Source organism: Syntrophorhabdaceae bacterium (genome assembly GCA_035541755.1).
Taxonomy (GTDB): domain Bacteria; phylum Desulfobacterota; class Syntrophorhabdia; order Syntrophorhabdales; family Syntrophorhabdaceae; genus PNOF01.
Genome location: DATKMQ010000055.1, coordinates 1 through 89,676, shown reverse-complemented (window position 1 = coordinate 89,676; position 89,676 = coordinate 1). Strand labels below are relative to the sequence as shown.

Annotated in this window: 84 protein-coding genes, 3 tRNA genes and 1 other RNA gene; 40 read left to right on the top strand and 48 right to left on the bottom strand. The window is 51.0% G+C overall.

Annotation, left to right across the window (positions count from 1 at the left end; translation table 11 throughout):
* Nucleotides 1-81: 81 nt before the first annotated feature.
* The 9 genes from pstA (VMT62_04985) to pstB (VMT62_04945) all read left to right on the top strand — a co-directional run bounded on the left by pstA (VMT62_04985) (nt 82) and on the right by pstB (VMT62_04945) (nt 7,178).
* Nucleotides 82-927, top strand: a complete 846-nt coding sequence (gene pstA, locus VMT62_04985) for a phosphate ABC transporter permease PstA (GenBank protein HVN95759.1) — start codon at nt 82-84, stop codon at nt 925-927.
* A complete protein-coding gene (pstB, locus tag VMT62_04980) occupies nt 909-1,667 on the top strand; it encodes a phosphate ABC transporter ATP-binding protein PstB (GenBank protein ID HVN95758.1) in 759 nt (252 codons plus the stop codon). The genes pstA (VMT62_04985) and pstB (VMT62_04980) overlap by 19 nt, the downstream gene beginning before the upstream one ends.
* A gap of 8 nt (nt 1,668-1,675) precedes the next feature.
* A complete protein-coding gene (gene phoU, locus VMT62_04975; GenBank protein HVN95757.1) occupies nt 1,676-2,344 on the top strand; it encodes a phosphate signaling complex protein PhoU in 669 nt (222 codons plus the stop codon).
* Between the two features lie 130 nt (nt 2,345-2,474).
* Nucleotides 2,475-3,155: a phosphate signaling complex protein PhoU gene (gene phoU, locus VMT62_04970; protein HVN95756.1), complete on the top strand. Its 681-nt coding sequence runs from the start codon at nt 2,475-2,477 to the stop codon at nt 3,153-3,155.
* A gap of 4 nt (nt 3,156-3,159) precedes the next feature.
* Complete coding sequence (locus tag VMT62_04965; GenBank protein ID HVN95755.1) at nt 3,160-3,975, top strand: phosphate ABC transporter substrate-binding protein; 816 nt, start codon at nt 3,160-3,162, stop codon at nt 3,973-3,975.
* Nucleotides 3,968-4,831, top strand: a complete 864-nt coding sequence (pstC, locus tag VMT62_04960) for a phosphate ABC transporter permease subunit PstC (protein HVN95754.1) — start codon at nt 3,968-3,970, stop codon at nt 4,829-4,831. The genes VMT62_04965 and pstC overlap by 8 nt, the downstream gene beginning before the upstream one ends.
* Nucleotides 4,828-5,664 carry a phosphate ABC transporter permease PstA gene (gene pstA, locus VMT62_04955; GenBank protein ID HVN95753.1) on the top strand — a complete coding sequence of 279 codons (837 nt, stop codon included), beginning with the start codon at nt 4,828-4,830 and terminating at the stop codon, nt 5,662-5,664. Before pstC ends, pstA (VMT62_04955) begins: the two co-directional genes overlap by 4 nt.
* Nucleotides 5,665-5,670: 6 nt before the next feature.
* Entirely contained in the window at nt 5,671-6,426 is a 756-nt protein-coding gene (locus VMT62_04950; GenBank protein ID HVN95752.1) for a phosphate ABC transporter ATP-binding protein, read from the top strand.
* Nucleotides 6,426-7,178, top strand: a complete 753-nt coding sequence (gene pstB, locus VMT62_04945) for a phosphate ABC transporter ATP-binding protein PstB (protein ID HVN95751.1) — start codon at nt 6,426-6,428, stop codon at nt 7,176-7,178. Before VMT62_04950 ends, pstB (VMT62_04945) begins: the two co-directional genes overlap by 1 nt.
* 53 nt (nt 7,179-7,231) lie before the next feature.
* On the opposite strand, the gene VMT62_04940 is transcribed toward pstB (VMT62_04945), so the two are convergent.
* Nucleotides 7,232-7,546 carry a hypothetical protein gene (locus VMT62_04940; GenBank protein ID HVN95750.1) on the bottom strand — a complete coding sequence of 105 codons (315 nt, stop codon included), beginning with the start codon at nt 7,544-7,546 and terminating at the stop codon, nt 7,232-7,234.
* A 149-nt stretch (nt 7,547-7,695) separates the two neighbouring features.
* On the opposite strand from VMT62_04940, the gene VMT62_04935 reads away from it, so the two are divergent.
* The 5 genes from VMT62_04935 (at nt 7,696) to VMT62_04915 (ending at nt 12,325) form a co-directional block, all read left to right on the top strand.
* On the top strand, nt 7,696-8,808 hold the full coding sequence (locus VMT62_04935) for an SPFH domain-containing protein (GenBank protein ID HVN95749.1): 1,113 nt from the start codon (nt 7,696-7,698) through the stop codon (nt 8,806-8,808).
* A gap of 47 nt (nt 8,809-8,855) precedes the next feature.
* Nucleotides 8,856-10,133: a hypothetical protein gene (locus tag VMT62_04930; protein HVN95748.1), complete on the top strand. Its 1,278-nt coding sequence runs from the start codon at nt 8,856-8,858 to the stop codon at nt 10,131-10,133.
* A gap of 266 nt (nt 10,134-10,399) precedes the next feature.
* Nucleotides 10,400-10,819 carry a DUF3795 domain-containing protein gene (locus VMT62_04925; GenBank protein ID HVN95747.1) on the top strand — a complete coding sequence of 140 codons (420 nt, stop codon included), beginning with the start codon at nt 10,400-10,402 and terminating at the stop codon, nt 10,817-10,819.
* Nucleotides 10,820-10,904: 85 nt separating this feature from the next.
* Nucleotides 10,905-11,846, top strand: coding sequence for a 2-dehydropantoate 2-reductase (locus VMT62_04920; GenBank protein ID HVN95746.1), 942 nt, complete (start codon nt 10,905-10,907; stop codon nt 11,844-11,846).
* A 200-nt stretch (nt 11,847-12,046) separates the two neighbouring features.
* Nucleotides 12,047-12,325 carry a DMT family transporter gene (locus tag VMT62_04915; GenBank protein HVN95745.1) on the top strand — a complete coding sequence of 93 codons (279 nt, stop codon included), beginning with the start codon at nt 12,047-12,049 and terminating at the stop codon, nt 12,323-12,325.
* 126 nt (nt 12,326-12,451) lie between these two features.
* Here the strand turns inward: VMT62_04915 and VMT62_04910 are convergent, their stop codons facing one another.
* From VMT62_04910 to VMT62_04875, 8 genes are all read right to left on the bottom strand, one after another.
* Nucleotides 12,452-13,330 (bottom strand): dihydropteroate synthase, encoded by an 879-nt coding sequence (locus VMT62_04910; protein HVN95744.1) that lies wholly within the window; start codon nt 13,328-13,330, stop codon nt 12,452-12,454.
* 61 nt (nt 13,331-13,391) lie between these two features.
* Complete coding sequence (gene acsC, locus VMT62_04905) at nt 13,392-14,732, bottom strand: acetyl-CoA decarbonylase/synthase complex subunit gamma (GenBank protein HVN95743.1); 1,341 nt, start codon at nt 14,730-14,732, stop codon at nt 13,392-13,394.
* A gap of 60 nt (nt 14,733-14,792) precedes the next feature.
* The gene (acsB, locus tag VMT62_04900; GenBank protein HVN95742.1) at nt 14,793-17,000 is read right to left on the bottom strand and encodes an acetyl-CoA decarbonylase/synthase complex subunit alpha/beta; all 2,208 of its coding nucleotides are present in this window, start codon (nt 16,998-17,000) and stop codon (nt 14,793-14,795) included.
* Between the two features lie 65 nt (nt 17,001-17,065).
* Nucleotides 17,066-19,009: an anaerobic carbon-monoxide dehydrogenase catalytic subunit gene (cooS, locus tag VMT62_04895; protein HVN95741.1), complete on the bottom strand. Its 1,944-nt coding sequence runs from the start codon at nt 19,007-19,009 to the stop codon at nt 17,066-17,068.
* 9 nt (nt 19,010-19,018) lie between these two features.
* Nucleotides 19,019-19,963 carry an acetyl-CoA decarbonylase/synthase complex subunit delta gene (locus VMT62_04890; GenBank protein ID HVN95740.1) on the bottom strand — a complete coding sequence of 315 codons (945 nt, stop codon included), beginning with the start codon at nt 19,961-19,963 and terminating at the stop codon, nt 19,019-19,021.
* A gap of 12 nt (nt 19,964-19,975) precedes the next feature.
* Nucleotides 19,976-20,197, bottom strand: coding sequence for a hypothetical protein (locus VMT62_04885; protein ID HVN95739.1), 222 nt, complete (start codon nt 20,195-20,197; stop codon nt 19,976-19,978).
* 22 nt (nt 20,198-20,219) lie between these two features.
* Nucleotides 20,220-20,993, bottom strand: coding sequence for an AAA family ATPase (locus VMT62_04880; GenBank protein ID HVN95738.1), 774 nt, complete (start codon nt 20,991-20,993; stop codon nt 20,220-20,222).
* Entirely contained in the window at nt 20,981-22,987 is a 2,007-nt protein-coding gene (locus tag VMT62_04875) for an ASKHA domain-containing protein (protein ID HVN95737.1), read from the bottom strand. The genes VMT62_04880 and VMT62_04875 overlap by 13 nt, the downstream gene beginning before the upstream one ends.
* A 226-nt stretch (nt 22,988-23,213) precedes the next feature.
* On the opposite strand from VMT62_04875, the gene VMT62_04870 reads away from it, so the two are divergent.
* Nucleotides 23,214-23,963 carry an IclR family transcriptional regulator gene (locus VMT62_04870; GenBank protein HVN95736.1) on the top strand — a complete coding sequence of 250 codons (750 nt, stop codon included), beginning with the start codon at nt 23,214-23,216 and terminating at the stop codon, nt 23,961-23,963.
* 48 nt (nt 23,964-24,011) lie between these two features.
* Here the strand turns inward: VMT62_04870 and VMT62_04865 are convergent, their stop codons facing one another.
* From VMT62_04865 to VMT62_04825, 9 genes are all read right to left on the bottom strand, one after another.
* On the bottom strand, nt 24,012-24,863 hold the full coding sequence (locus VMT62_04865; protein HVN95735.1) for a glycosyltransferase family 2 protein: 852 nt from the start codon (nt 24,861-24,863) through the stop codon (nt 24,012-24,014).
* 71 nt (nt 24,864-24,934) lie between these two features.
* Nucleotides 24,935-26,950: an alpha-amylase/4-alpha-glucanotransferase domain-containing protein gene (locus VMT62_04860; GenBank protein HVN95734.1), complete on the bottom strand. Its 2,016-nt coding sequence runs from the start codon at nt 26,948-26,950 to the stop codon at nt 24,935-24,937.
* Between the two features lie 64 nt (nt 26,951-27,014).
* A tRNA-Asp gene (locus VMT62_04855) sits at nt 27,015-27,091 on the bottom strand.
* Nucleotides 27,092-27,111: 20 nt separating this feature from the next.
* A tRNA-Val gene (locus VMT62_04850) sits at nt 27,112-27,186 on the bottom strand.
* 57 nt (nt 27,187-27,243) lie between these two features.
* Nucleotides 27,244-28,497, bottom strand: coding sequence for an ATP-dependent Clp protease ATP-binding subunit ClpX (gene clpX / locus VMT62_04845; GenBank protein HVN95733.1), 1,254 nt, complete (start codon nt 28,495-28,497; stop codon nt 27,244-27,246).
* A 2-nt stretch (nt 28,498-28,499) separates the two neighbouring features.
* Nucleotides 28,500-29,084 (bottom strand): ATP-dependent Clp endopeptidase proteolytic subunit ClpP, encoded by a 585-nt coding sequence (gene clpP / locus VMT62_04840; GenBank protein HVN95732.1) that lies wholly within the window; start codon nt 29,082-29,084, stop codon nt 28,500-28,502.
* Complete coding sequence (gene tig, locus VMT62_04835) at nt 29,081-30,358, bottom strand: trigger factor (GenBank protein ID HVN95731.1); 1,278 nt, start codon at nt 30,356-30,358, stop codon at nt 29,081-29,083. Before tig ends, clpP begins: the two co-directional genes overlap by 4 nt.
* A 110-nt stretch (nt 30,359-30,468) precedes the next feature.
* Nucleotides 30,469-31,254: a CoA-transferase gene (locus VMT62_04830; GenBank protein ID HVN95730.1), complete on the bottom strand. Its 786-nt coding sequence runs from the start codon at nt 31,252-31,254 to the stop codon at nt 30,469-30,471.
* A 7-nt stretch (nt 31,255-31,261) separates the two neighbouring features.
* On the bottom strand, nt 31,262-32,239 hold the full coding sequence (locus VMT62_04825) for a CoA-transferase (GenBank protein HVN95729.1): 978 nt from the start codon (nt 32,237-32,239) through the stop codon (nt 31,262-31,264).
* Nucleotides 32,240-32,383: 144 nt separating this feature from the next.
* On the opposite strand from VMT62_04825, the gene VMT62_04820 reads away from it, so the two are divergent.
* The 4 genes from VMT62_04820 (at nt 32,384) to VMT62_04805 (ending at nt 35,677) form a co-directional block, all read left to right on the top strand.
* Nucleotides 32,384-33,142 carry a radical SAM protein gene (locus VMT62_04820; protein ID HVN95728.1) on the top strand — a complete coding sequence of 253 codons (759 nt, stop codon included), beginning with the start codon at nt 32,384-32,386 and terminating at the stop codon, nt 33,140-33,142.
* Between the two features lie 75 nt (nt 33,143-33,217).
* Nucleotides 33,218-34,357: a CapA family protein gene (locus VMT62_04815; protein HVN95727.1), complete on the top strand. Its 1,140-nt coding sequence runs from the start codon at nt 33,218-33,220 to the stop codon at nt 34,355-34,357.
* Between the two features lie 52 nt (nt 34,358-34,409).
* Nucleotides 34,410-35,297: a metallophosphoesterase gene (locus VMT62_04810; GenBank protein ID HVN95726.1), complete on the top strand. Its 888-nt coding sequence runs from the start codon at nt 34,410-34,412 to the stop codon at nt 35,295-35,297.
* 8 nt (nt 35,298-35,305) lie between these two features.
* A complete protein-coding gene (locus VMT62_04805) occupies nt 35,306-35,677 on the top strand; it encodes a cupredoxin domain-containing protein (GenBank protein HVN95725.1) in 372 nt (123 codons plus the stop codon).
* A gap of 51 nt (nt 35,678-35,728) precedes the next feature.
* Here the strand turns inward: VMT62_04805 and VMT62_04800 are convergent, their stop codons facing one another.
* From VMT62_04800 to VMT62_04785, 4 genes are all read right to left on the bottom strand, one after another.
* Complete coding sequence (locus tag VMT62_04800; protein HVN95724.1) at nt 35,729-36,673, bottom strand: RNA polymerase factor sigma-32; 945 nt, start codon at nt 36,671-36,673, stop codon at nt 35,729-35,731.
* A 128-nt stretch (nt 36,674-36,801) separates the two neighbouring features.
* Nucleotides 36,802-36,990 carry a hypothetical protein gene (locus VMT62_04795; protein ID HVN95723.1) on the bottom strand — a complete coding sequence of 63 codons (189 nt, stop codon included), beginning with the start codon at nt 36,988-36,990 and terminating at the stop codon, nt 36,802-36,804.
* A gap of 1,341 nt (nt 36,991-38,331) precedes the next feature.
* On the bottom strand, nt 38,332-38,988 hold the full coding sequence (locus VMT62_04790) for a DUF554 domain-containing protein (GenBank protein HVN95722.1): 657 nt from the start codon (nt 38,986-38,988) through the stop codon (nt 38,332-38,334).
* A 188-nt stretch (nt 38,989-39,176) separates the two neighbouring features.
* Nucleotides 39,177-39,308: a hypothetical protein gene (locus VMT62_04785; protein HVN95721.1), complete on the bottom strand. Its 132-nt coding sequence runs from the start codon at nt 39,306-39,308 to the stop codon at nt 39,177-39,179.
* Between the two features lie 161 nt (nt 39,309-39,469).
* On the opposite strand from VMT62_04785, the gene VMT62_04780 reads away from it, so the two are divergent.
* The 7 genes from VMT62_04780 (at nt 39,470) to VMT62_04750 (ending at nt 47,425) form a co-directional block, all read left to right on the top strand.
* Nucleotides 39,470-39,631, top strand: a complete 162-nt coding sequence (locus VMT62_04780) for a hypothetical protein (protein HVN95720.1) — start codon at nt 39,470-39,472, stop codon at nt 39,629-39,631.
* A 448-nt stretch (nt 39,632-40,079) separates the two neighbouring features.
* Nucleotides 40,080-43,808: a PAS domain S-box protein gene (locus VMT62_04775; GenBank protein ID HVN95719.1), complete on the top strand. Its 3,729-nt coding sequence runs from the start codon at nt 40,080-40,082 to the stop codon at nt 43,806-43,808.
* Nucleotides 43,809-44,336: 528 nt separating this feature from the next.
* Nucleotides 44,337-44,879, top strand: a complete 543-nt coding sequence (locus VMT62_04770) for a hemerythrin domain-containing protein (protein HVN95718.1) — start codon at nt 44,337-44,339, stop codon at nt 44,877-44,879.
* A gap of 14 nt (nt 44,880-44,893) precedes the next feature.
* Entirely contained in the window at nt 44,894-45,160 is a 267-nt protein-coding gene (locus VMT62_04765; protein HVN95717.1) for a hypothetical protein, read from the top strand.
* A 282-nt stretch (nt 45,161-45,442) separates the two neighbouring features.
* Complete coding sequence (locus VMT62_04760; protein ID HVN95716.1) at nt 45,443-45,820, top strand: hypothetical protein; 378 nt, start codon at nt 45,443-45,445, stop codon at nt 45,818-45,820.
* Nucleotides 45,821-46,065: 245 nt separating this feature from the next.
* A complete protein-coding gene (locus VMT62_04755; protein HVN95715.1) occupies nt 46,066-46,716 on the top strand; it encodes a response regulator in 651 nt (216 codons plus the stop codon).
* 286 nt (nt 46,717-47,002) lie between these two features.
* Complete coding sequence (locus VMT62_04750) at nt 47,003-47,425, top strand: hypothetical protein (protein HVN95714.1); 423 nt, start codon at nt 47,003-47,005, stop codon at nt 47,423-47,425.
* 115 nt (nt 47,426-47,540) lie between these two features.
* Here VMT62_04750 and VMT62_04745 read toward each other — a convergent pair whose 3' ends face one another.
* From VMT62_04745 to VMT62_04720, 6 genes are all read right to left on the bottom strand, one after another.
* A complete protein-coding gene (locus VMT62_04745) occupies nt 47,541-48,236 on the bottom strand; it encodes a hypothetical protein (GenBank protein ID HVN95713.1) in 696 nt (231 codons plus the stop codon).
* Nucleotides 48,237-48,572: 336 nt separating this feature from the next.
* Entirely contained in the window at nt 48,573-49,808 is a 1,236-nt protein-coding gene (gene nspC / locus VMT62_04740) for a carboxynorspermidine decarboxylase (protein HVN95712.1), read from the bottom strand.
* A gap of 114 nt (nt 49,809-49,922) precedes the next feature.
* The gene (locus tag VMT62_04735) at nt 49,923-51,161 is read right to left on the bottom strand and encodes a saccharopine dehydrogenase family protein (protein HVN95711.1); all 1,239 of its coding nucleotides are present in this window, start codon (nt 51,159-51,161) and stop codon (nt 49,923-49,925) included.
* A gap of 111 nt (nt 51,162-51,272) precedes the next feature.
* Nucleotides 51,273-52,145, bottom strand: coding sequence for an agmatinase (gene speB, locus VMT62_04730; GenBank protein HVN95710.1), 873 nt, complete (start codon nt 52,143-52,145; stop codon nt 51,273-51,275).
* Nucleotide 52,146: 1 nt separating this feature from the next.
* On the bottom strand, nt 52,147-52,692 hold the full coding sequence (locus VMT62_04725; GenBank protein ID HVN95709.1) for an arginine decarboxylase, pyruvoyl-dependent: 546 nt from the start codon (nt 52,690-52,692) through the stop codon (nt 52,147-52,149).
* 135 nt (nt 52,693-52,827) lie between these two features.
* Complete coding sequence (locus VMT62_04720) at nt 52,828-53,379, bottom strand: cupin domain-containing protein (GenBank protein HVN95708.1); 552 nt, start codon at nt 53,377-53,379, stop codon at nt 52,828-52,830.
* A gap of 123 nt (nt 53,380-53,502) precedes the next feature.
* Here VMT62_04720 and VMT62_04715 point away from each other — a divergent pair, with 123 nt between their 5' ends.
* A complete protein-coding gene (locus tag VMT62_04715) occupies nt 53,503-55,131 on the top strand; it encodes a thiamine pyrophosphate-binding protein (protein ID HVN95707.1) in 1,629 nt (542 codons plus the stop codon).
* A 105-nt stretch (nt 55,132-55,236) separates the two neighbouring features.
* On the opposite strand, the gene VMT62_04710 is transcribed toward VMT62_04715, so the two are convergent.
* Entirely contained in the window at nt 55,237-56,142 is a 906-nt protein-coding gene (locus VMT62_04710) for a phosphatidylglycerol lysyltransferase domain-containing protein (GenBank protein HVN95706.1), read from the bottom strand.
* Nucleotides 56,143-56,252: 110 nt separating this feature from the next.
* Between VMT62_04710 and VMT62_04705 the strand changes: the two genes are divergently transcribed.
* The 4 genes from VMT62_04705 (at nt 56,253) to VMT62_04690 (ending at nt 61,182) form a co-directional block, all read left to right on the top strand.
* Nucleotides 56,253-57,185 carry a MoxR family ATPase gene (locus VMT62_04705; GenBank protein ID HVN95705.1) on the top strand — a complete coding sequence of 311 codons (933 nt, stop codon included), beginning with the start codon at nt 56,253-56,255 and terminating at the stop codon, nt 57,183-57,185.
* A 116-nt stretch (nt 57,186-57,301) separates the two neighbouring features.
* Complete coding sequence (locus VMT62_04700) at nt 57,302-58,114, top strand: DUF58 domain-containing protein (GenBank protein HVN95704.1); 813 nt, start codon at nt 57,302-57,304, stop codon at nt 58,112-58,114.
* Between the two features lie 4 nt (nt 58,115-58,118).
* Nucleotides 58,119-60,077, top strand: coding sequence for a DUF3488 and transglutaminase-like domain-containing protein (locus VMT62_04695; protein ID HVN95703.1), 1,959 nt, complete (start codon nt 58,119-58,121; stop codon nt 60,075-60,077).
* Between the two features lie 211 nt (nt 60,078-60,288).
* Nucleotides 60,289-61,182, top strand: coding sequence for a tetratricopeptide repeat protein (locus VMT62_04690; protein HVN95702.1), 894 nt, complete (start codon nt 60,289-60,291; stop codon nt 61,180-61,182).
* A 33-nt stretch (nt 61,183-61,215) separates the two neighbouring features.
* Here the strand turns inward: VMT62_04690 and VMT62_04685 are convergent, their stop codons facing one another.
* Nucleotides 61,216-62,946, bottom strand: coding sequence for an AAA family ATPase (locus VMT62_04685; GenBank protein ID HVN95701.1), 1,731 nt, complete (start codon nt 62,944-62,946; stop codon nt 61,216-61,218).
* A gap of 80 nt (nt 62,947-63,026) precedes the next feature.
* Nucleotides 63,027-63,572 carry a helix-turn-helix domain-containing protein gene (locus VMT62_04680; protein HVN95700.1) on the bottom strand — a complete coding sequence of 182 codons (546 nt, stop codon included), beginning with the start codon at nt 63,570-63,572 and terminating at the stop codon, nt 63,027-63,029.
* A 393-nt stretch (nt 63,573-63,965) separates the two neighbouring features.
* On the opposite strand from VMT62_04680, the gene VMT62_04675 reads away from it, so the two are divergent.
* Entirely contained in the window at nt 63,966-65,948 is a 1,983-nt protein-coding gene (locus VMT62_04675) for an APC family permease (GenBank protein HVN95699.1), read from the top strand.
* Between the two features lie 109 nt (nt 65,949-66,057).
* Here the strand turns inward: VMT62_04675 and VMT62_04670 are convergent, their stop codons facing one another.
* Nucleotides 66,058-66,876 (bottom strand): cytidylate kinase-like family protein, encoded by an 819-nt coding sequence (locus tag VMT62_04670; protein ID HVN95698.1) that lies wholly within the window; start codon nt 66,874-66,876, stop codon nt 66,058-66,060.
* A gap of 20 nt (nt 66,877-66,896) precedes the next feature.
* Nucleotides 66,897-67,625: a TerC family protein gene (locus VMT62_04665; GenBank protein HVN95697.1), complete on the bottom strand. Its 729-nt coding sequence runs from the start codon at nt 67,623-67,625 to the stop codon at nt 66,897-66,899.
* 188 nt (nt 67,626-67,813) lie between these two features.
* Between VMT62_04665 and ispG the strand changes: the two genes are divergently transcribed.
* A complete protein-coding gene (gene ispG / locus VMT62_04660; GenBank protein ID HVN95696.1) occupies nt 67,814-68,878 on the top strand; it encodes a flavodoxin-dependent (E)-4-hydroxy-3-methylbut-2-enyl-diphosphate synthase in 1,065 nt (354 codons plus the stop codon).
* 35 nt (nt 68,879-68,913) lie between these two features.
* Here the strand turns inward: ispG and VMT62_04655 are convergent, their stop codons facing one another.
* From VMT62_04655 to VMT62_04635, 5 genes are all read right to left on the bottom strand, one after another.
* Nucleotides 68,914-69,522 (bottom strand): CDP-alcohol phosphatidyltransferase family protein, encoded by a 609-nt coding sequence (locus VMT62_04655; protein HVN95695.1) that lies wholly within the window; start codon nt 69,520-69,522, stop codon nt 68,914-68,916.
* Between the two features lie 315 nt (nt 69,523-69,837).
* The gene (locus tag VMT62_04650; protein HVN95694.1) at nt 69,838-70,935 is read right to left on the bottom strand and encodes an inositol-3-phosphate synthase; all 1,098 of its coding nucleotides are present in this window, start codon (nt 70,933-70,935) and stop codon (nt 69,838-69,840) included.
* A 61-nt stretch (nt 70,936-70,996) separates the two neighbouring features.
* The gene (locus VMT62_04645; GenBank protein ID HVN95693.1) at nt 70,997-71,548 is read right to left on the bottom strand and encodes a Fe-S-containing hydro-lyase; all 552 of its coding nucleotides are present in this window, start codon (nt 71,546-71,548) and stop codon (nt 70,997-70,999) included.
* Between the two features lie 55 nt (nt 71,549-71,603).
* Nucleotides 71,604-72,443 carry a fumarate hydratase gene (locus tag VMT62_04640; GenBank protein ID HVN95692.1) on the bottom strand — a complete coding sequence of 280 codons (840 nt, stop codon included), beginning with the start codon at nt 72,441-72,443 and terminating at the stop codon, nt 71,604-71,606.
* Nucleotides 72,444-72,446: 3 nt separating this feature from the next.
* Nucleotides 72,447-73,793, bottom strand: coding sequence for an NADP-dependent malic enzyme (locus tag VMT62_04635; GenBank protein HVN95691.1), 1,347 nt, complete (start codon nt 73,791-73,793; stop codon nt 72,447-72,449).
* Between the two features lie 234 nt (nt 73,794-74,027).
* Between VMT62_04635 and VMT62_04630 the strand changes: the two genes are divergently transcribed.
* From VMT62_04630 to dacB, 7 genes are all read left to right on the top strand, one after another.
* Nucleotides 74,028-74,100: transfer RNA gene (locus VMT62_04630), tRNA-Ile, on the top strand.
* A 110-nt stretch (nt 74,101-74,210) separates the two neighbouring features.
* Nucleotides 74,211-74,921 (top strand): C4-type zinc ribbon domain-containing protein, encoded by a 711-nt coding sequence (locus tag VMT62_04625; protein ID HVN95690.1) that lies wholly within the window; start codon nt 74,211-74,213, stop codon nt 74,919-74,921.
* Nucleotides 74,918-75,319, top strand: a complete 402-nt coding sequence (locus tag VMT62_04620; GenBank protein HVN95689.1) for a ribonuclease HI family protein — start codon at nt 74,918-74,920, stop codon at nt 75,317-75,319. Before VMT62_04625 ends, VMT62_04620 begins: the two co-directional genes overlap by 4 nt.
* An RNA gene (gene rnpB / locus VMT62_04615) (RNase P RNA component class A) lies at nt 75,312-75,674 on the top strand. Before VMT62_04620 ends, rnpB begins: the two co-directional genes overlap by 8 nt.
* Nucleotides 75,675-75,796: 122 nt before the next feature.
* On the top strand, nt 75,797-76,351 hold the full coding sequence (locus VMT62_04610) for an AAA family ATPase (GenBank protein ID HVN95688.1): 555 nt from the start codon (nt 75,797-75,799) through the stop codon (nt 76,349-76,351).
* A gap of 10 nt (nt 76,352-76,361) precedes the next feature.
* On the top strand, nt 76,362-78,002 hold the full coding sequence (locus tag VMT62_04605) for a glycosyltransferase family 39 protein (GenBank protein HVN95687.1): 1,641 nt from the start codon (nt 76,362-76,364) through the stop codon (nt 78,000-78,002).
* Entirely contained in the window at nt 77,968-79,593 is a 1,626-nt protein-coding gene (gene dacB / locus VMT62_04600) for a D-alanyl-D-alanine carboxypeptidase/D-alanyl-D-alanine-endopeptidase (GenBank protein ID HVN95686.1), read from the top strand. The genes VMT62_04605 and dacB overlap by 35 nt, the downstream gene beginning before the upstream one ends.
* On the opposite strand, the gene VMT62_04595 is transcribed toward dacB, so the two are convergent.
* The 10 genes from VMT62_04595 to VMT62_04550 all read right to left on the bottom strand — a co-directional run bounded on the left by VMT62_04595 (nt 79,575) and on the right by VMT62_04550 (nt 89,494).
* The gene (locus VMT62_04595) at nt 79,575-79,979 is read right to left on the bottom strand and encodes a hypothetical protein (protein ID HVN95685.1); all 405 of its coding nucleotides are present in this window, start codon (nt 79,977-79,979) and stop codon (nt 79,575-79,577) included. The two genes, dacB and VMT62_04595, sit on opposite strands and share 19 nt — an antisense overlap.
* 383 nt (nt 79,980-80,362) lie before the next feature.
* Nucleotides 80,363-80,644: a 4Fe-4S dicluster domain-containing protein gene (locus tag VMT62_04590; protein HVN95684.1), complete on the bottom strand. Its 282-nt coding sequence runs from the start codon at nt 80,642-80,644 to the stop codon at nt 80,363-80,365.
* The gene (locus VMT62_04585) at nt 80,641-81,945 is read right to left on the bottom strand and encodes an FAD-dependent oxidoreductase (protein HVN95683.1); all 1,305 of its coding nucleotides are present in this window, start codon (nt 81,943-81,945) and stop codon (nt 80,641-80,643) included. The genes VMT62_04590 and VMT62_04585 overlap by 4 nt, the downstream gene beginning before the upstream one ends.
* Nucleotides 81,946-81,949: 4 nt before the next feature.
* Entirely contained in the window at nt 81,950-83,215 is a 1,266-nt protein-coding gene (locus VMT62_04580) for an electron transfer flavoprotein subunit alpha (GenBank protein HVN95682.1), read from the bottom strand.
* A 5-nt stretch (nt 83,216-83,220) separates the two neighbouring features.
* Entirely contained in the window at nt 83,221-84,057 is an 837-nt protein-coding gene (locus VMT62_04575) for an electron transfer flavoprotein subunit beta/FixA family protein (protein ID HVN95681.1), read from the bottom strand.
* Between the two features lie 344 nt (nt 84,058-84,401).
* Entirely contained in the window at nt 84,402-85,943 is a 1,542-nt protein-coding gene (locus VMT62_04570; protein HVN95680.1) for an adenylate/guanylate cyclase domain-containing protein, read from the bottom strand.
* A 183-nt stretch (nt 85,944-86,126) separates the two neighbouring features.
* Nucleotides 86,127-86,405 (bottom strand): 4Fe-4S dicluster domain-containing protein, encoded by a 279-nt coding sequence (locus VMT62_04565; GenBank protein ID HVN95679.1) that lies wholly within the window; start codon nt 86,403-86,405, stop codon nt 86,127-86,129.
* A gap of 12 nt (nt 86,406-86,417) precedes the next feature.
* Entirely contained in the window at nt 86,418-87,707 is a 1,290-nt protein-coding gene (locus tag VMT62_04560; GenBank protein ID HVN95678.1) for an FAD-dependent oxidoreductase, read from the bottom strand.
* 1 nt (nt 87,708) lies between these two features.
* Nucleotides 87,709-88,689 (bottom strand): electron transfer flavoprotein subunit alpha/FixB family protein, encoded by a 981-nt coding sequence (locus VMT62_04555; GenBank protein HVN95677.1) that lies wholly within the window; start codon nt 88,687-88,689, stop codon nt 87,709-87,711.
* Between the two features lie 13 nt (nt 88,690-88,702).
* A complete protein-coding gene (locus VMT62_04550) occupies nt 88,703-89,494 on the bottom strand; it encodes an electron transfer flavoprotein subunit beta/FixA family protein (GenBank protein HVN95676.1) in 792 nt (263 codons plus the stop codon).
* Between the last annotated feature and the right edge of the window lie 182 nt (nt 89,495-89,676).

The window sequence follows — 89,676 nt, the reverse complement described above, 5'->3', positions numbered from 1 at the left end:
TCTCGTTACCACGATCGTAAACATTATCGGGAATTATGTGATCCATAAGGTTGCTATCGAAGCATCAAAAGAGGTGGGATAGTGCAGGGGCACATCAGGATACGTCTCGTGAAAGATACGGCCTTTAAGGGTCTCATCTGTGTGCTTGCCTTTGCGTCTCTGCTTCCTCTCTTTCTGATCCTCTATTACATTACCAAGAGCGGTATTTCAGTAATCAACTGGGGTTTTCTCTTAAACCTTCCGCGCCCTATCGGAGAAACTGGAGGCGGAATATCGAGCGCCATCGTGGGAACTATCATGCTTATTGTGCTCTCCGGGATCATATCCGTCCCCTTCGGCATCGCCACCGGTATATATCTATCGGAGAACAAAGAAGGGAAATTGAGCAATACGGTTCGTCTCTGCGTGATCGTCTTGCAGGGAACGCCATCCATCGTTATTGGTATTATCGCCTATGTCTGGGTCGTGGCCCCCTTGAGGACATTTTCCGCCTTATCCGGCGGCGTGGCCTTGAGCATTATGATGCTCCCTGTTATCATCAAGACCACGGAGGAGACCTTAAAGCTCATACCCTACCATCTGAAAGAGGCATCCCTTGCCTTAGGCGTACCTTACTATAAGACAATCCTCAAGGTCATTCTACCTTCCGGCTTAAGCGGTATAACCACAGGCATTCTGTTGAGCATTGCACGCATTACCGGTGAAACGGCCCCTCTTTTGTTTACCGCCTTCGGCAACCAGTTCATGAACATCAATATTTTTAAACCCATTGACTCTCTTCCGTATCGGATTTTTTATTACGCGATGAGCCCTTACCCGGAATGGCACACCTTTGCTTGGGGCGCATCTTTTATTCTCGTTGTCTTTACACTGGCTTTTAACCTGATCGCAAGGGGGATCTCGGCAAAATGGAAAATACAGTTCTAAAGGTTGAAAACTTTTCAGCCTATTTCGGCGACAATAAGATCCTCAAAGAGATAAACCTTACGGTCACAAAGAACATCGTGGCCGCTCTCATGGGACCATCTGGCTGTGGAAAAACAACCCTCATCAGATGTATCAACAGGATGCATGAGCTTATCCCGGGCGCAAAGGTGTCGGGCGAGATCTATCTTAATGATCACGATATCTATGGCATGGAACCGATCGTGCTTCGAAGAATGGTAGGTATGGTTTTTCAAAAACCAAACCCATTCCCGACCATGAGCATCTACGAGAATGTGATTGCGGGATACAAACTCAACGGTATCCGGCGACCCAAGGACGAATTCGACGGTATCGTGGAACAGTCCTTGAAAAAGGCAGCGCTCTGGAGTGAGGTAAAGGACGTGCTCCACAGGAAAGGAACGTTCCTTTCGGGCGGCCAGCAGCAGCGGCTCTGCATCGCCCGGGCACTCGCCATGAACCCCGAAATACTTCTCCTCGACGAACCTACCTCCGCGCTCGACCCTAAATCCACATCCCAGATTGAAGAGCTCTTCGTTGAACTAAAACAGAATGTCACTATGCTGCTCGTCACACACAACATAGCGCAGGCCGCACGCGTATCCGACTTTACCGCCTTTATTTATCTCGGAGAACTCGTCGAATTCGGCCCCACGGAAAAAATGTTTACCGTGCCCAAAGACAAACGTACAGAAGAATACCTCACAGGAAAATTCGGATAGGAGGCACAATGTTAGAGCAAGAAAAAATCACGGAACTCAAGAAGGAGTTGATCGCCTTCGGGACCCTTGCCGAAACCATGATCGCGAAAAGCATCAGAGGTCTTCTCAAGAAGGAAAAGGCCACACTCCGCGAAATAATCGAAGAACGAGAGCCCGAAGCCAATGCCTTTGAAATAAAGATCGAGGAACTCTGCGTGTCGGTCATCGCCCAGTATCAGCCCATGGCTAAGGAGTTAAGAACCGTCCTTATGATCTTCAAGATGGCGAGCGATATCGAACGTATCGGCGACCATGCTGTAAACATAGCCGAAAGTGCCCTCTTTCTCATGGACAAACAGCCCGTCAAACCCTTAATCGACATTCCACGAATGGCTGACGAGACCACCAAAAGCGTTGATGACGCTATAATGGCATTTATCAACGAGGATGCCTTGCAAGCCAAGAACGTGTGCGAACGGGACGATATTATCGACGGTCTTCAGGTCCAGATTTTTCGGGAGCTCACCACGTTCATGACCTCTGATCCGACAACCATCGAACGGGCACTGCATCTTATCAGGATCGCGAGCAACCTGGAGCGGATTGCCGATCTGGCCACGAACATTTCCGAAGACGTTATCTTCATGGTAGAAGGACGTGTCATCAAACACCACCGCGAGGAGGGGTCGAACCCATAAGCACACCCCCACTTTTCGCCTATAACCCCTGGCAGCCTTAGCCTTCCGAACCCGCTACCCTGTATAATTTCGTTGTAATCGGCATAGAATATCACTATACTCTTGCCAGTCGTTGAAGGAGGGTTACGTGATGCTTGAAGGACATATTTACAAAACGTTTGACCTCGAACTGAAGGAACTCAAGGAGAGACTCCTCTACGAGGGAGGACTTGTGGAGAAGGCCATCGACAGCGCTGTTCGGGCGCTCCTCGAGCGGGACTCGGATCTCGCCAAGAAAGTTATCGTCGAGGACGTCATGATCAACGATCTGGAGGTTGAGATCGATGAGTTCTGTTTGAAGCTGCTTGCCCTGAGACAACCGGCAGCACGCGATCTCAGGTTTATTACAACGGCAATCAAGATCAATTACGATCTGGAGCGTATCGGGGATATGGCCGTCAATGTTTGTGAGCGCGTTGAAGAACTCAACAGGGAACCACAGCTCAAACCTTACATCGATCTGCCGAAAATGACGGAAACGGTCAGGTCCATGCTCAAGGAAAGTCTCGATGCCTTCGTAAGGGAGGATGTGTCCCTGGCGCTGAAAGTCACCAAGGACGATGCCCAGGTTGACCAGCTCCTGGACCAGATGTTTCGAGAACTGCTCACCTATATGATGCAGGATATGCGAACGATTTCACGCGCCACGAGGCTCTTATTCATCACCAAGTATCTGGAGCGCATGGCGGACCATGCCGTCAATATAGCGGAACTTGTCATCTTCATGGTAGAGGGACGGATTATCAGACATCTGAAGGAGCCTGGGGAATAACCGCTTGACGAATAGAATCGCACTATTTCTCCTGTGTCTCACGCTCATACTCTGTTCCTGCGGGCATAACGGAGGGGGACGAGGTGAGCGGGCAAAACATACGATCACTGTGGCGGGCTCCACATCGGTCATGCCATTCACCGAAAAGCTCGCAGAGCATTTCATGCTCGACCATCGGAATTTTGTCATAGATGTTCAGGGCGGCGGCTCAACGGCCGGTATCCAGGCCATTATGAACAATACGGTCAGTATCGGCATGTCCTCAAGGGACTTAGACGACAAAGAAAAGATGCTCAATACCATTACCATATGTCACGATGGCATCGCAATCATTGTCAATCCTCAGAATCCGGTCAGGTCGCTCACTTTGCAGCAGATACGAGACATCTTCAGCGGCAAGATCAGGGATTGGAAGGAACTCGGCGGCATAGATCGCGAAGTTGACGCGGTGACCAGAGAGGAAGGCTCGGGCACCCGAAGCGCCTTCGAAGAGCTGGTTATGAAAGGCAAGGCCATAGACGACAGCATCATGGTGCAGGACTCGAACGGTTCCGTAAAGGAAGTGGTGGCCACGGACCCGTACGCCATGGGCTACATATCGCTCGGCCTCGTTGACCAGAAAGTGCGTTCTGTGATTGTCGACGATGTAGCGCCGTCAATCAAGAATATAAAGACTGGCCGCTACAAGATTGTCAGGCCATTTCTCTATGTTACCAATGGAGAGCTCGATCCCTACGCCAAAGAATTTGTCAATTTCGTCCTTTCTAAAGACGGACAGAATATCCTCATAAAGGAAGGTCTTGTAAGCCTCTATGATTGAGAAGTCGCTTTTCAAAGAACGCCTGGTCAAATGGGTACTCGTCCTGTTTGCGCTTTCCTCGCTTCTGTTTCTTTTCCTCATATTCATGTTCATCTTTTCGGAAGGCTTGCCTCTGTTTTTGAAGGTGGGCTTGTTCAAGATTATCGGCGGCTCCAAATGGGCCCCAACAAAAGGCTTCTTCGGCATATTTCCCATGATCATCTCCTCGTTCCTCGTCACCTTCGGTGCGCTCGTGATCGGAGCGCCCATGGGACTTTCCTGTGCCATCTATCTTTCCGAATATTCAGGGAAGAAAATGAAGATGTTCTTGAAACCGGCGCTCGAGCTCCTCGCCGGGATACCCTCCGTGGTCTATGGTTTTTTAGGCGTGATCTATATCGTTCCCCTGGTCAGAGACTATCTCGGGGGGTCGGGTTTTTCCCTTCTTTCCACATCGATCATCCTCGGCGTGATGATTCTTCCCACCATTATCAGTATCACCTTCGACTCGCTCGTCAGCGTGCCGAGGACATATCGGGAAGGCTCACTCGCCATGGGCGCTACAAAATGGCAAACTATTTACAAGGTAATTTTGCCATCAGCAAAATCTGGCATCCTGGCAAGCTTCATCCTCGGCATGGGCAGGGCCATCGGTGAGACCATGGCGGTCATAATGATTGCCGGTAACGCCTTAAAAATACCGGGCAGCATCCTTGATCCGCTTCGCACCCTAACGGGCAACATAGCTCTTGAGCTCTCATACGCGAGCGGAGACCACAGGCTCGGTCTCTTCTCTACCGGCGTGGTTTTGATGGTCATTATCATGCTGCTCAATTACGTGGCTAATTTTGGAATTAAGAGGAAGATAGCGAAATGAGGATACATCCACGGATTATCAACAGGATTGTGGAGTTCGGCCTCAACATTCAGGCCTTTTTTACTGTCGGTATACTGGTAGTCATTGTGGCTATTATCTTTTTTAAGGGCTTTCCCTATGTAAATCCTGAGTTCATCTTCGCCTTCCCTGACGATATGGGACGCCACGGAGGTATTTTTCCCTCCATCGTGGGCACCATGCAGCTTGCCTTTTTATCAATCGTGTTTGCGACCCCGCTCGGTGTGGGAACCGCCGTTTTTCTCACCGAGTATACGCGCGAGTCAACCTTCACCAAACTCATCCGCTTTGGTGTTGAATCGCTCGCCGGCATTCCTTCGATCCTCTATGGCCTCTTCGGTTTTATCTTCTTTGTCATCAAGCTTGGTATGGGATGGTCTTTACTCGCCGGGGTTCTCACCATGACCATTATGATCCTCCCCACAATTATCAGGACAAGCGAAGAAGCCATACGATCAGTGCCCCGACAGTTACGCATCGTGAGCTATTCGCTGAGCGCGACCAAATGGGAAACGATCAAGAAGGTAATCATCCCGGCAGCGGCCCCCGGCATCCTTACGGGCATTATGTTGAGCGTGGGCCGTGCCGTTGGCGAAACCGCCGCTATTATATTCACCATGGGTAGCTCATTGAGACTCCCGCTCTCGCTCATGGATTCGGGAAGGACCATGGCGGTTCACTTCTATATACTCGCCCGTGAAGGTATCTCCATGGAAAAGGCGTATGGAACGGCCCTGGTCCTGGTCTTAAGCATATTATCTATTAATGTGCTCGCTTATTATGTGATGCACAAAGCAATATCAAAGTACTCATGAGGAACCATGAACACAAAGATCGCAATTGAGAGATTGCGGCTCTCCTTCGGAAAAAACGAGGTCATAAAAAACATCACGATTAACGTCTATAAGAACGCCATCACGGGCTTTATGGGTCCTTCCGGGAGCGGCAAGTCGACCATTATCTCTGTCATCAATAGAATGATCGATTTTGAAGACAACGTGAATATTCACGGAAGGGTCTATATAGACGGAAAGAATATTCTCGACGACTCCAATAATCCGGTGAGCCTGCGCAGACGCGTGGGTACCGTATTTGCCGTGCCTATACCGCTGCCACGCTCGATCTTTGAGAATATCGCCTACGGACCGCGGCTCAAAGGTTTGACCGGTAGGAGGGAACTCCACAATATCGTAGAGGAGAGCCTCAAAAAAGCGTTCCTGTGGGATGAGGTCAAAGACAGACTCAATCTCTCGGCTCTCAAACTCTCCGGCGGCCAGCAGCAGCGGCTTTGTCTTGCCCGCACACTCGCCCTCAAACCGGAGATCATTCTTCTCGATGAACCCTGCTCCGGTCTTGATCCTATCTCCACCGCAAAAATTGAAGACGCATTGAACGAGCTTAAGTCGGATTACACTATCGTGCTCGTATCCAACAATACGAAGCAGATCGCACGTATAACCGATTTTGCCGCCTTCTTCTACATGGGAAAACTCGTCGAATATAACACGACCGAAAGGGTCTTTACGACCCCGCTCGAGAAACAGACTGAAGACTATATCCAGGGGAAATTCGGATAATGAATGCTTTTGCACTGGAAACAAAGAATTTGAACCTCTTCTACGGCACGTTTCACGGACTGAAGAATATCGACTTTCGCGTTTTTCCGCGGGCCATCACGGCCCTCATCGGGCCTTCGGGCTGCGGCAAATCCACGCTTTTGCGTTGTTTTAACCGCATGAACGATCTTATCGACGATGTGCGTATCGAAGGAGACATTCGCGTACATGATGAAAAGGTAGAGAATATCGACATCATCGAGCTTCGCAAGAAAGTGGGCATGGTCTTCCAAAGGCCCAACCCCTTCCCGTTTACCGTATACGAAAATATGGTCTACGGCCTTAAGGTGCATGGCATGGGTAATAAGAGGTATCTGCGTGAGACCGTGGAGAAGTGTCTTTTTTCTGTGGGCCTCTGGGATGAACTCAAGGACAAAATGAGCGCCCCGGCGCTCACCCTATCGGAAGAAATCAAGCAACGGCTCTGCATTGCTCGCGTCCTGACGGTCGAGCCGGAGATCATTCTCCTCGATGAACCCTGCTCCGCGCTTGATCCCATCGCCACCATGAGAATCGAGGAACTCATGATGGAGCTCAAACAGGACTATACGATCCTCATCGTAACGCATAACATGCAACAGGCGGCGAGGGTCTCGGACTACACGGGTTTTATGCTCTTGGGCGATCTCGTTGAGTTCGACGAGACCCCCCACATTTTTACCTCTCCCAAAGACGAGAGGACAGAGGGCTACATTACCGGCCGTTTCGGATAGGCCTCAGTCCTGATTGTCCCCCATTCTCCGTGGACATGTAGAGACGGACCGGACTATTTCTTCTTGATCTGTCTCGCATAGAGATCGTCCGATCGCTCCCAGGTCAGACTTACCGTGTCTCCTTCCTTGATCTCGTCCAAGCTGGCCTTTTTGCCCTTCACAAGTATAGTTGTGTCAGGCCTGACCGTTGCTCCAACCGTGACATCCTGACCACCGGACATATCTGTTATGACGATGGCCATCTTCTGTGTGTCTACGGCCATCACCTTGCCTGTAGCAGTGCGTATCATGGCCTTGTCCGCATAGGCCAAGCCCGCACACACAAGGGAGATTGCTGCAACCAATACCATGATCATCGATTTCTTCATACGATCCTCCTTTTAAAGAAACTCCTTTTCATAGAGGATAAGTAAGCATCGGTGAATGAAGATTCAATAGCGGGTCATCGACACCCTGGCGTTGTTGACACGAAGCGGACAAAATAGTATCGTAAGGAAAAACTGCCAGGGGGTGTTCGGTGGGAGTAAACAACAAGATCTTTATGGAAGTTATCGAATGGTTCGACGATACGGGCAAGGAGATCGCCCACAGAATTCCCGGAGAGGGTTCAGGCGAGATTAAATACGGGGCACAGCTTACGGTGCGGGAGAGCCAGGCCGCGGTTTTTTTCTACGAAGGCAAGGCATACGACGCTGTGGGCGCGGGAAGATACACCCTCTCAACCCTCAATATCCCCGTCATCACAAAGATACTGAGCCTGCCCTGGGGGTTTACAAGCCCGCTTCGCGCTGAGGTCTACTTTGTAAACATGAAGACCTTCCCGAACCTCGCCTGGGGTACGAGAGACCCTGTTGCATTCAAGGACGCCGAGCTGGGTCTCATACGTTTAAGGGCATTCGGCGTCTTTAACATCAGGGTGGCACAGCCTACACTCTTTATTAACTCAATCGTGGGCACCCAGAACGTGTATACGGTGTCCGATATCGAGGACTACCTCGGCAAGGTGATCGTGTCAAGGTTCAACGACTATCTCGGTGAAAAACTCGATACCGTCTTTAACCTTCCCGGCCAATACGAAGCCATATCGGAAGGTCTCATCAAGACCTTAGAGCAGGATTTTGCTCGTTTCGGCATTATGCTCTCCAATCTCTACATCGACTCCATTACGCCTCCGCCGGAGGTGCAGAAGGCCATAGACGACAAGAGTAAACTCGGTATCTTCGATGACCTCAATAAACTCCTCAAAATGAAGGCTGCCATGGCCGTTGAGGAAGCTGCGCAGAATCCCGCACAGGCCGGTGCCGGACTTGGCATGGGGTTAGGATTCATGATGCCAGCCATGTATTCGGAAATGGCAAAAAACGATCCACAAAGTAAGGCGTCTCTCAAATGTCCCGACTGCAAGAATGACATTACGGCGGATGCAAAGTTCTGTCCTTCCTGCGGGCACCAGCTTCTCATATATCAACAGTGTGCGAGCTGCGGCAAGAACGTGCCGCCTCATGCCAGGTATTGTCCCTTTTGCGGCCAGGCCACGACAGATAAGCAATCGGCCGCGGTTTGCCCTCATTGTAAGACAGAAAACATCCCCGGGGCCACTTACTGCAATCAGTGCGGTGAGAAGATATAGCGGTCTGTATGCGCATTGAACACCAGTGCCCGCAGTGTGGAGGCCCCGTGGCCTTTGAAGAAACGGACAGGCTTCTTGCGTGCAGTTTCTGCAAAACAAACCTCTACATCCAGCCGTCCGACTACTTCCGCTATGCTTTTTCTCCTGCCTTTGGCGTGACGGAAAAAATCGTCTATATCCCTTATTGGCGCGTGAGGGGCATACGCTTCGCCTGCAGAACGAGCGGGATTAAGGACACGCTCATCGACAGAACGATCCTTGCCGTAAACTTTAAAGGACTTCCCGACACGCTTGGCGTGCGACCCCAGGCTGTAAGTCTCAAATTCGCAGACAAAAAGGAAGGTGAACGTTACCTGGAACCACAGGTTGTCTTTTCTTTCGCCTTCATGGAATCGCAAACGGACTGGTCCTCCAGCGCGGGCCTTTTTAGGGAGACTACCGGTTTCTCCTCCCTTAACTTAAGAGCGGCATTAGGCAGTGAGTTGAGCACCGCAGGCACAGAGGCCCGAGAGGATAAACTCTACTTAGAATCTTTCGTGGCTGAACAGGCGCATCTTGTGTACGCACCCTTCTTCATAAAAGACCAAACGTTTTATGACGGGCTCACCGGGGACGCGGTTAATGCCGCGGTGGATACAGAGAGTATGGACGGGATCTTGTCCCGGGGAGACTGGGGCATACGCTTTTTGTCCACTCTCTGTCCTCAATGCGGTTTTAACCTCTCGGCTGAGCGCGATAGCTGCGTGCTCGTCTGCGCGCACTGCGACACCTGCTGGCACGCTATCGATCAGGGCGATCTGCAGGCCCTGGATTTTCGGGTCTTAAGCCCTGATAACCCCGCGGGGAAATACGCCTTCTTGCCTTTCTGGAGGACAAAGGTCCTTATTGACGGCATAAACCTTAAATCGTACGGCGACCTGCTGAGAGCGTCTGATCCCGTGGCATTCTCGCAGTGCGGCCGCACAGAGTCGGATCTTTATTTCTGGACACCGGCGTTCAAGATCGCGCCTTCTATTTTCTTGAGAACGGCCCATCGCATGACGCTCACCAACCCTGACGGGACTACTCTCAATGAAATGCGTGATATTCTTCTCTATCCTGCAAACGTGTCGCCCTCCGAGGCGGCTCAGAGCCTGAAGGTTGTACTGCTCGATATGATGCAAAGAAAACAGGAGCTCCTGCCCGAGCTAAGCAAGATCACCATCACGCCGACGGAATCGGTTTTGGTCTTTTATCCGTTCCTCGATACGGGTTACGAATTAAGTGACATGCGCGTAAGATGCGGCATCATGAAGACCGCCCTTACGTGGGGACACAACCTCTGAACGATAATGAAAAAAGGGGGGCGGCCCCGGACGCGCTCGTACCTGTGAGAGATACGCAAAGTTTACGAGAAAGACCGGATGTAAGACTGATATTATGATTGACAACCCACAAGACGCATACTAACATTTACCAATTGCAACCTCTCTTAACTTTGTCGTCATCGGGGGCTTAAGTAACTACACGCGGCAGATCCATGAGTGTTCACGGGTCGAGCCCATGGCGCCCGCGCGTAGGACGCATGGGCCGATGATTAAGGAGGATGATCATGGCAACGATGGGTGTTTGCGGTGACAATTGTCTTTACTGCCCCAGGTATATCGCTACGAGGGGAGGCAAGGCCGAAGATCTGGAAAAGGTCAAAGGGCTATGGGTGCGGCTTGGTCTCAGAGAACCATCTATACCGGCCACGGACCTCGCCTGTTATGGGTGCACCCCTCAAAACAAATGCGCCTATAACGAGATAAGGACCTGCGCGTACGAGCGAGGCATCGATAACTGCGGGTTGTGTGATGCCTATGCCTGTGAACTCGTAAAGGCCGCGCTTGCAAAATCAGATACACTTCGTTCTCGTGCGTGCTCGGTTTCTACATCGGAGGAGATGGAGCTCCTGAATAGGGCTTACTTTTCCAAAGAGCAGAACCTGGATCAGATACGTTTAAAAAGGCATAAGAAAAACAAGCCGTGAGGAGGGATGTTACTCGAGGCTACAGTGCTTTGGGTCGATTACGTGCTGCGACAATCGACATCAGTGAAGCGATGAGGAGGCTATCATGAGAATTGCGGTCTTCGGCACAGGCGGTGCCGGCGGCTACTTTGGCGCCCAGCTGGCCCGCGCCGGTGAAGATGTTGTCTTTATAGCCCGGGGCAAGCATTTAGAAGCAATTCGGCAACACGGGCTTTGCCTCGAAACCACTGCAGGCGAGGTTCTCATTCAGCCTGCGCAGGTGACCGACGACCCTCACCGGGCGGGACCTGTTGATGTCGTCCTCCTCGGTGTTAAGACGTGGCAGGTAACTGAGGCCGCGCGGGCAATAAAGCCCATGATGGGGTCGGATACCTTCGTTGTGCCGCTTGAGAATGGCGTGGAGGCATCTTCACAACTGGCGGAGGTTCTCGGGCCTAAGCGCGTCGTTGGAGGCCTGTGCGGGACCTTAAGCTGGATCGTCGGTCCCGGACGAATTCGCAGCATCGGCGAATCGCATTTTATCAAATTTGGGGAGCTCACCGGAGGGCCGAGCGGACGGACTGAAAAGCTCAGAGTTGCTTTCCAACGTGCCGGAGTGAAAGTCGAAGTTCCTTCGGATATCCAGGTATCGCTCTGGGAAAAATTCCTGGTGGTGGTTTCGTTCGGAGGGATCGGGGCAGTGTCAAGGGCACCCATCGGGGTGATACGGACCATCCCAGAAACGAGGCAACTCTTAACACAGGCATTGACCGAAGTCATTCTGGTGGCCAAAGCCCGTCACGTAGGACTTCCGGATGACAGTATGGAAAAAGCGATGGCATTTCTCAGCTCTTTGGCACCAAGCGGAACAACCTCGCTCCAGAGGGATATCGCGGAAGGTAAACCGTCCGAACTCGAGGCGTGGAATGGGGCCGTGGTGCGGCTCGGCCGGGATGCGGGTCAGTTGACCCCCCTTCATCAGTTCATCTATCACACTCTTTTGCCGCTCGAGCTGAAAGCCCGGGGCGTAATCGAGTTCCCGCGGTGAGGCGATAGCGGTGACAAGAAGTGAATTGAACGCCAATATATATGCATTCGTTGCGGCTGTCCTGGTCGGGGCATCGGTTGTGGCGGTAAGAGTTGCCGTGCGGGAGATCCCACCTTTGACGCTTGCCATCCTGCGGTTTGGTCAGGGAGGTCTCGTCCTGCTTATCGCCCTTTGTCTCGTTGCACGCAGCTCCCTTCGCATTGGAAAATCCTCTGTCACAGCTTGCGCACGCGCACGCCCTGGCGATCGTGCTCGTAATCCTTCTCGGTCTATTTGGCGGTGCGGTAAATTTTCTCTGGACCTTTGCCCTCACGCATTTGTCCCCGACCCAGGTAGCGGTATACGCAAACCTGAACCCTATGGCAGCAACCCTGCTCGGTGCAACGCTTTTGGGAGAAAAACTGACCGCCACGTTTCTCGCGGGGCTTGGCGCTGTTCTCACGGGGGTATTGCTCGTGAATATACGCCCGAAAAAATAGTCTGAAACGAGTGCAACCCTTCAATTACTATTTGAACAGGGGACGGTGGTAATGCGCAGATGCGCCCTCTCGGTATCCGCTGAAGACAAAACAAGAAAAGGTGAATTGAAGAACATAAACCTGCCGTTACAGGTCAAGCCAGGAATCGGAATAGAGTGTCCGGTTGAGAAGCACCCGCGTGGTTTTCACGTAATCAGCCTCTTCTTTCGAAAGGGCCGCAACATCGGGCTCCTCCCCATCCATCGCCCGGTGCACAAGGGCTTCGAGCCCGGGCATCTTCCCCTTGGCTATGTCATACAATTCCTTGTCGAATGCATCGACGATGGCGGAGTACATACCGTATCTTTTGACCATGATAAGATAGGTCCTGTTTAGAATACCCCTTAAGGTCTTGGGCACTCCGTTTGATACGTTTGAGATCCCGCATGTAGATTTGCAGTAGGGAGACAAATCCTTGAGCATCATGATGAATTCCAAACAGCCCTGAAGCTGCATTTGCTGGGTATTGACCGGCAGGATCAAGGGATCGAGCCATATGTTCTCCTCCGGTATGCCTATGGCGGCTGCCGCAGCGATAATCTCAGCGGCAAAGAGCCCGCGTTCATTCACGTCTCTGGGGATGCCTTCTAAACCCAGGGTGAGACCGATAAAGGACGCGCCGTATTTCTTGGCGAGCGGCATAAGCTTAGTGATCCTTTCCGGCCTCGCCGAAATAGAGTTGATCAGGGCCTTATTTCTGCACACCGCAAGACCCGCCTCCATAGCCTCCATATTGGTCGTGTCAAGGGAGAGCGGCAGGTCGGTCACATCCTGGACCAGATTGACGAGCCACTCCATAAATTCCCGGCCGCCCTTACGGGCAGGTCCGATATTGAGTTCAATGAGGTCCACACCCGCCCTCACTTCCGCCTCAACCATCGCTCTGACAGGCTGAGGCTCGCGCTTCTTAAAAGCCTCTCCGACGAGCCTTGACATGACATTGAGATTTTCTCCGATCAGGATCATAAAACATTCCTACTCTGATATAACGATTTTCAGCGACGCGCGCAACACTTAAGAGCCCGCCCTATGCTTTCCACATCTTGAGGTATGCCGGTATGTGGGCAGCTTCACGGGGGCCCACGAGGACCTCCCATCCGGCGAGCTCTTCTTCAAGATCGCCGAGTATGGCAGCCGCGTAGCCCGGGATAATGAGCTTTTTGTGGCTCACCTTTTCCATGATGCCGCACTTCTTGATGAAGGCGCCCACGAGGTCTCCCACAAATTTTCCTGCCGCCCATGCGGTCATCACAGAGAGCCCTTCCGTATCCATGATACAGAGCCAGCTTGGGACGCGTGAGTTCTCAATCTCGCCGCTCACTATGAAATAGGTGAGTGAAAAGTTGGCAGTCACAAGCACAGGGGAATTCTCATCGGGGTTGTTAATGGGATAGATGCCCTCTTTGGTGGTCATGGGTCGCTGGGGGTCCGTATAGATGTTGAGCCTTTGCAAGAGAAGTGGGAATAGGCTCTCTCCCTGAAAATCGCTCATAACCAGAATGCCTGCATATTTTGCCACAAAAACAGATGCGATGAGCGTCTCTTTCATGAGGTCCTGAGCCATCTCGCAGGGAAAGGTGATAGTCGGAAATCCGAGCGGCTTGTACTTGCTCACGAGCGCAGCCCTCCGCATGGCGACCTGCTCCTGAAAGGCGTCTTTAACCGTTCTCGTCGAGGTGTCTATGACGAGGTCCTTGAGACCAGTGGCTGTGAGTTTCTCCGCAAGCCGGGCGGCATCCTCAATTCCCTCCCCTTTCACTACAAGAGGCAATCCGTACTCTTTCGCAATACCACCCATGGCTTCGTAGTTCTCGGACGTAGCGGCATAGATGAGTGGTTTTCTGTCTCGGACGATCCCCGCGGCTTCCTTCATTACGGAAGGGTCCACAGCCAGAAGGATTAGCCCGTAGGGTGTTTCACGAGCCTTTTTCACGAGACTCATAAATCTCTCGCTATTTCCCGTGCATTTGAGGGCGACAAGCTCGGGTCTCATAATCACGCCCACCCGCTCGTATTGATAGGAGGCGAGCTTTGAGAATCGCGCTTCTATCTCAGTCTCATCCATGGCGTCGCTTATAATAATGGCCACACCGCACTTATTCAAAAAGGTTTTTTCGTGGCGGAACATGACCGTCTCGCCGCCGATTCTCGTCTCGTATTCGCCTGCGCCTATCACCACCTGCCTTATTGGCGGGGCGCTTGCGTCAGAAAGCTCCTGTCGCGCCTCCTCCGACACATGGACGCAGAGATCAAGCTCGGTCTTACCCGCCGCAAGTGCCATGGCAAAGGCAAGACAGGTCGGGTATTTGCATTCCCCGCAGTTCGTCTTGGGGAGAAGTTTGAATATTTGGATTCCCGTGAGTCCCATCAGCCACTCCTTATTTTTGAACTATTCCGGTAAAGCATTCGTACGACAAGAACAACTTTCTCACATCAACGCTTCCATGTTCAGTGAAGGGTGTCCCTTGCTTGTGATATAGTCGAGCACTTCCTCCTCTGTCTTGGCCACCGATTCGTCAGCGATCATCTCAGGCAGATCGGGGTAGCCGAGTTCTTCTCCTCTTGTCTTGAGCCGGTGATAGATTTCCTCCTTGAGTCTTTTCGGCATCCATACAAGCCGAAGCAACCCGCCATCGCCCTTAAGAAACTTTCTCTGCGTGATGTTGAATTTGCTGTGGCCGAGAAAGCCGGGTGTTTGTGCTCCTCCGCCAACGGAACCGGCCAGGCTCGTAAACTTCATGCCGCACGGCGTCATATCGGTAAAGTCCCTATCGACGGTCATAACGCCATTACACATGGGCAGGATGGCAGCGAGACATTCGCAGCACCCGCAGGTAGTCATGGGATCGACCATGAGGCTATAGAAGCTCACGCTCTGCACACTCTGACGGGACGCCTTTTTTACGAATTCATCACAGCCCTGAAACTTTCCATATTTCTCGTCCGTGCATTCGCCTTTTTTCACCGGTTGATTGGGACCCTCAGGGTTTATCTCGTTAGAAGCCCGGCAATCGAGCCAGTTGTAAGCGCCGCACAGGCCGGTCCTTTCAGGGCTCACCATGCAGACGTGGTTGGGGGCGAAGGACTGACACAAGGTACACGAGTAAAACGTATCAACGCTTTCATCCGTCATGTTCTCGACGCGCGCATCCCTCTGTGCATAGACGCTGCGCGCACGCTCGAGGATCTCTTCAACCTTTGCTTCTTCCGTACAGATCTTAATCTGAACTTTATCGAAGATGGCGCCGAAATCCTGATGATATTTCGCATGGATGATTTTCCCTATGTCTTTGAGGGTAAACCCCTTTTCAACTGCTTGTTTGGAAACCCTGATCCAGGCGATGTCTCTCTGCCCGATATGCATAACACCCTGCGCCTGATTGATGAGATGATGGTTCTGACGCTCCAAAATCGGCTCGAAATCTTCTTGAAAGGTCCTCCCCGCAACTTCCGCCACGAGCGCAAAATGGAGTCTGGTGCCTGGCGTAACGTCTCCCACATCCTGGCCTGTAAGCTCGATCTTCCCGTCCTCCACCTCTTCCATTCTCCTCATTGTGGTCAGCTCCACGGCCGTGGTTTTTCCGCCACCCATCTCAAGGTAGATGTCTTCTCCCCGGACACGCTCGCCTTCGAATGCAGGTCCGTAAGAAACAGGGATAGGGACTTTTAAGACCTGTACCTTGAGTCCTCTCACCTCCACGGCTTTCTCAACGATTTGATCATGGGGCACATTGGACACAACATGTTCGTATGTACAGATCCCTGTGGGCAACACCTGAGGTATCGGCGTATCGGCAATCGTCGGAAAACCCCAGTTGATGGCCCCCGCAGCGTTTGCGTACCATTCGTCGGTCACGTGACCCAGCGCGAGCACAAAGGCATAGGTCCTGTCTTTGTTGTAGATAAGGTTTTTACGAAAATCTCCCGGCTTAATTCCGCCAAAGGCCATGGCGACCCTGCACGCAAACCCGATGGCAAAAACCGCCTCATAGATATCGGGCCCGAGCGACGCGAGTCGCGTGGGCCAGCCCACCTGTATATCGGCCTCCCTCAATTGCTCGGCGAAACGTTTCCCGCCGTTCTCTCCACACATAAAGACGTAGAGATTTTTCTCCTGCAGTTCAAGTGCGATTCTTGCAGCCGTGGCCGAATCCGGGGCAGCGCCCACGATGGCTGCAAACCCCGGGGCGGTTCCGTCCACAAACTCGACGCCTCTCTTCCTAAAGATCACATCGTTTGCTGCGCCAAGCCACACGGTTTTGTCGGTAGGGTCTTCGCTGTTTATGGCATAGCGGTTAGGCTCCTCCAGGTAGCGAATCGCCTCGATGATCTCTTCGGCAAAAAAGGTGGCCATACCGGCGTCCAGGGCAGGAGCAAGATAGGGCAGAGGCACATTCTCGCGGACGGGCGGAGGGATGAGCCTTTTGCAGATATCGAGTACTCGCCTCATCTCGTTTATCTTCGAAACACCGATACCGGTTATTGCGTAGATAATCGGAAGATAGTAGGCCGTATTCGGAAAACCGACCTCTTGACCGGGGCCGAATTTTTCAAGCGCCTCCTCGTACTTGTCCTCCGCCAGCCTCAGTATCTTGTGAGCGCCTCTGATCGCAGCGGACCCAATAATCTTGGACACTAATAGACTCCTTTTGACATGTTGCGCCCGCAGTCCTGCTCTTTAAATCCTGCACGCTTCATAGTTCAGTCGAGCGCCCTCCTCATGCCCATATCAAAGAGTACCCGTTCACGTGACTTATTAAGACCCAGCGCATCTCTCTTCTTATCGATATGGGCTATCATAAGATGCGCCGCCTTGACCGGGTCAGGCTCAAAAGCCCACATGCCCTTGTACATCTCCTCATGTTCCTTGAAGAGATGTTCGGTTACCTTTTCGCTCCCGACTGTGGGCCAGGTGGTTCCAAAAACGGTGAAGATCCCTGACGCCACGAAATACTGGCCGATCGCGAGGGCCTTCTCACTCATCCACTCAGGCGCAGCTCCCGCCGCGGGAATATCGCTCAAATCATCACCCAGGCCGCCTTCTTTGACCACCGCGGTGGCGGCAATGAGGATCCGCGAGTTGTCCACACACGCGCCCATGTGAAGCACCGGTGGAATACCCACGGTCTCGCAGACCTCGGCAAGCCCGGGTCCGGCAAATTCTCCGGCAGCCTCCGGCTTGAGCAGCCCTGCTTTGCCGCAGGCCATAGCCGCGCATCCTGTGGTCAGCACGAGCACGTCGTTCTTTATGAGCTCTTTGATCATGGTAATGTGACCCTCATCGTGAACAGACCGTACGTTGTTGCAGCCCACGACCCCGGCCACACCCCGTATTCTTCCATTCGTGATGTTATCGTTTAACGGCCGGTAGCTGGCCCTGAACAGTCCGCCAAGAAGATAACCGATGGTCTCCTGGCTGAAGCCTGCCACCATATCCTGGCTCACGTCGGGTATATATACGGCCTTGCGGTTCTTATAGTTCTCGATAGCCATCTTGAGTATTTGCTTTGCCGTGTCGAGACCTGTCTCCGGGTGAAATTCGATATGCGTGGCGCCCTCTATCATTGCCCTGTCTGACGTGGTGATGAGCTTGGTATGAAAACATTCCGCCACATTTCTCAAGCCCTGCATCTCGCACTGCACATCGACCGTCATAACCTCCACGGCACCAGTAACGAGCGCGAGTTCCTGCTGGAGAAAGTTGCCCGCTACCGGAATACCGTGGCGCATGAGCACCTCGTTCGCCGAACAGCACATACCGGCGAGATTGATGCCCTTGGCCCCCGAGTTCTCTACGAGTTTCTTTATTTCCTGGTCTTTAGTTGCCACGACGAGCATCTCCGGCAAGAGGGGCTCGTGCCCATGGACGACCACGTTGATCTCTTCTTCCTTCAGAACGCCCAGGTTGATCGCTCCGAGCACAGGCACCGGCGTGCCGAACATGATGTCTTGGAGGTCTGTGGAGATCATGGAACCGCCCCAGCCGTCCGCGAGGGCGGTACGGGTGGCCTGTCTCAAAAGATGCTTGTAATCCTGATCCACCCCCATATGCGTTCTGTGCATGGTTTCAACGACCTCACGGTCTATGCCGCGAGGCGTTACGCCGAGCCTCTTCCAGATCTCCTGGCGTTTGAGCGGGGCTTTTTTGATGTAAACGAGCTCACCACGCTGTTTACCGAATTCTTGAAGCGCCTTTTCTCCCACCTCGATAGCAACGTCTCTTATTTCTCTCCCCTCTATCTCAATGCCAAAATCGAGGGCAACCTCGAGGAGTTTCATTTCATCTTTGATCGAAAAACCCTGCGCCTCACCGCGGGCGGCCTTCAAGAACGTCTCTGCCACTTCCCGTGCATGATCCGAGTGCGATGCCGCACCTGCAGCTATCTTACGCGCAAAATTCCTCGCCACGATCGTTTCAATGGTGGCGCCGCAGACCCCTGTCCTCTTCTTTCCCTCATCCTTCCTTAAGCGGGGAAGCCTGCACGGCCCCATTGCGCAAACCTTGCAGCAACTCTCTTCAACCCCTATGGGACACGGCTTGATTTCATCCCCGCGGGCAAATACCGTCTCGATGTCTTGCTTTTGCGCCTTGTCGATAAGCTCAAGTGTCGCACGATCAATACTCTTTTCTTTCGCTTCCGGCATAGTACCTCCTCAGACCATCAACTCCCGAATCATATCCTTGATGATCTTCATACTTTCCGGATGTCGCACGATCACGATATCGGCGCCAGCCATAATGAGACTCATAGCCGTCACAGACTCTATCAATATGGAACGTTTGGTCTCGTCGCCCAGTTTCGGATCTTCCTCTTTGGTAAGTCTCACTTCACGCGTTTTCCAGACCTCATCCGCTACGTTACAGATAATGGGGTTCTGCAGCTTGGCGTCTTCCTGGGTGAGCCCCGCCATTCTGTCACGTTCCATGACCGAATACGTGTATTCAAGCCCGTACCCGAGGGCACCCGTGGTCGGGTCCATAATGATCTTCTCATCGGGTACGCCCAGATTCCCAAGGAGTATGTTCAGTTGTTTGGCAAGGTTGACATCGAGCGGAGAAGAAGCCGCTACAGTCTGGCCGTACGCAATAGACATGGCCCCCACCTGTTTGTAGTTCTTTTCCGTCACCGGTCCCAGCGCAACATTTCTTCCCTCACATACCTCTGCAATCCGCCTGAAAAGCACCGCGTCCTTTTCGTCGTTTGACGTGCCCCAGACGATAAGCGGGATGGCGAGAGCGTCGGCGATGCTTTTCACCCGGGAAGCCACCTCTTCCGCGTCACGGTTCATGCCGTTTGGATCTGCGCTTTTTAACTGCAAGGCGATCATATCCGCTTGATAGGCGTCGGCGCACTTCTTGGCCCACAAGAGAGGATCATGGATCACATCGCGGTAGGGCTCGATTGTCCAATGCTGCCAGTCATCGGGCTTACAATCCCAGACCTCGAGGGCGACCTTCGGAGGGTTTGGCATCTCTCCTTCGAAAAGATAGAAAGGATAACAGGACTCTCCGCCGATCCTTAACGCATGCGGGCCATCTCCAATCGATACCTCTTTGATTGAGCCCGTATATTTTATCTTTGGAATCTCGAACGCCATTCAAGCCCTCCCTCACGCGTCTTGTTTTCTTCTTTCGCTGCCGAACCAATCCTTGCTATACCAGTATCTCAAGGCCGATTTGAGATATCCCAGCTTATCCTCTCTGGTTTCAAGCTTGGCCCTCCAGTCGCCCCGTTCGTTGGGCTTACCTGCCTCATATGTGGACCCCAGGACTTTTACTTTCTTTCCGCTGAAATCCTTTTTTTCGTCGTAGCTCATATATTCATCGGTCATAGTCTCCTCCAGCAAAACCAGGCTATCTATTGTGGTTCAGCGGATCTCGTATGGTCTTCTCAAATATGGCGTATACATCGGCAAGAGCGAGGTTAGAGCCCGTGAGCTCAAATACGGATTTTCCCTCCGCGTCCTTGGTTCTGACTTCCCGGTCGTCTCTCACTACACCGGCAACGTTCATGCCCTTTTGTGCGGCTATGCCTCGAAGCAATTGTCCGTCGTCATTTTCCTTAAGACCGTTAATGAGAATATGAGTTGTCAGTATATTCAATTTCAATTCCCCGATCAAGCCGAAAATTCTTGACGCCGTGAGGAGCCCTCTTGGCGTGGCGTCAGAGATTATATAGAGGATATCCACGTCCTGTGTGACAAGTCTGCTCATATGTTCCATGCCTGCTTCGTTATCCACAATCACGTAGGCGTAATTCTTCTTGAGCGCATCGATCGATTGCTTGGCAAGACTGTTGGCTGCGCAATAACAACCGGCCCCTTCAGGCCGTCCCATAACCAAAAGATCGAAACCCTTCGCTTCTATAACCGCCTTCTGAATTTCGTATTCAACCCAAACATCCTTAGTCATACCCGCCGGCACATCCATTTTCATGAGTTCCCGCACCTGGCCGATCGTGGCGTTCACGTTTACCCCCAGAACCTCATTGAGGTTCGAGTTCGGATCCGCGTCGACTGCGAGCACGGGACCATTATGTATCAACTCAAGGAGGTATCGGACGAGCATCCCGCCAATCGTGGTCTTACCTACCCCTCCCTTGCCGGCCACGGCGATTACTTTCGGCATTTCTTGTACCTCTCACGCCGTGCCGTTACCTCTGGAAAAAGTCGCCGGTCCGTATGGGGCAAAAACATGGCGGCCACAAATTCATCCATGAACCTGTTGTTACTCGAAAGTTCGACGTTGGTTATCATTCTGGAAATCTCTTCCGCTCTTTTCCAGCAGTCCCGATTCACCGCAACGAGATGCGCCCCCGCGAGCGAGCCATTGCCGATAAAACGGAACCGCTCGTTAGGCAGTTCAGGTAAAAGTCCTATTGTCTTGGCCTTTTCCGTATCGATGTAGTGGCCAAAGCCTCCGGCAATAATAATCGTGTCAATCTCGCGAAAATCAAGGCCCGCCCGATCGAGTAACACTTTGGTTCCTGCAAACATAGCGGCCTTGGTCCTGATAAGATTGTCGAGGTCCACTTCCGTGATTACAATATCCTGGTCTATCTGAGTTTCCGAGGCGTAGCAGACCACGTACTCCCAACCCGTGGTCTTTTCTCTGAGCCGGCTCGTGGCAGCGTCTCGAGCGAACTTACCTCGTTCATCGATAAGACCGGCTTCGAGAAGACCGGCAACAAGGTCTATGAGGCCTGAACCGCAAATACCAGTTGGTCTCGCTCTCTCAACTGTGAAAATCATAGGTTCGAAACTCGCCGGATTTATCCTCACTCGCTCTATGGCGCCCCGTGACGCGCGCGTGCCGAATTGAATGCCGCCGCCTTCGAAAGCCGGACCGGCAGAACAGGACGCCGAAAGAAGCCAGTCCTTGTTGCCGAGTACGATCTCTCCGTTGGTGCCGATATCCATAAAGAGGCGTATACTTTCGTCCTCTGTCATGCCTGAGGCAAGCACCCCTGAGACAATATCTCCGCCCACGTACGATGACACACAGGGAAGCACATAGGCCGAGGTTCGCTCGCCCACATTGACGCCAAGTTCTCGCGCCTTCAGTCTTCCAAAGTGCGTTGCCTGGGGGGTGTAGGGCGCTAGCATGATATGTGTGGGGTCGATATCCAGTAAAAGGTGTATCATGGTGGTGTTGCCCGCAAAGCTGACAAGCAATATCTGCTCCCTGTCCACTCCGCTTCGTGCGAGCAATCCATCGATAAGCTCATTGATCGTTTTCATAACCGTGGATTGGAGCTTTTTGAGTCCACCTTTTTTTCGCGCGTAGACGATGCGGGAGATCACATCCTCGCCATAGCTTATCTGGCCGTTGTAATCGGCTGCCTCGGCTATGACCTGCCCTGAAGCAGGTTGTTTGCCTTCCCACCCGCGTTCCGGCTTAAGATTTTTTACCCCCGGCCACCCACATCCTATGTCGAGCAATCTAGCCCAGACCGTTGTGGTACCTATGTCTATGGCTACTGCGTACTGGCCGTCTAATTTGTTGCCAGAATCCACCCCGACGATCTCATACCCTTCGCTGTGCCCGGCAACGGTTGCTGTAACCTTCCACCCACCGTCCCGCAAAATCTTGCCAAGCCCTCTGATGACTTCAAGAGTAGCAGTAACCGGGGCCAGGCCCACACAATCAGATATCCCTCGCGTAAGTCTGTCAAGATCGGCCCTATTGTCATTGAGGGTAGGTTCCGAAAGCTCCACATAAACGTTGGACACGAGAGGTATGGTGGGCGCTTGAAAAATCCGCCCCTCTGAATTGGAAAAGATGTGCGTATCTTTTTCGGTTCGCGTGAGGATCGCTTTGTCGATTTGCGATTCGAGGGGGATCTCGACGGTTACGTCACCCTTAACCAGGGACTGGCACGCAAGTCTGAAACCTTCGCTGTACTCATCCTCACCTATAGCGGCCGATGGAAGAGACGTGATGTTTCCCTCGGTAAGGCGAACCTTGCACTTGCCGCATACACCGTTTCCACCGCACGAGGCGTTAATGTGGACCCCCGCATCCATGGCCAATTCCAGAATGCTTTGATTTTCCCGTGCCGGAAACAACCGATCTATGGGCAGAAATCTTATTCTATATTCTCTCGGCATATCCTTAAACATGTCATTTTAACAAATTATCTCTCTCTTTAACAAACGATAATTTGAAAACCACCAAGCCTCGCACGCTTAACGCAGGGACAGACACCATCCCGATGTGCGCACTTTCCGTTCACTATTATAAATCAAATTTCCTTTTCTTGAAAGCGTCATCGTTTTTAAATGTTTTCAATCGAATTACCGTTGACAAAGACCGATTATTGTTGTATAACGTTCGCCATACTGAATTATGTACGACGCACCGGTCATAAAAAAAGCCCTTGATGTCTTGAAACTCATCGTTGAGAGCAACAAATCTCTTGGCGTCACCGAAATAGCCAGGGCATTGAGGCTCAGCAAAAGCACCGTTTTCGGTATTCTCAAGGCGCTTCAAGACACGGGGTTTATTACCAAGAGTAAGACCTCCAAGCGATATGCCGTGGGCCAGGAACTGTTCAAGCTTTCAAAGACGGTGCTTCAGGGGGATGTGCTTACAACCATCGCACGGCCTTTTCTCGAAAAGCTCGTGGAACTTGTGGACGAAACAGCCTTTCTCTGCGCCAGAGAGGATAACGCAATCAAGGTGCTCGATACCATAGAAACACGAAAAAAGCTGAAAATCTCTTCTCCTATCGGCACCCGTTTTCCTATCACGGCATCGGTTTTTTGCAAGGCCTTCCTTTCAACTCTCGGGGACGATGAAATACGAAGTTTTCTCAAAGAACGGGGGCTTCCAAAGTACACTGAAAACAGCGTCACGGATATCAACAGGTTTCTCACAGAGATCGTCAAAGTGCGTGAGACAGGCTACAGTCTTGATCTCGAAGAGTATCACATGGGGGTCAGGGCCATCGCGTCGCTCATCTATTCAAACGGTTATCCCGTGGCATCCGTTTCTATCCTCGGCTTCACCGGTTCCATGACCGATGACAAGATCGGGGTCGTGGCCAAGCATATTGTGAATACCGCCCGCGATATTTCGGACCGTCTGTCTCAGTAGTTCTCGGGGAATTTCAATAAGAGACGTTCTTCATGATTCGCACAACTCTCATGGCACCATACGAATGCCGTAAGGGGCGACAAGACTGAGGTAGGAATCTGCTTCAGCTATCTTACCCCTTTTGAGGGCGCCCTTCGCATAGATCGTGCATTTCTTTGTGAGCTCCGATATGGCTGCGTTTCGCATCTGCTCATTGAGCACATTGCTATCCAGTATCCTCACTATGCTATCGATCCGGAATCTGTCCATAGCAGGATATCGCTTGGACAACTGGTCTTCGTGACCGCCCTGCTTTACAATAAGCGGCTTGTCCACGAAAAGGACGGGATAGTGGGCACTAACCCTGAGCCACATATCGTAGTCCTCGCACACGGGCATGGATTCATCAAATTTGCCCACGCAGTCAAAGACATCCCGTTTCATGAGCACCGAGGAGGGACTTATGATGCACAGCGGAAGGCATCTCTCAAAGATAAGACCGGAGTATTTCTTGTGCCTGGCTTTTTGATTGAGATGTCTCTTGTTTCTCATCCAGATTTCATCAGTGTAGGAGACGAGGTAATCCTTCTTACACATTTCAGTCATCTGAATTGAGAGCTTGGCCTTCTTCCAGAGGTCATCAACATCGAGAAAGGCTATATATTCCCCTCTCGCTAACTCAATACCCTTGTTCCTGGCGCTGCTTATACCGCGATTTTCCTTTAACAGGTATCGAACGGGCAATCCCTCCAGGACCTCAGAGGAATTATCCGTTGATCCGTCATCGATGACAATGACTTCCTTGTCCAAATAGTCCTGGTTGAGTACGGAGAGGACCGCATCCCTGAGAAAAGCCTTTCTGTTGTAGGTGGTGATGACAACCGAAATCATTTCAAGCCTGTATCCCGCGGCCAACCCCACGACTGTCTTCTCTTTCTCGTAATGCCGCTTGTATGCCGCTTGGGTTCTCGACTAAGGCCTGTCGCGGTGCGTCACACGCCATGGGCCTCATTTAGGTCAAGCCTGATATGGATCTCGCTTTTTCCCCGAGGCAGGTCTATAGTCCAGACGGGCATGATCATTGTGCTCTGATAATTCCGTTCAAAACCTTGTTCGGACAGGGAGACCACCTCGACCGGGAAAGTCCATATGGCCTCAGGGAGATCCCATGCGAGAGAGACGTCAATCTTCTGATAGGGGTCATGGCACGTGACCCGTTTCGAGGCCGGCAGGATCTCGCGAACGGTCAGTGGATAACGGCCCTCATCTGTTTTGAGATACCTGTCCCCGCCGCTTCCGAGAAAAGCGAAATTGAATTCAATTCCCATGAGAAACCTCTCGCGGACATTGCCCTCGATCAGGTATGTCACCTGCAATTCTGACTGGCCTTCGCTCAAAAGCACCTGTTTCTTTATGGTAAGCTCGTGACAGACGCCGCCTTTCCGAAAATGACCCGCCCGTTCAAGCAGTAATTCCACGGCCTTTTTCGATTTCTTGACGGTCCCTTGATAAGGCTCGACCACAAAGTCGCCCGGTTCATAGTAACTGGACTGATAGAAGGCCTCCAGCGTAGCATCCTGGCCCATCACATGATCGATGAGACAGGCTCTTCCATACCAGTCATAGTGAAGGTACTCATCAAGTCCCTCCTCTTTGGCAATGATCAGGTCATGGATGGTCTTTGTGCCATCGGCCACACTCGGGGAGACGGCCTCTCTTATCTTTTCGTGGTAGCCTTCGTATCTACGGCGCAAAGTAGCCGTTACATTCGCTGAACAGGGCTTGTAATCGAGGCCGTAGAGAACGCCTCCTTCTTTCAAAAGAAATGTGGCTTCGACTATGTCGTTTACCAGAACCGCCTCATCGTGGCCGTCCATATTCACATCCTCGATATAACCGCTCACGAACGGCTTACCGGGGTCAAGCAGTTTTTCAGCTTCTATGAGATGTCCATATACGGACGCCCGCAGGTGCGGCAGGTAAAGACCTCCGAAAACACCGTGCCAGTAACTGTCGTTTGCCTGGGCCATGAAGATGTGCCTTCTCGCTTCATCATGTTTTTGAGCCTTGTCGGAGAGACGCAACATCTTCTTATGCATGTCGTTGCTTTCATCATACTTGATGAGAAAATTCTTGTAGTAACCGCCTTTGAGAAAATCCCCGTAGGGGATGTCGGTCTTGTGGAGCAACTCGCCATAATCCCTTGCAAGCTTCGCGGGCAGGCTCCATTCTCCCATCTCTTTGTATGATGAGCACTCCAGATAGACCCGGCCCTTTGGCGGATGTTTGACTGCGTACTCTCCGAATGTGGTGGTCGTGAGCCATGACCTGTTTGCGGTGAGATACTCAAAAAATGATTCGAGCCAGCCCTCTCCATACACCGAATCATAAGTGCCCGGCCAAAGGCCGAACTTCTCCCCGTCGTCCCCGAACACAACGAGATCGCCGCCCTCACCGGCAACACCCTTGAGATACTCGTCAAGCGTGCTAAGAGGCTTAAAAGGGATGGTGTAGCGTAATGTTTCGAGCCCGGGAAAGATGGAAAGGGGATGGCCCTCGTATTCGGTTACATAATAACCGTAGAGGTCCTCGTCGGAAAACCCCACGGATTTAAAATGGTTGTCATCGACTAAGGTGTAGGCAATGCCCGCCTTATGGAGTATCCTCGGTATCTGCGGCTCATATACCCGCTCTGCAAGCCACATACCCATGGGCTCCTCGCTAAAGACGCGCTTCATAAGGTCTTTATGCATCACGATCTGCGAGATGCCGTCTTGTTCCGGCAAGAGGGCTAACACCGGCTCGTACATGCCCCCGCATACGATTTCAATCTGTCCTTTTCTCGCTAATTCTCTGATGAGTTCGATGTAGTCGGGCTTATGCTTTTGTAGCCACGAAAAAAGATACCCCGAGAAATGAAGATTAATCTTGATCCCCAGAAAAGACTTGAGCACATCAAAAAAAGGCATATATGCACGCATATATGCCTCCTCAATGATGTAATCCATATTTCCGACTGGCTGGTGGTTATGTATACATAGTATGAAATTCATTCGATTTGAATTTGAAAAATGGCGGGGTCGACGAGACTTGAACTCGCGGCCTCCGGCGTGACAGGCCGGCGTTATAACCAGCTTAACTACGACCCCGCATATACAGCATACACAAATGGTAGGCGGAACAGGTTTTGAACCTGCGACCCTCGGCTTGTAAGGCCGATGCTCTCCCGCTGAGCTATCCGCCCAATGCTCGTCAATATAGCAGCTTTACGCTGCGATGTCAACGGTGAGATGGCTTTATATTACGCAATTTCAGCCACTTCCTCATAAATGAGTATGGGCCTTTCATGGTTGAGGATCACTTCTTCGCTGATCACGCACTCTTTGACGTTTGAGAGCGTTGGGATTTCGTACATCACATCGAGCATGACCTTCTCCATGATGGACCTCAAGCCTCTGGCGCCGGTCTTTTTCTTCATGGCTTCCTTTGCGATGCCGCGAAGCGCTCCTTCGGTAAACGTCAGCTTCACGTTTTCCAGGTCGAAGAGTTTCTTGTACTGTTTCACGATGGCGTTGCGCGGCCTTCTCAAGATCTCGACCAGATTCTCCTCGCTTAGCTCTTCGAGCGTTGCCGTGATAGGAAGCCGACCGATGAACTCGGGGATAAGCCCGTATTTCAGAAGGTCCTCAGGCTGGATCTCCATGATGAGTTCCGAATACCGCTTGTCCCTGCCACCCTCGACGTCCACCCCAAAACCGATGCCTTTCTTGCCGATTCTTGCAGCGATCAACGATTCGATGCTGTGGAAGGCCCCGCCGCAGATGAAAAGAATATTGGACGTATCTACCTTGATGTATTCCTGCTGAGGATGCTTTCTTCCTCCCTTGGGCGGTACATTGGCAACCGTTCCCTCTATGATCTTTAAGAGAGCCTGCTGCACACCTTCTCCGGATACATCTCTCGTGATCGAGGGGCTGTCGGTCTTTCTTGAAATCTTGTCAATCTCATCGATATAGACGATACCCCGTTCTGCCCGCTCAACATTATAATCGGCTGCCTGCAGAAGGTAGAGGATAATATTTTCTACATCTTCGCCCACATAGCCGGCCTCGGTGAGCGTCGTTGCATCGGCAATGGTAAAAGGCACGTGGAGTATCTTGGCGAGCGTTTGAGCGAGAAGGGTCTTTCCCGAACCGGTGGGCCCGATGAGCAGAATGTTGCTCTTCTGTATCTCGATATCATCAAACTGCGTCCTCGACTCAATCCGTTTATAGTGGTTATACACAGCCACAGAAAGAACCTTCTTGGCGTGATCCTGACCTATCACATAATCGTCCAGGAGTTTTCTGATCTCGTGCGGTTTGGGAATCGATGTCTTGATATAGTCAAAACGTTCCTTCTTCGCTTCTTCCTGGATGATCTCGTTGCACAGCTCGATGCACTCATCGCAGATATAGACCATAGGACCCGCAATGAGCTTCTTCACTTCATCCTGACTCTTGCCGCAGAAGGAACAATTCAATTTAATGGTCCTTCCGTTCGTTTTCTTGATCATTATTAAAACCTCTTTTCAAGTATTTGGTCGATGATGCCATACTCGATGGCCTGTTCGGCGCTCATAAAATAATCGCGTTCTGTGTCCTTGGCAACCTTTTCGAGGGGCTGTCCCGTGTGTTTCTCGAGTATCTTGTTGATTTCTTGCCGCATTCTCAGGATCTCCCTGGCTTGAATGTCGATATCGCTCGCCTGTCCCTGTGCACCGCCGAGGGGCTGGTGGATGAGGATTCTTGAATGAGGCAGGGCATAGCGCTTTCCCTTTTCTCCGCCCGCCAAAAGCACCGCACCCATGCTTGCCGCCTGACCGATACAGGTCGTCACGATAGGCGCCTTCACATACTGCATGGTATCATAAATCGCGAGACCGGCCGTTATATAGCCTCCGGGACTATTTATATAAAGGTAGATATCCTTGGAAGGGTCTTCGGATTCGAGAAACAGAAGCTGCGCTATGATGATATTGGCTATGTTGTCATCGATGGCATCCCCGAGAAAGATGATCCTCTCTTTGAGCAGCCGCGAGTATATGTCGTAGGCCCTCTCCCCTCTGCCGTCTTTTTCTATTACGATTGGCACAAGGCTCATGCTTTCTCCTTTACAACGGCGCTGTCCCGCAGAAAATCGACCGTTTTCTCCTCAATCACGGTCTCCCTCAGGCTTCCCATGAGGTGGTACTGTTCATAGACGTCCCTTACTTCATTGTACGTCTTATTGGTATCTTCCGCAATCTTTTTTATCCGTTCTTCCAGGTCTTTCTCATCGGCCTTGATGCCTTCCTTCTCTGCAATCCGGGCAAGCACGATTTCAACCTTGATTCTCTCCTCGGCCTTTTTCTCAAAATCCGCTTTCAATCTGGCCTCGATCGACGCCATTTCATCAGGTGACAGCTTACCCACATTGTATCGTGATTTTGCTTCTTCTATCATGCCCTGAACCCTTCTCTCAAGGACTCTCTCAGGCACAGGCACCACAAGACCCTTAAGCAGCGACTCAATGATCTTCTGTGTAATGTCGCGTTTGCGCGCGGCTTCCTTCTCTTTGAGCAGTTCCGCCCTCACACCTTGCCGCAAGGCGTCGACATTCTCGAAGCTCAAATCCTTGGCAAACTCATTGTTCACTTCCGGAAGTCTCTTCTGTTTGACTTCTTTCATCGTTACCTTGAAGACAATCTTTTTGGAGGCGATGTTTTTATCCGGATAATCCTCCGGAAAAGCGATTTCGATATCCTTTTCTTCCTTCTCCCTCATGCCTATCACGCCATTTTCGAACTCGGGCATGAGCATGGCGTTACCCAGCTCTAACGGGTATGACTCGGCCGCAACTTCTTTGAGCGGCTCCCCGTTGTGGTAGCCCTGATACTTGACGACCACGAAATCACCGAGGGCCGCTAATGCCTCGCCCTCTTTTGCGACCACCTCGGCGTGCATATGCTGCAGGCCCTCTATTCTTTTGTCGATGTCTTCATCGCTCACCGTGGCCGGTTCGGCTTCCACTTCTATCCCCTTGTATTCAGGAAGCGTTACTTCAGGAAGCACTTCGCATTCGAGGGTATAGCCATGTTCACCAGCCCTTTCCAGAAAGTCTACCCGCGGTTCGAGGATTGGTTCTACCTTCGCCTCAAGGAGCGCCTCGTACATGGTCTCCTGCACCATTCTCTTTTTCAGCTCATCATCGATGTATTCTTTGTAGTACTGCGTTATGATCGGTTTCGGAATCTTGCCCTGCCTGAATCCTTTGATTTTCGCGTTCTTCCTTACCTCTTCGTAAATCGTCTCCCGTATGCGGTCAATCGTCTCGTCAGGAATGAGCACCTCAACCTTTTTTCGCACGCCATCAACGTTTTCCACCTGAACCTTCATTCAATCCTCCGGAATATGAAAGAGGGCGTGTAAAGCCCCCTTTAACTGCCCTATTATAAACGGAACTGCTCAAATTATCAATATCTTTGAGGTATGCAGTGGATATTGTGCTAGATTCGGTGATGTTTGCGGGTCATGCACATGAGTCCCTGCGGGTCAACCTCGGTGCGTAAAAGGCGCAGTTCGTCATCACTTGGCATGGGCGCTTCTCTTGCCCTCGAAACATCCATCTCGAAACCGGTATTCTCAACGATCCTCTCGATGGTTACGCCCGGATAATACTCTGCGAGGTACATGGCCTTAGACGACGCGTCAAATTGCATGACGCCCAGGTTGGTCACCACCGCAATAGGTCCTCCTCTTTTTAGCCCGAGCCTTTTGCGTGTGTCGTAACCCTGATACCACCCCACGCTCGTCAAATAATCGAGTCTTTCCACGAAACGTCTTTTCTCATGCTTAACGAAAGCAATGAACCCCGATGCAAGAGCCGCTGCATCAGCCGCGCCTCCACTCCCGGGAAACCGTGTCTTAGGGCGATGGTAATCGCCGATGGATGTTGTGTTCAGGTTGCCATATCTGTCAATCTCAGCGGCCCCGAGAAGGGCTATGGTGTGAAGCCTTCTGTGCGTCAGCAGACAGAAGGCATCGATAAGACCAACGTTTATGGATGTTCCGGACATGACCCGCAAATCTGCCACGGCCATGGGCATCTCCTGAAGCGAAGGGTCGATCCCGCCCGTCTCAAAGAAGATGACCGCCCTCGGGGCAAAAACATGCTTTGCAGCGGTTGCGGCGAGTATGGATAGGCCTGTTCCGGCAAAGACAATGTCCCCGTCCTTTATCAGCCTGCCGGCATTAAGCGCCATGATTTCGTTGTCGGTGTATCGCGTGGTCATATCGGAATCATTTCCTTTCAAGGCCGGGCGTATAACCAAGCACAGGGTCGGCCTTAATTTCTGCGAGCCTCTTTTCCCCTATTTTCTTCAGGTACTGCTCGTGTGAGCCCACACCATAGACCCATTCATCAAGATATCTCCTGTAGCGATCGTCATCCAGGGCCGCGTTCTTATACAGATTCAAATACAGGGGATCATAATCGTAGAAGCCGTAGCATCCTGTAGGGTGGGCGCCAAATGGCGCCTTTACCACCGCATCGACAAGAAAAGGCGGTAAGGTGTTCTGATCCGGGTCGAGTCGGATAGACGATTTTGGAACAATCTGTTCGCAGGTAACAACGACCGCGCTTGCCGCTTTCGCCTGCTCCACATCGGCGAAAGTCAACCCCTTGATCCTCACCGTTCCGTCATCTCCTACATACTGCGCGTGGAGTACGACAAGGTCGGGCGTGAGCGCCGGCACGAGAATCACCCTGTCATCGTCTTTGGAAAAAGGGTTTTGGATAAGCGCGCATTTCTTCGGGGCAACACCGCTCTCCCGTCGGACCTTACGAGAAAATCCCTTCCGGTTAATGAGATCAGAACCGAGTCCCGACTTAACAGGCATGAAAGGCAAATCCAGCGCACCCGCGAGAAAGCGCAGGCCCATCTGAAAATTGGAATAGTCTTCGAATTCTACGTCTCCTAACTCCACAGCCTTTTTAAAGCGCACGCAGGTCGGCGCATAACGGCCATTCCCGCTATACGCTATCTCGAGCCTCTTCACACATCCGGCTCCTATGAGGACATCGAGGGCCTGCCCGTTGGAATGACAGACCAGATGGAGATCTCTAATCCCCTGGCGCGCGATCTCATATACGAAGGCCATGGGGTTACGCGTAATGGTAAACCCGCCGAGCGCGACCTGGCTTCCCGGCCTCACAAAACGTCTCACGGCCTGATCAAGGCTCATGAGCTTATCTGAAATCTCGCCATATTCGTCCATGTCAGCTATCCTGCGACCCTGGAAGAATGCTTCTTTCCTGTCACGAGATTAAAGTTATATTGTTCATATTGGCCTTGTCAACAGATGAATGGTCTTACCCCGTGCGTTATTGCGGGGTCGCTCTTTTTCGTGATAGCATAGGTTGTGAACGTCCGGGAAGTTTTTTCTAAGGCAATCCTCACGAAGACGGGTATCAGTGGCTATGATTTCTGCGTCAATCCTTATGTGGGGTGCGCCCATGGCTGCAAGTATTGCTACGCAAGTTTCATGAAACGGTTTACCGGGCACCCAGAGCCCTGGGGTGAGTTTGTGGATGTCAAAATTAACGCGCCTCAGGTGCTGACAAGGCAGCTTACGCGGATGAGCAAGGGAAGTGTGCTCCTGGGGACCGTCACCGATCCATACCAGCCGCTGGAAAAAAGGTATGGTATCACGCGCGGTTGTCTCATGGCTCTTTCTGCACATCAGTTCCCCGTTCATCTGCTTACGCGCTCTCCGCTTGTCATTCGTGACATCGATCTTTTCAAGGAGTTTCAGGATATTGAAGTCGGCCTCTCCATCACGACCGATGATGAAAGAATTAAAAAGATATTTGAACCGGCTTCGCCTTCCATTGCATCTCGCCTTGAGGCCTTGAAGAAGATCCACGACGCGGGAATAGAAACATACGTGTTCATTGGCCCCATGCTTGGCCTCGATCCACAAAGGCTCATCGACGCCATATCGGACAGTGCCGATTCCGTGCTCATCGATCGCCTGAATTACTCTCACAAGACCGTATCCATCTACCGCCGCTTCGGACTGAAGAGGTTCCTCGAGGATGAATATTTTCGCTCAACAGCCATGGCGCTCAAAACAGGATTTGAGAAAAGGGGCATCCCCACGAGCGTTCTCTTTGAGTGATAATTATCTCTTTATGTTTGTTCCATAACGTGGTAAAAAGATCAGTCGTTCATACTATTCACCTCGGGTCAAGGGATGCATAGACGAAGGAGCTTACTATCGGCGACGATAACATCGGCCCTGTGGCTGGCTCTTCTTTCAAGTTATGTGCGTGCCGAGACTTTTGAGCCTCAATCCGTCCCCTCTCAAGCACAAGAAGACGATCAGCTTGTGATCGTGGCCGTGGGCGACATCATGATGGGGTCTGTGCACCCGGTCAACAAGCTTCCCCCGGAAGACGGCAAGGGAATCTTCGACGCCGTTCTTGAAAACCTTAAAACGGGCGACATCATCTTCGGCAATCTCGAAGGCCCTCTGGTTGATCACGGTGTTCCGGAAAAATGCACGAGGAAATTGCCCCAGTGCTATGAGTTTATCACACCCACCAGATATGCGGACCACCTGAAAGACGCCGGCTTCAACGTGGTAAACATCGCCAACAACCATACGTTTGATTGTGGAGTGTCAGGCGTAGAAAGTACTGTCAATACGTTGAGAGCGGTGGGCATAGAACCCGCAGGCGGCGCCACCATCGCCCGGATGCTTAAAAAAGGGAGGCGGGTGGCCGTGGTTTCCTTCTCCTTCACGTTAAGCGATTATGCGTATTCCATGCTCGATGTTGACACGGCAAAACAGATTGTCAAAGGGCTTAAACAGGAAAACGATATCGTCATCGTCTCCTTTCACGGTGGAAACGAAGGAAGATCGGCGATGCACACACTGGATGTGAACGAGAAGTTCCTGGGTGAGCACCGGGGAAACGTCGTGAAGTTCTCCCGATCGGTCATCGATGCCGGCGCCGATCTTGTCCTGGGTCATGGGCCTCACGTGCTCAGGGCACTGGAGGTCCATAGGGGTAAGCTCATCGTTTACAGCCTGGGTAACTTCCTCACCTACAAGATGTTCAACGTGAGAGGGGTGAACGGTCTCAGTATTATTCTCACACTCAGGATAGATTCCTCAAGCGGTGACTTCATCGGAGGAAGGGCTGTTTCGATCAAACTCACTAAAGATGGCATCCCTCAGATCGACCCCGGACACCAGGGCGCGGTGCTGCTCAAGCAGCTTACGGCAGCAGATATCAAAAACGGCGTACTCGTTGTTGACGAACGGTCGGGCGCCCTTCTGCCTGCCCGGCAAAAGCCCTCCTCCTTCACTCAGAATTCAGAACGGTAACTTGACATCCCTTCAATTGTGCCCATATTTCCATAAGAGGTGCGCTATGAGCATGATGGACAGAAGGGATTTTCTTAAGCTGGCAGGGTTAGGGGGCGCCGTTTTTGTGATGGGGGGCCTCAGCAAATTCGGGTATTCGGCCGCTGCCGGCGAAAGTAACGGCGGTTTCGTCTTCGTTCAACTATCGGACACGCATTGGGGATTCAATGACCCTGCGGTCAACCTCGATTACGCGGGCACACTCCGCAAGGCAGTGGCGCTCATCAACAGCTGGAAACAGGAGCCCGATTTTATCGTTTTCACGGGGGATCTGACACATACCACCGATGACCCGAAGGAGCGCAGGGAGCGGCTCGGCGAATTCCGCAACATCGTCAAGGACCTGAAGGTTAAGAATCTGAAATTCCTTGCCGGAGAGCATGATGCTGCCCTGGATGCGGGCGAGGCATATCGTGAGTTCTTCGTGGAAACACATTACTCATTCGACCATAAAGGTGTGCATTTTATCGCCATAGACAACGTTTCAGATCCGCGGGCCGTGATCGGAGACGCACAGCTCGAGTGGCTGGCTTCAGACCTCAAGAAGCAGGATAAGGCGGCCCGGATCGTGATTCTCACCCATCGGCCCCTGTTTGACCTCTATCCGGCGTGGGATTGGGCCACACGCGACGGGGCCAAAGCGATTGATCTTTTCATGCCGTATGAAGATGTGACGGTTCTGTACGGACACATTCATCAGGAACACCATCAAAAGACAGGACATATCGCGCACCACGCCGCACGCGGACTCATGTATCCCCTTCCCGTCGCGGCGTCGGTTCCGAAAAAAGCCCCCGTGCCCTGGGATACTTCTCATCCGTACCGGGGATTAGGATTCCGCCGGGTAACCGTGGAAAACAAGAAAGGCGAGTACACGCTTACGGAACTTCCCGTGATTTAGAGGTGCATATGACAGAAAGACGCGCGTCAAGACTCATCGGTACGCTCACTCTGCTGGCAATTCTTGCGGCGGGTTTCCCCACAGGTCAGCTCTTTGCCCAGGAAACCGAACAAACGGTTCGAATCACAGCCCAAAGATTCTTCTACACTCCGAACAATATCATCCTCAGCAAGGGCATGTCTTATGTGCTGGAATTTACCTCCGCGGACGTGCTCCATGGATTCAACTGTCCCGACCTCGGAATCAGGACCGACATCGAGCCGGGCAAAGTCGCCACCATCCGTTTCACACCCGCAACAACCGGCGTGTTCCCCTGTCACTGTGACGACTTCTGCGGAAGCGGCCACGAAGGAATGACGGCAACCATTACCGTAAAATAACTGCTAGGAAGGCCAAATGCTCCTCACGCAGAGCGGATGTACCTCGGGGGGTCACATGGCTCGTTGTTGGGCCATCCTCATACCCCCGACGCTTGTTTGCAGGCCGAGATCCGCAAGGTTCCCCTGGAAATGATTCCTGAACCTTTTGATTATCCTCGTCTCTACCTGCCTTACCCGTTCGCGAGATATGCGGCAGGTATCACCTATTTCCTGGAGCGAAAGAGGCTCCTCGGCCACGATGCGATGATCGAAGATATAGCGGTCCCTGTCATCCAGGGTAGCTTTGAATTCCTTCATCATTCTAGATAACACCGCCGATTTATGACGCTCAGACACTATCTCTTCCACATCCTGATCAGAGCACATCCTATCCATAAGCGTTTCGTCGCTGCCATCGTAGACCGGTACGTCCAGGGCTATGTCATTATAAGAAAGCCTCTTTTCCATGTCCTCCACTTCACGTTCTTTCAAACCAAAGTTGCTTGCCAGGAGTTTTGGCGTGGGATATATGCCGAGCGCCTCGAGTCTCTGCTTTTCACTATTTAACCTGTAAAAGAGCTTTCTCTGGCCCTGTGTGGTACCGACCTTCACCAGGCTCCACGAATCCATAATGTGCTTGAGAATATATGCCCTGATCCAGAACGAAGCGTAGGTAGAAAATTTGGTTCCCTTGTGAGGGTTATACTTTTTGACCGCGTGAAGCAGGCCTACGTTGCCTTCCTGAATAAGGTCGAGAATATTAAGGTAAGTATTATGGTATTCCAGGGCGATCTTCACCACGATCCTCAGGTTCGACACGGTCAGTTTCTGGGCTGCCGTCAGATCCTGGTGATCAAAGATAAGGCGGGAAACCTTGCTTTCTTCCTCTCTCGTCAACACGGGATATTTTCGTATCTCCGCAAGGTATTTCTTAAACGTGTCAAAATGAAGAGGTAGATCGCTCTCTTCCATGGATTCTGATTCTTTTTCTTCATACGAATTCGTCTCTTCAAACACGGCATTACCCTCCTCTGATTTGAATTCCACCGGCCGTCGTGTATTAACCTATCTGAAGTGCCGACAGCCCCACCTGATCCTGCCTGAACCAATCGAAAACATTTTGTTTTGAGTTTCTGACCCTCGCTTTATCGCGCAGCACCATGCTCTCCCCCGAGCGAATGAGAAAGATGAAGGACAACGGAAAGCGTGAACAGCAGAGCCTCGGACAGGCTCCTCTCAGCCCTATCCGTAAAACTAAGCTTGTCTTTGAGATCGCCGTCGGACATGGCTCGCGCCACAATCGAAGGTTGTGCCTGTGTCATTAAGAATCCCATGTCCGGTACCTCCTTCTTTTCCGTTAGCCCCAGGCGAGTCATCATGCACACTCGTCTGTGACATCTGACCTTCGATGCCTCATCCTGCGGTATTCGTTGTCAGATAGGATTTTCATATATCAAGAAACATGCCAGTAAAGGATGACGTGCCGCCAAATTAAGATTATCCTTATATTCCGGAGTGTTACTGGTCGTTATGAGAGGATGGGAAAAGACATGGATAGTAAGAAAAGTATTGTCTTTGTTAAAAAATCCTTCCGCGGGACAAGACTTTGTCTTCTTGGACAAGACATTTTTTGATGAATCGCCGCGATTCCGGCTCTCTTTATTCTCTTCCGTGAGCCGAAAGAACGGCGCTCAACCATCACGGTGGAGCTCACTCGCTATCCTTGCCAGATACTCGTCATTGCGGGAGGGGGACACCCTGGCTCTAAGCTTCGATTCCAGTAGACCCTCCTACGACGATTGTAGCTATTCCTGATGCACACTATTCGTCCTTTGTGCACCTAACAATATAATAATCCTGACTTTTCCAATCAGCCTGGATCGCGGCATACCGGATGCGTATAAAGCGTCAGGATGAACCAAAAACTAATATATGTCATCATAAGATTGGTTCAACATTACCTCAACGGATTGCGTGTAGCCGCCTTTTTCATCCGCCATGGGTTTGACCGCATGAAAGTTAAGCATTACGTTTGCATGTATGAAAGCCTGCTTAATCCATTGATCTATAACGGCAGATGAACACCCACCCCACGGCTTTGAAGAGGCGATGACAGATGACGACGTGCAAATGGTGCAGCAGAGATACTGATGATTCACATACGACAACATGTCTTTGGCAGCAGGTTGAATACCAGGATGAAGTCTCTCTCCCCCGCCTGCCCTACCCCGACGATGAAAACAATCGATGCCCGGTATGTCACGCAACGCCAGGGGGATTCCACCACGCAGGGTGCTATATCGAAAGGTGCCCCCGATGCGGACGCCGACTGGTGTCCTGCTCGTGTCCCAAAAAATAGACGTGGCTTGGTTCTTGAGGAGGGATTACAACACCATCTCAATGCCGAATCGCTTTTTGGATAGACCACCGGCCTGTGCGAGACCGGTGGATTAAGAAAGGAGGCTTGGGGGGTAGTACGTCGTGTCCTGGTAACTCTATCATCCTCGTCAAGTAAATGAAATGACCTGCGTCACAAAAGAGAAAATTTTCTCGTAAGCATATGCCCCGGCCGATCCCCCCACACGAAGATTGAAAATACGAACGGTCATGAATACGTCCTATAGAACCGTGCCGCTCTCATCTCGATTAGCCGGGCAAAGAAGTGGGAACTAATATCAGAGCAGCGCCCAGATGACGGCATATACGAGGGCCGGTAGCAGGTTGCCGATACGGATCTTAGCGGTGCTAAGAAGGTTGATCCCTATAGCCACGATGAGAAGACCACCCGTTGCCGTGACAGCGCTCAAAACCACAGGCGACTGCAGAAAAACAAGTCTCGAGGCCGCCATCGTTATGGTCCCCTGGACTATAAAGACACTTGCGGCAGAAAATATCACACCGGTACCGAGGGTAGATGCAAGTGCAGCGGATGCCACGCCGTCCAGCATTGCTTTCACGTACAATGTGGTCGCGTTCCCCGTTGTTCCGTCCTGGATGGAGCCGACGATGACCATGGCGCCTGTGCAATAAAGCAATGAACTCGTGACGAAACCTTCCACGAATGTGGAGGAATCAGAACGGCTCCGATCCCTCACCCACAGGCCAAAGCGTTCAAGACCCGTTTCAATTCTAGCCAGTTCTCCGGTCAGTGCTCCTAAAAGAAGGCAGCCGATCGTGGGAATCACACTGGAAGCAGAAAGGGCCATTTGCAGGCCGATAAGCAATGTTGATAACCCGAGCGCCTGCATGAGAATGGTCTTCACACGCTCGGGCAGTCTATACCCGGCTAACACGCCGACGAGACCACCCGCTACGATGGCGGCGGCATTCACAATAGTTCCCTTCAGAATAGAGCTCCTTTCGATTAATCTGGCGCTCGCCCGTACCGCGTATTGTGTGCACCAGCGGTACACCTTTTAAGCTTTTCTCATTTTACACAAATAAGAGGGAAGAATAAACTCTAAAGATGGCAGACGCGCAAGAAGTAGTATTGCTGAATCACAGCACCAGAACTGTTCGGCTACGGGCATTTAAGCCCGTTTCCCTTATTGAAGCGTATCGCCGCGATGCAGTGCGGCCCAAGAAGGAAACCGTCCTGTCCCTCGTTATGCTTCGGAGGCTTGCGAATGATCCTCTTTGGTTCTGATTGCATTGAGAATTCCTCTCCTGTACGTGTAGTCATCAAGCAAAAGTAAATAGACCAATATAAAGGTTATTGTAGCATAGACGAAATATCCGGAAGCGGAAACATAGAGGGAGTACAAACTGATACATGAAACCAATGGAAAAATGAAGAGGAGGATTTTCTGGCATATGACCGCAAGCGAATATCTGCGAAGGAATTTGTCTTTTTTCTCTTTTGGCAGAGCCGAGATGACAAGTATCGTCCTCGGCATCGATTTACGCCTGAGAAATCCTGTGAGCAACAGCAAGATAAACCATACTATCGCTATCTTGAACCAGAAAGGCATGTGAACCTCCTTGTTATTGATTGCGGTCTGTTTCCTCTCCGCACTCCCTACAGATTTTTAGCGCCCTATTTCCCCAACACTTTTCTTTCAATCTTCGCGCTTTGACTCTTTCTTGTCCATTATTTTCCATCGCATCCTTATCTCTATGTCAGGACAACGCACCAAGGCCCCCGCCTGCGCCCATTGACGGAGGTTCTGAGCACTTGCATAAAGATCGAAATACCTGTGGGGCCCGAGCTAATTCCTCTTGCAATGCCAAGAAAACGATAATATATTTGCAAAAAGATATTGCATTGTCCTATCGTGGTGAACGTGGTCACTTACATAAAGCACTCCATCGCAATCGTCCTCGACCCTGCGCGGCTACTTTTGCGCGAAGAGGTATCGTGCGCGTATCCAGGGCTACCCGAACCGGATTCGCTGGTCCAAAGAACAGAAGATGAGGAATTTTCATGAGCGAACAGGCTGCCCCTTTGGATGCACATTCCAACGACCCGCATGAAGCGACCCAGGTCTTGAGGTCCGCGAAGATCATACGCATCGCCTGGCTGCCCGTTCCATTGCTCTTGATGGCGATCGTCGCCGCAAGGCTTATCGGTTTCAACGAATCTCACCGGGCCGAGACCCTGACACTCCTTTTGGGCTTTGTTTTCTACATTCTGGTCTCCCTGGGCGCCCTTTTTCTTGTGGCACGGAGTTTTTTGGCCTCCGGCAGCCCCGGGCTACTATTTTTGGAATGTGGACTCGTCATATGGGGCCTCGCAGGGACTGTGGGTGATGCCTTCTCCCGCGGCGACGTGAATGCCGTCGTGACCATCTATAACGTGGGCATCCTGCTCGCCGGGTTGTGCCTTCTTCTAAGCGCCACCCTTTTACTCAGGCCACAACGGGCGCTTCGCTCCCGAACCCTGCTCCTGGTTATAGGCTGGACGGCAAGCATGGTAGTACTCTGGCTCGTCACGCAGGCCACGCTTGCCAACTGGCTGCCTGTCTTTTTTATCACAGGACAGGGAGGTACGCCGGTACGTTACTGGGTGCTCGTCTCGGCAATCCTGGCGTTCGCCCTTTCCGCCGGTCTTTCGCTCTCCGGCGATGGAAAGAAATCGGCGTTTACCTCCTGGTACGCGATGGCTCTGCTTCTACTTTCCGTGGGGCTCTTCGGTATCATGATTCAGCTCTCCCTCGGGAGCGTAGTCAACTGGCTTTCCCGCTCCGCGCAGTGGCTGGGCGGCGTCTATCTGTTGCTCTCTGCCATTGCCTCGCTCAGCGAGTCGCGTTTAACTCTTCTTCCCGCGCCGGAAAAACTCCCGCGCTCCGCCTATTACCGGGGCGCTGTCGCCGTGGCGCTCGTTTTGGCCGCGGCTGCACTACGCCTCACCTTTTTGGGGGCAATGGGCTTGAGAGCCCCCTATGTCATATTCTTTCCCGCCGTGGTTTGCGCGGCGATTTATGGGGGTATGCGCTCCGGGCTCGTTGCGGTCGGCCTCTCCGTCCTATTAGCCAATTACCTGTGGGTAGAGCCGGTAGGTCAGCTCACCATAGCGCATACGGCCGACTGGTTAGCATTGTTCGTCTTCTTTTTGTCCGGTGTGATGGTCGTTTGGGTAGCTAACGCCATGCGTCGGGCCACGGCTCGCGCCTCGGCGGCAGAGGCGCACGCCCTGTTGTCAGCCGAACGGGAATCCGTGGCGCTGGCACTGCAGAAAAGTGAGGAGCGGTATCACACCCTGTTTACGGGCATGAACGAGGGCTTTGCCATCCATGAACTGCTTCTCGATGAATCCGGCAAACCTGTTGATTGGCGTTTTCTCGACGTTAATCCGGCGTTTGAGCGTCTGACCGGACTTAGTAGAAAGACCGTGGTGGGCAAGACACATAACGAAGTTCTCCCCGGAGATGATACCAGTTGGCTCGAGATCTATAGCAAGGTTGCTTTGACCGGACAGCCGGTGCAATTTGTAAATTATGCCCCGACGCTTGCGCGCTACTTCGAAGTTCTGGCTTATCGTCCGGCTCCCATGCAGTTTGCCGTTATCCTTATGGATGTTACCGAGCGCAGGCGCGTCGAGACAGATCTTTTGCAAGCAAAGGATCAACTCGCTTTTGACCTGGATGCAATGACAAGGCTGCAACGGATAGGCACGCTGTTTTTGCGAGAGGGGAATCTGCAACCGGTCCTCGATGAAATAGTCGATGCGGCTATTGCCATCTCCGGCGCCGACTTCGGCAATATCCAGCTCATGGACGCAGAAACCTCCACCTTGAAGATCGTTGCCCACAGGGGTTTTCCAGAGTGGTGGATCGACTACTGGGAGAGCGTCTCTAAGGGACACGGCGCGTGCGGCACTGCCCTTGAAAGGGGCGAGCGGGTTATCATCGAGGACGTGGAGCAAAGCCCGATTTTTGTCGGCACCCCTGCTCTCGATATCCAGCTTAAGGCCGGGGTACACGCCGTTCAGTGCACTCCCCTCATTAGCCGCTCGGGAGAACCCGTCGGCATGTTCTCAACACACTTCAAAAAACCGCATCGGCCTGACGAGAGGACCCTCGGGTTGCTCGACATCCTCGCGCGTCAGGCGCTAGACATTATAGAGCGATGGCACGCCGAGGAAGCGATCCGCAAGGCCCGTGATGAGCTGGAGGTCTGTGTCGAGGAACGAACCCTTGAGCTCAGCAAGTCATACGAAAGGCTTGAGAAGGAGCTTGAGGAGCGGCGGCGGCTCATAACGGCGATAGAACAGTCTGCAGAAGGTGTTCTCGTCCTCGATCAATCCCTTTCAAAGATCCTCTACGCGAATCCTTCTGTCGAGCGCCTTTCGGGGTATGCCTCTGTCGAACTAATCGATGGGGATCCAAGGAGACTGAGAAGCGACCGTCGCGGAGAAGATTTCTACGAATCCGTTCGTAGCGAGATTGCAAAAGGTAAGGCCTGGTCCGGAGACTATCCTCTACGGTGCAGGGACGGTTCCGAAATCCTCGCGGAAATGACCGTCTCACCGGTAAGGGACGAGCAAGGGGTCATTGGATCATACGTGGCAACCGTACACGACGTCTCGGAAAAACGCTTGCTCGAAGACCAGCTCCGCGAGGCCCAAAAAATGGAGGCCATCGGTACCCTGACAGGAGGCATCGCCCACGACTTCAACAACATCCTCGCCGGCATGATCGGCTTCACCGAGATGTCGCTTGACGACATCCCTCCTGACAATCCGGCACAGCGCCATCTGGAGCTCGTGCTGAAAAGCGGCTTCAGGGCGCGTGACCTTATTAGGCAAATGCTCTCTTTTAGCCGGAGAGACTCGTATGAGATAAAGGCCATCCCACTGCCTCCCATCATCAAAGAGACGGTCAAACTCCTTCGGGCCACGATACCATCCACCATCCAGATAGACCTCGACACCGGGGCAAAATCCCACACGGTCCTCGCCAATGCCACGGGCATCCAGCAAATCATCATGAACCTTGCGACGAACGCCGCCTATGCCATGAGAGAGACAGGCGGAAGATTGGGAATAACCCTGTTTGAAGTGGGCCCTTACGTTCAACTTGCCGTAGAGGATACGGGGGTAGGCATGGATACGGAGGTGCAAAAGAGGATCTTCGAGCCGTTCTTTACCACCAAGGAACCGGGCCAGGGCACGGGCATGGGTCTTGCCGTGGTCTACGGCATCGTCAAAAGCTTGCACGGGGATATCACCGTTGAGAGTAGGCCCAACGCGGGTTCTGTCTTCCGGATTCTTTTCCCTAAGGCAGAAACAGATGAGCAGCCTGAAGACTCGATGCCGGCTGCAATGCCCACAGGGCATGGAAGGATCCTCTTCGTGGACGACGAACAGATGCTTGCCGAACTGGGCCAGGGGATCCTCGAGAGGCTGGGCTATACGGTCGCGTCCGTGACAAACAGTTCGGAAGCTCTGAAGCTCTTTCACGATCATCCCTCCGACTTCGACCTTGTTATTACCGACCAGACCATGCCTGAGCTCACCGGTATGCGGCTCGCATCAGAGATGCTCCTCATTCGTTCCGACCTGCCGATCATCCTTTGCACAGGCCATAGCGACGGCGTGAATCCGGTAAGCGTCAGGGCAGCGGGGATCAAGCAGTTCCTCATGAAGCCGCTCTCTAAGCAGGACCTGGCGGTAGCGGTAAAAAAGGCCCTGGATACCGGCACCTGCGTATGACCGCGCGTAGAGGCAGGCCATAAAATTGTGAAACGATTTGATCGATCAATTATCTGTTGTGATTTCTTAAGACAGCAAGTATGATAACAAGAACGTGAGAAAAAGCCTGTGAGCGAAATAGCGAGATGATGGCCGCAGCTACACTTCACTCAGATGCGCCTGTTGCCATAACAGACAATCAAACAATCTTCGAACACTGCTATTTCCCCACAGGACGAAAAAAAGTTGTAGGTCTGGCGGACATTGAACGAATTACGGTGAAACCTCCGACTCTATGGAACGCAAAAGTGGAGATTGCTTAGGATGGAAAGGTTTAAGACCTGGTTTCCTCTGGACTTCAAACGGCCAAAAACGAGACAGACTTTTTTTGCTATTCTAAAAAACCAGCGCATCAACATCGGGCTCACCGCGGAGAATGGAGATCAAGCAGAGCAAATACTACGGGACAAGAACCTGATAACCAGTTTTCGAACACCATATAGACGCCCTGGCATGAATTCGTCAGGGACAACGCAAAGGAGGCACGACATGCAAGCCCGCGGCCCACTCATGATAGAACACCGCCTGATTGAAAAAATGCTGAACACAATCGGGCGCGTCCTGGTGCGTGTTGAAAAGACACAGTCCATTGATCCCTACTTTGTGGATACAGCCGTGGACTTCATTCGGGTATACGCCGATCGTACCCACCATGGGAAAGAAGAAGATATCCTCTTTAGATATCTTCGGGCAAAAAATATGTCCGGCGAAGACCGTAAGCTTATGGAAGACCTCATTGAGCAACACATTTTCAGTCGTGCTACTACGAAGAAGCTCGTAGAAGCCAACACGAGGTACCGGAATAAAGACACGAAAGCGCTTGGGGAAGTTACATCCTGCTTAAGAACACTCGTCGATTTTTATCCCGGGCACATCAACAAGGAAGACCAGGTGTTCTTTCCTGCTTCCCGGGCCTACTTATCCGATCAAGAGGATCAGAAGATGCTTGAGGAATTCTATGAGTTTGATAGAAAAATGATTCATGACAAATATAAGGCCGTGGTCAGCGAACTGACCACACAGTTCCCATAAGGAGGGATAAGAGTATGGCACGATCAAAACATCTCATTTGCGGCGTTCATATCACTGAGCGGTTAAAGCACGCATTAGAAGTACAACAGATTCTCACCGAATTTGGTGGAAATATTAAGACCCGCTTAGGTTTGCACGAGCTGAGCGTCGCGGGCGAAGGGCCAAACGGGCTTCTCGTGATCGAATTTGTTGGAACTGATGCCACGTTCAAGAAGTTCACGCAGAAATTGGGCAAGGTTGTCGGTGTAGAGGTCAAGCAAATGGTGTTTGACCACCCATAGTTCAGGACCGGCTCTACCCTGTCCTACAGGCCAAAAAAGGATTCTCTAGCCGGCATTTTGGAAGTTGCGCGCGCGGGCTCTATCACTGCAGAGGAAATAGTGCAGGCCGCCCACGAACGCATCTCTCGTAAGAGGGAAACGGGTGTCCATCTTGGCCCTTTGTTCTTTTTGTCAATTATCTTTCCACCCGATCTTCTCAAACGAAAGTGAGACCATGAGGAACCCGGTTGAATCTATTGACAGCCTGATTGAGCATATGTAGCATAATAGATCGGAGCGCCTATGGGATGTGATGTAAAATGTGATTCTTCGGCCGGCATCATTCAAGCGGTATGCAGTGGCTATATCACCGCAGATGAAATGATAGAGGCCGCTCACAAACGTATCTCTCTTGAGAAGGAAACAGGTGTTACACGGACCCTCATTGACGTAACGGGCGCTGAGCTCTCCGCCACCACCCTCGACCTGCTCAATCTGCCCGAGCAACTCTATAAAAGCCTCGGAGCGAACAGGAGAAGTCACATCGCCTTTGTTATGCCGACTGCCATGGAAGAACACCCGGCGTCCTATTTCTACCAGACTGCGTGCAGGAACCGGGGCTTTACGGTCGAGGTCTTCTCGGAACGAAAGACCGCCGTGGACTGGCTCCCTTCCAGCTGAAAACACGCATCGTTTCACCTGTTATTTCTGTAAGTAACGATTCCTGGCTGCAATCACAGCAATAAAGTCCCATGGCCAATATCGCGTACTCGGGCATGATTGGTTGCGATCTCTGATCGAGCTTCCCCAAAATATTTCAGATACTTCGTTGCTGGCCGAACAAACCGGCCATAACTTGACCCTCTTGATATCCTGCCCACGGGGTATTAAGTATGAAGAGCAACACATAATAAGGGAGGAAACGAATGAGCAAGGATTTCAGGGTACTTATTACCGACGATGATCCGGATAACCTCGCTTTGATGACTTCTGTTCTGCGAAGAGCAGGCTACGATGTCTTTCCGACAAAGAGCGGGGAGGAATGTCTCCATGCAGCGCAAGACTGCCGTCCTGCCTTGCTCCTGTTGGATGTTGTGCTACCCGATATATCCGGCATCGAGGTCCTAAGACAGGTCAAGTCTTCTCCCACTTTGACCGACGCGTTTGTGATCCTCATGTCCGGTGTCGATGTGTCCTCGGAAAGGCAAGCCGATGGTCTCAATATAGGGGCGGACGGCTATATCACGAAACCTATTTCCAACAAGGAGCTTGTGGCAAGGGTTCAGGCCATGGAACGAATCAAAATCGCTGAGGACGCTTTAAGAGAGAAAGAGAGAGAGCTGCAGGAATCGGTCTCGTATCTGAGGGCCGCTCTCTCAGAGATTAAGGTACTGAAGGGCCTGATACCGATCTGCTCATCCTGCAAGAAGATACGCAATGACCTGGGCTTCTGGGACCAGCTGGAATCTTATTTAAGTGAGCATACCGACGCCATCTTTACCCATGGCCTCTGCCCTGAATGTTTTCAGAAAACTGTTGTCGAAATCAGAGGGATGCGCAAGCAGGACGCAAAATAACATCGAAAGATGGCGACTTGATGCACACTCCGGCTTGCATAACCGGCATGTCATCGGTAATCCTCACTCTTTCATGATATTCCCAATGCCCTGCGTTACAGGTGTAGTCTCATGAACTTGGGGCCGATCATCCCTCCCCAAGCCCGCCCCCAAGTTCATGGGCTCTCCGATCTTGTCAAGACCTTCTGCAATACGGTTCATCCTGAATGTCCACCCATGATTTAGGTTGACAATCCGTCTATGAGTGTTACATAAGTTAGGATCAGACATAAAAAGGGGGTGCATCATGCCGGAAGATACTCGTGTTCGGTGGGGTTGGCTCAGGGCCATGTATATCCTGACTATCGTGGGCGCGGGCAGTGTGGGCTTAGGAATCATTATCATTCCCGATCTCATGCGTTCCACGTACGGTTGGCCTATTCAGGATCCAGTGGTCTTTGGCATTTGTGGGAGTGTATACGTGGCGTTTGCACTTCTGTCCATCCTCGGTCTTAAATCCCCCCTAAAGTTTGTCTCTTTGCTGCTGCTCCAGCTTACGTACAAAGTTCTGTGGTTCGTTGGAGTAATCCTGCGTCTGTTATTGGAGGGCAAATTTCCATCGTACGCAGTGCTCCATGTGGCAATTTTCGCCATTTATGTTATCGGCGACCTGATAGCAATCCCGTTCCCATACGTTTTTCGCAAAGAAGGCGCTGCTCGTTTGTTTTGAAAGATTTGTTCGATATTTTGCCATTGGATCAATAATGATTAAGGCGAGAATACAAAGAAAGGGCAGAGCCTTTCGACTCTGCCCGTGGCGACAATTGCGCGGTAAATAACAGCTACTACTGTGCGAACCTTCTTCTTAAGACCCCAAGGCCGACAAGCCCAGGACCGAGAAGCAGAAGGGCGCCGGGAATTGGCACAGAGTCGAGGACCGTGAGGTTGGCAATGCCAATTTCGTTGTCGGTCAGTGTAAAATAGGAGATGTTCGGGCTCGACACCAGGAATCCGTAAAACGCACCGGTGTTGACCCCTCCACCCGTCGCAAAAGTCAGGGTATAGGACTCGATCAGGTTGTTCGAGGAGTCATAGACAGCTATCGTTGTCGGATTTCTGCCGCCGGGGCCTCCCGGCATGAAGTAGTTGAGAAATCCGCCTACACCCTGGACGGGGGTCGTGAACGCGAAGGTCATGGTGTCTGTCGTGTCAAAGCTATAACTGTCGTCGTTGAGGCCCGCCATAGGCCCGAGAGCCCCGTTCCAATAGCCGTTGTTACCGTAGTAATAATATCCGGTAAAACCAAACACTGATTGATAGTTGTAGTCGTTCGGGGGGGCAGTCTGGGTATTCGTCGAGCTCCACGTGATCCCTGGGCCGAAAGTCTGAGGGCCCTGGCCCTGGTAATTCACTTCAGGCATGGAGATCACCGTCGCGCCGCCCGGTAGGGACCCGACAAGAGCTGCCTCGCCCGTGGTCGCGGCTAAAGAGACCGCAAGTAATAAGCAGGCTGCAAAGCAAAGCATTTTGAGCATCTTCATTCGTCCCACTCCTTTTGATAAGCTTATCTTGCTATCCAAAGTCTCAGGCCATCTCGAAGCTCCCTATCAGGGTCGAGCAAGTGATAACTGTCGGCTTGCTGTGCCACCCTCACAGATAGTTTGGCTTTTTCAGGCGGAATAACGTGTATCACAGTGCATAACCCAAAGTCAAGTGAAGATTTTATAAAGAAGCAGTCGGGATTCGGCTAAGCTGCCCGGCCACGGTGCCACTTCTAACTCACTCCATCCCTACGCTCAATCCAGATTTTTGCGAGGTGCCCGAGCTTGAAAGGCAGGCGTAGCGTTACATGAATCACGCGAGGACAGGCCTTCCCATTACGATTGTCTATTTCTGTAATCCTTATAGCCGAATCGCTTTATTACCTTCGCGGCCTTCCCTTGTCCTACCACCGCTATATCGGGTAAATTGATCCCGTTGAATGTGGTGTTCTTTACAATGCTGTATAGGGCCATGTCCGTAAACACGAGCCTGTCGCCTCGTTTAAGAGGCCGGTCAAAGGAGTAATCGCCGATTACGTCCCCGGCAAGACAACTTGGTCCTGCAACCCTGTATGTGTATTTCTTTTCGCGCGCTGTACCCGACTGCAACGCGTGCGGCCTATAAGGCATGAGCAGCACGTCGGGCATATGCGTCTCCGCTGAAGCATCCATGATGGCGATGTCCATTTGGTTCTTCACGACATCAAGCACCGAGGAGATCAGCACTCCGGCATTCAGGACACTCGCCTCACCGGGCTCCAGATAAACCTGCACCCCGTATCTGTTCTTGAAGGCGTTTATCATCCTTATCAGTCGCTCCAGGTCATAATCCTCACGTGTGATGTGATGTCCACCGCCGAAATTGACCCATTTCACCTCCTTGATGTACGGCCCGTAGAGCTTTTCAAACGATTTAAGTATCCTCTCAAGCACGTCCGAATTCTGCTCACACATGGCGTGAAAGTGTAAACCCCTAATCATACCTTTATACAGGGAAAACTCTCGACGGAACGAATCGTAGACCATTCCAAGCCGTGAATTGGGCGCACAGGGGTTGTACATCTCAGTCACCACTTCGGCGTAACCGGGATTGACCCTGATACCGGTCTCTACCCCGGTTTTTCGGGCTTGAGGCCCGTATTTTTCGAGCTGATAATAAGAATTGAAGATCAATACGTCCGAATATTTCAGTACATTGCCCACTTCATCGTCCTTAAGCGCCGCTGCAAAGGTATGCACTTCCTTGCCGAATTCTTCACGGCCGAGCCGCGCCTCGTTGAGACCGCTTGCCGAGACCCCGTCAAGATACCGGCTCATCACGGGAAAAGTGGCGAAGGACGCATACGCCTTGAGTGCGTGCAGTATCTTACAGCCTGTGCGGTCCTTCACGTACCTTAGGATCCGCATGTTTTCTTCGAGCAATGTCTCATCGATCAAATAGACCGGGGTGCGTATCGATGCCGCCGCACTCTCAAGAAATCTTCGATTTGCGGCGCTCAATGCTTTCTTTCTTTCTCTCTTGAGTATGGCGGTAAGCGACTTAAGTAAATTCGGGTTAAGCGCGCCGATCACTTTATTTCTCGCGCTATCTGACAGAGTATAATATGCCCGTGGGCAAGACGGATCTTTATCTGAGATCGCCCTCACCACCCTATCAATTTCTATTTGAATGCCCATGTGCGTGTTTTAAGCTTTCCCGGGAAGGGGTACGTGGTCCACAACCTGCCAGGGGAGACCGTACTTGTTCAGGGCCTCCATGAATCCGTCCGGATCAAGCTGCTCCATATTAAACACGCCGGCTCCCTGCCACGCACCGGTCAGCACCATCATGGCGCCGATCATGGCGGGAACGCCTGTGGTATAGGCAATCGCCTGTGTTCCGGTCTCCTTGAATGCCTCTTCATGGTCGCAGACATTGTAGATATATCGGGTAAGGGCTTTGCCATCCTTCTTTCCGGTCATTATGTTGCCGATCGCCGTCTTTCCCGTATACCTCTCTCCGAGCGAAGCGGGCTCAGGGAGCAACGCCTTGAGGAACTTCACAGGCACGATCTTGCAGCCCTCGTAATCCACTTCATCTATGCGTGTCATACCGATATTCCTGAGTACCCTGAGATGGGTGAGATAGTTCTGCGAGAAGGTCATCCAGAACCTGGCCCGTTTGAGTCCCTTTATGTGTTGAACAAGCGATTCCAGTTCCTCATGATAGAGCAGATAACTCTCCCTGGTTCCCGCAACCGGATAGTCAAAGCTGAAATGGGTACTACCCTCTTCGATAATAGCCGGTGACTCTATCCATTTGCCCTCTTCCCAGTGTCGTACGACTTGTGTCACTTCCCTGATATTGATCTCGGGGTTAAAGTTGGTGGCGAAGGCCCGGCCGTGATCTCCCGCGTTGCAGTCAAGTATGTCCAGGTAGTTGATCTCGTCAAAGAAATGCTTCATCGCATAGGCGGTAAAGACATTCGTTACGCCGGGGTCGAAGCCCGAACCGAGGACCGCCATAATCCCTTTTCTGGCAAACTGTTCCTGATAGGCCCATTGCCATCTATATTCAAAACGGGCCTCGTTGAGCGGTTCATAATTGGCCGTATCTATGTAGTGAACGCCTGTGGCAAGGCACGCATCCATGATGTGCAGGTCCTGGTAGGGGAGCGCGAGATTGAGAACCAAATCGGGTTTGTACGTCTGAATAAGTTTCGATAATTCCGGCACATTGTCGGCATCTACCTGTGCTACCTCAATGTCTTTCTCATATCTTGACTTGATGTCGGTCTTTATGGCCTCGCACTTGGAGAGCGTCCTGCTCGCAACCAGTATGCTCGTAAAGACCTCCGGAACCTGCGCACACTTGTGGCAGGCGACCTGGGCAACGCCCCCTGCCCCGATTATCATGATCCTTCCATGCTTCTTTCTATCATCCATATGTGTCTCCTAGCTCAACGGCTTCCATGCGAGGTTCTATACTATAATGCTCCATTTCACATCAACTTCAGCGCCTCAGGAAGCGCTCCGGACGAGTTCCGCAACACACCACTACGATATGCCACGAGGCGCATTCGCTTCTATATAACTTAAGAACGTGTAGATCAATTTAGCGGCAAGAAAATCGGGCGCTTTCACATGAGACGGGCACAGTTCGACCACATCAAACCCGAGAACCCGCTTCGATTTCGAGACCGCGCGGAGGAGTTTCATGACCTGATACCAAGACAGGCCGCCCGGCTCCGGCGTGCCTGTGGATGGCATGATGCCCGGATCGAACACATCGAGATCGATGGTGACGTATACGTTCCTACCGAGTAGCCGCACCACCCGGGTTATCCACTCCTCGGAATCATAGATCGTGTGCGCGAAGAACATTCTCTTCTTATCCATGCCCGGCCGCTCAGACGCATCCATACTGCGTATTCCCACGGAAACGATGTTCCCGACAACCTCACGGACACGGGCAATGACGCAGGCATGGTTGTAACGGCTCCCTTCATATGAGTCGCGGGAGTCGGCATGAGCATCAAGGTGCAATACGCTTAAACCTTGAAACCGGTCAGCGTACGCCTTAATAGCACCGATGGAAACGGAGTGTTCGCCGCCCAACGTTACAACGAGCTTATTGTCTTGAATAAACCGTAAGGCGGCTCTTTCAGTCTTTCTTATGAGCGCAGAGGAGGAGGCGGCTTTGATCGGTCTTGCCGTGTAAATTCCCTTTGTGAGAATCTCGGTATCCGTTTCGATATCGTAGAATTCGAGATATCGCGAAGCCTCGATGATTGCTTTCGGCCCCTGGTCTGCACCCTTACACCAGGTACTCGTCTTGTCGAAGGGGACCGGAAGAATGACCGCAGTAGCCGACCCATATTGCGACTCGTTGCTTCTTAGCCCGCAAAAATCAAGGCGACGATCCGACATCTCATTCCATTATAAAGACTGCCGAAGCCAGCACGGTGGTCCAGAGACCGTCCTTGTTTCCCTCCGCTGACTGGCAAATGTGCTTGGTTTTGAATATATGGCCACTCGCCCTGTAGAACTGCTTGCGTTCATCCCACGCCTCGTTCGGATCAAAAGGCAAACCAAGTGTACTCGCGAGCATTGTTGCGGCAAGGTCTTCGGCATATTCGCCGGACACGACAGCCTTTTCACCGAAAGCGTGGTGTTCGGAAATATAGCCATAGTTCGTAAAATCCTTGGGCATGGCAAAACCGACCGATGCGGAGATAAGACGGTTCGGCTCATTCGTTTCATTACGTGACATTACACAGTACGTGATCTGGCCGGCCCGAAGTTGTTTGAGCCCAGCCGCCTTCGAGATAATCTTGCATTTGGGCGGAAATATGCTCGATACATAGACAAGGTTACACTTCTCAATGCCGGCATTTCTCAATGCGACCTCAAAGGATGATAACTTGTCTTTATGGACGCCTACTCCTTTTGTAAGAAAAACTTTTTTTGGGGTCATTCCTTCATCCTCCATTCGCCTAATCCCACGAGACAACGGCAGCAAACCCAACGTCATCCTGCTCCCGACGCGTGTTTTTACGATGTTCCATATTATCATCCTCCCTAAAACAAATTCCTTTCCCGTTACGGGGTCCTAAAAATTAGGAGGCGAAGACACCCACAGCACCACAGCTTCTTTCGCTCGCCTGTTCGCTATGTAATGTCTCTTTTTTGCTTTGAAGAAGAAACATGCGCCTTTCTTCAACTTGTATGTCCTTGCCCCGAGCACAAGGTCTACACTGCCCGCAATAACGAATCCAAACTCTTCGCCCTCGTGCGGTTCTTCCTCGGGGGTTTTCTCTCCAACTGCAAGTATGAGCAGTGCGGGGTCCATCATCCTGTTCTGGGCAGCGGGAACGAGTATCTGAAACATCTTGACGCCGTTAATGTCCAGGTCCACCCTGTCTTTGGGCTCAAACACGATCTTTTCGTCGTAGGCCCCGTTGAAGAAAGCCGATGGCTTCTCATCAAGGGCATCAAGAATGCCGATCAAGCTCTCAACAGAAAGCGAGGTATGGTTTCGCTCCACCTGTGAAATAAACCCTTTAGTCAGGCCTGCTCTTGTGCCCAATTCTTCCTGAGTGAGGCTCTTCGCCTGCCTTAAGGTTTTGATACGGTCACCTATACTTGTTTTATCGATCTTCATAATAACAATATACGCTTACACAAAGTTTACGTTATTAAACTATTAGTATTATTTTTCTTTGTCAAGTAAATTTTTATTTAACTTCTATGTTCACTATGCTAAACTAATGGGTCTGGACACCAAATGCTGGTAAAACAAGCACTTATAGATTTTTTTGAGAGAAATGACATTCGGTGCATCTTCCAGTTACCCGGTATACATACGCTCCCGCTCAACGAACGTCTGTCCCACCAGAAAAATATGCGCATAATTACGTGCAGACATGAATCTGACATGATATTTATGGCTCAAGGCTATGCAAAGGCGTCGGGGAGGACCGGCGTGCTGCTCGTTACCGCCGGACCAGGACTCGGTAACATCGTCTCCGGATGCATGGAAGCCTTTCATGATGACATTCCTCTTTTCATCATACACATAGACGTGGAAACAAGCGAATTGAATAAAGGTATTCTCCATGGCATTGTGGAGCCCGAAAATATCTTTAGCCGCTTCATCAAGAAGAGCTATCGGGTAATCGATCCAACTGATCTGCCCCAAGTTCTTCAGCAGGCATACGAAGAAGCCGGCTCCGGCCGGCGCGGCCCCACTCTCATATCCGTTCCACACACCATGTTCGGTAAAGAGATTTCGGGAATTGCTCCCGTGCACAAACAGATCGACGCCTCCGACCCCGTTCCGAAAGACCGGAAAGAAGGTGATATTCGCACCTTTCTTCACACCTTCGCAGAGCTCCTTAAGACCAAGACGAACCCGATTATTGTGGGAGGAGCCGCTCTCATGACCGAGAATGCCAGTCTTGCTCTTAACGACATATGCCGCAATTCTTCCATCCCGTTCTTAAGCACCACGGGAGGCAAAGGCGTCGTGCGCGAAGATAACCCGTACGCCTTCGGTAATATCATGAGAAAGGGTGTTGTGCGGGATATCCTCACATCATCCGATCTCATCATCGCTATAGGGACAAGGCTCCGCGACGTCGATGCCGGGCGGAGAGGCGTGAGTTTCAGGGAACTTGTTCACATCGATATCGACGATCAATGGATGGATAAGAACTATGCTGCACGGCTCAAGTTCGCCGGCAATGTGGAGGAGGCTCTTCTTGGCATAAAACGCATCATGGAGAGGAAAGTCTTCCGATGGGATCTCGAACATCTCAAGACCTTGCAGCGTCAGGAGGAAGCGAGGCTTGCCCTAAGCGCTCCGGGGTACGCCGTGATGAAATGTATACGTGATTCTATTCCCGAGAGCACGACTATTGCGTGCGACTTGAATATCCCCTCTTACTGGTCGGAATATTACCTGCCGGTATATCTTAGGAACAGCTTTCTCATGCCCCGGGGCGTATCACCGATCTTCTATTCCATACCGGCGGCCATCGGAGCCAGAATCGCGCGTCCGGACAGGCCGTGCCTCGCTTTATGCGGGGATGGCGGGGCTCTGCCCACCCTGTCGGAAATAGCCGTTATGAAGCAATATAACATCCCGGTCGTAATCTTTATTTACAACAACAATAGCTTCGCTATTCTCGAAGACGCCATGATCGATCGCTACGCCATTCAAGGCTTCATGAATCTCAGAAATCCCGATTTCGTGAAGTTGGCCCGGGCGTTTGACATTAAGGCAAAACGCACTAAAACCCTCAAGGGTCTCGCAAGAATATTCCGCAACGATGTAACGTGGGATGAACCCTTTCTCATCGAATTCGTGCACCCCGTTTCCCCACCACCATGGAGAAACCAGAAAAACGTCTGAACGCTGAACCACAACTTGCCCGAGAGAAAATAGACGGCTCCGACAAGAACCTGTTGCGCACGATGCCGGGCGCCGGGCAGGATCTTTTCCGGCAAACCGCCCGAACTATTTCAAACGAATCCTGAACTTTTCCGAAAAGTGATCGGGATAGTAGGAAAGCTTTGCTTCACGCAGTCCAGGTATGCCCAGATCCTGTTCCCTGTTGATGTAGGTAACGTGCTGCCACACATTTTCACAAAACTGCTGGTTAATGAACGAATAGAGACCCGACATCTCCGGGTCCGCCTTTTCGATGTGGATTACGGCCGTATCACTATTCAGTTGCTCACCGATAGTGAAAGCCCCGAGTTTTCCTCCCACGAGACCCACTCCGCCCTGGACTTGCAATGCGTCAAAATGGGTGAGTATTTCCACAATCGCCTCATGTTCGCTGAGCAGGCTCAAGTCGTCTTCGCATCTGCGCATCTGGCACCATTTTTCCTGCAACTCCAGGCAGTCGTCGATATGCCGACCTTGAAGAGGTTCGTAGACGCACGCGTGAAAACGCAGGAGCTGGTTAATGTGGTTTCTCTTGGATCGGTACTTGTTGCCTGCAAGCTGCACCAGGTCTTCCCTGCGATAGACGTAATCGAAATGGTCCCGGAGAGGCTCAATAGAGAAGTCTGGCAGGTCGCTTAACTCCGAAATAAGTTTTTGATCTGCCCTTTCTATCCTCGCGTCTTCTACTTGCATGGTATCGCGAAGCCACGTGAGAAGTGTGAAAACGGCTTCTTTCCGCGGCGACGAGCCTATGGGCTCGAAAGCGTAGACGCCACCCTGGCCTTGTCCGGATATGATAAAAAGCCAGTCCTTGTATATCGACCATTGAAACGCGTAATGACGGCGCCATATAAAAAGATTCGTGAAGGTCATCTCGGAAATCGTTGGGTTATCTGCGGACAAAAGACCATCAATGAACTCACGATCTTCAAGCCCGATTGGTTTAAAATCAGGGAACTGCGGATTTTGCATAGGCATAATTGAATATGAAAATACCGATTTTGTCAAACTGTGCCGTAGATCAAGACCTTAAGCGCACAAATATGTTACTATAATGCAAAAAGGAGACCGGCGGACATCATATGGGGCCCAATTCGCATAAGATAGATTTTATAAAGAGCTCGTTATCCACTTATCTTCAGGGAAAGGAGGAGCCGCTTAACCTATCGCTTATCTCTTTTTTTTCACGAGGCCACCTTCTCATAGAAGATCTGCCCGGCTTGGGAAAGACCACGCTCGCTATCGGCATAGCAAAATCTCTGGGCCTCACATTTGGGAGAATTCAGTGCACAAGCGACCTGTTACCCACAGACATTACCGGACTGTCCATATACAACAAAACGGCCGGGGAGTTTGAATTCCATCCAGGCCCCATATTCAATAACATAGTGCTCTGCGATGAAATAAACAGGGCGACACCAAAAACGCAGAGCGCTCTCCTCGAGGCCATGGAAGAAAAGCAGGTAACCATCGAGGGAAGAACATACAAACTTCCAAAATTATTCAGCGTCATCGCCACTCAGAACCCGGCTGAACAATTCGGTACGTTTCCTCTTCCTGAGTCACAGCTCGATAGGTTCATGATGAAAATCAGTATCGGTTATCCTTCGCGGGACGCGGAAAGAGAGATACTGAAGATAGGCAGCAAACGGGAAGACATATATCTCATTGACCCGGTCGTAAACCAGGACGACGTGGCCGCGATACAGGACGAGATAACAAAGACCGTTTATATTTCGGACAAGATTCTTGAATATACCCTCTTAATACTCCATGCTACACGAGAGAGCGATTATCTCTCCGCCGGCCTATCCACGCGGGGCGCCCTCACCATCACGAATACTGCGAAAACGAACGCGTACTTTCATGGAAGGGATTTCGTCATTCCCGAAGACATCAAGGAACTCGCGGAATATACCATATCGCACCGGGTAATATTTAAGGAAGAATACGAAAACATCAACAAAAGGGAGGTCATAAGATCCATCGTAAACGCAATACCAATACCCCTGTAATCAGAATCTCCAAGGCGGGATTTCTTTATATCGTAGTCACCATCTTCCTCGGGGTCGCTGCAACTAATACAAACAATAACCTCATTTATATCATCGTTTCCGCACTGTTAAGCTTCATGAGCCTCTCCGGCCTTTTCGGAAAAGCAAATCTTTCTAAACTTGATTTCGCCATCGATATGCCCCGAGAAATCTACGCGGGCGCCCCGGTTCCGATAAGAATCACCCTCAACAACAAAAAGAGGTTTTTGCCCGCCTTTCTCGTCCGACTGAAGACAGATAAGTTCGACGCCCTGTTTCCGTTTACTGACGCGGCCGACACGTCGTCTCTTAATACGGACATCTCCTTTCCAAAAAGGGGATTGCATACCATACAAGATTCTCACATCTATTCCGTGTTCCCCTTTAACTTCTTCACACGTTTCAAAGATACGGGTCGGAGCGTGAGCTGTATTGTATTCCCTTCGCTTAAACCTTGCGAACTCTTTACGGTCTATCCGGTCGAAACGAGGGGACGCGGAGAACGGCTCTCGGACGCGTTAGGTTATGAATCGGACATTGTGTCTATCAGAGAATATGTGCGGGGAGACCCTTTCAAATACATACACTGGAAAGCTACGGCAAAGACGGGCAAACTCAAGACAAAAGAGCTCTCTTCCCTTTCATACAGGCCTGTAATCATAGATTTTGAAAAGGTGGCAGTCAAGGATATCGAAGAAAGGCTTTCGTCTCTCGCTTACACCATTGTTCAACTGTCAAAAAAGAACATTCCCGTAGGGTTAAAGATAGACGGAAGATTCTATCCACCCGAAGCTTCACCGAGCCACAGACTTAATCTTCTCAGAGAACTTGCCCTGTACGGAACGAACACGAGAATCAATAGCGCCGGTACGCTCGTGCCCGACGCAATACCGAATCATACTTCAGGCTGAGCTCATGTCAGTAGCGATGATCATCCCACGTCAGTTCAGAATAGAGTCTCTCATAAAGGGATTGACCGCGTGCATCGGCATGCTTTCTTTTGCCGCGCTCACGGGTTATATCCATCTTGAATACTCCCTTATCTTCCTGCTTCTTTTTGCAGTCGCGATCTACAGGGAATTCAAAGGCATTTCCGTGTCACGCCGTCTACTCACGATCTTTTCCATAGCGGTGGTGCTCTTTTTTCTTTTCACGCTTAACAAGGACGACTTTGTGACCGAGATGCTTGAGGCCCTTCTCATGCTTCTCGGCATCAAGTTTCTTGAGCTTGAACAGGTGAGAGACTACATGCAAATATACGCCATATCGCTCTTCCTCCTTTCCGGCATAGGGCTTTTCACGCTCGGTGTGATCTTTGTTGTCTATCTACTGCTCTTCGTCTTTCTTCTGTCCATAGCCTTCGTGTTTCTCACGTACTACGCCCAGGACCCCAACCTCGAGCTCACTCGCGAGACCGCCAGAAAAATGGTCCTGAAATGCCTCTACATACCCATCCTCGCCATTCCTCTCTCTGCGCTGATGTTCGTAATACTTCCAAGAGCGCAATATCCCCTTCTCGACTTTCTCAATAGACCGGGTGATGCTAAAACCGGTTTCACTGACAGGGTGAGGCTTGGCGAAATATCGAGCATTCAGGAGGACGCAAGCGTCATCTTCAGGGCGCATATGGAAAAGATTGATGAAGCTCTACTCTATTGGAGAGGAATCACCCTTGACTATTTTGACGGGACTTCCTGGAACACTTCAGAAAAAACGGCATTAACGGCCGTGACCGAGTACCCATCGCATCCGCGCATGTCTGGCAGGATTTTGAAGCAGACTATATACCTTGAACCCTATCAGAACGTCTATCTCTTTGGTCTCGACAAACCTCTCTTCATGTCGCAGAGAAGGGCGAAGAGGCGTAAAGATCTGACCTACGTCTCGCCTGCGACTATGGAGCGAAGGATCCGCTACGAAGTTACGTCGGCTATATCGGACACTATCGCGGAGGAAAAGATAGACGTTAAGACCTATCTACAGCTACCCGCCCGACTATCGCCGAAGATCGTCGAACTCGTCCGCAGCCTTACTTCCACAAAGAGCCAGGAAGAATCCGTGAGCGCTATCTTTCGCTATCTTAAGAGCGGACAGTATGGATATTCTCTCGAGAGCCTCCCTGTGTCCAAGAATCCGCTTGAATCTTTCCTCTTTGAAACAAAGCGTGGAAATTGCGAATACTTTGCCTCTGCCATGGCCGTTATGCTGAGGATCGCGAAGATCCCCTCAAGACTTATCGGAGGATACCACGGCGGCTATTACAATGATATGGGAGATTATTATATAGTCCCGCAGAAGACCGCCCATGTCTGGGTGGAAGCCTTCATTGCAGGAAGGGGATGGGTGCGCTTGGATCCTACGCCTGCATCCACGGATGTCTACACCTTTCCCGGGAAAAATACGTTTCTTCACTTACAGATTTTTTTCGACACCATCAACTATTACTGGTATGGCATCGTGATCAATTACAATCTTGAAAAGCAGTTATCTATCGCCCACACTTTCATGACAGGATTCAGGAAACCTTCTTTCAATCTCTCTCTTAGCAGACGGCGCATTTTAGCAATCGTCCTGGTTCTCGCCCTTACGACCTCTATCATCTTTCTCGCCAGACGATTCTTGCTCAACAAAATGACGCCCGAAAACAGAGTCATCGGGCAGTTCTTGAGAAGAATGGAGAAGCATGGCTATAACAGAAGAGATTGCCAGGGTCTTGAGGAATTTGTCGCCTCCGTTGCTGATAGTGAGGTCAGAACATATGCGTGCCGCTTCGTGACGGAGTTTGAAAAAACCTACTATCATGATAAGAAATTCGATAGAGGAAAGATTAATGCTCTCAAAGAAATCATTCGACAGATACCGTCCAGGGTATGAGAAATTGGTTGGCCTTTGATCAAATGAATGTGTCGAAAGCTCTCAATCGCCGCGCCTTCACCCGCATGGCTTCTTGCCCCTTTTGCCCTTGACAATGAAGCACCTCTTTGCTAACATGAGACTGGTGTTTCGGCCACCGCAAATTCATATGATTTACTACGAGCCAAGTGACAGTATTTAATTTCATATTTCATCATACAGAGAGGGATGAATGGCGGTAAGAAAGACTGCCCAGCAATGGTTCTTGGAAGGATATCACTGCCATTTACTGGAGCAGTCATTTGATAAAGCTATCAAGGCATACAAGACGTGCATACAGCTTGACCCCAAATATACTGACGCCTACGTCAATCTCGGCCTCATATACATCAAGAGGGAAGAGTATGAGAAGGCGCTCAAGTTCTTTGCCAAGGTCGTTCAACTGGAACCAGAAAATATCGAAGCATACAACAATCTCGGCTACGCATACGAAAAAATGGAACGCTTTGGCAGCGCAAAACAGATGTATGAGCTGGCATTAAAACTTAACCCCAAACACATGGAGTCTTACATCAACCTCGCCCACATAGCCGAGCTTCAGGGGGACTATAACGGCGCCATAGCGCTCTGGGAGAAAGCGATCAGTATCGAGCCCAATGCGTCACAGCCACATTTTTACCTCGCCGCAGTCTACGACCGACACGATATGTTCGATGAAGCCATCGAACAATATATGGAGGTCTTAAAGATCGATCCTCGCCATCTCAAAGCTCTAAATAATCTGGGACGTCTTCAGATGCAGCAGGGGGAACACAGGAAAGCCTTTGACTGCTACTCTCAGATCATACAACTTAGCGAGGACAACACCGATGCATGGAATAGCCTGGGCACCATCTATGAGGAGCTAGGGAGTATCAAGCAAGCGGTTTTTGCCTATGGCAAATCTCTAGCCATCGACAATTACCAGGAAGAAATCCATTTTAATGTAGCCAGACTCCAATATCTCGAGGATAAATCGAAACTCAACCAGGACAGCATCGGTGAAATCAAACAAAGGCTTCAGTTTGTGCTATCCGTCAATCCCAATCACTGGGGCGCCAAGCAACTGTTGGAAGAATTGAGATAAACCTTTTTTTGCGGATTCCTGTTCAGTACTCGACTACTCAAGCCTCTTCATAATCAAGTTCAAAATGTCGCTCCACACGGACACCGGATCCACCGTGGGTGAAGCCGTTAATTGCGGGTTCTTTTCAAGGGTCTGGGCCGCGAGCACACCGGCAACCTTCCGGCGTTGTTCAATGCTCACCGAGTGCGTCTGCTCAATAATATGCGGCGCTATATCGATCTTAATCTTGCAACCGGCTATGATTATCGTGTCCGGGTCTTCCCCCGCTTCAGGCGCCTCTTTTTCGGTCGGGCGAACCACATCCTTTGTCGCCGCTTCCATTGGTTCCGTTTCTTTTGCTTCTGGTGGTGCAGGTGGAGGAGGAGGCGGCGGAGGCGCTGCCTTTTCGACAATCTTATCTTCCAATTTTTCGACAACAGGCACTTCTTTTGGCACTTCAGGCGCAGGCACCCTTGTTTCCAGGCGCTCCTCAATCTTCTGTTGAGGAATAGAATCTGCCGATATCTGTGGTGGCGGAGGCGGCGGAGGAGGAGGCGGCGGAGCGGCCGCAGCCTTTTCCAGGATCGGCTCGGCCGATGATTCTTCGACTTCTTCTTCGAGCTTAAGGAAGATTTCTTCCTTCAAATCCTGTTTCGGTACTTCAATCACCGGCTCTTCTGCCATCGCTTGAGATTCCAGTTCAACGGGTTCCGTCTGTGGGCGCGCTACGCTCATCTCCGGCGCAGTGCTGACCGCAGGGGCAGCCTGAGGGGGCGGTGGAGGGGGAGGAGGGGGAGGAGGGGGCGGTGGAGGCGGCGGGGCCATAAAAGCGGGCGCTTTCTCTTGTGCGTGTTCAGGAGTCTTTATGGGCTTCTCCGGCACAAAGGTCTCTTCAGCCGCTTCCTTCTTGGCGACCTGAGGGACCGGCGATTCTTTCATCCGTCTTCTTTGCACAGCGGGACCTGTCATTTTGTCGAACCGGTCTCCGATCTGTTGTACAATCTCTCCATTAATTGTGTGAAAATTATTCGTTTCGCCGGCTTTGAGGCATAGTTTCGCTATCTTGTTGATGAGCCGAGGCACACCGTGTTCCGAAAACTCCCAGAGCCAGTGCACGGCGTCGTCGGTAAAAAAGTTTTTCGAAGCTCCCGCCAGTTTAAGTCTCGTCTCGACGTATTTCTTGACCAGTTCTTCGCTTTCCATCTTTTCGATTCGGTTGTATGTACCGATGCGTTGATAAAGATTTGCCCGCTTGGGATGCTCGAGCCTCTTGGCAAATTCCAGCTGTCCGGCTAAAACTATCGTGAAAAGATTCCTGTCATCATCCTGCATGTTCGTGAGAAGTCTTAAGCTCTCCAGATTTGTGGGGGAGATCGCGTTTGCCTCATCAATGAATATGAGCACCTTTTTTCCTTCGTCGGCCGTGGAAAAAAGAAGCTTGTTGAAGACTTCGAGTAACTCGATCTTTCCCTTTACCTCGCACTCTTTGCCGGTAAGTTGGCCAATGATCTCCCGCAAGAGCTGCACGAATGACATATCCGGATTTGTGACGAAAGCGATCTTATATTTCTCATGATCCAGCGAATCAAGGATCATCCGTAGAGACAGTGTTTTTCCCAAGCCAACATCGCCCACTATGACGGTGAGACATTCATTCCCTTCCTCAATGGCAAACAGAGTTTCCGCTATGGTATTCTCAACGGATGCATGCGCTTCAACATACATCGAAGGGTCCGGCACGTTGTCGAACGGCGCCTTCTTGAGTCCCCAATAATCAGTATACATGTAGATAACCTCCTTCACTTCGGGAACTGCATATATTAAAACCGGCTGTTATCGTCATTACCACACAAACCTGCAAGGCTTCAGATTCGAATACTACCACTCAAATATCCCACAACATCTTCAAGCAAAAAGCGTCTCAGATGACCCACTTTGTAGCTCTTCAGCTCTTTTTCTCTGACGAGTCGGTAAAGCATGCTCTTGCTTATTTGAAGCATAATAGCCACATCGTGTGCATCCAGCATTCGGGTGGTGTACACAGGTTTGAAGTGAAAATTGAAGGCAGTCTTTCCGTCAACCGTCTGTTGCATGGACATCTTCACGCCGTGATGTTTTCCTGAGAGGAGGTCTTTAATGCAATTCATGGACTGGACAACCTGCGACTGCTCCGGCGTCAACTGGATGGAAAATATCTGCTCCTCATCGCCGGCAACCTCTTTGAATATCAGGTGGTCGCCATCATGAACGTTAAAGCCGTTCGATGGACTGGAACTTGGGGTTTTGTCCAGTTCCTGGACATCCGTTTCCTCCACAACCGTCTCCCTTTCCTGGGTGACTATCGTTGTTGTGGAATCCTGCCCCGGTTCTGTGGTTTTGGTTCTCCTTTTTACAATGCAGAGTTTTTCCATGATTCCTCTTCTCCAACGTTTTTATAAATCCATACGCTTATTATCGCATTTGCCGTCGGTTTCTTTACTTTTGATATAAACATTTATGCGCATTTTATATCAAATTACTTCCTGAAACAAGTCCTACTATATTAGAACTTATTCCAAAAAATGTGTCAATGAAAAATCAAGGCCACTCTCCCTCGCTTCGAAAGCCTCCCGGGTAGGTGCTTTGGCAGCCTCTGCGGTTCCTGTACGCTCTTTCCTGGATCGGGCTTTCTGTAAGGTAGTGCGCTCTATAAGTTGCATTTTTTTTGTGACCTGCGTTACACTATCCGCCATAATCTGATGAAGACATTTCTCTTGCCATATCCTGGTCGCACACGATAACATATCCACACACAAGGAGAATGAATGGAACCGGCCGCTCCGGAAAACGAACAGAGAATACTCGAAAGGCTAAAGAGAAAGATTATCGGTGCGCCCCGTGACGTCAACGAACCTTCCATATTTCACAAATTGTCCCTCATTCCTATTCTGGCATGGATAGGGCTTGGGGCCGATGGACTTTCCTCATCTTCCTATGGCCCCGAGGAAGCGTTCAGGGCCCTGGGGAGGCATACCTATCTCGCCCTCTTTCTGGGACTCGCCACGGCGTTCACTGTTATTATCATATCCTATGCCTACTCCCGGATCATCGAACATTTCCCTCACGGGGGTGGCGGCTACATCGTTGCGACCCACACGATAAGCGAAAATGCCGGCGTCATATCGGGATGTGCCTTGCTCGTCGACTATATGCTGACAATCACGGTGTCGCTCGTCTCCTGCGGTGACGCACTCTTCAGTTTTCTACCCCTCTCGTACCAGCAGTATAAAATATTCTTCGTCGTCTTCCTCATCTTTCTCCTCGTGGTGCTCAATCTCCGAGGGGTCAAGGAATCGGTTACAATGCTTGCCCCCATCTTCATGGTATTCGTGCTGACACACGCTATCTTGATCGGACATGGCATAATCACCCACACGGACCAGGTCAGGCCGCTTGTCAGCGAGCTCAAAGGCTCATTTCGCTATGACCTCTCGGCCATAGGGTTCATCGGGGTGCTATCGTTGTTTCTGCGCGCCTTTTCTCTCGGCGGCGGCACATACACAGGTCTTGAGGCCGTATCCAACGGCATGCAGATCATGCGCGAGCCCAAAGTCCATACGGGGAAACGCACGATGCTGTATATGGCAACCTCCCTTGCCATCACGGCCGGCGGCCTCTTGTTCTGTTATTTCCTCTTCAGAATACAACCGATCGAAGGCAGAACTCTCAATGCCGTTCTCGCCGATAGTATCTTTGGAAGGTGGCCTCTGGGGTATTATCTCGCTCTGATTACGATTCTCTCGGAAGGCGCCCTCCTCGTTGTTGGCGCCCAGGCCGGTTTTATTGACGGTCCTCGGGTCATGTCAAATATGGCGATTGATTCATGGTTTCCGAGACGGTTTGCCGCGCTCTCGGAGAGGCTTTCCATGCAGAACGGGGTACTCCTCATGGGTACGGCTGCAATCTGCCTGCTTGTCTATACACGAGGGTCGGTATCTGCCCTTGTGGTTATGTATTCGATCAACGTTTTTCTCACCTTCTCCCTTTCACAATTCGGCATGGTTCGCTTTTATCTCAAAAACAGGCAACTGGACCTGAAATGGAAACAGCACATCGTAATCCATATCATAGGTCTCGGTCTCTGCGTCACAATTCTCATGGTAACGGTCTATGAGAAGTTTACCGAAGGAGGCTGGGTCACCCTTTTTATCACTTCTCTGGTGGTAGGCCTGTGCTATCTCATTCGAAGCCACTATCGAAAGGTCAGAAGCAGCGTGCGTCAACTCGAAGAGACGCTCTCCGACATACCGGCAACGGCCCCCTTCAACAATGAGCCTGTGGACCCGAAAGAAATGACGGCGGTTCTTCTCGTGGGCGGCTTTAACGGCTTCGGACTTCATACACTTCTTTCGATCGTTAAGAATTTTCCAAACGTGTATAAGAACTTTATCTTTGTTTCCGTGGCAGAGGTAGATTCAGGATCATTTAAGGGGATTGCCGAGATGGAGGCCCTCAGGGAATCGGCAAAGAAAGGGCTAATGAAATACGTGAAAATAACCCGTTCCCACGGCTTTCCTGCTGACTACCGGACAAACATCGCGACTGACGTTGTCGACAGTGTAACAGAACTCGTGGAAGCCACGGTCAATGAGTTTCCCCGTTCCACCGTGTTCACCGGAAAACTCGTATTCAAGCATGAGACCCCGTTCCAAAAGGTCCTGCACAACGAGACCGCTTACGCCATTCAGCGGCGGCTCCAATGGGACGGCATTGCAACAGTAATTTTGCCCATCAGGGTCAACATGTAGTATGGCCCGAATAAGCTCTATGTCAACAGATAGTCCTCTCAGTACGTTACCCGAACGAGCCCTGAAGACCATACAGCAATAAGCCCCTTCAGGTCTCGAGAGTTCCGCCTTACCGGTAGTGCAACTCGCACTTGACAGGAACATTCCCGGCAAGTTTCTTGGCCTGATCTTCGATGAGCTTATGCTCTTTTGCGTTATGGACAAGGCCGCGCAAGAGTATCCCCTCATCGACATTCATTACCTCGAGGGTCGGAATTGAGACGGCAGGATTCGTAAGAATCGCTGCATTTATCTTCGCGGCAACGGCACGCTTCTTTAGCTCGCTCTCGGCCTGTGTATTCTTGAACGCATCCCTTCTTGCGAGCATGGCCTTGAGCGTCGCGGCTACCTCTTCCACACTCAGCGTTTCTAAATTGAATATCACGTCATAGCCGCTCGGGTCATCCCAGCGCTTGCCGAACTCGGAGTGCATCAGTTCGTCGCTTTCCCTGTCCGCCTTTTCAAGTATACTATGCGCCAGTTTCGGGTCTATACAGATGAAATCAGCGCATGTCTTCTCCTCAGTGACCCTCTTGAGTCTCACCTCCATCGGTGCGACGACGAGTGTTCTTAACGCATAAGGGATGCCTTCGAGAAGGAAATTCCCTCCCCTGCCTATGATAACGACCCTGTCCCTAAGCGCACAATCGAGTATGTGGCTTTGTTCAAGGGCGATGAGACCTCTGTATTGCCATTCATATTTTTCCCAGAGCGAGGGGTTGCGTTCATCAAGTTCTCTTCCTGTTTCCTCCCACAGCGGGCCGTCCTGTTTCAACTGGTCAAGAATCTTTTCTTTATCGAAGAAATCGTACCCTATTTGCTCGGCCACGGTTTTCCCAATTTGCAAACCTTCGCTTCCCATTTGACGGGATATTGTCAGAATTGCCATAGTAACCTCCTCAGTGTGCGTTAGTTATGAGAAACGAGCTTTTCTTTCCGTTCCTCTTTGGCAAGCTTCCATCGCAACCATAATTTGCCTACCACAATAACCATGGCGGCGAAAAACGCTTCAACGCCATAGACGAGCCACTGCGAAGGATGGATCAGGCTCACCACGTAGGCGTCACCGATTATCATTTCCCCGCCGACTTTTCCGAGAATGGCGGCGCCGAAATAGACAATAACGGGGTATTTGTCCATGAGCATGGCAAGAATGTTACTCGCAAAAACGACAAAGAAGATGCTGATAGTAAGCCCCACAATAAGGAGAAACAGGTTACCCTTAGCCGCCCCCGCCACTGCGAGGATATTGTCTATGGACATGGTAATGTCGGCTACAAGAATGACCCATACCGCCTGCACGATTGATTTGGCTTCCTGTTTTACTTCTTCCCCTCCTGCCCCTTCGATAAACAGCTTGACCGCGATCCAGAGGATCACAGACCCGCCGACAAATTTGAGGAAACTGATATTCAAGAGCTTCATCACGAAGAAGGTGAGCACGATCCTCAGCACGACCGCGGCGGCGGCTCCAAAGAATATACCTTTCATGCGCTGCTTATGAGGCAGCGTCCTCACAGCCATGGCAATAACAACGGCGTTGTCACCGGAAAGGATAAGATTGATCACAATGATGCTTAAGAAGGCGAGGAGATACTCTAAGGTAAAATGAATTTGTCCCAGTATGCCTAAGTCCACTCTGTTTACCCCCTTTTAGTTTTTTGTCGATCAAAGCTGTCGACCACCAGCAAAGCACGCTGAACTAATATACAAGAATTATTCGAGATCATTCAACAAAATAAATCACGCTCGTGAAAAAGCGATCATTGACAAGGGCGACAAAGCCAGTTATGATAGGGGCATCCAGTAACCGGCCACACCGTGCTATGACAAAAAGAAAACGAACAAAGAAGATCAAGGTAGGCAACGTGTTCGTGGGCGGAGACAGTCCGATCGTTGTCCAGTCCATGTTGAAGACCGATCCGGAGGATTTCCAGGCTACGCTTAGCCAGACGAGAGAGCTAAAGAAGGCCGGATGCGAGCTCGTACGAATTGCCCTGCCCCAGGAAGAAACCTGCAAGATCATTCCTTTCTTGAAGAAAGAGGTGGACATACCGATTATTGGGGATGTTCATTTCAATCATAAAATAGCACTCAGGGCAATGGAACTTGGTGTGGACGCCGTCAGAATCAACCCCGGCACGATCAATAATGTCCACAAGGTGCAGGAAGTGGCCAACGCGGCGAGGGATACAAAAACACCCATCAGGATAGGCATGAATACCGGGTCCATCGAGAAACGGATTCTGAAACGGTACAAAAAGCCCTCGGCTGATGCAATGGTGGAGAGCGCTCTCTACTACACGAAACTCTTTGAAGATGCCGGTTGGACGGAACTCAAGGTATCGCTCAAGGCCTCAGACATTTACCAAACCGTCGAGGCCTACAAGAAATTCGCAAAACAGTCTCATTATCCGCTACACGTCGGCATTACCGAGGCGGGACCTATATTTTCCGGGGCCATCAAGTCTGCGATCGGCATTGGCATTCTCCTGTATGAAGGAATCGGCGACACCATAAGGGTCTCCCTCACGGGTAATCCCGTCTTTGAAGTTATTGCCGCATATCATATTCTGCGTGATATGGGCCTCAGAAAAAGAGGGATTAACATCATATCCTGTCCCACCTGTGGAAGGTGCAAAACACGAAACCTTATGGACATCGTGCAAGAGTTCGAACAGGAGATTACCGACTTTGATGACTATCTGAATGTGGCCATCATGGGCTGCGAGGTCAACGGCCCGGGCGAGGCAAAGGAGGCCGATATCGGTATCGCCTTCGGAGCGAACAAAGCCATCCTCTTCAAGAAGGGAACTGTGGTCAAGACAGGTATATCCAAAGAACTGGCCAAGAATGTCCTCAAAGAAGAAATCCACAACATGATAACCTGAAAAACAAGGCGGGGAGAAGGAGGCCGAAAGGCTTTTTATCTGCCGACCGCTCTTCTCACATGAACTATGCGTTGAATGACCGTCACGTGAGTCAAAACAGCCAGAACCAGAATCACGGAGGGCAACAATGGCGGCAAAAAAAGGCCTACGAGTAGGAGTATAACCCGCTCCGGTCTCTCCAACAGACCTGACCTGCATCGAATAGAAGCCGCTTCTGCCCTTGCCCTCGCGTAGGGTATGACGGCGGTACCGATGGTTGCCACGAATGTCACAACGGAGTAGCGCACGGAACCGTGCAAGACAAAGAACACGAATATCCCGCCCATCACAGCGAGATCGGTATAGCGGTCGAGCACTGAATCGAGAAAGCCTCCGAAACTGGTGACGCTATCGGTGTCGCGAGCGAGCGCCCCATCGAGCAGATCAAAGAACCCCGACATAAGAAGCAGCAGAGCGCCGGACAAGAACCATCCGCAAGCGATGCAGATTGATGAAGCAAATCCAAGAACCGTGCCCCAGACGGTGAGGGTATTGGGATTGACCTTCCTGTCCCTCAGGACAAAACGGTAGACCTTAAGAATAAGCGGATCAAGAGAATGATTGAGTTTCAAGCTTATCAGGCAATACCTTCTTCTGGGGCTCACGTCGCCCCCTCCATCAGCGAAGCTGTCGGAGCCACCCCTTCTCGCTCATGAATGAGCTGTCTATCTACGTCCTGGGGCTCACGTCGCCCCCTCCATCAGCGAAGCTACACCCGCAAGCGGGTACCCGGCCACCCCTTCTCGCTCATGAATGAGCTAAAGGGTTCGCACGCACATACCTTCACGCTCCTTGAATTTGCTTAATGATAGGGTCGTCGCTCCGGTTTATTCGCACATCGAATCGTTCATGAACAGACTCACCCGCGAGAAAGCATCATCCTGCCAGCTACTCTTAATATCGAGGGTCCCAAAACGGGTCTATCTTTCTCTCTCGCCTCGTATGAACTGCTCCACCATGGTGCGGGCAATCTCGTCAGGGTACTGATGGATAGGATGTTTCATGGTATAAGCGGATATTGATTCAAGAACGCCGCCTACGCGTCTGTCGCGAGCAACCTTGCAGCATCTGATGGCGTCAATCATACATCCGGCGCTGTTAGGGGAATCTTCTACGGAGAGTCGTAGCTCAAGATCGATCGGTATATCGCCGAAAATTCTGCCCTCCAGACGCATGAAGCAGACTTTATTGTCCTTTTGCCATGGCACGTAGTCTGAGGGGCCGATATGAATATTCTCGGGAAGCAGGGGCATGTCGAGCATCGATTGGACGGCCTCAGTCTTGGAAATCTTTTTGGAAACGAGACGATCTCTGTTCAGCATATTGAGAAAATCTGTGTTCCCACCGGTATTCAACTGATATGTCCTGTCGATGGTGACGCCTCTGTCGCTGAACAGCTTTGTAAGGGTCCTGTGAATAATTGTGGCACCAATCTGAGACTTCACGTCATCACCGATAACAGGAATCTTCTTCTGCTTGAATTTGTTTGCCCATTCCTTGTCCGATGCGATAAATACGGGGATGCAGTTTACGAAGCTAACGCCGCTTTCGAGACAACACTGGGCGTAATACCGGGCCGCTTTTTCAGAGCCCACAGGCAGATAATTAATAAGAATCTCAACCTGTCTCTCCTTAAGCGTTTTTACCACGTCGCAGGGACTATCTTTAGAAACGATGAAGGTACGTTCCGGAGGATACTCTTTCATGTGAGGCGAGACACCGTCAAGAACGTGCCCCATCGATACCGTCACGTTTGACCGCGGGATATCTTTCGTGATGGTTTTTGTGCAATTGGGTGAAGAAAAGATTGCCTGTTCAAGGGGTTTTCCGACTTTTCTCTTGTCCACGTCGAAGGCAGCGACGATTCTGATATCCGCCGGTTTGTACCCACAGATATCGTAGTGCATGAGGCCTATCATTTCCTTCTGTCTGCCTGCGTAATAGTGAAGCCCTTGAATGAGCGAACTTGCACAGTTACCGATGCCTGTCACAGCAACACGAATTTCCCGCATCATCATCCCTCGTGAATTTTTTTTCTTTTAAGCTATTTGTCATGAAAAGTCAAAAGAAAACGATATTTCATTTGCGGTATCGCTCCATACCTTGCTCATAAAGGTCATTGCCATAGATATCATTTATGACAAAAAGCGGCATGTCTCTAACCCCCAGTTTGAGAACGGCCTCGGGCCCAAGATCTTCATAGGCTACGACCTCCGAGGAGATAACATGTTGAGCCAGAAGAGCGCCTGCCCCACCCGTCGCCCCGAAATAGACCGCCTGAAACTTCTTTAACGCCTCTCTCACCGCAGGCGAACGTTTTCCCTTACCGATCATGCCTTTTAAACCGAGCGCCAGCAGTTGGGGCGTATACACATCCATTCTCGAGCTGGTCGTGGGACCGCACGCCCCGATGACCCTTCCCGGGGCAGCCGGCGAGGGTCCACAATAGTAAATGACCTGGCCCTTTGTCTCAAAAGGCAGCTTTTCGCCTGACTTCAGGACCTCCATGAACCTTTTGTGGGCCGTATCCCGTGCCGTATAAATATAACCACTCAAAAGCACCTTTTCACCGGTTGTAAGTTCCCTTGTAACCTGATCGCTGAGAGGAGCGTTAATCTTTTTTATATCCACAATTTACCCCGCCAAAGAAGCCTGCCTACGCGGCTTATTCGTAAATAAACAGTACCTACAGTACGATCTCTTTCAACCGATGTGCATGGCATTGTATGTTTACGGCAACCGGGAGGGATGCTATGTGACACGGCATGATCTCGACATGGACCTCCAGCGCGGTTACCGTTCCCCCGTAACCCTGAGGTCCAATCCCTGTCCTATTTATATCGTGAAGGATCTCCATCTCGAGAGCGGCAATGTCGCTTTCCTCGTGCCTTATGCCCAAAGGTCGCATCAACGCCTGCTTTGAAAGCCCGGCCGCTGTCTCCAGATTACCGCCGATACCCACGCCCACTATGATCGGCGGACAGGGATTCGGTCCCCCCTTTTCGACCATTTCGAGGGCGAATCTTCTAATACCTTCCTTCCCCTCCGCAGGGGTTAACATCCGCACTTCACCGTAGTTCTCACTTCCACCACCCTTGGGCATGGCGGTAATCTTTATCGCGTCACCGGGGACGATTTTCATATGTATAATAGGAGGTGTATTGTCTCCCGTATTCTTCCTTGTGAGTGGATGGCAACAGGATTTTCGCAGATATCCTTTCCGGTAGGCCCTCCTCGCTCCCTCGGTAACGGCGTCGGAAAGGCTTCCACCGGTAATATGCACATCTTGTCCCAACTCGACAAACGTGACGGCCAAGCCAGTGTCCTGGCACACAGGGAGTTTTTCTGCTCCCGCGATCTCGGCGTTGTGGAGCAGCTCTCTCAAGACTTCTTTTCCCTGGGGAGATTCCTCCCGTTCAACGGCATCGCCTATAGCGTCCAGAATACCCTGCGACAGGTTAATATTGGCGTCGATAAACAGGGCTTCTACGGCTGAGATGATCTTTTCACTGTCAATCTCCCGCATGGTTCACTCCGAATAGGGAACGATGATGCCTTTTTCCATGAGAAGCCCTACCTCGTCTCTCGCCCTTTTTATCTTGGCCTCGGCCATGGCAAACAGTTCTTTTTCACTCAAATTAAGGCGTGCCACCTTCTGTTCCATGGCCTTTTTGCCAACGGCGGTTGCTTCCCTGGGGAATACCTCCCATTCATCCATAGTGGGGAGGAGATAGTCCTCGCTCAAACCTTTATCTTCAGCGCAGCGCGCCAATTCCATGGCGGCGGCAATACACATCTCGTCCGTAATAGTCCGCGCCATAACGTCAAGGGTACCTCTGAATATTGCCGGAAAGCCTATGGAATTATTGACCTGATTGGGAAAATCACTCCTGCCCGTGGCAACTATTCGCGCGCCCGCTTCTTTGGCATCCCATGGCCACATTTCGGGTATGGGGTTAGCGCACACAAATACAACCGCGTTGTCCGCCATGCCAGCGACCCAGGCCTTTTCAATCACGTCAGGGCCTTGTTTTGAAAGGGCGATAACCACATCCTGGCCCTTCATGGCTTCGCCGATGCCGCCATCCCTGTTCTCACCGTTTGTCATCTGACAGAGCTCTATCTTTTCCTTTCGGGCAGGCTCTATATCATCCCTTTTTCTGTTGAGAATACCCTTGCTATCCACAACAATGATCTTTTTGGGGTCCGCCCCCGCCTTAATGAGCATTCTTACAATACACACGTTAGCAGCGCCTATGCCGATCATGGTGATTTTCGCGTCACTCAACTTCTTTTTGACAACCTTCAGGGCATTGATAAGTCCTGCAAGGGTCACCGCCGCGGTCCCCTGCTGGTCGTCGTGCCAAACGGGAATGGGCGCTTCCGCCCGGAGTTTTTCGAGCACATAGAAGCATTTGGGGTTCTCTATATCTTCCAGGTTTATGCCTCCAAAAGCAGGCGCTATGATCTTGACCGTGCGTATGATTTCATCGGGGTCTTTTGTATCGAGGCAGATAGGAAAAGCATCTACACCGCCCAGGTACTTAAAGAGTAACGCCTTCCCCTCCATAACGGGCAGTCCGGCCAGAGGCCCTATATCGCCTAAGCCCAGGACCCTTGTCCCGTCCGTCACTATCCCCACCATATTGGCCTTGTTGGTATATTCAAAAACCTTCTCGGGATGAGCGTGGATTTCTTTGCACGGTTCAGCTACCCCCGGCGTGTACCATATGGCAAAATCATTGATGTCTCTGATGACACATTTAGGCACGACCTCGATCTTGCCCTTGTAGTAGGGATGCATTTTCATGGCATCCTGAGCCGGTTTCTTTGCATTTGCTATGAGTTCTTCCTTGGTCACTTTTGAATTCTTCATGATTTCTCCTGATCTTGGCGCTTAAACAGACTGGAACATTGTATAAAGAATTTTACAAAAAGAAAATAACAATCTCACGTAATGCATGTTCATGCTCCGTCGACAGGCGCAAAGAACGGGATGCCGCCGCTCGCAAATCGGCAAGGACCCGCATCCATCATTCAATTGACAGCCCAAACTCAATAGAACCATTGACAAAGCATGTCAAAATCGCTTATTTTATATGCACATGATGGGCCTATAGCTCAGCTGGAAGAGCCACCGGCTCATAACCGGTAGGTCCCTGGTTCGAACCCAGGTGGGCCCATATTTAAATGATATGAAAAAAACAAATTTATGTCCGAGACAAACGCCAGACTCTAATAAGAGGGGGTGCACCATATGGTGCACCCCCTTTAAATTTTCGGAGGACCTCACGTGGAGCAAGAATTAAGCACCATCTATGAAGCACAGAAAATTGAACTGCAGATAATCGAGAAGGAACGCAAATTATCCTATGCCCCAAAAGCAATACAAAAAATGGATGAGGAGTTGAACGGCCTAAAAACCAAAGCAGAAAAAGAGAAAGAGATCATCGAGGAGCTTGAAAAAGAGCGCAAAAAGAAAGAAAAGGAACTGGAAGTCGATAAGGATAAAATCAAGAAACTCGAAGCCAAGCTCTACGAAGTAAAAACAAATAAAGAATACCAGGCCATGCTCAAAGAGATAGAGACGGTCAAGGCAGCTAATGATCAGATTGAAGAGGATGTCCTCGTCTTAATGGATAAAGTGGAAGATTTAAAGAAAGACCAGGTCTCTTCCGCAGCACATCTCAAGAAAAGGGAGAAAGAGATCGAAGCGGAGAAAGGTAAGATTGAAAAAGAGATGCAATCCGTGGACAAGATCATAGAAAAACTTAAGACGGAACGGGATAATCTTTTATCCGTTGTGAGCGACCGACTGAGGTCCATCTACAGGATGCTCGCGGAAAAAAGAAACGGAGTCGCGGTCGTCAATGTAAAAGGCGGGGTCTGTCTCGGCTGTTACATGAATATACCCCCTCAGCTCTTCATCGAGGTCACGAAGAATAAAGAACTCATACAGTGTCCGAGTTGCAACAGGATACTCTATTTCATAGAAAACGAATGATGGCCTGGGAGATTTACGTAGACGGGGCTTCCTCCGGCAATCCGGGAGATTCCGGCGCGGGTATCTATATCCGCGACGGCAACGGGCGGGAGGTACTTCAAGAGAGCATTTCTCTCGGAACCATGACGAACAATATGGCTGAATATGAGGCGCTCGTCAGGGGCTTGCATAAGGCCATAGAATATGCTGCAAGAGATGTCATCGTTTATACCGATTCTCAGCTCGTGGCAAATCAGGTAACCGGTGCATACAAAATACATAACGATAGAATGCGGCAATATGTGCTTGAGGTAAAAAAAATTGTGGGCAATTTCGACCATTTTGCAATACAATATATACCAAGGGAACGTAACAGGATTGCCGATAAGCTTGCGAAGAATGGTATACAAAAAGGGTAGACGGGTGATCGCGGGTGAAAACCTGAGGAAAGTCCGGGCATCAAGGGGCAGAATGGTTCTTAACGAGAACTGGGGGCAACCCTAAGGAAAGTGCAACAGAAAATATACCGCCCCGCCTTAAAGGGGTAAGGGTGAAAAGGTGAGGTAAGAGCTCACCAGCGTCCGGGTGACCGGGCGGCTTGGCAAACCCCATTCGATGCAAGGCCAAAGAGGGTGTCGCCGAAAGGCGACAGGGATGGCCCGTCCTAAACCCGGGTAGGCCGCAAAAGGTTCAGGGCAACCTGGATCTTCAGAGGAATGATCACCGTTCCGCTTGCGCGGAAAACAGAACCCGGCTTACAGTCTACCCTTTTTAGATTTCTGACACGTTTGAAGTTATGATTCTGGAACCTGATCTATGCGCAGGAGAAGTCGCCAACGAGTAAGCTCGTCGCCCCTTGTTGAGAGGAATGGTGCTTTTCGATGAAGGAGGTCGGAATGGTTTTCGTTGTCGTGGGAATGCCTGCATCGGGCAAGAACATAGCCCGCCTCTACGCGGAGGAACGCTTGATCCCGTACTTTGCGACGGGCGATATCGTGCGCCGGGAGATCGCGAAAAGAGGCCTTAACGCGAGCGCGGAAAACACCAGCATTGTCTCTACCGAAATGCGGGGTGAAGATGGCATGGGTGTTACCCGAATGGCGCTTTCGGCGGCTCTTGCATGCGAGAGTCCCATTGTTTTTGTGGAAGGGATGCGCTCATGGCCCGAAATTGAGCTGATCCGCAGTGAGACCGGCTGTCTCGTTATCGCATTTGTCACCCCGCGACAGACAAGGCGTGACCGGATGAAATCGCGCGCCAGAGCGGATGACCTCCCCTCGGCCTTTGATGAAAGGGATTTACGAGAAATAGCGTACGGGACAGCCGTCCCTGTGGCTCTCGCCGACGCATATATACTCAACACGGGCACCATGGATGAGGCCCTGGCCGACCTCGATGCCCTGGTCAAAACATCCACACCAGAACCGTTGAGGGCCACATCGGTTAAATGACCAGCCACAGATGACGAAAGACCGACAAATAAAACAAATCCTCGCGCTTCTCATCCTCTCTTATGCCGTTCTGTTCTACGGCATAGGCGACTATTCCCTGAAAGAACCCGATGAAGGAAGATACGCGGAGATACCCCGCGAGATGAACGAACTCCACGACTACATCGTGCCCCATCTCAACTACGTCAGGTATTTCGAAAAGCCACCTCTGCTCTATTGGGTCGACGCGTTGTCGTTTAAAGTGTTGCGCACAAACGAATGGTCCTTCAGGTTCCCTAATGCGCTCAGTGCCCTGCTCTGTGTTCTTTTTCTTTTTATCTTCGCCCGGCGATGGCTCGGCCGGGAGTCGGCGTTTCTGTCGTCCATCATACTCATCACCTGTTTCGGCTTTTTTGCTATGGCGAGAATTGTTACCATCGACATGCTTTTCACGCTCTGTCTGTTCCTCGCGCTCCTCTCCTTCCATGAGTTCTATAGGGAAAGGAAACCTTTCTTCATCTATCTCTTTTATGCAGTCCTTGGCGCCGCAACCCTGGCAAAGGGGCCTGTAGCCCTTATATTGCTCGGCGCTACAATCCTCATTTTCCTTGTTACCGAGCATAACCTTCATTTTGTACCGGAGATGAGACTGATACGGGGTCTCGCTATCTACCTCGTCATCACGCTCCCCTGGATTGTAGCCATATCATTCAGGGAAAAGGAGTTCCTCTATTTTTTCTTTGTGGACCAGCACTTCCTCAGATTCCTGACGTCAAGACATAACAGGAGCGGCCCCATTTACTATTTCCTTCCGGTTTTGTTCGGAGGCATGTTTCCCTGGTCTATATTCATACCACGGGCCATGGCGCACCTCTTTAGGGATAAAAGTCTCAGACTCATGGTGATCTGGGCCGCCGTTGTCTTCGTCTTCTTCAGTATATCGGGGTCAAAGCTGCCGCCGTATATCCTGCCCGTATTTCCGCCGCTTGCCATGGTACTCGGCCACTTCTTCCAGGAAAAATGGGGGTCCTTAGCGAACAGATGGGCCGAAGGTCTCGTTTATGCGTTCATTTTTCTCATTTTCGCGCTGGCCGCAGCGCTTCTTTCTTTCTCTCCTTTGAGTGCGTACGTAAAGAACATGTCGACCGATGCGCCCCTCATCATGAAGAACCTCGCTCTTTTTTCCATATGGATATCCCTTTGCTCTTTCATTGCAGGCTTTTTGTTTCTGTCCGGAGGCCTAACCAGGTATTCACGGATTGTTATCCTTCTTTCGTTTTTTTCATTTGCCGTGGTGTGTGGGATACTTCTCAACCTCGGCGTGGTTGACAGACTGAACACAGCCAAAAACCTCGCCGTCATGATCAATCAGGAAAAGGCCAAGGCAGACTATGTCATCGACTATTCATCCTATGACCAGACGCTTCCCTTTTATATGAGGCGTGGCATTACCATAGCCTCGTATACGGGAGAGCTCGAGATGGGCGCCAAGTATGAAGACGCAAAGGACATTTTTATCAGCGATGCGGCGTTTCTCGATCTCGTCTCGTCAGAAAAGAACGTCCTTTTTGTGACAAAGCAAAAGAGGATAAAGACTCTTGAAGAACACTTCCCAGGACGGATCCATGTGCGCGCATGTGAAAACGATAGATGCCTTGTTGCAAATTACTGACAGGCCCTTGAGGCGAGCCGTAGAAACTATTTCGGCGATCGTGCTGTCAGCGCTCCTTTTTTTAATACCCTTCAGCGAGGTCACAGCGGCTGAAACCACAAAGATTGCAAAGCTTAAGAAAGAACTGTCTCAGATGGTAAAGGAAGAGGCATTTGAGTCCAGCGAACTCGGGATCGCGGTCGAGTGGGCAAGAACCGGCGAGCCGCTCTTTACGCTCAACCAAAAAAAACGCTTCATCCCTGCATCGAATATGAAGCTTTTCACGTCTGCTGCAGCCCTCTTATCTCTGTCGCCCGATTTTACCTATGAAACGAAGGTAATGACTGATGCCGCCGTCGAATCAGGGGTCCTCAAGGGAAACTTGATTATAGTCGCTTCCGGTGATCCGACTATATCCGGCTATTTTAACCACAATAACCCCACAGAAGTCTTTGAGGCGTGGGCCGATTCGCTTATACGAGCAGGCATCAATCAGATCGAGGGCGATATTATTGTAGACAACTCTTATTTCAATGACAGTCCTTTTGGAATGGGCTGGCGCATAGATGATATGGATCGCTGTTATTCGGTCCCAAGAGACGCCTTTTCATTCAACAATAATTGCCTCGCCCTTACTATATCCCCGGCAGGAAGCTCAGGCGCACCCGCCACGGTAGAAATCGAGCCTATGACCCGGTATATGAAAATCCTGAACGCCGCCGTGACTGCCGATTCACGCGAAAGCTTTGACGTTGGGGTAGCTTACGGGGCAGATCCATATACGATTGTTGTATCGGGTGTTGTCCCTGTCAATCACGGAAATTCCGTGAAATATTTGTCCGTGAAAAATCCGGCTGAGTTCGGCGCATTTGTTTTTAAAGAAAGTTTGACCATGAAAGGTGTGGCGCTCCACGGAAAAATAGTCTGCCTGCAGGGTGAATGTTCCCAAATTAGAGATTTCGGCCCGCTACCTACCGGCGTGTCCGCATCATCCCTGCGCACTCTTGCCGTCTACCGTTCCCCTAAACTATCCGAAATTCTCAAGGTCATAAACAGAATCAGCAATAATCTCTATACCGAACAATTGTTTCTCACGCTCGCCAGAGAGAATCAGAGACAGGGCGACTCTGCGCAGGCTATGAAAACCGTCAGGGATATCCTCGCCAAAGCCGGACTCGATACGCGAGGGCTCTTCATGGCAGACGGTTCCGGGCTCTCGCGGCTTAATCTCATTACACCGGAACAGACCGTTAGCCTCCTCCGTATCATGGCGGCAAACGCCTATTTTAACGTGTTCTATGATTCTCTTGCGAGCCCCGGTCAAGAGGGCACTCTGAAGAACTGGCCGCATGAAGCGCTTTCCTCCCCGATCCGTGCGAAAACGGGGACAATGATGCACGTGAGAAACCTCTCAGGCTACGTCACTACATCGGACGGTGAGCTCATCGCCTTCTCATTCCTCTGCAACAACTATGATGGCGACAGAACGGTTGTCGACGGTCTTTACAACCGCATTCTTCAGAAACTCTCAAGCTTTTCCCGAAGGCAGAATCTGCATGTAAGCGCTTTTAATGCACGTGCGCGCACGCGCCATCAGGTTCGACCCAGGTAGTAGTCGTACAGGGCCTTGCCTACAAAGAAATCAGCCCACGCCACGCCGATGTCAGGTAGCAAGGAATTCATAATCCACTGACTCGGGGGGACGTGCTTGACCATAAAAGAGGCGATGCTAAAATGGGTCATCAATATGGTACCGAATATAACGATGAGGCCGTTTAACAGATACCCGTATGCGGCCGTTTTTCTGAACAGGAAGAGGGTTGTCACCAGAAACACATCGATGAAAGGCATAAGATTCGACAAGAAATATGTCCCACTGAAATGAAGCGCTCCGGGACTCATTTTGTCGGCGATCATAAAGTGATGTATTCTCAAGTGCAGCATAAAGCCGCCGAGCGCGAGAAAAAGGAGGGCAAAGATGAGCGATCTTCTTATCATGTTTCCCATCCGTCAAAAGAATTTGACCGCATGTCCCAGGTAGAGCGTAAAGGCCACCGCAGCCGCGTGCAGAATCCACCAGCCCGGCTTGAATCTCATGAAGTGGCGTATCATGTTATCTCCACAGCAAATGACCGATTGCGTAGACCGCCGATATGCCGACGAAGTGAATGACCCACCACAGGGGTCTTAAGAAAGAAGTCTTGACCCACAGATTTGATCGCTCCATGATTGGCTCACCTTCTTCGCCCATTCGAGAGTGTTGCTTTCCGCCCCGTTTAGAACCTGCATCCTATTATCGAAGATAAGTCATCATAAGGCGCACTTTCAAGGGGCACTGCAGCATGCGATCTTAACGCGACTGACCGTAACGGTGTGTCTGTCTATCCGAATCTGTGGCTTATGCCATATCCCCCCGTGGGAAATCGCCATTCGATATTGAGATGAGGGCAGCCGATGCGGCAGGAGCCACATTCCAGGCATCCCTCGTAGGAGACGCTGATCCGGTCTTTTTCGAGTCTGTACACATTGGCAGGGCAAAAGTAGAGACAGGGCTGCTCCTCGCATGCGTTCATGCAGATTGTCGGGTCAACGATCCGGATATGGGCAGTTTCGTCCACGCGAAAACGGTCGAGGAACAGTTTGTCTTCAACCTTTGCGGTCATCTTACACTCCTTAATCCGTGCCAGAAGATCTTAAGCAATCTTCGTAGTGAGATATCTCGCCTGATCTTTCTCCAAATGGCTTTTTGTTTCACCTTCTTCGGCTTTCCGTCCACGGTAAGCATTTGACGGGCTGCAAAGCTTGCGAGCTCAGGCAGCACCGTAAAAAGTTCATGATGGTGAAGCCGGAATTCGTTGAAGCCCCGGTACTTCTTCATATCAGGCATGATATAGGAGTTCCGCAACCGATCCGCGTAGCCCGCCAATCCGTGTTGCGTGAAGTCGCCCTTATTGAAAGCTTCGATAATGGTCTCGGCTGCTAACCGGCCGGACGTCATCGCCATATTAGACCCCTCGCGGTGCAGGGCGTTAAACAACATACCGGAATCACCGGCAATAAGAAACCCGTCGCCTGAGAGCCGGGGGATACTGTCGTACCCACCCTCGGCTATCCAATGGGCCATGTATTCCTTGGGTTGCCCGTCTTTGATCAGAGGCACTACCATGGGGTGGGATTTAAACTCTTCCAGCATTTCATACGGTCTGATCTTCCGTTCCATAAGGTCGGAAAGATTGGCCCCTATGCAAAGGGAGAGAGACTTTTTATTCGTGTAGATCACCGCGATGCCGTCCATGCCGCCGGTCATCTCCCCCAAGATTTCTGCAGTCACCCCCTGGCCTGTTGTCACCCCGAACCGCTCATTGATCGTCTCCTCGGATAGCTCAATAACCTCTTTGACCGCAAGCGCCACATCACGAGGCCGCGGCTCAGGACGAAATCCTGTCTTAGCCGCGAGGGCCGAGTTGATTCCGTCGCCAAGCAACACCACCCTTGATTCCGTTGCTCCATCGGGGCGATCCGTTTGAATACCGACGACGTGGTTCCGGCTGTTTCTGAGTAAACCCGTCACCACCGTGCCTGGCACAAGAAGGACGCCCTGTGATTGTGCTTGATTCGCAAACCACCGGTCGAATTTTGCCCGCCCAACCGTAAACGAATTGAACGGTTTTTTCTCTGCGAATACCCTATCCCTAAAGGCCACGCTATATCCGCCATCCCTCGCGAGATACCAGAGTCGTGATTCAATGATATTGCGCTCAACGGGGCAATCCCGGTCCATGAAATCCGGGATAATCTCCGCCAGGTCATGTCCGTAGAGAACGCCTCCCGAAATATTCTTGGCCCCGGGATACATTCCCCGCTCAAAAATTACCGTCTTAATGCCTTTGCTGGCGAGGATATATGCCGCCGAGATGCCTGCCGGTCCCGCGCCCACGATGGCTACATCAAATCTTTCCTGCATATCATTATCCTGATCTGATACGGTTTGCCCGTATCCGCAACTTTTCGATCATCACCGGCACTACCTGTCTGTAGTCGCCCACGATCCCCGCATCAGCAACACTGAAGATGGGCGCCCTCGGATCGGAGTTAACCGCAACGACCTTGGCTGAACCCTGCATGCCCACAAGATGCTGTACGGCCCCTGACACCCCGATTGCGAGATAGAGATCCGGCGCCACGGTCTTCCCCGTCTGGCCGACCTGACGCTCGTAGGGCATCAAACCGGCTTCGACAACAGGCCTTGAACACGCTACCACCCCTCCGACGAGATCGGCAAGTTGTTGAAGCATGGGCATGGTCTCGGGATCACACGCCCCCTTTCCCGCGACAACGAGCGCAGGAAACCTTGTGATATCAACGGCGTCCGTATCTGCCGCATCCCTTATGAAATCAATGATCTCGGGAACAGCTCCCAGGGGAGGCGTGTACGGATATGCGTATATACTGCCCGTCCTGGTATTGTCCTTCGGATGAAGCCGGAAGACTTTTGGCCGAACCGTGCTCATCTGCGGGCGATGGCGCTCACAGAAGATGGTGGCCATGATGTTACCTCCGAATGTGGGTCTTGTCATGAGGAGCATCTTCTTTTCTTCATCGATATCAAGGCTTGTGCAGTCCGCCGTCAGTCCTGTTTGAATCTCGGTGGCGACCACGCTCGCCAAATCCCTGCCGACGGACGTGGCTCCGATGAGTACGATCGCCGGTTTCACGGTGCGACAGAGGTTGGCCAGCGCAGCCCCGTAAGACTTTGAAAAATAGGTTCCAAGCAAAGGGTCGTCAACTACATGGACTTCGTCACATCCGTACGCGATTGCCTCTTGAGCGATATGGCCCGCATCCCTGCCGATAAGAAAACCGATCACTTTGGTCTTGAGCTTTTGCGCCAATTCACATGCCGCCCCGGCAAGCTCCCATGAAACCGGTGCCCCCCGACCATCCCTTATCTCAATAAAGATGGCAACGCCCTGATAGTTGGCAAGGGCAACGTTTACGGTCTCTTCCTTCCTGATGGTGGTTCCCTTTCGCCGTATCCTTTCAAACTTGACGGCATTCACAGGACAGACATCGAAACATTTGCCGCAGCCGATGCAGACTTCGGGATCTATGACCGCAGTGCCACCGGACATCTCAATCGCACCCACAGGGCATTCAGCAACACAGATCTGACATCCGATACACTTGTCGGAAATAATCTCGGCTATTTCGATACCCTTTGAATTCTTAGGCATATCGTTCAGAGCACCTCGCGCTTCAGCAACTTTGAGGCAAATGTTTCATCGAGCAGTATGATGCTCAGGCACTTCTCCACTGCCTCGTCAACTTCATCGCGAGCGTCAAGAAGCGGTCCTCCTTGCTTCAGAGGAGGGGAGAATATCTTTCTCACCCACGTGGGAGAGCCCTTTAAGCCGAGCCTATCGGGGTCCGCCTCGATGGTTGCACCGTTCCATACAGGAATATCAATCCGGATGGAATGCATGAGCCGGGGAAGAGAAGCCCGTCTCGGCTTCGCGAGATCGAGCTCACAGGTAAGCACGGCGGGAATTACACCCCGGACGACTTGCGAGCCGCCTTCGACTTTCCGCTCTACCGTGATGGTACGGGCTTTTTCATCAATCTCTCTGATCTTAACAACATAGGTCAACTGGGTATAACCGAGGCCGGTGGCGACACCCGGTCCAACCTGGGCGGTATCTCCGTCGATGGCCTGCTTTCCACAGAGAATCAGATCCACGGGGTTAGTACGTCCGATATGCTCGATGGCCTTTGTAAGCGTATAGCCCGTCGCGAGCGTATCGGCCCCGGCAAACGCCCGGTCAGAAAGAAGCACTGCCTGATCAGCGCCCAGGGCTATTGCCTCTCTTAACACCTCTTCGGCTTGAGGCGGTCCCATACTCACTGCGGTGACGCGTCCGCCGTACCTGTCTTTTATGGATAATGCCGCCTCAAGGGCCACCATATCATAAGGATTGGCGATCGACTCTACCCCTGCCCGAATCAGCGTATTGGTTTCCGGATCAATCTTCACCTCCGCAGTATCAGGTACCTGCTTTATGCAACAGACAACGTGCATGCCACATCCTTCGTCAGTTAAGAATACGAATTACGGATCGACCTATGCTCATCTCATATAATATAAGTACAAAAAGATAGATAGCCAGGCATGGCGACCGCTATCGAAGATTTCCGAGGCTCGCCTATCGGCCAAGAAAGGCCGCGTAATTGCGCAGCACGGGCTTAAGCGCACCTTACAAGGCGGCCGAAAGGCCGTGGTCGCAGGAGGTGAGAAAAGATGCGTCAAGGGCAATTGCGCGCGATACCAGGCTCGGGTTGCGACGAAAGAGTCCGACGTTAGGGCTTGCTGGATATAAATTTGTTTAGGATTGCTTTTGCGGGCCGCTTATATACCGATCACGCCTATCCGATAATCTCCGTGACCGGAAGGGCCGCAATATCAACAAATCTCTGTTTGCTTGTGTCATCACCGCTCGCGAGATCGACCACGCGCGAGAAGACTTTCTCAACAAAGACATCTCTGTCATGGATCCGTTTGGTTACGCCGAAACGTAGCGTGTTCCTATTTTCTTCGGTGAGTTCGTTCATAAGGTTTTTCGTCGTAATAATCGAGCCAAACCGGGCCAGATTTGAGAGTCTCGAAGCGTAGTTGATGGTGTCGCCCAGGGCGGTAAACTCTACGTTCGTCGACGACGGGGTGGTTGTACTGAAATATTCACGGCCCTCATTGATACCCATATTGAGGTAAAGGTCATTGATCCATTTCTTACGAATCTTCCACTCGCTGGAGAACCGTTCCATTCTTTCACGAATCTCCAGTGCACAGTTGATCGAATTCATGATGTAATTGGGATCCTGCTTCTTGAGAAAGTAATAGACAACACCATCGCCTATCCGCTTTCCAAAGATACCATTGAATTTCTTGAAGGACTCTTCGAGGAGCCTCCACATAGAGTTTATCAGTTCGAAATATTCTTCCGGTTGGAGCTCGGCACATATGCGCACAGAACTCTGAAGGTCAGCGACCAGTACGCTGAACGAAACAAGAGTCGGCAGTCTTTTTTGCAAGAGGTCTCTCACCACCATCTCACGGTTCGACAGGTACTCGGTGATGCCTTCGGGCACGTTATCGGCCGACAAATAGAGGAAGAACATACCTTCTCTAAAAAACGTCGTATAGGTAACGTACTTTTCCTCGGGCTTACCCTTTTCCGCAACGGTGACGGGCTGTTGGTAGATCTTTTCCATGGGTATATCCTTGGCCTTATCGAAGGCCTTCTGCAGGTAATCTACTTCCTTACCGGATATGCCCGTGTAAAGACTGTCGATATTCTCCTTCTTCGATTTTGCCCTGAAAAAGGTCATGTGATAGTTGAGGAATTCTTCCCAGTTCTTTATGAAATGGCTGAATTCCCAGTTGAGAAACAGACGAAAAACGTTCCTGTATTCAACATCCCTGATCGTCTTGATGCTTTTACCAAAGATTGACTCTTCGGCCTGTGCATTGATCCATTCAATTTCGAATTGATAGTTGAGAAGATAGGCGGGAGTACGGAGGTCCTCCAAAGTGAGCCGCAGTCCGTTGCCACCTATTTCCAGTATTTTCTTAACTTTTTCGTCTAAGAGCGTGTTTTTTTTGTCGATTTGAACGCTATGATCGTCTGCCTGCTGCTCCTTCATCCGTTTGATGATTTCCTCCATTGTTTCCCCCTCATCCCTAGCCCGCTTCACCTTGTTGACTATATCCACAACCCCTATGGGGAAACAAACGACCAAGCTTTCATCGGCATTCTTTATGATATTTGGTCTTGGTACGATACCTACCTTTATGTAGTTATTCAGGGTGGATCGAGAGATGTCGCACTTGCTCAGCAACTCCTCGCTACTGATCCACTTTTCATTTTCGCTCTTAAACTGCAAATTATCACTCTTGGTATCTTGCATGGCATACCGTCATAGAGTAAATAATATACAGTTTAAAACAATTGTCAAGAAAAAAATGTGAGTCTAATCACGCAGTTTAATTGTACACTTTAAGTAATAGGTGAGGAAATTATCCAAAAACTTTCAGAATAAATTGGGTTGTATTGGCAAAAAGCCAATGAAGCCGGATCATTACGAGTGAGCCTAACCATGTCGATACTGAACGCCGAATTCGCCGCGCGGGTAAACCCAGTTGATCGCACCCTCTTTGCACGCAACCATACATGTGCCGCATTCGAGGCATCCTGCGTACTCTACTTTCATTTCGTCGTGTTCCTCATCATATTCGTACAGGTGACCGGGGCACACAAACAAGCAGTACCTGGTGGTACACTTTGCCCTGCATGTCGCATGATCAATCCTGATATGGCTTTCCTTATCGGTCTTAAAGGCATCGAGGGCCAGCTTTTCGTCTATGCGCATATTCTATCCACCTCAGATCTTTCTTATATGGTAGAGGTCTTTTATTCTTTTAAAACTGAGCATGCCTGATGACTTGAGTTCATTCCACAGGGATCTTCCTAATCTCTCCTTAGGGCCTTCCCCGAACCACATGATCTTTTCCAAAAAACCGGGAAAACGTTCGGGATAGAAGGAAAAGAAGTCTTCGTGCTCAAGATATTCGGTCATCTCGCGGGAGGCCTCGAAGTCCTGCAATACGAAGGTTTCTCGCAATCGTTTTTCGTATGATGCGAGGCTCGCCGCAGAAAAATCTCCCCTGTCTTTCGCTTGAAAAATGGTCTCAGCAGCAAGGATTCCGGAAACTATCGCAAAATCCATACCGCGCACCGTGACACCCATGTTCAGCGCAAAACCGGCCGCGTCCCCGGTTACGATGATACCGTTGCCATAGAGCTTGGAGAGGGATTTATATCCGCCCTCGGGTATGATGTGGGCCGAATATTCGACGAGATTTCCTCCGTCCAAGAGCCTTCTTATCTCGTAGCGTTCTTTGAAGGCGTCAATCAGGGTGTACGCATCAATAGGAGGGGTCCTTTCCATGAGCCCCTCTATACCGGCCACCACGCCTATGGAAACCGTATCTCTGTTGGTATAAAGAAATCCACCTCCGAAAATACCCTTTGTTACGTCACCTGCAAATAGGTGTGCAACGCCTTGGCCCGTCTCTACGTTGAATCTGTCATTTATCTTTCCCTCGGGCAGTTCTATGATCTCTTTCATAGCCAGGGCGTATCTCTCTGGTGCCAGCCTGGATTTGAGCCCTGCCTTTTCCGCCATAAACGAGAGCACACCATCCGATGCGACCACGACGTGAGCGCGAATCTCCTCGCTGCCTGCCCTGATACCTGACACCAAGCCTTCCTCCCAGATCAAATCGTCAACCTTATGCCTGGATATGACGAAAACGCCCTTTGACGTCAACTTTTCCGAGAGCCATCTGTCAAAGCGCGCGCGGAGCACCGTGTAGCTGTGCCCCTCTCTTCTTAATCGATCACCGGTAAAATCTACGGTGATCGAATTCTCTTTCGCGAGAAGGCTCAGACGCTCACGAACGACCTGCCTCTCGAAAGGAGCTTCGTCAAGCATATCGCCGATAAAAGGCTTTATCGGCAGAGTGTAAAGGCGTCCGCCGGTCACGTTTTTGCTCCCGGGGAAATCTCCTCTCTCTACAACGATAACTTGAAGCCCTTTTTCGGCGAGCTTGTATGCGCAGGAAAGTCCCGCGAGTCCGGCACCCACTACGACAACGTCAATCTTTTCCATCTTAGCTTTCTTCTCTGACTCTCTTCAGCTCTTCCTTGAGCACGGGGAGCACGGTAAAAAGATCGTCAATGATTCCATAGTCGGCGTATTGAAAGATCGGGGCTTTGGGATCTTTGTTAATAGCCACGATCACCTTAGACGTATCCATGCCCATAATATGGTGGAGAGCCCCGGACACGCCACAGCCTATGTAGAGCTTGGGCGATACCGTCTTGCCGCTCTTGCCGATCTGATCATCATAATCTCTCCACTTGCTGTCCACGACGGAACGAGACGCGCCCACTCTTCCCCCCGAAAGATCGGCTATCTCTTCGAGCAACTGAAAATGTTCCGGACCCTTCATGCCCCTGCCGCCACAGATAATAAAATCAGTCTCCTGGAGATCGACCTTCTTGGAGGCTGTCTTTTCCACACTTAGTCTGACCAGTCGAGGATCCGGATTAATCTGCAACTGTTCTTCAACGATCTCTCCGTCGAGATCCCTCTTCTCCACGGTAAATGAGTTGGGCCTGAAGGTGACAAAGGCTGTTGAATCTCCCTTGCATTCGATCCAGGAAAAGACTTTTCCGCCGTAGAGGGGTTTCTTGATCCTGATAATGCTTTCGTTCACATCTATTCCGATGGCATCGGATACGATCGAACCCTTAAGCCTTACCGCGAGCCTGGGAAAGAAATCTTTTCCGGTCACGGTGGAAGCGCCGAGAACCATCCGCGGCACGTATTTTTTGAGAATCTGCTCGGACGCCATTGTATAGGTGTCCCAGCTATACTCGTGAAGCATCGCATGGTTCGCCACGATTACCTTGTCCGCGTAGGCTTTCAGGGATTCAGCAAGATCCTTTATGTCGTTTCCCATGATAACGGCGCATACCTCGCATCCGAGCTTGCCCGCTATCTGCTTGCCTTTGGAAAGTATTTCAAGGGACGCTTTGCGAACTGAGCGGTCCTTGCACTCTACGAGAACGAAAATATCTTTCGGCATTATGTTCCTCCTCTCATATCACCTTTGCATCTGCCTTCAATGCCTTCACAAGGTTTCTCACTTTCTCCTCGGGGGTTTCACCCTCCACGATCTTCACTGGCGGCCTCTGTGCAGGGGGTTCATAAGAGAGGATCGTTATATCCGACCCGTTTTTGCTTAAGCTTGGACTTGCCACCTTAAGGGTTGATGGATCAATCGTCGGTATTTCTGTCTTCATGGCCTTCATGACACCGGTAATGAGCGGCACACGAGGCTCGTTAAGTCCTTTCTGAGCAGTAAGGAGGGCGGGCATTTCCACCTGAGAAATCTGTTTACCTCCTTCGATCTCGCTTTCAACTTTGATTCGCTTCCCGTCAAGGACCTCAATCTTAGTGACCCTGCTTACATGCGGGATTGTCAGATACTCGGCGACCATGGGGCCTATGTTCGCGTTCTCGTCATCAATGGCCTGTCTCCCGCACAGAATAAGATCGAAACCATCTGACGTGGCGAAGGATGCGAGCGTCTCTGCGATGATTAGGGGGTCATCGCTTTCATGAACGGTACTGTCAATGAGAAAGGCCCTATCAGCCCCCATGGCCACAGCAGTCCGGAGCGCCTCTATTGCCCTCGGCGGACCGTACGTGCAAACCGTAACCCGGACCTCTTTCATGCTTTCTTTGATTCTCACTGCTTCTTCCACGGCAAATTCATCGAAAAAATTAATGGCATACTTATTCTCTATTTCCAGCGCGTTTCGGTCATTGTTGATCACGATTCTCGCTTCCGTATCAGCCACCTGTTTAATAAAAACCAGAATATTCACTTTCCGTCCTCCCTCTCGCGCATCACCCTCTCCTGCGTCAAATCATGCAGATCTTTTGATCTTCAAGCATGTGAAACGACAAAATTTCGCATACTATATTTTATGAATGGAGGCCATTTGTCAAGCAAAAATTCAGAAGTTCCTTTATGCGGTGTGTTGAAAAGGGGGTAATTAAAGCTTAA

What these genes read in the sequence shown, in the direction of transcription:
- VMT62_04825 (HVN95729.1), bottom strand. Translation starts at nt 32,239, where the DNA reads ATGGACGAATATGGCGAGATTTCAGATAAGCTCATGAGCCTTGATCAG.
- VMT62_04555 (HVN95677.1), bottom strand. Translation starts at nt 88,689, where the DNA reads ATGCCGAAAGATATTTTCGTTCTCGTAGAGTGCAAGGACCGCTCAGTT.
- VMT62_04870 (HVN95736.1), top strand. Translation starts at nt 23,214, where the DNA reads ATGTACGACGCACCGGTCATAAAAAAAGCCCTTGATGTCTTGAAACTC.
- VMT62_04780 (HVN95720.1), top strand. Translation starts at nt 39,470, where the DNA reads ATGACCGCAAGCGAATATCTGCGAAGGAATTTGTCTTTTTTCTCTTTT.
- pstC (HVN95754.1), top strand. Translation starts at nt 3,968, where the DNA reads ATGATTGAGAAGTCGCTTTTCAAAGAACGCCTGGTCAAATGGGTACTC.
- tig (HVN95731.1), bottom strand. Translation starts at nt 30,358, where the DNA reads ATGAAGGTTCAGGTGGAAAACGTTGATGGCGTGCGAAAAAAGGTTGAG.
- VMT62_04950 (HVN95752.1), top strand. Translation starts at nt 5,671, where the DNA reads ATGAACACAAAGATCGCAATTGAGAGATTGCGGCTCTCCTTCGGAAAA.
- VMT62_04720 (HVN95708.1), bottom strand. Translation starts at nt 53,379, where the DNA reads ATGAAGATCGATAAAACAAGTATAGGTGACCGTATCAAAACCTTAAGG.
- VMT62_04610 (HVN95688.1), top strand. Translation starts at nt 75,797, where the DNA reads ATGGTTTTCGTTGTCGTGGGAATGCCTGCATCGGGCAAGAACATAGCC.
- VMT62_04830 (HVN95730.1), bottom strand. Translation starts at nt 31,254, where the DNA reads ATGACCACGCGATACACCGACAACGAAATCATGGCGCTTAATGCCGGC.
- VMT62_04585 (HVN95683.1), bottom strand. Translation starts at nt 81,945, where the DNA reads ATGCAGGAAAGATTTGATGTAGCCATCGTGGGCGCGGGACCGGCAGGC.
- VMT62_04880 (HVN95738.1), bottom strand. Translation starts at nt 20,993, where the DNA reads ATGCCGAAAGTAATCGCCGTGGCCGGCAAGGGAGGGGTAGGTAAGACC.
- VMT62_04925 (HVN95747.1), top strand. Translation starts at nt 10,400, where the DNA reads ATGGCAACGATGGGTGTTTGCGGTGACAATTGTCTTTACTGCCCCAGG.
- VMT62_04760 (HVN95716.1), top strand. Translation starts at nt 45,443, where the DNA reads ATGGGATGTGATGTAAAATGTGATTCTTCGGCCGGCATCATTCAAGCG.
- VMT62_04770 (HVN95718.1), top strand. Translation starts at nt 44,337, where the DNA reads ATGCAAGCCCGCGGCCCACTCATGATAGAACACCGCCTGATTGAAAAA.
- VMT62_04570 (HVN95680.1), bottom strand. Translation starts at nt 85,943, where the DNA reads ATGCAAGATACCAAGAGTGATAATTTGCAGTTTAAGAGCGAAAATGAA.
- VMT62_04815 (HVN95727.1), top strand. Translation starts at nt 33,218, where the DNA reads ATGCATAGACGAAGGAGCTTACTATCGGCGACGATAACATCGGCCCTG.
- phoU (HVN95756.1), top strand. Translation starts at nt 2,475, where the DNA reads ATGCTTGAAGGACATATTTACAAAACGTTTGACCTCGAACTGAAGGAA.
- VMT62_04875 (HVN95737.1), bottom strand. Translation starts at nt 22,987, where the DNA reads ATGTTTAAGGATATGCCGAGAGAATATAGAATAAGATTTCTGCCCATA.
- VMT62_04785 (HVN95721.1), bottom strand. Translation starts at nt 39,308, where the DNA reads ATGCAATCAGAACCAAAGAGGATCATTCGCAAGCCTCCGAAGCATAAC.
- clpX (HVN95733.1), bottom strand. Translation starts at nt 28,497, where the DNA reads ATGATCAAGAAAACGAACGGAAGGACCATTAAATTGAATTGTTCCTTC.
- VMT62_04810 (HVN95726.1), top strand. Translation starts at nt 34,410, where the DNA reads ATGATGGACAGAAGGGATTTTCTTAAGCTGGCAGGGTTAGGGGGCGCC.
- VMT62_04765 (HVN95717.1), top strand. Translation starts at nt 44,894, where the DNA reads ATGGCACGATCAAAACATCTCATTTGCGGCGTTCATATCACTGAGCGG.
- VMT62_04700 (HVN95704.1), top strand. Translation starts at nt 57,302, where the DNA reads ATGAGCCTCTCCGGCCTTTTCGGAAAAGCAAATCTTTCTAAACTTGAT.
- pstA (HVN95753.1), top strand. Translation starts at nt 4,828, where the DNA reads ATGAGGATACATCCACGGATTATCAACAGGATTGTGGAGTTCGGCCTC.
- VMT62_04650 (HVN95694.1), bottom strand. Translation starts at nt 70,935, where the DNA reads ATGATGATGCGGGAAATTCGTGTTGCTGTGACAGGCATCGGTAACTGT.
- VMT62_04575 (HVN95681.1), bottom strand. Translation starts at nt 84,057, where the DNA reads ATGCACGTTGTCTGTTGCATAAAGCAGGTACCTGATACTGCGGAGGTG.
- VMT62_04860 (HVN95734.1), bottom strand. Translation starts at nt 26,950, where the DNA reads ATGGATTACATCATTGAGGAGGCATATATGCGTGCATATATGCCTTTT.
- clpP (HVN95732.1), bottom strand. Translation starts at nt 29,084, where the DNA reads ATGAGCCTTGTGCCAATCGTAATAGAAAAAGACGGCAGAGGGGAGAGG.
- VMT62_04705 (HVN95705.1), top strand. Translation starts at nt 56,253, where the DNA reads ATGGGGCCCAATTCGCATAAGATAGATTTTATAAAGAGCTCGTTATCC.
- VMT62_04680 (HVN95700.1), bottom strand. Translation starts at nt 63,572, where the DNA reads ATGGAAAAACTCTGCATTGTAAAAAGGAGAACCAAAACCACAGAACCG.
- VMT62_04635 (HVN95691.1), bottom strand. Translation starts at nt 73,793, where the DNA reads ATGAAGAATTCAAAAGTGACCAAGGAAGAACTCATAGCAAATGCAAAG.
- pstB (HVN95758.1), top strand. Translation starts at nt 909, where the DNA reads ATGGAAAATACAGTTCTAAAGGTTGAAAACTTTTCAGCCTATTTCGGC.
- VMT62_04695 (HVN95703.1), top strand. Translation starts at nt 58,119, where the DNA reads ATGTCAGTAGCGATGATCATCCCACGTCAGTTCAGAATAGAGTCTCTC.
- VMT62_04745 (HVN95713.1), bottom strand. Translation starts at nt 48,236, where the DNA reads ATGAAGATGCTCAAAATGCTTTGCTTTGCAGCCTGCTTATTACTTGCG.
- VMT62_04565 (HVN95679.1), bottom strand. Translation starts at nt 86,405, where the DNA reads ATGCGCATAGACGAAAAGCTGGCCCTCGATGCCTTTAAGACCGATAAG.
- VMT62_04560 (HVN95678.1), bottom strand. Translation starts at nt 87,707, where the DNA reads ATGGAAAAGATTGACGTTGTCGTAGTGGGTGCCGGACTCGCGGGACTT.
- VMT62_04690 (HVN95702.1), top strand. Translation starts at nt 60,289, where the DNA reads ATGGCGGTAAGAAAGACTGCCCAGCAATGGTTCTTGGAAGGATATCAC.
- VMT62_04725 (HVN95709.1), bottom strand. Translation starts at nt 52,692, where the DNA reads ATGACCCCAAAAAAAGTTTTTCTTACAAAAGGAGTAGGCGTCCATAAA.
- VMT62_04715 (HVN95707.1), top strand. Translation starts at nt 53,503, where the DNA reads ATGCTGGTAAAACAAGCACTTATAGATTTTTTTGAGAGAAATGACATT.
- VMT62_04920 (HVN95746.1), top strand. Translation starts at nt 10,905, where the DNA reads ATGAGAATTGCGGTCTTCGGCACAGGCGGTGCCGGCGGCTACTTTGGC.
- VMT62_04605 (HVN95687.1), top strand. Translation starts at nt 76,362, where the DNA reads ATGACGAAAGACCGACAAATAAAACAAATCCTCGCGCTTCTCATCCTC.
- VMT62_04755 (HVN95715.1), top strand. Translation starts at nt 46,066, where the DNA reads ATGAGCAAGGATTTCAGGGTACTTATTACCGACGATGATCCGGATAAC.
- VMT62_04670 (HVN95698.1), bottom strand. Translation starts at nt 66,876, where the DNA reads ATGGCAATTCTGACAATATCCCGTCAAATGGGAAGCGAAGGTTTGCAA.
- phoU (HVN95757.1), top strand. Translation starts at nt 1,676, where the DNA reads ATGTTAGAGCAAGAAAAAATCACGGAACTCAAGAAGGAGTTGATCGCC.
- VMT62_04805 (HVN95725.1), top strand. Translation starts at nt 35,306, where the DNA reads ATGACAGAAAGACGCGCGTCAAGACTCATCGGTACGCTCACTCTGCTG.
- VMT62_04885 (HVN95739.1), bottom strand. Translation starts at nt 20,197, where the DNA reads ATGACCGATGAATATATGAGCTACGACGAAAAAAAGGATTTCAGCGGA.
- cooS (HVN95741.1), bottom strand. Translation starts at nt 19,009, where the DNA reads ATGCCGGAAGCGAAAGAAAAGAGTATTGATCGTGCGACACTTGAGCTT.
- speB (HVN95710.1), bottom strand. Translation starts at nt 52,145, where the DNA reads ATGTCGGATCGTCGCCTTGATTTTTGCGGGCTAAGAAGCAACGAGTCG.
- VMT62_04910 (HVN95744.1), bottom strand. Translation starts at nt 13,330, where the DNA reads ATGATCCTGATCGGAGAAAATCTCAATGTCATGTCAAGGCTCGTCGGA.
- VMT62_04595 (HVN95685.1), bottom strand. Translation starts at nt 79,979, where the DNA reads ATGATAAGAAGATCGCTCATCTTTGCCCTCCTTTTTCTCGCGCTCGGC.
- VMT62_04795 (HVN95723.1), bottom strand. Translation starts at nt 36,990, where the DNA reads ATGGGATTCTTAATGACACAGGCACAACCTTCGATTGTGGCGCGAGCC.
- VMT62_04590 (HVN95684.1), bottom strand. Translation starts at nt 80,644, where the DNA reads ATGACCGCAAAGGTTGAAGACAAACTGTTCCTCGACCGTTTTCGCGTG.
- VMT62_04735 (HVN95711.1), bottom strand. Translation starts at nt 51,161, where the DNA reads ATGGATGATAGAAAGAAGCATGGAAGGATCATGATAATCGGGGCAGGG.
- VMT62_04940 (HVN95750.1), bottom strand. Translation starts at nt 7,546, where the DNA reads ATGAAGAAATCGATGATCATGGTATTGGTTGCAGCAATCTCCCTTGTG.
- VMT62_04685 (HVN95701.1), bottom strand. Translation starts at nt 62,946, where the DNA reads ATGTATACTGATTATTGGGGACTCAAGAAGGCGCCGTTCGACAACGTG.
- VMT62_04580 (HVN95682.1), bottom strand. Translation starts at nt 83,215, where the DNA reads ATGCCTAAGAATTCAAAGGGTATCGAAATAGCCGAGATTATTTCCGAC.
- VMT62_04710 (HVN95706.1), bottom strand. Translation starts at nt 56,142, where the DNA reads ATGCAAAATCCGCAGTTCCCTGATTTTAAACCAATCGGGCTTGAAGAT.
- VMT62_04640 (HVN95692.1), bottom strand. Translation starts at nt 72,443, where the DNA reads ATGCGGGAGATTGACAGTGAAAAGATCATCTCAGCCGTAGAAGCCCTG.
- VMT62_04890 (HVN95740.1), bottom strand. Translation starts at nt 19,963, where the DNA reads ATGGCGTTCGAGATTCCAAAGATAAAATATACGGGCTCAATCAAAGAG.
- acsC (HVN95743.1), bottom strand. Translation starts at nt 14,732, where the DNA reads ATGGGACTCACGGGAATCCAAATATTCAAACTTCTCCCCAAGACGAAC.
- ispG (HVN95696.1), top strand. Translation starts at nt 67,814, where the DNA reads ATGACAAAAAGAAAACGAACAAAGAAGATCAAGGTAGGCAACGTGTTC.
- pstB (HVN95751.1), top strand. Translation starts at nt 6,426, where the DNA reads ATGAATGCTTTTGCACTGGAAACAAAGAATTTGAACCTCTTCTACGGC.
- VMT62_04620 (HVN95689.1), top strand. Translation starts at nt 74,918, where the DNA reads ATGATGGCCTGGGAGATTTACGTAGACGGGGCTTCCTCCGGCAATCCG.
- VMT62_04675 (HVN95699.1), top strand. Translation starts at nt 63,966, where the DNA reads ATGGAACCGGCCGCTCCGGAAAACGAACAGAGAATACTCGAAAGGCTA.
- VMT62_04750 (HVN95714.1), top strand. Translation starts at nt 47,003, where the DNA reads ATGCCGGAAGATACTCGTGTTCGGTGGGGTTGGCTCAGGGCCATGTAT.
- VMT62_04775 (HVN95719.1), top strand. Translation starts at nt 40,080, where the DNA reads ATGAGCGAACAGGCTGCCCCTTTGGATGCACATTCCAACGACCCGCAT.